Source organism: Pseudomonas pohangensis (assembly GCF_900105995.1).
Classification (GTDB): Bacteria; Pseudomonadota; Gammaproteobacteria; order Pseudomonadales; family Pseudomonadaceae; genus Aquipseudomonas; species Aquipseudomonas pohangensis.
Genome location: NZ_LT629785.1, coordinates 2,331,442 through 2,443,633 on the forward strand (window position 1 = coordinate 2,331,442; position 112,192 = coordinate 2,443,633).

Consider the following 112,192-nt stretch of genomic DNA (forward strand, 5'->3'; position numbering starts at 1 on the left):
AGTCCCGCGCAATTGCACAAGGCCGAACAATCCTACCGGCGCTACGGACACTGGTCGCTGTTATTGAGCTGGATGCCCATCATTGGTGACCCGCTGACGGTGATTGCCGGTGTACTGCACGAACCCTTCTGGCGCTTCACCCTGCTGGTGAGCCTGGCCAAAACCGGCCGTTACCTGATACTCGCCGGCCTGACCCTCGGCTGGAGCTGAACAAAAGCTGCCCTAAAGCAGATTCGGCTCCATCTCCAGTTCAACGCCAAAGCGCTGGAAAATATCTGCCTGAATGCGCCGGGCCAGAGCGAGAATCTGCTCGCCCGTGGCTGCGCCATAATTGACCAGCACCAGTGCTTGCAAGCGATGCACGCCGGCATCGCCGTCACGAAAGCCTTTCCAGCCAGCCTTGTCGATCAGCCAGCCGGCGGCCAGTTTGACCTGCCCTGCTGCGGCGGGATAAGCCACCAGATCGGGATACTCTGCGCGAATCTGCCCGGCCAGTTCTTGCGTCACCAGCGGATTCTTGAAAAAGCTGCCGGCGTTGCCGAGTTGTGCCGGGTCTGGCAGTTTTTCGCGACGGACACTGCAAACTGCCTGACTGACATCCGCCGCCGTTGGACTGCTAATACCCATTTCCGCCAGACGTTGCCGCAGCGGGCCATAATCCAGCTGTAGCGCGCCGCTGTGCACCAGGGCAAAGCGCACCCGCAGGATCAGCCAGCGCCCGGGCTCACGCTTGAACCGGCTGTCCCGGTAGGCGAACCGGCATTGCTCCAGGGAAAATTCCTGCAACTCGCCGGTCTGCCGATCGAGGGCAGTCAAGCCGGCAAAACAATCCTTGATTTCCACACCATAGGCGCCAATGTTCTGCATCGGTGCGGCGCCGACCGTTCCGGGAATCAGACTGAGATTCTCCAGGCCCTGCAGCCCTTGCTCCAGCGTCCACAGCACGAATGGATGCCAGGGCTCACCGGCCTCGGCCTCGATCAATACCTGGCCATTGCGCTCACCCAGCACGCGCACGCCGCGACTGGCCATGCGCAACACCAGCGCTTCGACATCCTGTGTCAGCAACAGGTTGCTGCCCCCGCCAATCACCAGCACGGGCAAAGCCAGCCGTTGCGCCTCAACCAGAGCCGACCGCACTTCGGCATCGCTGCGGGCTTCGGCAAACCAGCGCGCAGAGACTTCCACGCCGAAGCTGTTATAGGGTTTGAGCGAGACGTGTTCTTGCAGCTGCAGACTCACAGGCGACTCCTGATTTCCAGCAACAGGCCATCACAGGCCTGCTCGATCAGATCCAGCACCTGCTCGAAACCATCTCCAGCGCCGTAATAGGGGTCCGGCACCTCGCTCACAGCCAGATCATAGCGGCGCAGAAAAAGATCAACCTCGGCCCCCGCACCCAACGGACACAGGCTTTGCAGGTCCGCCAGATTGCTCTTGTCCATTGCCAGAATCAGGTCAAAGCGCCTGAAGTCTGCCGGTTCAACCTGGCGCGCACGCAGTGCATCCAGGTCATAGCCACGGGCACGGGCGGCCTGCCGCGTTCGCGGGTCAGGCGCCTTGCCCACATGCCAGTCGCCGGTACCCGCCGAGTCAACCTCGACCTGCTGCTGCAGTCCGGCGGCAAGCAGCTTGCGGCGCAACACCCCCTCGGCGGTGGGTGATCTGCAGATGTTGCCCAGGCACACGAACAGCACGCGCATCAGCAACTCCCGCCCACTATCATCTCAGGCGCCCAGCAAGCGCCGTACGCGCTCCAGATCTTCTGCGGTATCGACCCCGGCAGGTGGCGACTGCAGGGCATCGGCAACATGAATGCGTACCCCGTGCCAGAGCGCACGCAGCTGCTCCAGACATTCGGTATCCTCCAGCTGGCAAGGGCCCCAGGCCACGAAGTCATGCAGAAAACCGGCGCGGTAGGCATAGATCCCGATATGCCGACGGTAAGGCACGCCTGCAGGTAGAACATTCCGCTCCCGGGCAAAGGCATCACGCGCCCAGGGTAACGGCGCCCGACTGAAAGTCAGTGCCAGCCCGTGAATATCGCTGGATACCTTGACCACATTGGGATTGAACAGCGCTGCGGCATCCTCGATCGGTTCTGCCAGCGTGGCGATACCGGCCTCGGGATGACCAGCCAGATTGGCCGCCACCTGATCGATGATGGCCGGAGGTATCAGCGGTTCATCGCCCTGCACATTGACCACGATGGCATCAGCCGCCAGCCCCAGCTGGGTAGCCACTTCCGCCAGGCGATCGGTGCCCGAGTTGTGATCGACGCGGGTCAACAGCACCTGTGCCCCAAAGGCCTCGCAGGCCTCGACGATGCGCGGGTCATCGGTGGCCACCACCACCTGCTGTGCGCTGCTTTTGCACGCCTGCTGCCAGACATGCTGGATCATCGGCTTGCCGGCAATTTCCTGCAGCGGCTTGCCGGGCAGGCGCGTCGAGGCAAAACGCGCCGGGATAACCACGGTAAAAGCATGGCTCATTGATCGAGACGCTCATCGACGCTCAGGGTGCGGGCTTCACCTTCGAGCATCACCGGAATACCTTCGCGAACCGGAAACGCCAATGCATCGTTCTTGCAGATCAGTTCGGACTTGTCCGCACTAAGCTTGAGCGGGCCCTTGCACAGCGGGCAAGCCAGAATATCGAGTAGTTTCGGGTCCATGACAGCTTCCTTGAAAGTGACCCGCCGGCGTATGCCAGCGAGCGGAGTGATCATTCTGCGGGCAGTTTCGCCGAATCCGCCAGCAAGCACTGCAGGCGGCCATCCAGCCAGGCCTCGAAGGCCGGTGACAGCTGCGCATCGACCGCCAGATACCACCAGTCGGGCTGGGCAAAAGCCCGGCATTTCACTGCGTCCTTTTCCGTCATCAGCAGCGGCAGGGCCGGCTCGAAGCGCAGCAGCTCGGCTGTGTAATGCGCATGATCGGCGAAGGCGTGTACCAGCGGCCGCCAGTTTAACCCTTCAAGGGTGTTGAAGAAACGCTGCGGATTGCCGATGCCGGCCAGTGCATGCATGGCCTGGCCGGCCGGAAAGTGGCTCAGGGCAACCCGCTGGCCACTGAGCAGATTAACCAGCGTCACCGGCTGCAATTGCATGGCATAGCTGCTTGGCGTATCGCTAACTGCGCCGTTGTAGAGTACGGCATCCACGCTCTGCAGCCGTTCGGCCGGTTCGCGCAACGGCCCGGCCGGCAGGCAGTGGCCATTACCCAGGCCGCGCGCTGCATCCACCAGTACCAGTTCCAGATCACGCGCCAGGCGGTAGTGTTGCAAGCCGTCATCACTGAGGATCAGGTCCAGCGGCTCGCTGTCGAGCAAGGCGCGAACGGCACGCCCACGATCCGGGTCGATCATCAGCGGCACACCGGTACGCTGCACGATCAGCAACGGTTCGTCGCCACTGCTGGCCGCCGTGTGCTGCGCCAGCACCCGCCAGGGAAAATCAGGCGGCTGCGCGCCGTAACCACGACTGACCACGCCCACACGCAGGCCACGTTTGCGGCAATGCTCGATCAGCCAGAGAATCAGCGGGGTCTTGCCGGTACCACCGAGGGTGATGTTGCCGACCACGATAACCGGCACCGGAGCACGATAGATATCGCCCTGTCCGGCCAGAAAAGCCCGGCGCCGGCGCCCGACCACCCAGCGATACAGCCACTCCAGCGGACGCAACAGGATCAGCCACGGATGACCGCGGTACCAGGCCTGCAGCATGCGCTCGGCAATCGACACGGTCAGGGCCTTGCCGCTGCCGCCGGTTGCTCGACCGTGGTAATGCGCAAATGGGAAAAGCCCAGCTTGCCGGCGGCATCCATTGCCGTGATGACGGCCTGATGCGGCGCCTTGCCATCGGCACTGAGCGTCAGCGGCAGACTGTTGTCACCCTCGGACTCCTTTTGCAGGGCCGCCATCAGGGTCGCCAGATCCGACTTCACCAGCGACTGGCCATTGAGCACGTAGCTGCTGTCGGCACCGATGATGATTTCCATCTGTTTGACTTCACTGGCTTCGGGCGGGGTGCCGCTGACGGCTTCGGGCAACTCGACCTTCAACTGGGTTTCGCGGGTGAAGGTGGTGGTGACGACGAAGAACAGCAGCAGGATAAACACCACGTCGATCAGGGATACCAGCGGGATATCCACATTGTCCCGCTCCTTGCGCCGGAACTTCACGCCTTCCTGCCTGCTTTACGCACGTCGTTCTTGACCATCTTGGCAGCTGCCTGCTCTGGCTGATTGCTCATATCCACATCGCGATCGCCCTGCACCACTTCCACCAGCCTGATCGCTTCCTGCTCCATGCCGACCACCAGCTCGTCGATCCGGCGCTGCAGAAAACGATGGAAAAACAGTGCCGGGATGGCCACGATCAGACCGGCTGCCGTGGTAATCAGCGCCGTGGCGATACCACCGGCGAGTACCGAGGCATTGGCCATGTTCGCGCCCATGAACGCACTGAAGATCTGGATCATGCCCAGTACCGTACCGAGCAAACCCAGCATCGGCGCCATCGCGGCAATGGTCCCCAGCGCATTCAGGTAACGCTCCATCTCGTGGATGACCCGCGCGGCAGCCTCCTGGATGCACTCCTTCATGATCTCCCGGCCATGCCTGGAGTTGGCCAGACCGGCGGCCAGCACTTCACCCAGCGGTGATGAGCCGCGCAACTCCTTGAGCCGTTGCGCGTTGAGCTTGTTTTCCTTGATCAGCAGCCAGACCTGGCCGAGCAGATGCGGCGGCATCACCCGGCTGGCGCGCAGGGTCCACAGCCGCTCGGCAACAATGCCGGCAGCTGCAATGGAACTCAGTATGATTGGCAGCATAATCCAGCCGCCCGACTTGACCAGTTCCCACACGGTAGCGCATCCCTTTGTGAATTTTCGCGCCACTCTAGCATAGGGACAGGCCCGCGCAGACCCGCCTGCTGCTCATTTTTCCCGCCAGAAACGTGCCTCATTGCGCATTCCGTGTGCTGCATCCCGGCTTCCCAGCTCGATCCACAGCGCACCGTCTTCGACCGTGTCATGAATCTGCAGTTGCTGCTGGCGGTAGCGCGCCAGTATTTGCGGATGCGGATGGCCATAGGGGTTATGGTTGCCGCGCGAAATCACCACGGCATGGGCCTGTACCGCCTTGAGAAACGCCAGCGAAGAGGAGCTGCGGCTGCCGTGGTGCGGCGCCAGCAGCCAGTCACTGCGCAGCGGCCAGCCCGATTGCAGCAGCGCCAGCTCGGCGGCCTGATCGATATCGCCGGTCAGCAGTACACTCTCGCCGCCAGCCGAAACACGCAGGATGCACGATGCAGGATTGCCTTCCGGCGCCTGCTGCCAGCGCCACAAACGAAACTCGACACCATCCCAGGACCAGCTCGCGTCTTCGGCACAGGGTCGGGCGCCAAGCATCAGGGGCAATTCTGTCGCCTCGCCGCTGAACACAGCGCTTACCGGCATACCGCTGAAGACAGCTTCCGCCCCGCCGCTGTGATCGCTGTCGGCATGGCTGAGCAACAACTGATCGAGCCGGTTGACCCCCAGATGCCGCAGCACGGGCAACACAGTACGTGCGCCCTGATCAAAACCGCCATTGCGCGGGCCGGCATCGTACAAAAGCGCATGTTCGGCTGTCTGCACCAGAACTGCCGAACCCTGCCCCACATCCAGCACCAGCACCCTGGCCTGCCCCGGCAAGGGATGCTGCAATGGCGGCCACAGCATCGGCAGCAACAGCGCCAGACCCAGTCCGCGCAGCGGAACTCCTGCCGGCAACAGCAACACCAGCGCCCCGGCAACACCCGACAGCCAGGCCCACAGCGGTGGCGCGGATAAAACCCAGGCGGGCCAGAGGCTGGCCAGCTTGCCAAGTACTTCAAACAGCACCACCAGCAAGCCTCCGGCCAGCCAGAGCAAGGCATCGCCAATCCATGGCAAGGGCAGCAGCAAGGTGCCCAGCAAAGCCAGCGGCACTACCAGCACGCTGACCCAGGGCACCGCCAGCAGGTTGGCCAGCGGCGCACTGAAACTGACCGGCAGGTTCAGTGCCAGCAGCACGGGGAACAGTCCGAGCGTCATCGCCCACTGCGCGCGCCACCAGCTCTGCCACCATGTCCAGCGTCCCAGACGGCCGCTGAAGACCAGCGCCAGCAAGGCCACGGCGACAAAGGACAGCCAGAAACCGGCCTGCAGACTGGCCAGGGGCTCAACCAGCAACACGGCATTGAGCGCCAGCAGCAAGGGCGTCCACACGCCCAGATGACGAAAGCGCAGGCGCCAGAGCAACACTACCGCCAGCATCACGCAGGCACGTCGCACCGGCACCTCGAAACCGGCCAGCAAGCCATAGCCAAGCGCCCCGGCAAACGCCAGTGCGCAGGCACAGGGCAGCCAGGGCAACCGCTGTGGCCACCATCCCAGGCGCGCCAGACCTGCCACCAGCGCATACAACAGGCCCGCCAGCAGTACGATGTGCTGGCCGGAAATCACCAGCAGATGCACCGTGCCGGTGTCCTGCAAAACGCGCCAGTCGGCCGCTGACAGCCCCGTATCATCACCCAGCACCAGCGCCGCGATGGTGCCGGACCGGCCCTGCGCAGGGCTCTGCAGCAGACGCGCTCGCAGCGCATCTCGCCAGCTGGCTGCACCACTTGCCGGCTGCAGCAGATGACCGGCCTTGACCGTACCGGTGGCGCCGATACGTTGTGCCAGCAGCCAGGCCTCGTAATCAAAAGCGTGCGGATTGACCAGACCACGCGGGCGTTTGAGCTTGACCGCCAGCCGCCAGCGTTCCCCTGCATGCACTTGCGGAGCGCCATACCAGCCCAGCCGCAGCCGTTCTGGCAGCGCATGGCGCCTGCTGCTGACCGCTTCCAGCTGAAAGCGCTGCGCACCGTCTGCCTGCTCCGGCAGACCAACGATTTGCCCTTCCAGCCAGAGGGTGCGGCCATCCAGCGCCGGCGCCAGACGCTCGTCCAGCGCAGCCTGCGCCGACAGGCAGGCCCAGCTGAAACCGAACAGAAAGAATGCCAGTGGGTAACTGCGGAACGGCAGCAGCATCAAGCCCGCAACGGGCAGCAGCAACAACCAGGCAGGCGGCAAGGCCGGTAGAAAGCGCAGAAGCAGAAGCCCTGCGGCGAGTGCAAGCAATCCGGTGCGCATTGACAGTAACCCCGAGAAATCCGTTTCTCCGGCACAACTATGGCTGTTGCGGACGCTTTTGCCAGTACTCTGCGTTATTCGTAGCGCATGGCTTCGGCCGGTGCCGTGCGCGAGGCGCGCCAAGCCGGGAAGATGGTCGCCAGAAAGCTCAGCAGCAAGCCGGCCGAGCACACCAGCAATACGTCGGTGATTTCCAGCTTGGACGGCAGGTAACTGATGTAATACAGGTCGCCGCTGAAAATCCGCGCACCGAGCAGACTCTCCAGCGCACTGACCCACGGCGTCAGGTTGGCCGCCAGCACCACTCCCAGCACGCCGCCCAGCAGTACGCCGACCAGCCCGATCACCGAGCCCTGCACCATGAAGATCGCCATCACCTGCCCCGGCGTCATGCCCAGGGTTCGCAGGATGGCGATATCGGTACGTTTGTCGGCCACCACCATGATCAGTGTGGAAATGATGTTGAATGCCGCCACTGCGATGATCAGCAGCAGCAACAGGGCAATCATGGTTTTTTCCATCTGCATGGCCTGGAACAGGCTGCCCTGGGTCTTGGTCCAGTCGGTGGCAGTAAAGCCCTGGCCCAGACCGGCAGCAATCTGTGCAGACACCCGCGGGGCCTGATACAGATCCTCCAGGGTCAGGCGCACACTCTGTACCTGCCCGGCCGGCCAGTGCTTGAGCTGCGCCGCATCGGCCACGTGAATCAGCGCCAGCGAGCCGTCCAGATCCGCACCGACCTTGAACACCCCCACCACGGTAAAGGACTGCAGGCGCGGGGTAATTACCACCGACCCCTTGGTGGCTTCCGGCACGATCAGGGAAACCTTGTCACCCAGCTGCACACCAAAGCGCCGGGCAGTGTTTTCACCGAGCAGGATGCCGAATTCGCCGGCCTTGAGGGCAGCCAGACTGCCGCGCTGCATGTGTTCGGCAAGAATCGAGACCTTCTCTTCGGCCGCGGGCAGCACGCCACTGACCAGTACCGGCTGCATCACGCCACGACGTGACAACATGCCCTGGATCTCGGTATGCGGTGCGGCAGCCAGCACCTGCGGGTTTTTCAGCGCCTGCTGTGCCAGTTGCGGCCAATCCAGCAACGGCTCGCTACTGGACAGGGTGGCGTGCGGAATCATGCCGAGAATGCGGGTGCGCATCTCGTCCTGCAGGCCGTTCATCACCGAGAGCACCACAATCATTGCCAGCACACCGAGGCCCATGCCGATCATCGAGGTCATCGAGATGAACGAGATGAACTGGTTGCGGCGCTTGGCCCGGGTATAGCGGGTGCCGATGAAAATGCTCAGCGGACGGTACATGGACACCTCATGCCGCCACCAGCCGACCCTGATCCAGACGCAGGATGCGGTCCATCTGTTCGGCCAGACGCGGCTCGTGGGTAACCACCAGAAAGGCCGTATTCAACGAGTCGCTGAGTTCCAGCATGAGTTCCTGAATGCCCCGTGCCGTGTGCTGGTCAAGGTTGCCGGTGGGCTCATCGAGCATGACCAGTTTGGGCTGATTGATCAGCGCACGGGCGATCGCCACCCGCTGCCGCTCACCGCCGGACAGCTCGGACGGCTTGTGCTGCAGGCGATGGTCAAGACCGACGCGTTTGAGCAGGGCTGCAGCCATCTCCCGGGCCTGTGGAATCGGCGTGCTGCCGATCAGCAACGGCAGGCAGACATTTTCCAGCGCACTGAACTCCGGCAGCAGGTGGTGGAACTGATAGACGAAGCCCAGCGCACGATTGCGCAACAGGCCGCGTTCCTTTTCGTTGAGCTTGGCCAGATCCTGACCATCCAGCCAGACACTGCCCTGGGTCGGGTTATCCAGGCCGCCGAGCAGATTGAGCAAGGTGCTTTTGCCCGAGCCGGAGCTGCCGACAATCGCCACCCGCTCACCGGCCAGCAACTCCAGCTTCACGCCGGCCAGCACTTCGACCGACTGCGGACCCTCTTCATAACGCTTGCCCAGATTGCGGCAACTGAGGACGGCTGTTTCACTCATAACGCAAAGCCTCCGCGGGCTGGGTGCGTGCCGCACGCCAGGCCGGATACAGGGTGGCAAGAAAACTCAGCAGCAAGGCGGCACAACAGACCATGATCAGGTCACCCGGCAGCAGTTGCGATGGCAGGTAGCTGATGAAGTACACATCTTCATTGAGAAAGCGCGTGCCCAGCAGTGATTCCAGCCAGTCAACCGCCGCACTGACATTCAATGCCGCCAGAATCCCCAGCAGCGCACCGGTCAGCGTGCCGACCACGCCGATAATGCTGCCCTGGACCATGAAGGTAGCCATGATCTGCCGGGGCGTCATACCGAGAGTACGCAGAATCGCAATATCCGAGCGCTTGTCATTCACCACCATGACCAGCGTGGAGATGATGTTGAAGGCAGCCACCGCCACGATCAGCAGCAGCAACAGACCGATCATCGCCTTCTGCATGCCAATGGCGCGATACAGGTTGCCGTGGGAGCGGGTCCAGTCACGGGTAAACAGATCCTGATCCTGCAGCTCGCGGCCCAGCTCCCAGGCTACCCTGGGCGCCTGGAACAGGTCATCCAGCTTCAGCCGCAGACCTTGTACATCACTGGCCTGCCAGCGCTGCAGGCGCGCCGCATCGCTGATATTGACCAGCGCCAGCCCGGCATCCAGCTCGCCCGCTCCGACCTTGAACAGGCCGACCACGGTGAAGCGCTTCATCCGCGGAAACAGACCGGCAGGCGTCACCACCACATCCGGTGCGATAAAGGTCACCTTGTCGCCGACCGTTACCCCCAGACGCTCGGCCGCCAGGGTGCCCAGAATCATGCCGAATTCGCCCGGCTTGAGACTTTGCAGACTGCCTTCACGAAAATAGTTGCCGATTACCGAGACCTTGTCTTCCTCGGCCGGATCTATGCCGTCAACCATCACCGGCAATACCTGGTCATCATGGCTGAGCATGCCCTGGGTCTGCACAAAGGGCGCTACCGCCTGCACATGGGGATGCTGGCCAAGCTTTTCTGCCAGCCCATGCCAGTCCTTGATCGGGTTGAACGACTGCACGGCGGCTTGCGGCACCATGCCGAGAATGCGTGTGCGCAATTCACGATCGAATCCGTTCATCACCGACAGCACCAGGATCATCACCATCACCCCGAGTGCCAGACCGAGCATGGAGGTCAGCGAGATGAACGAGATGAAATGGCTGCGGCGTTTGGCACGGGTGTAGCGCATGCCAATGAATACGGACAGGGGTCTGAACATTTAGAAATGGATTCGCAAAGAAAAACAACCTTGTGGCGGCGTCCGGCCAGTCGCCTTACACTCCAGAAGCCGCGCTGCAAAAGGCCTGGCAGATCGACACAGGACACCAACAATGGCTGCGCATACTACCGTATCAGGCTCCGCCCCGCACTGGAATTTAGCCGCATGCGGGGCCGTGAAGACAGGTATGCAATACACCCAGACTGTGGCTTTCCGGGGGTTCAAGATGCGTCCTGCAGTGCTGCTTCTGCTGTTTCTGGCGGCATCCGTCAATGCCGAAAACATCATTATTCCGCTTGGCCAGCAAGGCAGTTCCACGCTGCAAATGCCCGTCAACGGTACATCCCGCAGCAGTGTGCTGGAACGTTTCGGCCTGCCCGACGTCGAGCACCCGCCAGTGGGGTCGCCCAGAATGACCCGTTGGGACTACCGGGACTTTTCGGTCTATTTCGAAAATGACAGGGTGATTACCAGCGTACGCAATCATCAACCCAGATACCCGACCTCCAGACCGGAGCAGGCACAACCATGACACTGATCTACGGCCACCGCGGTGCCAAGGGCGAAGCACCGGAAAATACCCTCGCCAGTTTCCAGCGCTGCCTGGAGCACGATGTGCGCCGTTGCGAGCTGGATCTGCATCTGTCCCGCGACGGTGAACTGATGGTGATTCATGACCCCACCCTCAAACGCACCACCCGGCACCGCGGCCGGGTAGCCCAGCATGATGCGACAGAGCTGGTGCAATTCGATGCCCGCGGTGGCGGACCGGGCTGGCCGCACCCCTGCCCGATTCCGCGCCTGGCCGAGCTGTTCGAGCAATGCCCGTTCGAGCACTGGCAACTGGAAGTGAAAAGCGCCTCACGCACGCGCGCCGCCCGCAGCGTGCTGGCGATCAAGGCACTGGTGGAGCGCTACGGCCTGCAGGACAAGGTCTGCGTGACCTCCAGCTCCAGAGAGGTGTTGCGCGCACTGAACCGGCTGACGCCGGAGCTTTCATGCGGATTGATCGCCGAATATGCCTGGCTCGACCCGCTGAAAATCGCCCGGCACTACAACTGCGACCTGCTCGCCCTGAACTGGACACTGTGCACCCCGGAACGCCTGCTCAAAGCGCAGAAGCAGGGCTTGCACGTATCCGTATGGACGGTCAACGAGCCCGCACTGATGCGCAGGCTGGCTGACTTCGGAGCCGACAGCATCATTACCGACTTTCCCGGGCTGGCCCGCAAGACCCTGGTTCAGCCCTGACGGATACCCCAGAACAGATCAGAACAGCCGGTTCAGACCGTCAAAAGCGGCGACCCGATAGGCTTCGGCCATGGTCGGGTAGTTGAAGGTGGTGTTGATGAAGTACTTGATGGTATTGGCTTCACCCGGCTGATTCATGATCGCCTGACCGATATGCACGATCTCCGAAGCCTGATAGCCGAAGCAGTGCACGCCGAGAATCTGCAGGGTCTCGCGGTGAAAGAGGATTTTCAGCATCCCCACCGGTTCAACAGCAATCTGTGCCCGCGCCATGCCCCGGAAAGAAGCCTTGCCGACCTCATAAGGCACTTGCTCCATGGTCAGCTCGCGTTCGGTTTTACCCAGCGAACTGATTTCCGGAATAGTGTAAATACCAGTCGGTACATCGTTGATAAAGCGCGAACTGTCATTCTCGACAATACTGCCCGCTGCCGAACGGCCCTGGTCATAGGCCGCGCTGGCCAGACTCGGCCAGCCGATCACATCGCCCGCCGCATAGATGTTCGACACCTCGGTACGGTAGCTTTCATCCACCTGCAACTGGCCGCGACCATTGGCGCTCAGGCCGACATTTTCCAGGGCCAGCTTGTCGGTATTGCCGGTGCGCCCGTTGCACCAGAGCAAGGCATCGGCACGCAGCTTCTTGCCTGATTTCAGATGCAGAATCACACCATTGTCTATCCCCTCGATGCGTTCATACTCCTCGTTGTGGCGGATGATCACGTTGCTCGAGCGCAGGTGATAACTCAGCGCATCGGAGATCTCGTCATCAAGGAAGTTGAGCAGTTGATCGCGGTTGTCGATCAGGTCGACCATCACCCCCAGGCCGCTGAAAATAGAGGCATATTCACAGCCGATCACCCCTGCTCCGTAGACAATCAGCCGTCGCGGTGTATGGCTGAGGGTCAGAATGGTGTCGCTGTCATACACCCGCGGGTGATTGAAATCGACATCGTGTGGCCGGTACGGACGCGAACCGGTGGCGATGATGAACTGCTTGGCCACCAGCGTATCCAGCATGCCATTCAGGCAGACCACCCGCACCGAATGGTCATCGGCAAAGCTGGCGGTGCCAAAGTAGGTATCAATGCGGTTGCGCGCATAAAAGCTGGTGCGTGAAGTCACCTGCTTGGCAATCACCCGCTCGGCACTTTTGAGTACGTCCGGAAAGGAAAACCAGCGTGGTTCGCCAATCTGACGGAACAGCGGGTTCTTGTTGTACTGCATGATCTGCCGCACGGAGTGGCGCAGTGCCTTTGACGGAATGGTGCCGAGGTGGGTGCAGTTACCACCTACCTGTGCGCGGCTGTCGACCATCGCCACCCGGCGTCCGGCCTTCGCCGCGTTGATCGCCGCGCCTTCACCTGCAGGGCCGGAACCCAGCACAACCACGTCATAGTTGAAGACCGCCATACTTGCTCCTTGAGTACCAACCGCAGCGCCAGCCAGCGCTGGCGCAAAGGGTCATGGTATCTGGAGACCATGACAGTTCAGAATTCTGTTTTGCCGCTCGCGCTACACAACAACACCGCCCAACCTAGCCGCAAGCCCATTGCCTGGCTATTAGCGTTTGGTCGCATCGTAGGCCAGTGGCGCTTTTCCAGTGGCGGAGGCTTTGTCGCTATTAACTTCCTCGCACTTCTCGCGGCTGCCGCCGCAGATCGAGCATTCCTTCTCGATGCCCAGATTGGCGATGCCGCCACAAGAGCCGGCAATCGGTTTACGCCCGAATATCACACCGACGGCCATACCCAGCACCACCAGCAACATGATCAGAAACACCAGTAGCCAGGTCATGGTTGTTCTCCTGTGGGAAAGCGTGCATCGAACGCCGGGCTTGCCCGGCTGGCAAAGCCCTGTCCGGTATGGCTGATAAACAACGCCGCTATGCCCGCTTGTTGTGCCAGCTCGAAGCCCTGTTCGGGTCCAAGCAGCATGAGCACGGTCGATAATCCGTCGGCGCGCAGCGCCGATGCATCCACCACAGTCACCGAAGCCAGACGATGGCTGATCGGCGAACCGTTGCGCGCATCGATACTATGAGAATAGCGCTTGCCCGCCTGTTCAAAATAATTACGGTAATCGCCCGAAGTCGATACCCCCAGACCATCTAGCTCCAGCACCCGGGCGGCGACCTGTTGCCCCTCGTGCGGTTCTTCAATGGCGATATGCCAGGAAGACCCATCCGGTTTGCGACCCAGCGCCTTCAGTTCACCGGTAATTTCCACCAGATAGTCGGTAACGCCCTGCCCCTCGAGCATCGCGCTGACCCGGTCTACCGCATAGCCGGCACCGATGCTGTTGAAATCCAGCTGGACTGCCTGATCCTTGCACAGTTGCTGATCCCTGATTTGCAGATGCTGATGGCCAACCTGCGCCCGGGCTGCGGTAATTTGTTCGGCAGTCGGTACCTGCTCGCCCCTGGACTGGGCGCCAAAGCCCCAGAGCTCGATCAGCGGCTCGATGGTAAGGTCAAACGCACCGTTACTCTCAAGCGCAAGCTGCTCGCCGGTTCTGACCAGTTCCAGCACCGCTTCCGGCATTGGCGCACAAGCACCAGCCGGCAAGCGGTTGAAGCCGGAGACCAGCGAATCGGCACGATAGGTGGACAGTTGCTGATCGATTTCCGCAAGGATGGTATCCACTTGCGCCTGGACTGCGGCGGGTGCCGGTGTTGTGGCACCCGGCACATACTTCACCGAGTAGGTGCTGCCCATGGTCGGTCCCGCAAGCTGTTCGATTGTTTGGCCACAACCAGCCAACAGCAGTCCCGCCAAAGTGAGCAGCAGTGTTTTAGCCACCAAAATCATCCAGCAGGATGTTCTCTTGCTCGACACCCATGTCAAGCAGCATCTTGATAACGGCCGCGTTCATCATGGGCGGACCGCACATGTAGAACTCACAATCTTCCGGAGCCGGATGGTCCTTCAGATAATTTTCCAGCAGTACGTTGTGGATAAATCCTTTCAGCCCGGTCCAGTTGTCTTCCGGCTGCGGATCCGACAAAGCCAGATGCCATTCGAAATTCGGGTTGTCCGCCTGCAACTGGTCATATTCCTCGACATAGAACGCCTCGCGCAGCGAGCGCGCGCCGTACCAGAAGCTGATCTTGCGCTTGGAACCCAGACGCTTGAGCTGGTCGAAGATATGCGAGCGCATCGGCGCCATACCGGCACCACCGCCAATGAAGATCATCTCGGCGTCGGTGTCCTTGGCGAAGAACTCGCCAAACGGCCCGTAGACAGTGACCTTGTCACCCGGTTTCAGGCTGAACACCCAGGAGGACATCTGCCCGGCCGGCAGATGATCCTTGCCCGGAGGTGGCGAAGCGATACGGATGTTGAATTTGACGATGCCCTGCTCTTCCGGGTAGTTGGCCATGGAATAGGCACGAATGACCGTTTCCTCGACCTTGGACTCGTACTTCCACTGGTTGAACTTGTCCCAGTCGCCGCGGTACTCGGGCTGGATGTCAAAGTCCTTGTACTTGACGTGGTGCGGCGGGCACTCCAGCTGCACATAACCACCGGCGCGGAAATCCACGTTTTCACCCTCGGGCAAACGCAGGGTCAGCTCCTTAATGAACGTGGCCACGTTGGGGTTGGATTCCACCGTGCACTCCCACTTCTTTACGCCGAACACTTCTTCCGGTACTTCGATGTGCATGTCCTGCTTGACCGGCGCCTGACAGGACAAGCGCCAGCCGGCCTTGGCTTCACGTTTGGTGAAGTGCGATTCTTCGGTGGGCAGCATTTCGCCGCCGCCACTTTCGATAATGCACTTGCACTGGGCGCAGGTACCGCCGCCGCCGCAAGCCGAGGACAGGAACACGTTGTTCGACGCCAGCGTCTGCAGCAGCTTGCCGCCCGCCGGAACCGTGATGGTGCGTTCACCGTTGATGACAATGTTCACGTCGCCGCTGGAAACCAGCTTGGCGCGCGCCGCCAGAATGATCAGCACCAGCGCCAGTACGATGCCGGTGAACATGCCTATGGCCAGGAAAATCTCGAAATTCAGCATGTCATCCCCTTACAACTGGACGCCGGAGAAGGACATGAAGCCCAACGACATCAGACCAATAGTGATGAAGGTAATACCCAGACCCTGCAGGCCTTCGGGCACATCGCTGTACTTCAGTTTCTCGCGGATACCGGCCAGCAGGGCAATCGCCAGCGCCCAGGAGAAACCGGAGCCGACGCCGTAAACCACGCTTTCACTGAGGTTGTAATCGCGCTCGACCATGAACAGCGTGCCGCCCATGATGGCGCAGTTCACCGTGATCAGTGGCAAAAACACACCCAGCGCGTTGTACAGCGCAGGCACGTACTTATCCAGCAGCATCTCGAGGATCTGCACGATGGCCGCAATCACGCCGATATAGCTGAGCAGGCCGAGGAACGACAGGTCGACCTCCGGCAGCCCGGCCCAGGCCAGTGCGCCATCCTTGAGCAGGTAGGTGAAAATCAGGTTGTTGGCCGGCACGGTAATGGTCTGCACCACCACCACGGCAATACCCAGACCAATGGCTGTCTCGACTTTCTTGGAAATGGCAATGAAGGTACACATGCCAAGAAAGAAGGCCAGCGCCATGTTCTCGACGAACACGGCCTTCACGAAAAGGCTGACGTAATGTTCCATCAGTAGGCCTCCTTGTTACTGACATGCGGCGCCATCTTGAAGTCCGCTGCCTCTTTCTGCTCGGTTTTCCAGCTGCGCAACGCCCAGATGATCAGGCCGATCAGGAAGAATGCCGAAGGCGGCAACAGCAACAGACCGTTGGGCTGGTACCAGCCACCGTCATTGACGGTCGGCAGAATGGTGTAACCAAGCAGCTTGCCGGCGCCGAACAGTTCGCGAACGATACCCAGCACAATCAGCATCGCGCTGTAGCCCAGACCGTTGCCGATACCGTCGAAGAACGATACGACCGGCGGGTTGGCCATGGCGAAGGCTTCCGCCCGACCCATCACGATACAGTTGGTGATGATCAGGCCGACAAACACCGACAGCTGTTTGGACAGACTGAAGGCAAAGGCCTTGAGCAGCTGATCAACCACGATCACCAGCGAGGCGATGATCACCATTTGCACGATCATGCGGATCGAACTCGGGATCTGCTTGCGGATCATCGAGATGAACAGGTTGGAGAACCCGGTCACCAGGGTCAGCGCCACCGACATGACCAGTGCGGTCTTGAGGTTGGAGGTTACTGCCAGCGCCGAGCAGATACCGAGTATCTGCAGGCCGATGGGGTTGTTATGGAAGATCGGGTTGAGCAGAACTTCCTTGATAGTGGGTTGTGCCATGATCAAGCCTCCCCTTTATGCAGTTTTGCGAGGAACGGGCCGAAACCGTTCTCGCCAAGCCAGAAATGCAGCAGGTTGTTGACACCCTTGCTGGTCAGGGTAGCGCCAGCCAGCGCATCAACCTGATGCACGGCTTTCGGGCTCTGCGGATCAACACCGCCCTTGATGATGTCCACGGCCAGCTCGCCGTTGCCATCAAACAGGGTCTTGCCTTTCCACAGACCTTTCCACTTCGGGTTATCCACTTCGCCACCCAGCCCCGGCGTTTCGCCGTGCTGGTAGAAACCGAAACCGACCACGGTATTCAGATCGCCTTCCAGGGCGATGAAACCGTACAGGGTCGACCACAGGCCATAACCGCGCACCGGCAGAATCACCTTCTCCAGCTTGCCCTGATCCTCGACCAGATACACCGTGGCGAATCGCTCACGGCGCTTGATCGAAGCAATGTCCGCCTCGGCCGGAACCGCTTCAGAGAGCTTCGGATCCTTGGCCGCCTTGAGTTGATCGTAGATCCGGGCGTCCTGCGCATCGCTGTACTGACCCGTACTCAGATCGACCACCTTGGCGGTGATGCGCTCATCATAGAGTGCCTTGATCTGCTTGGCCGACATGCCGCTTTCGCCCAGCCCGGCAATTGCCAGAATGCTGCGCTGCTTGTCCAGCAGACGGTTTTCCAGCTGCACCGGTTTCAGAGCCACGGCAGCACCGGCGACAAAGATCGAGCAGACCAGACAAACAACCAGCGCTACCACCAGGGTGCGCAGTGTGGATTCCTGTTGATTAGACATTGCGTGCCAGCCTCCGCTTGATGTTCGCCTGTACGACAAAATGGTCGATCAGCGGAGCGCACAGGTTGGCAAACAGGATCGCCAGCATCATGCCCTCGGGAAACGCCGGGTTGACCACACGGATCAACACCACCATCACGCCGATCAATGCGCCAAAAATCCACTTGCCGGTATTGGTCATGGAGGCCGACACCGGGTCCGTGGCCATGAAGATCATGCCGAAAGCAAAACCACCGAGCACCAGATGCCAGTACCAGGGCATGGCAAACATCGGGTTGGTCGTCGAGCCGATGGCATTGAACAGCACGCTCAGACCGATCATGCCGAGCATCACGCCAGCCACGATGCGCCATGAGGCGATCTTGCTCAGCAGCAATACGGCACCACCGATAAAGATCGCCAGCACGCTGGTTTCGCCCATGGAACCTGGCTCGATGCCGATAAAGGAATCCCACCAGGTCAGGCCGCCAGCCATGACCTGATCAATCCCGCCAGCAGCTGCCGTACTCAGCGCGGTTGCGCCGGCAAAGCCATCCACCGAAGTCCAGACGGCATCGCCGCTCATCTGCGCCGGATAGGCAAAGAACATGAAAGCCCGCCCGACCAGTGCCGGGTTGAGGAAGTTCTTGCCGGTACCGCCGAAAACTTCCTTGCCGATCACCACGCCAAAGCTGATACCCAGCGCCACCTGCCAGAGCGGCACACTCGGCGGCACAATCAGCGCGAACAGCACCGAGGTGACGAAGAAGCCTTCGTTGACCTCGTGCTTGCGGATCGAGGCAAACAGCACTTCCCAGAAGCCGCCAACGATGAAAGCGGTCAGATACACCGGCAGAAAGTAGGCAGCACCCTGGATGAAGTTATCCCACAGGCTGTGCGGATCAAAACCGGCGAACATGCCGATCAGGCCAAAACGCCAGCCTTCCTGTTGCGCCAGCAGATCAGGGCTTGCGGCAAAGATCATGTTGGCCTGATAGCCGACGTTCCACATACCGAAGAACATTGCCGGAAAGGTGCACAGCCAGACAGTGATCATGATGCGCTTGAGATCAATGCCGTCGCGCACATGCGCAGTGGTCTTGGTCACGCTGCCGGGACGATAGAAAAAGGTGTCTACCGCTTCATAAAGGGCATACCACTTTTCAAAGCGGCCGCCCTTGTCGAAATTATGCTCGATGCTGTCCAGGAACTTGCGTAATGCCATCAGTCAGCCCTCCTTTTCGATGAGCGTGAGGTTATCCCGCAGGATCGGGCCGTATTCATACTTGCCGGGACAGACATAGGTGCACAGCGCCAGGTCTTCCTCATCCAGCTCCAGGCAACCGAGCTTCTGCGCCATCTCCGTGTCGCCGACGATCAGATAACGCAACAACTGCGTAGGCAGAATGTCCAGTGGCATGACTTGCTCGTAGGCGCCAACCGGCACCATCGCGCGGGCGCTGCCGTTGGTGCTGGTATCCAGCGCGAACTTCTTGCCGCCGGACAGGCGCGAGATGAAGATATTGAGCACCGAGTGCTTGTCTACACCGGGGCGCAGGTAATGCAGGAGCTGACGCTCGTCACCTTCGTGCAGGCAGGATACCTGCTGGTGGTAGCGCCCCAGATAGGCATAGGCACCACGTGCGGTACGCCCGCCGAGCACCGAACCGGAGATCACCCGACTGTAGCCGGGGACCAGTTCACCGGCGGTCAGCTCTTCCAGGTTTGCCCCCAGACGCGTGCGCAACAGGCGTGGCTTCTCGACCACCGGACCGCCCAGTGCCACCACCCGCTCAACCCACAGGCGGCCGCTGACAAACAGCTTGCCGATGGCGATGACATCCTGATAGCCGATGTTCCAGGCACTTTTGCTGGCACTCACCGGATCCAGAAAATGCATATGCGTCCCGGCCAGACCGGCAGGGTGCGGACCGCTGAAAGCAGCTTCCTGCACCTGCGGCAACTGCTCGCCGGGCAGGCTTGCACCCTCGGCCTTGCACAGGAACACCTTGGCCAGGCGGGTCAGGACTTGTAGCCCGTTGGCGAAATCTTCCGCATGCCCGGCAATCAGCAATGCCGGATCGGCAGCCAGCGGGTGCGTATCAATAGCAGTGACGAAGATCGAACTGGGCGTGGCATCCACCGCCGGAATCTTGCTGAACGGACGGCTGCGCAGGGCTGTCCAGAGACCGGACTGCTGCAGATTGTCACGCACCAGCTGGGCATCCAGACTCGCCAACTGGGCGGCCGGATACTGCGCGAAGGTGAGTTCTTCATCACCTTCAAGATCAATTACCAGTGATTGCAGCACACGCTGCTGACCACGATTGATGGCGCTGACAACTCCGGCAGCAGGTGCGGTGAAATGCACCCCGGGATTACGCTTGTCGGAAAACACCACCTGCCCCAACTTGACCCGGTCACCTACTTGCACGGCCATCGTGGGTTTCAGCCCGTTGTAGTCATTACCCAGCAGGGCAACGCTACGGGGCGGACGGGCCGCAGTAACTTCCTGCACTGGCGACCCGGTTATGGGCAAATCCAGTCCGTTTTTTATTCTGATCATTCGTTTCCCCTATGCCGGCAGGCTGACCGGATTCAAACCAGTACATCTCACCTGAATTTCACAACCTGTTGAGTATAAAAGGCTTTAATCACCAACCACCACCCCGCAGAGTGGATTTATCACCCAAAGCACTGCATAAAACACTACAACTTTAGCCATCCCCCGAGGTGATCTGAAACAAGAACTCACCCGCGATCTGCGCAAAACCCCCCACAGAATCAGGCTTTCGCGAGTTGATATTGCCGCGTCCCGGCACGCACCAATACACAATTGATGTAATCTTGGCGCCTTCCGCACACCCACCCCCTAACCCAAGGAAAGCCCGATGCAACTGCTCAAGTCTCCGTTATTCCTGGCCGGCGCCGCCTCGTTGCTGATGCTCGGCGGCTGCAACGCCGATCAGGATGCAACCACGGCCGCTGCCACCCCGGTCGAAAGTGTCGAAATTGTCGCAACCGTCAATGGCACCCCGATCAGCAAAGCCACCATTGATCTGATCGCTACCCAGGAAGCCGGTCAAAGCCCGACCGACACCCCGGAAGCCCGGGCCGCCATCACCAATCAGCTGATCATGCAGACATTGATCGCCGAAGAAGCGCTCAAGAAAGGTCTGGACAAGTCACCCGCGGTAACCGAGCAGATGAACGTCATCCGGCTGTCCGTACTGTCCAACGCTTACATACAGGACTACCTGGACAACCAGAAGCCCAGTGACGACGAACTCAAGGCCGAATACGAGCGCATCAAGGCCGGCATTACCGGCACCGAGTACAAGGCACGCCACATCCTGGTCGAGAGCGAAGCCCAGGCCCAGCAGATCATCGACCAGCTGAAGAAAAACCCGGATGACTTCGCCAAGCTGGCCGAGGAAAAATCCCTCGATACCGGTTCCAAAAACAATGGCGGCGATCTGGGCTGGTTTGACCTGCACAGCATGGTGCCCGAGTTCGGTGACGCCGCTGCCAAGCTGCAGAAAGGCCAGATCAGCGAAGCACCGGTGAAGACCGAGTTCGGCTATCACGTCATCCAGCTGGAAGACTCACGCCCAATCCAGGCGCCGCCATTCGACGAGGTCAAGCCGCATCTGGCTGAATCCGTGCAACAACAGAAGCTGAAGACCCAGGTTGAAGAACTCAAGGCCAAGGCCAAGATCGAAATGACTGATGCTCCGGCAGCCGCAACGGAAGCCGCCAAGTAACAGCAACCGCTGCTTCGAACCAGGGCGCCGCAACTATCGACCAGCAGGTCGGTGCTTGCGGCGTTTTTTATTGGTAGCGATTGCAGGGTGGCCGCAGGGCGGGCTGCAGCCCACCAATACCATGGCGTCGGCGTGCGGTGGGCTAAAGCCCAGCCTGCCTGTCAGCCACATCCGGGCCAGCCCAGCCCTTCATGCACTGCGCTGCTTGAGCCGGAAGCACAGCCAGATCAGACCAATCCACACCGGCAATAACAGGATGGACACCCGGATTCCCGGCATATTGAGCATGATCAGGGCGATCCCGGCGACAAACAGCAGACACAGATAGTTGCCCAGGGGGTACCAGAAAGCCTTGAAGCCCGGCTCGATAGCGCGGGCGCGCATGGCCACACGGAACTTCAGATGGGTCAGGCTGATCATCGTCCAGTTGATCAGCAGGGCCGCCACAGCCAGCGACATCAACACCTCCAGGGCCTGCCCCGGCGCCAGATAGTTGATCAGCACGCAGAGCAAGGTCATCAGCGCCGAAACGCCAATTGCCAGCACCGGTACGCCACGCCGGTTGACCGTGGTAAACACCCGCGGCGCATCGCCCTGCTCGGCCAGGCCGTAAAGCATCCGGCTATTGCAGTAGACGCCGCTGTTATAAACAGATAACGCGGCGGTCAGCACCACGAAGTTCAGCAGATTGGCTGCCACATCCCGCCCGAGCAGGGAAAACACCAGCACGAAAGGACTGCCGCTGTAAGGATCGCCGGCGCTGTTGATCGACTCCAGCAGCAGGTTCCACGGATACAGCATGAGCAACACACTGAGTGCGCCGACATAGAAAATCAGGATGCGGAAGACCACCTGATTGATCGCCTGCGGAATCACCTTGCGCGGGTTTTCCGCCTCGGCCGCAGTGATCCCCACCAGCTCCAGCCCGCCAAAGGAAAACATGATGATCGCCAGCACCATAATCAGCCCTTGCAGCCCGTTGGGGAAGAAACCGCCATGGCTCCACAGATTGCTGACACCCGCCTGCGGGCCGCCGCTGCCGGTCGCCAGCAACAGCATGCCGAGGATGATCATGCCGAGAATCGTAATCACCTTGATCAGCGCAAACCAGAATTCGGTTTCGCCAAACCAGCGCGCACTGGTCAGATTGATCAGATTGATCAACACGAAAAAGCTGGCCGCAGTAACCCAGGAGGGCACCTCGGGCCACCAGAATTGCACGTATTTGCCGACTGCCGTCAGTTCTGCCATGCCCACCAGCAGGTACAGCGCCCAGTAGTTCCAGCCCGAGAGAAAGCCGGCAAACCTGCCCCAGTAATTGTGCGCAAAATGGCTGAAGGAACCGGCGACCGGCTCCTCGACGATCATTTCACCGAGCTGGCGCATGATCAGGAAAGCAATGCAGCCGGCAATCGCGTAGCCCAGAATCATCGACGGACCAGCCGATTTCAGCACACCGGCCGAACCGAGAAACAAACCGGTACCAATCGCCCCACCGAGGGCAATCAGCTGGATATGGCGGTTTTGCAGGCTGCGCTTGAGCGCACCCTCATGAAGCAACGGTTCCTGCATGGCTTTACCCCATGTCCTGTAATGGCGAGCCCATCCCTGCGCCCGGACGCCTGTAGCCTGCCCGCGCCGACGGTTCTGCGACTATCTTATACGCCAGCAGCTGCAATAGACTGATTTCCAGCAGTATCCGGAACAACCTCTCACGGGAAAAACCATGCTATTTGCTCACGTGGCACTAGCCGCCGCTGGCGCCACCCTGATTCTGGCCACAGGCTGGCTGTTCTTCGGCCGCTTGCTCCTGCGCCGCTGGCGCATCGAGCCGAACGTCGCGGCGTTGCTGCTGGGGCGGCGCATCGGTGCGGTCTACCTTGGTCTGTCGGCGATCTTCTTTCTCGCCAGCAATGCCCCCGCATCCGAACTGCGCTCGGCACTCAGCCTTGGCACAATCATCGTCTGCAGCCTGCTGGCCGTACTCGGGCTGGCCGATTTTCAGGCGCGCCGCGCCGGTCCGGCGATTCTCGTCAGCGTGCTGGTCGAAGTGCTGCTGGTAGCCGGCTTTTCCACCATCGAACTCAGCGGAGCCGCCTGATGAGCCGTCAACTGCAAGTCCTCGCCAGCGCCAGCCTGCTGCTCACGCTGAGTGCCTGTAGCGATACCACCACGCCGATCGACGACTGCGTGGCCAAAGACGGCATGCAGCCGATCTGCCAGTTCCACAACCCCGAAGACATCGTCCTGCTGGCCGATGCTCAGACCCTGCTGATCAGCCAGATGGGAAGGGACTTCCGCGAGGCGAACCGGGGTTCACTGGTCTTTTTCGATACCCGCACGCAAACCCTCACGCAGGCATTCCCGAACGACAGCAAGGCAGCGCCGGCAGAGGACAACTGGGGCGCGACTGACTGCCCCGGCAACCCGGTCCAGACACTGGCGCCCCACGGCATTGCCTTGCGCCAACGGGACGACCAGCGCTGGCAACTGGCCGTGGTCAACCACGGCGGACGGGAGAGCATCGAGATGTTCGAACTGCTCAGCGATGATCAGGGCCCGCGCCTGGATTGGCGCGGTTGCGTGGTTGCGCCTGACCGGGTCTTCGTCAACGATGTTGCCCTGCTGAAAAATGGTGGCTTCATCGCCAGCAACATGTATGACAAGCAGGCGCCGGAACTGTTCGGCATCAACAGCGCCATGCTCAAGGGCATCCTCGGCATGGATACCGGCTATGTCTTCGAGTGGCAGCCGGCCAGCGGCTTCCGTACGCTCGCGGAGAGCCACGGCGCCTATGTCAACGGTGTCGAGATCAGCCCCGACGAGCAGACGGTATTTGCCAATCTGTATTTCGGTGACGAAGTGCGCAAACTCGACCGCATCAGCGGCAAAAAACTCGGCAGCGCGGCTGTCAGTCACGCCGACAATCTGGCTTGGGACGCTCAGGGCATGCTCCTCGTTGCCGCTCACAACGGTTCGCTCAGCGAACTCTCGGCCTGTTTCGACAAGCCGGGCGCGACCTGCAGCCTGCCGTTTTCCATCATCCGTATCGATCCGCAGAGCATGCACAGCGAAGTGATCCTCGAGCATGGCGGCGCCCCCATGGGCGCGGCCACCGTAGCCCGTCAGGTGGGCGGCGATCTGTATCTGGGATCGTTCACCGGCGACCGTATCGTGCGGCTGAAGTACCCCGCACCAGCAAATCCCTAACCCGCCAGACTGTCACGCAACTGCTGCAAACCCTGCTCGACGCTGAATGGCGGTACATAACCCAGCTCGGCCCGGGCCTTGTCACCGATCAGCGTGCACTCGCGCGTCATCACCATGGCAGCATGACGGGTCAGCGGTGGCTCGCCCTTGAGCGCGAAGGTCCGCCACAGCCACTCGCTGCTTGCGCCGATGGCGGCCGCCAGCCAGCCCGGAATCGACTTGTCGCCCAGGCTCACGCCCGCCGCTGCCGCCATCGCCGTGATGATCTGGCGCAGACTGCGCTCGCCCTCATCGAGGATGAAATACGCCTCACCGGGTTTGCCCGCCGTCAGCGCCAGCTCGATGGCCTGCACCAGATTGCCGATATAGGTGGTCGAGGTCAGCGCCCTGCCCTTGTCTATCCAGGTCCAGCGGCCGGCCCTCGCCATCTGCAGAATGATCGGCAACAAGGTGGCATCGCCGGGGCCCCAGATAAACCGCGGACGCAACACCAGCGTGACAAAACCGCCGGCAGGGTCATTGGCCTCACGCACCGCCTGCTCCGCACGGGCCTTGGTCCAGCAGTACGGATACGGGCTGTCGAAAGCCAGCGGATAGCTTTCATCGACCTGCTGCAGGTCCTGCCCCCTGACCAGTGCCGCTTCGGTGCCGATATGGATAAACCGCTGCACGCCAGCCGCCCGCGCCGCCTCTAGCATCTGCCGGGTGCCGTCGACATTGGCGCGCTCCCAGGCATCTACCTCGCCCCAGGCAGCGACAAAGGCGGCAGCATGAATCACCACCGCGCAGCCTTGCAGATGCTCCGCGCTGACCGACTGCAGATCACAACGCACCGGTTCGCCACCCAATGCCCTGATTACCGCATCGCTGCTGGCCGAGCGCGACATGGCATAGACCTCATGCCCCACCCCGACCAGATGCCGGGTAGCCGCCCCGCCAACAAAACCCGAAGCGCCGGTGATAAAGATTTTCATGGGTGCCATACCTCAGCCAAAACAGGGCAGATGCTGCCGAAGGTAACACTGCACCAGACCCTTGATGCAGGTGTTTACTGTGGGCGCATTCAGGAGGGCTGCACACCACCCCGCTTGATAGTCCGGTAATGCATAGTTTTGTCGACCAATTGCCATATCAATAAAGCGGCCGAAGAAACTCCAGGTTTGGCGGGGCGACTGCAAACAGAAAAAGTTAACACCCCCGCAATTCAAATATCCAGCAACAACCTGACTATCGAGAATGCATCTGCCCGAGAGCACTTTGAGCAGCCGACGGCCGCTGCTTCAGACCTGATGCGGCCGGCCACGAATTGACAGTGTTGCGCAACACGCTACACTTGGCGACATGATCAAGTCATTCAAGCACAAGGGGCTGGAGGAGTTTTTCAACTCTGGCACTACGCGCGGCATTCAGTCTGCTCATGCGAACAAGCTGCGTATGCAACTTGCTGCGCTGAATACTGCCACGAGCATTGAAGACATGGACATCCCGGGTTATCGCCTGCATCCGTTGAAAGGCGCTCGTCAAGGCAGCTGGTCAATTACGGTCAACGGCAACTGGCGCGTCACCTTCGAGTTCATCGACGGCAACGCTTATATCGTCACCTATGAGGACTATCACTAATGGCCATGCACAATCCCCCCCACCCAGGCGAATTTATTCTGGCAACCTACATGGAGCCTTTCGGCGTCAGTTGCCGGTCGCTTGCAGAGCACCTGAACGTGGCGGCTTCAACCCTTAACCGCATTCTCAAGCAGCAAAGTGGCATTAGTCCTGAAATGGCTCTGCGGTTGTCTAAAGCGGTGGGACGCTCACCGGAAAGCTGGCTGGCAATGCAAGATGCATATGACCTCTGGGTTGCCAGAAAGACGCTCAAGCTAGCTGGTGTGCAGCGACTTAATCTAGACGCGGCATAACAATACTCTGCCGGATCGACAGCAAAGCTCGAACGTTATGCATACTCAGGACAAATATGCACCCGATCTTAATATCCATTTCATTACTGGTTTGCAGCAATGTCTTTATGACCTTTGCCTGGTACGCACACCTTAAAGAACTGAATAACAAGCCATGGATTATTGCCGCTCTGGTCAGCTGGGGCATTGCATTGTTTGAATACCTGTTCCAGGTTCCGGCCAACCGGATTGGCTTTAGCGTATTGTCGGTCGGCCAGTTAAAAATAATCCAGGAAGTCATTACGTTGACGGTGTTTGTCCCGTTTTCTGTCATGTATCTGAAAGAGCCGCTTAAACTGGATTATTTATGGGCAGGCATCTGCCTGGTTGGCGCGGTTTATTTTATGTTCAGGAGCAAGTTTGCTTAGCCAGCCGCCAGCGCACAGTTGAAGATTTTTCGCCCTTTCCTGTGCGCCCATGGTCCGCTGTGTTTGCGGGTTCTCATCCGGAAATAAAAAGCTATTTCTGATCCTTTTCACAAACCGGTTAATCACCCAGACACCACCCCATGCTGATCAAAACCACGGAGTTATCTGCGCCAAAAATATCCTGCACAACATGCCAGGCCTGCTGTTGTCGCCTTGAAGTCATGCTGATTTCGGAAACCGGCGTGCCGGCCAAATACATCAAGACGGATAAATGGGGCGGCGAGGTCATGGACCGTCTGGCGGACGGCTGGTGCGCCGCCCTGGATCGTGAGACTTTGCGTTGCACTATCTATGCGGTTCGCCCGCTGATTTGCCGGGAATTTGCAGTGGGCTCGCATGAATGCATTACCGAGCGCAAAGAAATGCAATGAATAAAACCATGCCTGGCCCCCGGCACCTTGAAGGCTCTGCGTAATCAGCAGAGCGCTGCAAGGCAGCAGCTTCCTGATCAGGCCGATAATCGCGACACCGAATACCCGGAGTTCATATGCAGCAGATTCTGGTTTATTCCGACTCCCTGTCCTGGGGCATTATTCCCGCAACCCGCCAGCGTTTGCCCTTCGACCAGCGCTGGCCCGGCGTCTTCGAGGCATCCCTGTGTGCTTCAACCTGCAAGGTTCGTGTCATTGAAGACTGCCTGAATGGTCGCCGGACGGTCTGGGAAGACCCCTACAAGCCGGGCAGAAACGGCCTGACAGGACTGGCCCAGCAGGTGGAAGCGCAATCCCCGCTGGCCCTGGTCGTACTCATGCTTGGTACCAACGATTTTCAATCCATGCACCAGCACAATGCCTGGCACTCCGCACAGGGCATCGCGGCGCTGGTGGCCGCTATTCGTGGCGCCCCGATAGAGCCGGGCATGCCCTCCCCGCCTGTTTTGATTGTTGCACCACCGGTTATCGGCGAGCCAAAGGGACCCATCGCGCCAAAGTTTGCCGGTGCCGATTCAAAGTGTGCCGGACTGGCAGTCGCTTACGAAGAAGTCAGCCTGGCTCTGGACTGTCACTTCTTCGATGCAAATACAGTCATTACGGCAAGCACCGTGGATGGCGTGCATCTGGATGCTGAACAGCACCTGGTGCTGGGGGAGGCATTAGCCAGAATTGCTGCGCCGATTATTTCCTCCCGCGGGCTTTAGCCAACGCCTGGCCTTACTTGCCGCGCAAGCCCGCAGCCATCCAGAACCGGCGCAAGCAGCCATGCTTCAACCACAAGGAGAAACTCATGACTGGCGAAACCGATCTGGACAAATTGCTGGCAGCGATTTCGCCTGCGCTGTTGCCGGATGAATACGTGTTCTGCACGGTGCAGGGTGAGTACGGCGACTTTCAGCAACTGGCACCGCTGGCCTGTTTTCGTGAAGCCGAAGGCCTGACACTGGTCATCAGCAAAGCCGCCGCGCTGGCCGGCAACCTGCCGTTCGAGTCGGTATTCAAGGCGATCACCCTGACGGTTCACTCAAGCCTCGATGCCGTTGGCCTGACGGCTGCAGTGGCAACCAAGCTGGCCGCGAAAGGCATCAGCGCCAATGTGATCGCTGCCTATTATCACGATCATATTTTCGTTCAGGCAGAAAAGGCCAATGCCGCTATCCAAGCCCTGGATGAGTTTCGCCGCTAACGCCTGCAGCAACGGGGCAAGTACTTGCGGCTAGCGCACAGGAGTGGATCGATCAGGTAGCATCACCTCTTGCAAGCGCAATTTCCATGCGCAAGCGTTCACGCCAATGCTTTGCTACAGGAGCAGCCATGGTCAGGTTTGATGACTTCATACAGGCATTCACGCAGCTGATTGAGCAGCCTGACTGCGACGAGCCGCGCCTTTTCTCGCAGGGCAAGCAGCTCCTGTCCGAACTGGTCAGCCAGGATGACTGGCTGCCTGCAGAGTTCACCAGGGCCAGCGCGCAGCGCTATCAGCAGTACCTGCTGCATTGCGATCCGCAACAACGCTTCAGCGTGGTCAGTTTTGTCTGGGGGCCGGGACAGGTCAGCCCGATTCACGACCACACCGTCTGGGGCATGATCGGCGTACTGCGCGGCGCCGAGATCTGCGAGGAATTCGAGCGTGATCCGGCAAGCGGCCGGTTAAGCGCCAGCGGCAGACACCGCTTGCTTCCAGGCGACATCGACCTGGTTTCGCCGCGCGTCGGCGATATCCACCGGGTATCCAACGCCCTGAGCGACCTCCCGACGGTCAGCATCCATATTTATGGTGCCGATATCGGCAACCTCGAACGGCATGTCTATGCCGCTGACACGGGTGCCATACAGCCGTTTGTCTCGGGCTACTCGAACCCCGGGGATAGCTGATGCCCAGCCTGAAAGCACACTTTAACCTGTTGCTGATGAGTTTCTTCACCTGGCTGGCGTTTTTGCTGATCGGCCTGCCCGACTACTATCAGAGCTGGCCGTTCGGCGCAAAAGTCGGCATCTGCCTCCTCGTGACCGTGCTGTACTTCCCGCTGGGTGCCTTCATCCTGGGCAAGTTCAGCAACCCGCAACACCTGTTGAATGCATGTTTTCTGGCGCTGTATCTAACCCTGCCCTTGTTCATTTACGACTATGTCTACATCGTTTTGATCGGCGGTGACGACCTGACTTTCGTGTTTCGTTACTGGTATCTGAGCCTGTTCTATGTCTCCTTCTGGATTCAGTTCCCGCTGATTGGCTGGGCCATGCACAGAGCAGCTGACAAGGCGATCACCGATGCCCGGCCTGACCAGCCTGCTGGCTGATGTACGCGCCTGCAATCTCTGCGCCGGGCAGCTGCCATTGGGCCCACGGCCGGTGCTACAGGCGGCTGCGTCGGCACGTATCCTGATTGCCGGCCAGGCGCCGGGGCGCAAGGTGCATGAAACCGGCATTCCGTTCAACGACGCCAGCGGCGAGCGCTTGCGCAGCTGGCTGGGCATTTCCCGCGAGCAGTTCTACGACGCCAGCAAAGTTGCCATTGTGCCGATGGGCTTCTGCTATCCGGGCACGGGCAAATCCGGCGACCTGCCACCACGACCCGAATGCGCAACAGCCTGGCGCCGCGCGTTAATGGCGCAGCTGGGCAATATCGAGCTGACACTGGTGATTGGCCAATACGCACAGGCGTATCACCTGCCGGGGGCGGGCACGTCAGTCACTGACATCGTCAGCGCCTGGCGCCGGCACTGGCCACATACGGTACCCCTGCCGCATCCCAGCCCGCGCAACAACCTGTGGCTCAGGCGCAATCCCTGGTTCGAGGAAGAACTGCTTCCAGCCCTGCGTAAACGGGTGGCCGAGGTACTTGCCGGCTAATCGACAACGCCTGGGCAATCCAAATAAAAACGGGAGCCACTGGCTCCCGTTCTGTTTACCTACCCGGCGCTTAGCGCGGGAAAGCCGGCGGGTTGACCCCGGCCATATCTTCCATGACCCGCACTACCTGGCAGCTGTAGCCGAACTCATTGTCGTACCAGACGTAGAGCACGACGCGGTTGTCATTGCAGATGGTGGCTTCGGCATCGACCACGCCGGCATGCCGCGAGCCGACGAAGTCGGTGGAAACCACTTCCAGCGAACAAACGTAGTCGATCTGCTTCTGCAGCTCGGAGTGCATGGCCATCTGCCGCAGGTACTCGTTGACCTCCTCGCGGGTGGTGGCCTTCTCCAGATTGAGGTTGAGAATGGCCATCGACACGTTCGGCGTCGGCACACGAATGGCGTTGCCGGTCAGCTTGCCTTTCAGCACCGGCAGCGCCTTGGCTGCAGCGGTGGCAGCACCGGTCTCGGTGATCACCATGTTCAGCGGTGCCGAACGGCCACGACGATCGCCCTTGTGGAAGTTGTCGATCAGGTTCTGGTCGTTGGTGTACGAGTGCACGGTTTCCACGTGGCCGTTAACGATGCCGAAGCGGTCATTGATCGCCTTGAGCACCGGCACGATGGCGTTGGTTGTGCAGGAAGCGGCGGAGATGATCTTGTCATCTGCAGTGATATCGCCATGGTTGATGCCATGCACGATGTTTTTCATGTCGCCCTTGCCCGGGGCAGTCAGCACCACGCGGTCGATGCCCGGACGCGCCAGATGCTGGCCCAGACCTTCGGCATCACGCCATTTGCCGGTGTTGTCGACCAGCAAGGCGTTCTCGATACCGTACTGGGTGTAATCGACCGTCGCCGGATCGTTGGAGTAGATGACCTGAATCAGGTTGCCATTGGCCGTGATGGTGTTGTTGGCTTCGTCGATGGTGATGGTGCCGTCGAATGGGCCATGTACCGAGTCGCGGCGCAACAGGCTGGCGCGCTTGACCAGATCCTTGTCGGCACCCTTGCGTACGACGATGGCACGCAGGCGCAAACCTTCACCGCCACCGGTTTTCTGTACCAGAATGCGCGCCAGCAGGCGGCCAATCCGGCCAAAGCCATAGAGCACGACGTCGGTGCCCTTGTGCCCGTTGCTGCTGCGCTGACCAATCACCGGTGCCAGCTCTTCGCGGACGAACTGGTCGATCGTGCGGCCGTTGCCTTCCAGCTTGAATTTGACCGCCAGCTTGCCCAGATCGACAGATGCGGCGCCCAGATCCAGTTCGGTGATGGCCTTGAGTACCGGATAAGTCTCGTGCACACCCAGCTCGGTCACGCCAACCAGACGATGACGGGCAAAGCGGTGCGCCTTGAGAATGCCGATAACCGAACGATTGATCAGGCCGCGACCATAGATCGAGGTGACGACCTGATTGTTGCGGTAGAGCTGGCCAATCATCGGAATCATCGATTCTGCAACAGATTCGCGGTCGATCCACTCACGAAGACACTGGTCTGACTTCTGATTCACGGGACAGTTCCTTCCACAGGTAGGGGTTGAAAAAAGGGGCTACATTATGCCGTCACCGCCGCCGGCCGGCAATCTACCAAGGTCGCACAGCCGACGGATTTTCCGTATTCAGAGTGTTATTACTGCCTGATAAATGACTGCTGTGGCGTTCAACGCTCGCCTGATGCCGCCCCGCCTCGTTACAATTGCCGGCCTGATTGCAGATCCAGTCCTTTCCCAGCGAGCCTTGCCGCCTGTGTCCGTATTGCGCCTTCCGAAACTTCCCGCCGCCAGCGGCAAACAGCACTGGGGCAACCTGCCCGGTGCGGCCCTCAGCCTGGCGATAGCCGAAGCGGCCAGTAGCAGCAGCGCGCGCTTCACCCTGCTGCTGACGGCCGATAGCCAGAGTGCCGAGCGTCTGCAGGAAGAACTCGGGTTTTTTGCACCGGAGCTGGCGGTGTTGCACTTTCCGGACTGGGAAACCCTGCCCTACGACATTTTCTCGCCGCATCAGGACATCATCTCCCAGCGCATTGCCGCACTCTACCGCCTGCCCGAACTGCAGCACGGCGTGCTGGTGGTGCCTATCACCACTGCCCTGCACCGTCTGGCACCGACCAGCTTTCTGCTCGGGTCCAGCCTGGTGCTGGATGCCGGGCAGAAACTCAACGTCGATGGCATGCGCATGCGTCTGGAAGCTGCCGGCTACCGTTGTGTCGACACGGTGTATGAGCATGGCGAATTTGCCGTGCGCGGCGCGCTGGTCGACCTGTTCCCGATGGGTAGCGAGCAACCGTACCGCATTGATCTGTTCGACGATGAAATCGAGACCCTGCGCACCTTCGACCCGGAAACCCAGCGCTCGATCGACAAGGTCGAGTCGATCCGCCTGTTGCCGGCCCGCGAGTTCCCGCTGGACAAGAAGTCGGTAACGGATTTCCGCGGGCGCTTCCGCGAGCGCTTTGACGTGGATTTTCGCCGTTGCCCGATCTATCAGGACCTGTCCACCGGCATCACCCCGGCCGGCATCGAGTACTACCTGCCACTGTTCTTCGAGGAATCCGCCACGCTGTTCGATTACCTGCCGCAGGACACCCAGGTGTTCTCCCTGCCCGGTATCGAACAGGCGGCAGAGCACTTCTGGAAAGACGTGCGCAACCGCTACGAAGACCGTCGGGTGGACCCGGAACGCCCGCTGTTGCCGCCTGCCGACCTGTTTCTGCCGGTGGAAGACTGCTTTGCCCGGCTGAAAAACTGGCCGCGAGTGGTGGTCAGCCAGGAAGACATCGAAACTGGCGTCGGCCGCGAGCGTTTCGCGGCGCAGCCACTGCCCGATCTGGCCATCCAGTCCAAGGCCGGCGAACCGCTGGCTGCCTTGCGCCGCTTCATCGAAAGCTATCCCGGGCGCATCCTGTTCTGCGCCGAATCCGCCGGCCGCCGTGAAGTGCTGCTGGAGTTGCTCGCCCGGCTCAAGCTGAAGCCGCTGGAGGTCGCCGGCTGGACTGACTTTACGGTTGGCAAGGAACGCCTGGGCATCACCATCGCGCCGCTGGACGATGGCCTGTTGCTCGATGACATCGCGCTGATCGCCGAAAGCCCGCTGTTCGGCCAGCGCGTGATGCAACGCCGCCGCCGCGAGAAGTCGCGCGATGGCGGCGAAAACGTGATCAAGAATCTCACCGAACTGCGCGAAGGCTCGCCAGTGGTGCATATCGACCACGGAGTAGGCCGCTATCTGGGCCTGGTAACCATGGAGTTCGACGGTCAGGCCGCCGAGTTCCTCGCCCTGCAATACGCCGAGGAAGCCAAGCTCTACGTGCCGGTAGCCAGCCTGCACCTGATTGCCCGCTACACCGGCAGCGACGATGCCCTGGCACCGCTGCACCGGCTCGGATCGGAAACCTGGCAGAAGGCCAAGCGCAAGGCCGCCGAGCAGGTACGCGATGTCGCCGCCGAATTGCTCGACATCTACGCCCGCCGCGCCGCCCGCGAAGGTTATGCGTTCCAGGACCCGACGGTGGACTACGCGACTTTCTGCGCCGGTTTCCCCTTCGAGGAAACCCCGGACCAGCAGGTTGCCATCGATGCAGTACGCGACGACATGCTCTCGCCCAGACCGATGGACCGCCTGATCTGCGGTGACGTGGGCTTCGGCAAGACCGAAGTAGCCATGCGTGCGGCCTTCATTGCCGTGCATGGCGGCCGTCAGGTGGCGGTGCTGGTGCCGACCACCCTGCTCGCCCAGCAGCACTACAACAGCTTCCGCGACCGCTTTGCCGACTGGCCGGTAAAGGTCGAGGTGATGAGCCGCTTCAAATCGGCCAAAGAAGTCAGCGAGGCCGTGCAGTTGCTCGCCGAAGGCAAGATCGACATCGTCATTGGCACCCACAAACTGCTGCAGGATGACGTGAAATTCGCCAACCTCGGGCTGGCCATCATCGACGAGGAGCACCGTTTCGGCGTGCGCCAGAAGGAGCAGATGAAGGCCCTGCGCAGCGAGGTGGATATCCTCACGCTGACCGCCACGCCGATCCCGCGCACGCTGAACATGGCCGTGTCGGGCATGCGCGACCTGTCGATCATCGCCACCCCGCCAGCCCGCCGGCTGTCGGTGCGCACCTTCGTCATGGAGCAGAACAAACCGACCATCAAGGAAGCCCTGCTGCGCGAATTGCTGCGTGGCGGCCAGGTGTATTACCTGCACAACGATGTGAAAACCATCGAGAAGTGCGCCGCCGATCTGGCCGAACTGGTGCCCGAGGCACGTATCGGCATCGGCCACGGGCAGATGCGCGAGCGTGATCTGGAACAGGTGATGAGCGATTTCTACCACAAGCGCTTCAACGTGCTGATCGCCTCGACCATTATCGAAACCGGCATCGACGTGCCCAGCGCCAACACCATCATCATCGAGCGCGCCGACAAGTTCGGCCTGGCCCAGCTGCACCAGTTGCGCGGGCGTGTCGGCCGTAGCCACCACCAGGCTTATGCCTACCTGCTGACGCCGCCACGCAAGCAGCTGACCGACGATGCGCAGAAGCGCCTGGAGGCCATCAGCAATGCCCAGGATCTCGGTGCCGGCTTCGTGCTGGCGACCCATGACCTGGAGATCCGCGGCGCCGGCGAGCTGCTCGGCGACGGCCAGAGCGGACAGATCCAGGCCGTCGGCTTTACTCTCTACATGGAAATGCTCGAGCGCGCGGTGAAAGCCATCCGCAAGGGCGAGCAGCCCAACCTCGACCAGCCATTGGGTGGCGGCCCGGAAATCAGCCTGCGTCTGCCGGCGCTGATTCCGGATGATTACCTGCCGGATGTACATGCACGGCTGATCCTCTACAAGCGCATCGCCAATGCCGCGGATGCAGACGGACTGAAGGAATTGCAGGTGGAAATGATTGATCGTTTCGGCCTGCTACCGGAACCGGTCAAGAACCTGATTCGCATTACCCTGCTCAAACTGCAGGCAGAACAGCTCGGCATCCTCAAGATCGACGCCGGCCCGCAGGGTGGACGCATCGAATTTGCCGCCAATACCTGTGTCGACCCGCTGACCCTGATCAAACTGATCCAGAGCCAACCCAAACGCTACAAGTTCGAAGGCGCTACGCTGTTCAAATTTTCCGTGCCGATGGAGCGCCCGGAAGAACGTTTCAATACACTGGAGGCGCTGCTCGAGCGCCTGACTCCCCAATCTGCCTGAAGGAATGACCCATGCGACTGCTCCGCACCCTGCCCCTGCTGCTTGCCTTGTTTGCACCATTGGCCATGGCCGGCCCCTATCAGGTCGAAGTCCTGTTTTTCCGCCAGGCCGGCGAAGTGATTCCAGCCAGCCAGCTGGCACCGGAAGACTGGGCAATGGGAAGCCAGCCGGTAACCGCCGAAAGCCAGCGCAGCACCGCCCTTAACGATGCCGCTGCCAAGTTGATTCCGGCCAATGGCTACAAGGTTCTGCTGCACCAGGCCTGGGCCCAGGAACTGGGCCCGGCCCCGGTAAAGGTCGCCCTGACTGCCGGTAACCAGATGTTCGGTCACTACCCGATCGAAGGTGTGCTGACCCTCAGCGAGAACCCATCGATTGATCTCGAGGCAAATTTGTGGATCAACCAGATTGATGCCGAGGGTGTGCTCACCGGCAGTGAGCAGCTCAAACAGTCAACCCGCCTGCTACCGGGCAAACTGACCTACATCGACCACGGCAGCCTCGGCCTGCTGGTTCGCGTCAGCCCGCAGTAGTAGCCGTAAGTTGTTGTGGGCCGATTTTATAGGGTTTATAGGGCGGGCTTCAGCCCACCAGAACCCGCTGGCGAATCCCGGGTGGGCTGAAGCCCGCCCTATGATCGGCCTGCCAGTACACGGCCCAGCACCTTGCGTGCGGTTGTCATGCCGTGGTGCATGACTACTTCCATATCTGCCAGGCTGATTGGCCCGGCCGCCTTCCCCGCGGCCGGGTTGACCACCAGGGCCAGGCAGGCATAGGGCAAGCCCAATTCCCGCGCCAGCGCTGCCTCGGGCATACCGGTCATGCCGACAATGTCACAGCCATCGCGTTCAAGCCGGAGGATTTCCGCAGCGGTCTCCAGCCGTGGCCCCTGGGTGCAGGCGTAAACTCCGGCGGCGCTGAAGTCGCAGCCTTCGGCCTGTAGCGCTTGCAGCAGTTCGGCACGCAGATCGGCAGCATAGGGCTCGGTAAAATCGATATGGGTGACCTGCTGCAGATCGCCCTCGAAGTACGTCTGTACGCGCCCCCAGCTGTAGTCGATCAACTGATCCGGAACACAGAAATGCCCGGTGCCCATGGTGGCGCTGATGCCGCCCACCGCATTCACCGCGATCACTGCCTCGGCGCCAGCCTGCTGCAATGCCCAGAGATTGGCGCGGTAGTTGATCTGGTGCGGCGGGATCCGGTGCGGCCGGCCATGCCGGGCGAGAAACAACACTTCGCGACCGGCGTAACGGCCGCGCACTATGGCTGCCGAAGGCACCCCATAGGGTGTGGTGCTACAACTGACCTCCTGGCTCTGCTGCAGTCCGTCCAGCTCGCTCAGCCCGCTACCGCCAATGATCGCCAGGGTTTTCATCGTTCAATCCTCATTCAACCAGCCCGGCCCGGCGCAACGCGCCGAGTGCGGCCTGCCAGCGCGGCTGCTGACGGTATTCGCAACCCGGGAAGGCACGCCGGCGCATGGCCTGCAGGCCCTGTGGCGGGGCGACTTTCAGTTGCTGCAAGCGACCCAGTGCCAGCTCTGCGGCAGCGCGGTCGTTACACACCAGGCCCATGTCACAACCGGCACGCAACGCCGCCTCGATACGCTCGGCGGCATCCCCGGCTACATGGGCGCCCGCCATCGACAGATCATCACTGAAGATCACTCCCCGGTAGCCCAATTCGCCACGCAGGATGTCCTGCAACCAGCGGCGGGAAAAGCCTGCCGGCTGACTATCCACCTGCGGATAAATGACATGCGCCGGCATCACCCCGGCCAGCTGGGGGATCAGGCTGACAAAGGGCAGCAGGTCGCTGGCGCGAATCTGCGCGAGGCTGCGCTCGTCGGTCGGAATCGCCACATGCGAGTCGGCCTCGGCCCAGCCGTGACCGGGGAAGTGCTTGCCGGTTGCCGCCATGCCGGCAGCATTCAGGCCCTTGATAAAGGCACCGGCGAGCACGGCGGCACGCTGCGGATCACTTTCGAAGGCCCGCGTACCGACCACCGCGCTGCGCTGGTGATCCAGATCGAGCACCGGGGCAAAACTGATATCCAGGCCTACCGCGAGCACCTCGGTGGCCAGTAGCCAGCCGCAGTGTTCTGCCAGCTGCTGCGCGTCGGGATGTTCGGCAAGGCTGCGCATTGCCGGCAGGCGTACAAAGCCCTGACGCAAGCGCTGCACCCGCCCGCCCTCCTGATCGACCGCCAGCAACAGATCCGGGCGGATCGCGCGAATGGACTCGCTGAGCTCGCGCACCTGACGCGGGTGCTCGATGTTGCGGGCAAAGATAATCAGGCCGGCCACTTCCGGCTGGCGAAGAATCTGCCGGTCTTCGGCACCCAGCCAGGTGCCCTGCACATCCAGCATCAGCGAGCCACACAAGCTCTCGGTCATAACAATCAATCCTTAATTCAGTTCGGCCGCAGCCCACTGCGGGCAGGCCGCCTCGGCAATCTGCACGGCACAATGGAGGGGTACGCGCGGGTAGAGCTGCAGGATGTCGGTATTGCGCAGGCGCACGCAACCATGGGAGCGCGGCACGCCCATCGGTTCACAATCGGGCGTGCCATGCAGATAGATATAGCGCTGCTGGCTGTCAACCTCACCACCCTGATTCAGCGCGGGCTCACAGCCGGCCAACCAGAGAATGCGGGTGAGAATCCAGTCACGCCCGGGGCATTCTTCGTGCAATTGCGGCGTCCAGACTTCTCCGGTCCATTTACGCCCCTTGAGCACCGCGCCACACGGCAAGTCAGCGCCAATCTTCTGTTCAACCCGGTGCAAGCCGCGCGGCGTACAAAAGGAGCCTTGCTGCTCCCCGGCGCCTTTCAGCGCCGTGGAAACCGGCAGGCGCAGCTTCAGTTGCCCGGCGGAAAATCCGTACAGGCACTGGTCAGCAAGGGATATGTGCAGCAAGTCGAGGTCGTGCATGGCCGCTAGCTTAGCGGATCAGACAACCTCAGCGCACCTGTCAGGACTTGGCAGCAGCCAACTGGGGCTTGTTACGGGGTCTGAGTGTAGCCGCGATCTGTGCCTTATCCGTCAAACCGCTTTCTGCACGCATGCCGGCGGCCAGAAACGGCACCATCAGACGCATTACCTGCTCAACCGGGGTATTCACTCCGAAATCGGTTTCCGCCATCGCCCGCAAGGCCTTGATGCCGGACATACTGAAAGCGGCCGCCCCCAGCATGAAGTGCACCCGCCAGAACAGCTCAAGCGGTGGTATATGCGGAGCCGCTTCGTTGACCAGCAGCATGTAACGACGAAAGACCTTGCCGTAGACCTCTTCCAGATACTTGCGCAAGTGCCCCTGGCTCTGGCTGAAAGCCAGACCGAGCAGACGCATGAACACTGACAGGTCGTCACCGATGCGTGGCTTGATCGCCAGCGCGTGCTCGACCAGCAGTTCGAGAAGCTCCTCCAGCGAGGCCTTGTACTCGGAATTGGCCTGGCGGCGATCCAGTTCACGCTCAAGGCTCTGGCTGTATGGTCCGAGGAAGCGGGAAAAGACTGCCTGAATCAGCGCTTTCTTCGAGCCAAAGTGATAATTGACTGCCGCAAGATTTACTTCTGCACGACTGGTAATCAGCCGCAAAGATGTTTCAGCAAAGCCCTTCTCGGCAAACAGTTGCTCTGCAGCATCCAGAATCCGCTCGACAGTTTCCGACTGGGCCATGATTTATTCACCTGACAAACAATCGTTTGAAACATACGTTTCACAACGAAGCCTTGTCAAGCAAACACGACATGGTGATGGGCGGAGGATTCAAAATATCCCAGCCATCGGCCTGAATCAACGGCCAGCAAGCACCAATACTGCCTCGGGGCAGGTTTGCAGCCGGCGCCCAAGAATACGCGCAATCGCCGGGCGAGCAGCGGTTAAAAGACATTGCCAGCAGCAGATCACTGTATATAATCACAGCAACTGTATAAACAAACAGAGAACATCATGCTCAAGCTGACTCCGCGCCAAGCTGAAATTCTGGATTTCATCAAACGCTGCCTGGAAGATAACGGCTACCCGCCCACACGCGCGGAAATTGCCCAGCAACTGGGCTTCAAATCGCCCAATGCCGCCGAGGAGCATCTCAAGGCATTGGCCCGCAAAGGTGCCATCGAGATGACCCCCGGTGCGTCACGCGGTATCCGCATCCCCGGCTTTGAAACTGTCGACGAAGAACCGGGCCTGCCAGTCATTGGCCGGGTCGCCGCCGGCGCACCCATTCTGGCCGAACAAAACGTCGAAGAGTCCTGCAAGATCAACCCTAATTTCTTTCATCCCAAAGCCGACTACCTGTTGCGCGTGCGCGGCATGAGCATGAAGGACATCGGCATCCTGGATGGCGACCTGCTGGCGGTGCATAGCTGCCGCGAGGCACGCGATGGCCAGATCGTGGTGGCACGCATAGACGATGAGGTCACGGTCAAACGCTTCAAGCGCGATGGCAACAAGGTCTGGCTGATCGCAGAAAACCCCGAGTTCGCGCCGATCGAGGTCAACCTGCAGGATCAGGAACTGGTGATCGAAGGTTTGAGTGTCGGCGTTATTCGCCGCTAGCACTTTCCGCACTTGGGGCAGGCAATGCTGAATACGCAATCGAGCGAGCGCGCACAGCTCTCCTTGTTTCACGGCGCCGCCAGCAAGCCGCAGGCAATACCTTTGCCCGGCGAACCAGCAGGCAGTGCCTGGGCCGGGCCTGTGGAATGCTTCAGCGAACTGGCTTTATGTGGCTCGAAGGAAAATTGCCTGCTACTGCTGGCACCTGTTCTGCGCGAATTGAGCCAGCAGGCAGGCGATCGCTGGCTGACCCTGATTGATGCACCGGCCTGGCTCACCCGCAGCTGGCTGCGCAACGCCGGGCTCAAGCGCGACGTCATCCTGCTGTTGAAAACCCGCAGTGCGGCTACTGCAGTCGAACTGGCCTGCGAGGCATTGCAACGGGGCCGCAGCCATACGGTAATCAGCTGGCTACAGGCACTGGACGCACATTCACGGCAAATGCTGACGTTGATGGCGCTGCAGGGACAAAGCCAGAGTCTGAATATTCGACTGGGCTGAAATAACCCGGACGGGCAGCCGGAATGTCGAGCTCGCCAAGCCGCTCAGTGCAGGACGCGCGTACCCTCTTCATTCAGCAAGCCACCTTCAGCTAGGCGCCCGGCCATCTGCACACCGACATTCAGCATCGCCTTGGCGACCTCGACTTGCTGACCCTGCAAAAACGCACGGGCGTCGGCTGAAAACTCCAGGGTAACCAGAGACTCCTGATCATCGCCACGACGCAAAACAATGCGCCCGTCAGGCAGCTCGACTATTTCAAGAAACGCTGTTGGCATGAATGCAACCCCTGATGAAAGCCGCCTAGTGTACCAGCCGTACCTGCCACGACCCTAACCCGTCCATCCTGCAGCTTCACCACTCGACCAGTGTTTCGCGAAAACGCATGGCCAGATTCTTCAGCGACTGCCGCCAGCTCTCGATCTGTTCGAGGCCGAGTTCCGGCTCGTCCTGCTCCAGACTGACGGCCTCGATCAGCGCCAGCCGCGGATCAACCTTGGCCACTTTCAGCTCCTGCGGTGGCTGATACAGCGCCTGATAGCTGAGCAATAGCTGCGCCAGCCAACTGTCCGGTCGTTTCGCCAGTTCGATCAACTCGGAAAGCTCCGGGCTCGGTGCCGCCGCCAGCACCTGCGGGTCAAGCAGTTGCTCAGCCTGACGCACATCCGGGCCAGCCAACCGGTAGTAACCGGCAATCTCATGGCACAGACCCAGCAAGGCGCCATACAGATGGAAGATCGCCGCCTCGCGCTCAGCCTTGATAATCCCCAGCGCATTGGCAGGCCGGGCCGCTTCGGCCTTGCGGCAGGCCTCCAGCGCGAGTCCGGCAAAATAGATTTTCTGGTTGGTACGGGTATAACGCTCATTCGCCATGAGACAGTTCTCCTCGAGCGCCTGACAGCCAGTGTTGCTGCCAGGCACCACGGCAGCCGCAAGGCGGTGTGCCGGAATCAATCGCAACGTGCCGGCACAAGGCTAAAACGCCTGTAGCCAGTGCCTGCTTGCTCAGCGCTTGTCTTCTACCTGCCACTTGCTGCCATCGTAGAAAGCACGCCAGCCGCTGGGCTTGCCGTCGATCTCCGACTGCACGTATTGCTCCTTGGTCTTGCGACTGAAGCGAATCACCGCTGGACGGCCATCCGGGTCCTTCTGTGGTGCTTTCAGCAGGAACTGGTACTTGGGGTCCAGTTCATCCTTGTGCGGCAGCAGTTCCAGCACCAGCGGTGCTCTGGTCTCGCGGTTTTTCGGAAACTGGCTGGCAGCCAGAAACAACCCAGAGGCGCCATCGCGCAGCACATAGGTATCCTTGACCTTCTCGCACTGCAACTCCGGCATCTTGATCGGATCACATTTGGGTGGCGCGGCCTCGCCACTTTTCAGCAGCTTGCGGGTGTTCTTGCACTCGGCATTGGTACAGCCAAAGAACTTGCCGAAACGACCGGTCTTGAGCTGCATCTCGCTACCGCACTTGTCACACTCGAGTCGTGGCCCTTCGTAACCCTTGATGCGGAACTGGCCCAGTTCGACTTCATAACCCGGGCAGTCCGGGTTGTTGCCGCACACATGCAGTTTGCGTGTTTCATCCAGCAGATAGGCATCCATCGCCGTGTCACAGATCTTGCAGCGATGCTTGCCGAGCAACACCAGTGATTCCGACTCGCCCTCGTCATCGGCGGCAATCTCGTCACCCGGCACCAGGTTCAGCGTGGACTTGCAACGCTCCTTGGGTGGCAAGGCATAACCGGAGCAGCCGAGAAACACCCCTGTCGAAGCCGTACGGATCATCATCGGCCGGCCACACTCGCGGCAGGCTATGTCGGTCGGGGTCGGTTCGTTGGAGCGCATACCGCCATCAGCGGCACCCGCCAGATCGAGCCGCTTCTTGAAGGTGCCGTAAAACTCGTCGAGCAGGTTCTTCCATTCGCGCTGGCCTTTGGCCACGTCATCCAGACGCTCTTCCATGCCGGCCGTGAAGCCGTAGTCCATCAGGTTGGGGAAGCTTTCGCCAAGACGCTCGGTAACGATGTCACCCATTTTCTCCGCGTAAAACCGGCGGTTATGCACTGTCACATAGCCACGATCCTGAATGGTCGAAATGATGGCGGCATAGGTGGACGGGCGGCCAATGCCACGCTTTTCCAGTTCCTTGACCAGACTGGCCTCGGAGTAGCGCGCCAGTGGCTTGGTAAAATGCTGGCTGGGGTCAAGCTTGAGCAGCTTGAGGGTTTCACCTTCCTGCATGTCCGGCAGCACGGCGTCTTCACCCTGCTTGCTCAGCTGTGGCAGAGCCCGGGTATAGCCATCAAATTTGAGAATACGGCCCTTGGCCCGCAGCTCGAAGCTGTCCGCCTTGACCGCCACCGTGGTCGACAGGTATTCGGCAGGAGGCATCTGGCAGGCGACAAACTGCCGCCAGATCAATTCGTACAAGCGCTCGGCATCACGCTCCATACCCGACAGCTGGGTCGGACGCAGATTGACGTCAGAGGGACGGATCGCCTCGTGCGCCTCCTGGGCGCCTTCCTTGCTCGAGTACAGCACCGGATTGGCCGGCAGATACTGCTTGCCGTACTCGCTGCCGATAAAACCACGCACCATCTCGATGGAGTCTGCCGACAGATTGGTCGAATCGGTACGCATGTAGGTGATGTAACCGGCCTCGTACAGACGCTGGGCCATCATCATGGTCTTCTTCACACCAAAGCCGAGACGCGTGCTGGCAGCCTGTTGCAGTGTGGAGGTAATAAAAGGTGCCGAAGGCTTGCTGCTGGTCGGTTTGTCTTCACGCTTGAACAGCTGGTAGCTGCTGGCCTTGAGCTTTTCCAGCGCAGCCTTTGCGGCAGCTTCATTCAGCGGTTTGAACGCCTGACCATTCTCGCGAGCCACCTCGAAACGCACACTGGCGCCCTTGGCCGTGCCCAGGTCCGCATGCACTTCCCAGTATTCTTCAGGGACAAAGGCGCGTATTTCCTTTTCCCGTTCCACCACCAGCTTGGCCGCTACCGACTGCACACGACCGGCAGACAGGCCACGGGCGATCTTCTGCCAGAGCAACGGGGAAACCATGTAACCGACGACCCGGTCAAGAAAGCGCCGGGCCTGCTGTGCGTTTACCCGATCAATATCCAGGGTTCCCGGCGTGGCGAATGCTTCCTGAATGGCTTTTTTGGTGATTTCGTTGAACACCACCCGTTTGTAGCGCGCTTCATCACCACCGATGGCCTCGCGCAGGTGCCAGGCGATCGCCTCCCCCTCGCGGTCCAAGTCGGTTGCGAGGTAGATGGTGTCGGCATCCTTGGCCAGACGGCGCAATTCCTCGATGACTTTTTCCTTGCCGGGAAGGATTTCGTACCTGGCTTTCCAGCCGTTCTCCGGATCCACACCCATGCGGGCAATCAGCTGGCGTTTGGCCTTTTCCTTGGGCGAAATCGCCGGCGCTTCTGCCGCTGCGGCCTTGCCGCGCTTTACCGGCGTCTTTTCAGCACTGACCGAACCACTGGTTGGCAAGTCACGGATGTGTCCAATGCTCGACTTCACCACAAACTGGTTGCCCAGGTATTTGTTGATGGTCTTGGCTTTGGCCGGGGATTCCACGATGACCAGCGATTTACCCATGGAGAGGAATATTCCTGAATTCGATAAAAAAGGCGGGAGCCGCAGCATGCGGCACCGCTATATATAGTGCCCTGACAAGCAAGGTCAAGCTTGCAAGACCGGCCTGCACCGGACTCAAAGACCTTTGGAAGGCTCTATCTCGGGAGTTTCCAGCGAGAAACGGGAGATTTGCTCACCGTCCACATTGACTGTCTCGGTGAACATGCTCAAGGGACGAACCCAAAGCCCGCGCTCACCATAAAGCGCTTGATAAACCACCAGTTGCTCTTCGGTTTCGGAGTGTCTGGCAGTACCCAGCACCCGGTATTGCTGACCTTTGTAATGCCGGTAGATGCCAGGCTGCAGAGTCATCTGAAGGTCCATTTTCACTGAGTTCCGAAAAAACAAAAGCCGGGGCACCAGGCCCCGGCTCGTGCGTGCCAAAGCGCTTAAACGCGCTCGAACACCGTGCTGATGCCCTGGCCGAGACCAATGCACATGGTCGACACCCCGAGGGTGCCGCCATTCTGCTTCATCACGTTCAGCAGGGTGCCGGAGATCCGCGCACCGGAGCAGCCAAACGGGTGACCCAGCGCAATTGCACCACCATGCAGGTTGACCTTCTGCTCCATCACATCAAGCAGTTTGAGGTCTTTCAGCACTGGCAGCGCCTGGGCAGCAAAGGCTTCGTTAAGTTCAACGAAGTCGATGTCGGCCATGCTCAGACCGGCGCGCTGCAGGGCTTTCTTGGTCGATGGCACCGGGCCATAACCCATGATTGCCGGGTCAACGCCCGCCAGCGCCATGGCACGTACCACGGCCATCGGCTGGATGCCGAGGTCCTGGGCACGCTGGGCCGACATCACGATCATGCACGAGGCACCATCGGTGATTTGCGAAGAAGTACCGGCAGTCACGGTGCCGCCCTTCGGATTGAACGCCGGCTTCAGCGCCGCCAGACTTTCCAGGGTGGTTTCCGGACGGATGGTTTCATCGTAGTCGAAGACCTTCAGAAAGCCATTCTCGTCGTAGCCTTCCATCGGGATGATTTCATCCTTGAACTTGCCTTCGACGGTGGCCTTGTGGGCCAGACGGTGCGAACGCTCACCGAAGGCATCCTGCTGCTCGCGGCTGATGCCATGCATCTTGCCGAGCATTTCCGCGGTCAGGCCCATCATGCCCGACGCTTTGGCCGCATACAGGGACAGGTGCGGGTTCGGATCAACGCCGTGCATCATGCTGACGTGGCCCATGTGCTCCACACCACCAACCACGAACACGTCGCCGTTACCGGTCTGGATCGCCTGCACGGCTGTGTGCAAGGCGCTCATGGAGGAACCACACAGGCGGCTGACCGTCTGTGCCGCACTGGTGTGCGGGATCGGTGTCATCAGCGAGGCCATACGGGCAATGTTCCAGCCCTGCTCCAGGGTCTGGTTGACACAACCCCAGATGACGTCTTCCACTTCAGCAGGATCAACCTTGCTGTTGCGCGCCAGGAGGCCGCTGATCAGTTGCGCCGACATGGTCTCGGCACGGGTATTACGGTGCATGCCGCCTTTGGAACGACCCATCGGGGTACGACCAAAGTCAACAATCACTGCATCTCTCGGATTCAGGCTCATAAATTCACTCTCGCTCTAAACCGTTCGTGATTAACCGAAGAACTTCTGGCCGTTTTTAGCCATAGTCCGCAGTTTTTCGGTTGGGTGGTACAGCGCGCCCAGTTCGGCATATTTGTCGGCCAGAGCTACGAACTCGGCCACGCCAACGGTGTCGATGTAACGCAGGGCACCACCACGGAACGGCGGGAAGCCGATACCGAGAATCAGGCCCATATCCGCTTCGGCAGCGGTTTCGACAATGCCGTCTTCCAGGCAACGTACCGTTTCCATGCACAGCGGGATCATCATGTAATTGATGATGTCTTCATCTGTGACTTCACGGGCCTCGCCCAGAATCGGCGCGAGCACTTCGTGTACGGACGGATCAACTACCTTCTTCGGCTTGCCACGCTTGTCCATCTCGTAAGCGTAGAAACCCTTGCCGTTCTTCTGACCCAGACGGTTGGCTTCGTACAGCGCATCAATCGCGGTACGCCGCTCATCCTTCATGCGATCCGGGAAGCCTTCAGCCATCACGTCACGACCATGGTGGCCCGTGTCGATACCGACCACGTCCATCAGGTACGCCGGGCCCATCGGCCAGCCGAACTTTTCCATGACCTTGTCGATACGCACGAAGTCCACACCGGCACCGACCAGCGCGGCAAAGCCGCCGAAGTACGGGAACAGGATACGGTTGACCAGGAAGCCCGGGCAGTCATTCACCACGATCGGCGTCTTGCCCATTTTGGTCGCGTAGGCAACAGTGGTCGCAACGGCTTCTTCGCTGGATTTCTCGCCACGAATAACCTCTACCAGCGGCATCATGTGCACCGGGTTGAAGAAGTGCATGCCGACGAAGTTTTCCGGACGCTTGAGCGCCTTGGCCAGCAGGCTGATGGAGATGGTCGAGGTGTTGGATGCCAGAATCGCATCTTCCTTGACCTGTGCTTCCACTTCCGCCAGCACGATCTGCTTGACCTTGGGGTTCTCGACCACGGCTTCAACGACGATATCGACATTGCCGAAATCACCGTAGGACATGGTCGGACGGATACCGGTCAGTGCCTTGGCCATTTTCTCGGGGGTCAGACGACCCTTGCTGACCTGGTTGACCAGCAGCTTGGACGCCTCGTCCAGGCCCATCTGGATGCCTTCCTCGCGGATATCCTTCATCAGGATCGGCGTGCCTTTGGAGGCGGACTGGTAGGCAATGCCACCACCCATGATGCCGGCGCCGAGTACGGCAGACAGCTTCACGTCCTTGGCAATCTTGCTGAAGCCCTTGGCTTTCTTTTTCAGCTCCTGATCATTCAGGAACAGCCCGATCAGGCACTGCGCAACAGTGGTCTTGGCCAGCTTGACGAAACCTGCGGCTTCGATTTCCAGACCCTTGTCACGGCCCTGGCCCGCAGCCTTCTGGATGGTCTTGATGGCTTCCACCGGCGCCGGATAGTTCGGGCCAGCTTGCCCTGCAACGAAACCCTTGGCGGTTTCGAAGCACATCATCTGCTCCATCTGGTTGAGCTTGATCTTTTCCAGCTTCGGCTGACGCTTGGCCTTGAAATCCAGCTCGCCGGAGATCGCACGCTGGACCAGTTCCAGCGCTGCAGCCTGCAGCTGCTCAGCCTTGACCACAGCATCCACGGCGCCGGTTTTCAGGGCATCTGCCGGACGCTGTTCCTTGCCCGAGGCGATCCACTCAATGGCATTGTCGCAACCGATCACACGCGGCAGGCGATAAGTGCCGCCAAAGCCCGGGTAGATACCCAGCTTGACTTCCGGCAGGCCAACCTTGGCCGCTTCGCTCATGACCCGGTAATCACCCGCCAGGCACATCTCAAAACCACCGCCCAGGGCGATGCCATTGATGGCAATCACGGTTGGTACGGCAAGATCTTCAAAGTCGCTGAAAATCCGGTTGGCTTCGAGATTGCCGGCGATCAACTCATCGTCAGGCATCTTGAAGTTATCGACGAACTCAGTGATATCGGCACCGACGATGAACACGTCCTTGCCACTGGTCACAATCACGCCCTTGACCGAAGCGTCTGCCTTGATGGCATCAACTGCCTGGCGGAGTTCGTTGAGCGTAAGACGGTTGAACTTATTGACGGATTCACCCTTGAGATCGAACTTCAGTTCGACTACACCGCCCTCAAGAGCATTAACCGTGATGGCTTTACCTTCGTAAATCATCAACTGATCTCCACGGTTTGGGATGCTGAACAATACACATCGAACGCCAACCGGAGGTCATGCCGCGGCTGGGCCGTCGAGCATAACCCCAAAAAAGTCTGGCACACCCGCCGACGCGATAATCAGGCGCGTTTCAGCAGCCAAGAGGCTTTGCCGAAATTCATACGCCCGTTTGATTTGGGTTTGCGCACCTTCGGGGAAAAGCCCCGAATTGTCAATCAAAGCTGCGGGATTTTTCACCACGATCCGCCGAAAACCCACTGCAATACCAGGCATTTCAGGTAATTGGCCTTGCCGTCATCACCCGGCCAAATAGCGGCTTATCAGCCGATCAGGCCCAGCGCTGAAGAAATGCATGGATGTGCTGCAGGTCCTGCGGGCCGCCCTTCTCGCCCCAGTAGACAGCCAGCAGCTGCTGTCCTGCCTCGACCTTGAACACATCGGCAGGAAGGGTTTGCAACTGCTCAAGCAACTGCGCATCGATACAAGGTTCGCGCCAGCGATCCAGCCACTGGCCAGGCGCCAGTTGCCAGAAACACCATTGCGCCGGGTTCCTCGAGCTGCGCGCCCGGTAATACTGGGCACAGGAAGCCGGTAGCGAACGCTCCAGCCAGTGTGGCCAGTCCTGCTGCGTCAGCTGCATGGACAGGCCCATACGCCGGGCCTGCAGGCGCACCTGCATGGCCGCTGACTGGCGACGTGAAGGTGCCAGCCAGGACAGCGGACTCAGCACGACAGCAACGAGTAACAGTACCCACCAGCCATTCATCTGTTATTCCAAGCCCCGCTTGCTGCAATGAGTGGCAAAGGTAGCCATAATCGAAATATACCGTCCCGAGGAGTCAGCCACATGTCTTACCAGCATTTATTGGTCGCCGTTGATCTCAGCGAAGAATGCACGCCGGTACTCCAGCGTGCCCAGGAACTTGCCCGCAGCACCCAGGCGCGGCTGTCGATTGTGCACATCATCGAACCGATGGCCATGGCCTTTGGCGGTGATGTACCGATGGACCTGACGCTGATCCAGCAACAGCAGTTCGAACAGGCGGAAGCTGCGCTGGCCAAACTCGCTGAACAGTATCCCGAGGTCAGCAAGGAGCAGCGGCACCTGATCTTTGGCCAGCCGCGCCAGGAAATTCATGGCCTGGCCACCGAGCAGGGCTGCGACCTGATCGTGGTCGGCAGTCACGGGCGTCACGGCCTGGCCCTGCTGCTCGGCTCCACCGCCAATGACGTACTGCACGGCGCTCCCTGCGACGTTCTGGCGGTACGCCTGAATCCGCCCACCTGACCGAAGGCTTACAATGCGCCCGCCCGGCGGGCGCATCCTGTCCCGGGGTCACAGCGTATCGCTGGCGCTCATAACCAGAGGACGGATCTTCTGCAGCTGCACTTCCAGCTTGTAACTCATGCCGGATGACATCGAGAAGAAGGTCAGAAACGCCTTCAGGTTCGAGTCCCCCTCACACGTGCCGTGAATTCTCTGCCAGAAAGCCTGATTGACCAGCTGCAGTTGCTGGAAAGTGGACACCAGTCCCTTGAGCTCCCAGTCCGCATCTCGGCCCTCGCGTGAATTGAAATACTGGCGAGCCAGGTACAGCGAGATAGCCCGCAGGGTGAACTCATGATTACTGGCAAACGGCAGATGCTGCTCCGCCATTGGCCGCAGACGACCGAGTACCGGGCAGCTGCTGGAGGCCATGATCACACCGAGCAGCGAGCGCAAGCCTTCTTCAAGGCTGACCTGTTTGCTGTAGTCGCGCTCCGGGGTACGTACTTTTACCAGGGCTTTCTTGATCGCCGGCAGCCCCTGAAAATCCTCGATCACCCGATACAGGTCGATCGCCGCCGGGCAATGGCTGAACTGTTCTTTCTGCAGCGGGCAGTTGCTGCAGCGCTGGTATTCGAGGCGGGTCCATTTGGGTGCCACAGCCAGCGCTGCAGCGTCATAGCCGCGATCCAGTTCGATGCGGTAATTGAATTCATGTGTTTCGTCGAGGGTAATGCTGTACTCGATTGCCATTCAGATCTCCGTCTCAGGCTTCCAGTTCGGCCCAGCGCTCAAGCAACTTGTCCAGCTCCAGTTGCAGGCTTTGCATGTGAGCCAGAACAGCTTGTGTCTCTTCTGCGGGCCGCTGATAAAAAGCCGGAGAAGATATGTCCTTCTGCACAACAGCCAATTTTGCTTCAACGGTATCGATCTGTGCCGGAATTGCTTCAAGTTCCCGCTGTAATTTGTAGCTGAGTTTCTTCTTCGGCGCTTCAGCCGCGGCTACCGGCGCCGGAACCGGCTCAGGCTCGCTAGTCGTGGCGGGCTGTTTGCTCTCGCGGGCCTCGGCAACCCCCAGCAACCGCGGCGAGCCGCCCTGGCGCAACCAGTCCTGATAGCCGCCAACATATTCTCGAATCTGTCCCTCGCCCTCGAACACCAGGGTGCTGGTCACCACGTTATCGAGGAAGGCACGGTCATGGCTGACCATCAGCACGGTGCCCTTGAACGTCAGCAACACTTCTTCCAGCAGTTCGAGTGTTTCCACATCCAGATCATTGGTCGGCTCGTCCAGCACCAGCAGGTTGGCCGGCTTGCTGAACAACTTGGCCAGCAGCAGGCGCGCGCGCTCGCCACCGGACAAGGCTTTGACCGGTGTCCGCGCACGCTGCGGGCTGAACAGGAAGTCGCCCAGATAGCTGAGCACATGGCGGTTCTGACCGTCGATCTCGATAAAGTCGCGGCCTTCGGCGACGTTGTCGATCACCGTCTTTTCCAGATCCAGCTGATAACGCAGCTGATCGAAGTACGCCACCTCCAGCCTGGTGCCCACCTCTACTTTGCCGCTGCTCGGCTGCAGATCGCCCAATAGCAGCTTGAGCAAGGTGGTCTTGCCGGTACCGTTGGCGCCGAGCAGGCCGATACGGTCCTGGCGCTGCAGTACGAAGGAGAAATCCCGCACCAGCGGCTCACCACCGGCATGGGCGAAGCTGACGTTCTCCAGCACCATCACCTGCTTGCCGGACTTGTCGGCCGTATCCAGCTGGATATTGGCCTTGCCGGTGCGCTCACGGCGCTGGCTGCGCTCGACGCGCAACTCCTTGAGCGCGCGTACCCGGCCTTCGTTGCGCGTGCGGCGGGCCTTGATGCCCTGACGAATCCACACTTCTTCCTGGGCCAGACGCTTGTCGAACAACGCATTGGCGGTTTCTTCCGCCGCCAGTTGCTGCTCTTTGTGCACAAGGAAGCTGGCGTAATCGCCATTCCAGTCAATCAAGCCGCCGCGATCCAGCTCGAGGATGCGCGTGGCCAGGTTCTGCAGAAAGGAGCGGTCGTGGGTGATGAACAGCACCGCGCCATTGAAATTCAGCAAGGCTTCTTCCAGCCAGGCGATGGCGCCGATATCCAGATGGTTGGTCGGCTCGTCGAGCAGCAGCAGGTCCGGTTCGGAAACCAGTGCTTGCGCCAGCAGTACGCGCCGCCGCCAGCCACCGGAGAGCTCGGCCAGGGTCTTGTCCGCCGGCAGTTGCAAGCGGCTCAGGGTGCTGTCGACCAACTGCTGCAGACGCCAGCCATCACGGGCTTCGAGATCCTGCTGCACGTGCATCAGCTTATCGAGGTCTTCCGCGCTATGGATGTTCTGGCTCAGGTGGTGGTACTCGGCCAGCAACTTGCCGACGCCGGCCAGGCCCTCGGCCACCACATCAAATACCGTACGGCCATCGGCGACCGGCAGTTCCTGCGGCAGTTCGCCGATTTTCAGCCCTGGAGCACGCCACACCGCGCCCTCATCGGCAAGCTGCTCGCCCTTGACCAGACGCAGCATGCTCGACTTGCCCGTGCCATTGCGGCCGATGATGCACACCCGCTCACCCCGCGCGATCTGCCAGGAAACCCGCTCCAGCAAGGGCATGGCGCCGAATGCCAGCGAAACATCGGTGAATTTGAGCAGGGTCATGGGCGTCTCCAAAAACAGGGCGCGCATTCTAACCGAGTTGCCGCAGCGCAAGGCCGGCATTTTTGCAAGATACTTCAGCGGCGATTCAAGTCTTTCAACCCGACGGGGCAAACGGCTAAGCTAGTGTCCCGCTGAACTGCCGCCGGTACTGCCCGACCGGAAAGGCGCCCAATATCTGCTTCCGGATCTGTCATGCGCGTTCGTGTGTTTCCCCTGTTGGCCTGCCTGCTGCTTTGCCCTGTGCTGACCGTCAGTGCCCAGGCCGCCAGCCTGACCCAACAACGGCAAATGTATGACGAGGCCAAGCGTGCCCTGGCCAAAGGCGATAGCGGCCCGTACCTGCGCTATGAGCCTGCGCTTCGCAGCTACCCGCTGGAACCCTATCTGGCCTACGACGAGCTGACCGCGCGGCTGAAAACCGCCAGCAATGCAGAAATCGAGAAGTTTCTCGCAGAACATGGCGATCTGCCGCAAATCGGCTGGATGAAACTGCGCTGGCTGCGCTGGCTCACCGAGCGCGGCGAATGGTCAACCTTTGCCGACTACTATGACCCGACCCTGAATTTCACCGAACTCGACTGCCTCTACGGCCAGTACCTGTATCGCAGCAACCTGCCGGCAGAAGCCAGTGCCCAGGCAGAACAGCTCTGGCTGGTGGGTAAATCGCAACCGAATGCCTGCGATCCCCTGTTCAGCCAGTGGGAGAGCAGCGGCGGACTGACCCCGGCCTTGCGCTGGCAGCGCGCCAAGCTGGCTGCCGAAGCCGGGCAATACGGTCTGGCCAGTGCCATCGTGCGCAACGAACCGTCGCTCGCCCAGCCCGGCAAGTTGCTGGTCGAGGTCGCGCAAAAGCCACAGATGCTGCGCAATACCGGCAGCTTTGTCCCGGCCGACCGGCAGATGGCCGATATCGTCGGTCTGGGTCTGCGCAAGCTGGCGCGGCAGAACCCGGAACAGGCACTCGACCTGCTGGAGGTTTACGGCAGCCGCCTGCCGTTTTCCAGTGAGGAGAAGGTTGCGATTGCCCGCAGCATCGGCCTGACCTTTGCCAAGCGCTTCGATGCGCGGGCGCTGCAGGTCATGGCCCAGTACGACCCGGAGTTGCGCGACAACACTGTCAGTGAATGGCGTGCGCGTCTGCTGTTGCGTCTGGGCCGCTGGAACGAAGCCAGTGAGCTGACCAGGCGCCTGCCCGAAGATCTGGCGAAAACCCCGCGCTGGCGTTACTGGCAGGCCCGCAGCCTGCAGCTGGCGCAGCCACAGAATCCGCAATCAGCCAGTCTCTATCAGCCGCTGGCCGGCGAGCGCGACTTTTACGGCTTCCTCGCCGCCGATCAGGTCAAACTGCCCTACCAGCTGAACAACCAGCCGATGGTCATTCCGCCCAAACTCATGCAGAAGGTGCGCAATACCGCCGGCGTGCGCCGCGCCATCGAATTCCACGACCGCGGCCAGATCGTCGACGGCCGGCGCGAGTGGTACCACGTCAGCCGCCTGTTCAGCCGCGAGGAACTGGTCGCCCAGGCACGCCTGGCTTTCGACAAACAATGGTATTTCCCGGCCATCCGCACTATCAGCCAGGCGCAGTACTGGGACGATCTGGATATCCGCTTCCCGATGGCCTACCAGTCGACCCTGACCCGCGAAGCGCGCAATCGCGACCTGCACTCGAGCTGGGTGTTTGCCATCACCCGTCAGGAAAGTGCCTTCATGTTCGATGCCAAGTCGCATGTCGGCGCCACCGGCCTGATGCAGCTGATGCCCGCCACTGCCAAGGAAACTGCCAAGCGCTTCGGCATCCCCATGTCTTCCACCCAGCAACTGCTCAACCCCAACGTGAATATCCAGCTTGGCGCTGCCTATCTGCGCCAGCTGTATAACCAGTTCAACGGCAACCGCGTGCTGGCTTCTGCCGCGTATAACGGCGGCGGCGGCAATGTGCGCAAGTGGCTGCGTGGTGCCGATCACCTGCCGGCGGATGTCTGGATCGAAACCATCCCCTTCGACGAGACCCGCCAATATGTGCAGAACGTACTGGCCTATTCGGTGATCTACGGCGACAAACTCGATGCACCGGTGCCGGTGCTGGAGTGGCATGAGAAGTATTTTGATGATCAGTAAGATCGCAGTTCGGGCATTATCTGCCCGGCCTTGAGTGCGTAATGGATTGGTGATCCGTTGCTGATTTTATTGGTTTGGCATTAGGCGTGAGCCAGACCGCAGCGCTTTCCTCGGCTCTCGGCTATCGATTGCGCCTTGCACGGCGCCTCACTTTCTCTTTGTTTGCGCAAAGAGAAAGTAAGCAAAGAGAAAACGCACCCGACATACGGCCCTGCACTGCGCTTCGCTACGTTCCGGGTTCGTTCGCTCCATCGGCGCTCCAGGGGCACGCTGCGAAGGGCCCTCCCTGGCCCATCGCAGCTCTCGCGGCATCCCTGCCGCTCAACCCCTTGCACACCGATTCCACTCACCCTCCTGACGGGACTTTTAGTCCGCGCAACTCGGCAGCTCCAGCGTGGGAATGATCATGCTGGTTAAACGCGAATAGTTCGGTGGGCACCCACAATCGCCCCTTGAGGAGGCCGAGTGCAGGTGTTGCGCAGCAGGTTTCGAGGCAGGACGCCGAGAAAGCCCCGATGGGCCATGGATGGCCCTTCGGGGCGTGCCTGCGGAGCGGCACCGAAGCGAGGGGACCCGGAGCGCAGCGCAGGGCCGGATGATGGGGCAAGCGTTTTTGGTTACTTTTGCCGCGACTGGCAAAAGTGACACGCTCAGCAGAGCGGAACAGATGCATCAGAAAAATACGTCAATCAGTCAGGCGAAATTGTTGAAGAACCACACCCGATTACCAATCCGGACAACAGCCGCACAGGATTCATCGGATCGACGCTAGCGCGTCTTGGCCTACGTGCCCACGCAGAACCTGGGCACGACCAAGTGATCTAGCACAGCGAAGTTTACTCATGGCAGCAGCAATATCTTTCCCGAACGTTCCCCTGCGACGGCTGCAGCCACTGCTTCCTTCACCTGCGTCAGCGGATAGGTGGCGGCCACCGGCATGTGCAGCTCGCCGCTGACAATGGCCGCGGCCAACTGGCCGAACAGCTGCTCACGCGCCTCACGGGTACTGCTGGCGAACCAGCTGCCGACCCAGTAACCGCGCAGGGTGATCTGGCGAAACGCCAGGTTGCGCGGTGACAGCTGGCAGTTCTCGCCGCTCATCATGCCGTGGTTGAGCACCAGCCCGCCGTCACTCAGGCAATTGGCCAGCTGCTCACTGGCCGCGCCCGCCAGCGCATCGAGGGCGAAGCGTAGTGGTGCGCCACCGGTGATCTCGCGCACCCGCTCCGGCAGCTTGTCACCATCCACCAGCACATGCTCGGCGCCGGCGGCACGCACTTCGGCCACCGCGGATTCGCGGCGTACCAGATTGATGGTCTGTAATCCGCGCGCCTTGGCCAGCTGGATGATGCAGGCGCCAATCGCCGAGTTGGCGGCGTTCTGGATCAGCCAGTCGCCAGCTTGCAGGTCCGGTCCCTGATCGAGCAGCACCGCCGCTGATACCGGGTTCACCGCGAGCATGGCCAATTGCTGGTGATCAGCCTCTTCCGGCAGACACACCAGATCCCCCGCTTTGAGCAGCAGATGGCTGGCCCAGCTGCCGCTACCGACCGGCAGCAATACCAGCTGGCCGACGGCCAGCTCATCAACGCCGGCACCCAGCGTCTCGACCCGCCCCACACCTTCATTGCCGCAACGCGCCGGCAGCGGCGGCAGCTGGCCGTACTTGCCGGTGAGCAACAACAGATCAGACGGGTTGATGGTCGCCGCCACCACCTTGACTATCACTTCACCGGCAGCCGGTGGTGGCAGATCGAACTCGACCAGTTCAAGGACATCCTGGGGCACCGGGCCACGTTCGCGGTATTCAACTCTGAGCATGCTCAATCCATCCTTCGACAAAAAAGACTATGTAGCAGTTAAGTGTTGCATGAGTCACTCCCTCGCCCGCTCGCGGGAGAGGGCTGGGGAGAAGGGATAATAGAGCCGTAGGGTGGGTTAGCCGCATAGCGGCGTATCCACCATCGATGCCAAAGGCATTGCCTTGCCACCTCGCAGCCGGTTGGTGGTTTACGGCCGCTGGCCTAACCCACCCTACAAAAGCACCTCGACCGGCATGCCGCACTCCAGCACACCCTGGCCCTCGGCAATCAGGTTCTGCCCGAAATACACCTCGCCATCACGCTCGCGGTAACGCTTCAGGGTCTGCAGCGGTTCACGGTCGGCACTGCGTGCACCGGTCAGCGGATCCAGCGTGGTCATGATGCAGCGCGAGCAGCCCTTGACCACGCGCAGCTCCAGGCTACCGATACGGATGCGCTTCCAGCTGTCTTCGGCATAGGCGTGCGCACCAGCCACCACCAGATTCGGCCGGAAGCGCAGCATCTCCAGCGCTCGCCCGACCCGCGCCGACAGATCCTCCAGCGACGCCTGGCCGATCAGCAGCAAAGGAAAGCCATCGGCGAAACCGACCTTCTCACCCGGCCGCGCATAGCGGGTATCGACTTGCCGGGCGCGCCCGGCGGGCACCTGCACCAGGCGGCAATCGCGCTGCAGGTAATCACTCACCCAGCGCGCCGCCGCATCGCCGGCATCCGGCACCTGCAGGCTGTCGCTCCACACCGTGACTCCACGCAGCGGGCTTTGCGCATCCGGCAGCAGCACCTGCAAAGCAGACATGCCGGGCGCTTCCAGCAGCAGATCGTCGCCCTGCCAGCTGGCGCGAATGCGCCCCAGTTGCGGCAGCAAGCGCTGGGTCAGGAAACGTCCGTTGGCGCTGTCTACCACCATCCAGCGGCGGTCACCATGCAGCCCCAGTTCGTCGATGACGGCACGCTGCAGCGGCTCGGCGGCGCAGGATTTAAGCGGATAACGGTACAGCGAGGTCAGTTGCAGCATGAAGCCGGCCTTGGTCAGTTAAAGGTGTCAGGCAGGGTATCCGGTAATCTCGCGGATACTGCGGTAAAGCGGTTGCAGGCGAGCATACATGGGCTGGTAGACCTCCCGATAGAGCCGCTGATAGACCGCCTGCGCCTCCGGGTTGGGCTGAAACACCTGCCCGACCCGGGTCATCGCATGGATCGCCGTTTCGAAATCCGCATGCAGGCCCAGCCCCACCGCGCAATCGATCGCCGCGCCCAGCCCGGAGGTTTCATAGACATGCGGGCGCTCCGCCGGCAGACCGAAGATATCCGCCGTCAGCTGCATCGCCGCATCGCTCTGCGAGCCGCCACCGGACACGCGCAGACGGGTGATCGGTGTGCCGGAGCGCTTCTCGATCTTCTCCTTGCCTTCACGCAGGGCGTAGGCCAGGCCTTCGAGAATGGCGCGATACAGGTGAGCGCGGGTGTGCACATCGCCAAAGCCGATGATCGAACCCTTGGCTTCCAGCCCCGGTTCGCGGATGCCCGGCGACCAGTAGGGTTGCAGCATCAGGCCCATGGAACCGGGTGGCACGCTGTTGACCAGCTCGTCGAACAGGGTTTCCGCCGCCACGCCCAGTTCCAGACCGCGTTGCCGTTCGCTGTAGCCGAACTGCTCCTTGAACCAGCTGACCATCCAGAAGCCACGGAAGATCATCACCTCGGTGTTGTAGCGGTCGGGTATGGCTGCCGGGTACGGTGGAATCAGCGGAATGGTTTCCAGATAGCGGCTGCGCGTGGTGTTGATGGTGGCGGTGGTGCCGTAGGACAGGCAGGCGGTGCTCGGCTCGACACCGCCGGAACCGATCACTTCACAGGCCTTGTCGGAGGCCGCGGCAATCAGCGGCAGGCCTTCGGGGATTCCGGTGTGGGCGCTGGCGGCGGCGCTGATAACGCCAATCTGTTCACCCGGCTTGACCAGCTCCGGCAGCATCGATGGCCGCACCGGCAGCGCCTGCCACTTCCAGTCACCCGGTTTGGCCCACTTCAGGCGTTTGTAGTCGAACGGCAGATAACCCACGCAACTGCCGATCGAGTCGGCAAAGCGCCCGCTCAGGCGATGGGTGAGAAAACCCGAGAGCAACAGAAACTTGTGGGTATTGGCCCAGATCTGCGGCTGGTTCTGCGCGATCCAGTTGGCCTCGGCCTGGGCGCGAAAGTAGTCGATGGTCTGCTCTACACCGATCAGTTTGAACAGCCAGCCCCAGGGGCCCTTGATCCTGTCACGTACTTCGGCGCGGCGCTGGTCGAGCCAGAGCATGGCCGGACGCAAGGGTTTGCCCGCGGCATCCACGTTGATCAGGCTGCCGCGCTGGGTGGTCAGCGACACCCCGCGAATCTGCCGGCGGTCGATGTCCGTCGCCGCCCATAATTTCTGGCAGGCCTCGCCGAGGCAGCGCCAGTAATATTCCGGGTCCTGTTCGGCCCAGCCGGGTTGCGTCGAGAAATAGGCTTCCAGCTCGACCTTGCCCTTGCCGAGCAGATTGCCCTGCAAGTCGAACAGCAGCGCACGCACGCTCTGGGTGCCGTTGTCGATGGCCAGCAGGTAGGGTTGGTCGTTCAAGATTCGGTCCTTTTCATGGCAATCATCAGCAGAGCTTTGGTAGGAGCTAGCTTTTGTGGGAGCGGGCTTGCCCGCGAAGTTCCCTGCGTAATCCCTTCGCGGGCAAGCCCGCTCCTACAGGCCTTCATCAACACTAATCAGGGCAGGCTGTAACAGCGCTGCCACAGTGCAAGATAGGCCTGTTGTTCTTCATCCCAGCGCACATCGCTCCAGCCCAGCCGTGGCTGGCACAGGGCGCGGATTTGCGGCAATTCGGCGGCAGCACCGTCTGCCAGCAACAGGCCGATACGCGTGCGCCGCAGCAACAGGTCATCCAGATGCAGTACCAGTTCGTTGTCACAGGCCTGCGCCAGTTCGACCCACAGGGTGTCGAGGCTGCCAATCGGCTGCGTGCCGATTTCCGCCAGCAAGGCCGCCAGCTGCGGCAGGGCCTGGCCATGCCGCCCGCGCAGGCGACGCTGCTGGCTTGCTGAAAGCCCCGGCAGCTCAACGGCTGCCAGCGGGCGAAACACCGCCTGACCACGATCCTCCACCGGCTTGCCGACAAAGCCGGCGCAGGCCTGCAGCACCTCCAGTGCCAGCAGGCGGAAGGTGGTCAGCTTGCCGCCGGCCAGGGTCACACAACCCGGTTCGATCCACAGCATGTGCTCGCGCTTTTCATCCGACGGCTTGCCGCTGTCATCGCCATCACTGACCACCGGCCGCACCCCGGCCCAGCTCGACAGCACATCGTCGCGGCCGACTTTGGCCGATGGAAACTGCTGGGCACAGGCTGCCAGCAGGTAATCCACTTCTTCCGCGCTGATGCGCGCATCCTGATCCAGCGACTCGCGGTGATCGAGATCGGTGGTGCCGATCACCGTGGCGCCTTCCCAGGGAAACACGAAGACCGGACGCCGGTCCGTTGCGTGCATAAAGCTGATCGCATGGGCCACCGGCAAGCGCCAGTGCGGCAGCAGCAAGTGACTGCCGCGCAAGGGGCGGATATGTTCCGGCCCGGTTTTTTTACGCAAGGAATCGGCCCAGGCGCCGGTCGCCTGCGCCACTGCCTTGCTGCGGAAGCTGAAGCGCTGGCCGGACTCCTGGTCTTCGGCCAACAGACCGCAGACCTCGCCGTTGTCGCGCAACAGCTCGATCACCTGCATGCCATTCAGCGCCTCAGCGCCATCGCTGCGTGCTTCATCGAGCACCCGCAGCACCAGCCGCGCGTCGTCGGTGACCGCATCGTAGAAGCGCGTGGCACCGGCCAGACCCTGTTCCCTGATCCCCGGCAGCAGGTAGCGCAGCTGTTGCAGCGGGTAGTACAGATGGTTGCGCTTGCCGGCCAGCGCGTCATACACCGCCAGCAGGCCGCCAAACACGCGCGGCCCCGGAAACTGACCCTGATAGTGCGGAAACAGAAAACTCAGCGGATCGACCAGCCCCGGCGCTTCCTCGAGCAGGCGCTGGCGCTCGCGTACCGAGTCGCGGGTCAGCGCGAACTGGCCCTTGGCGATATAGCGCAGGCCGCCATGCACCATCTTCGACGAGCGGCTGGAAGTCCCCCAGGCAAAGTCGCGCTGCTCCAGTAGCAGGCAGCTCCAGCCACGCCGCGCGGCCTCACGCAGGATGCCGGCACCGCTGATACCGCCACCGACGACAATCAGGTCCCACTCGCGCGCTGCCAGTTCGGGCAGCGCCTGTTCACGCCAGGCAGCGTTCCATTGCGGCTTGCTCATTTGACCAGCAACACGCCGGGTGCCAGACGCTTCTCGGGGTCGAAATGGGTGGACAGCGCCTGCAACGCGGCAATACCCAGCTCGCCCTTCTCCACCGCCAGATACGGCGCATGATCGCGTCCGACGCCGTGCTGGTGGCTGATGGTACCGTGGTTGTTGACGATGGTCTGGCAGGCCGAGTGCTTGAGCTTCTTCCAGCGCTCCAGAGCCGTGGCATAGCTGCTGCCGGGGCGGAATGCATAGCTGGTGTAGATGCTCGAACCCTGGCCATACACATGGGACAGGTGGGTGAACACATGCACCCGCTCGCCCTCATCCTCCAGTGCCGTGCGCAGGCTGTGTTCCAGCTTGTTCAGCAGGTCATCGACATTTGACCAGTCGGTCGAGGTTTCCAGGGTATCCACCGCATAACCGGCTTCCCACAGACCATGGCGCAGATAGGGGAAGCGAAAACGCCCCTCTGCCCATTTCTTGCCCAGCAGGGTGCCGGTAAATACGCCACCAAAACCTTTCAGCTGCTTCTTTGCCTGCTTCAGCGACAGGGCATTCTGCTGACGGTTGCCGGTCACGCCGAAGGTCATCATGCACTTGCCGTCTCCGGCGCCGCGCAGGGCCAGATAGCGCTCCAGCCAGGCGATCTGTGCCGGGTGGCCGGCCAGGGCCAGCTGGGTTTCGGTTTCCACGGCGTTCGACAGGCGCAGCATCGACAACGGCACCCGCGCCTGCACCAGACTGCGGATGGCCTGCAGCGCCCGCGGCCAGTCGGGCAGGAACACGGCATAGAAATTTTCTGCCTCGGCCAGTTTGCTGACCCGCACGCGCACCTCGGAAATCACCCCGAAGCGCCCTTCCGAACCCAGCAGCATTTCACGCAGATCGGGGCCCGCTGCCGAAGCGGGAAAGGTCGGGATGGTCAACGTGCCGGCAAAGGTTTCCACACTACCACCGGCAAACAGTTGCTCGATGCGCCCGTAACGCAGCGATTGCTGGCCACTGGAACGGCTGGCGACCCAGCCGCCGAGGGTCGACAGCTCCCACGACTGTGGGTAATGGCCGAGGGTGTAACCCCGGGCGCGCAACTGGCTCTCCACCTGCGGGCCGTTGGCGCCGGGGCCGAAGGTAGCGATCAGGCTCTGCTCGTCGAGTTCGAGCAGCTTGTTCATGCGTTCCAGCGACAACGTGACCACCGGCTTGTCACCGGCTTGCGGATTGATATGCCCGGCCACCGAGGTGCCGCCGCCGTAGGGAATCAGGATCACGTCCTGTTGCTGCGCCCAGGTCAGCAACTCGCGGATCTGCTCGGCGCTTTCCGGCAGGGCAACGCCATCGGGAAATACCTCGAAGCGCCCCTCGCGTACCGCCAGCCAGTCCGGCAGGCTCTGGCCACGGGCATGCCGCACGCGCACTTCGGCGTCCACACTGATCAGGGCATGCGGCTCGCCCAGCCGCGAAGCCGGCACCTGTGCCAGTACCTGCTCCAGCGAGGCATCGGGCAATACCTGGCCGGTACCGATCTTTTCGGCCAGAAAGCCAGCACCGTGCGCCGGCAGTTCGACTACCGTGCTTTCCTCACCCCAACCATTCCAACGCCGCATGCTGCTCTCCCTTATTGTGTTTCGATCGCCAATGATCGCCGCCTATACTAGCGCCCCGCCACCTGCCGTCACTGTCGAATGATGCCAGCTCTAGTCGCCAATCAAGCCAGCCACCCGCGAAATGCCCATGGATAACCTCGGCTTTACTTCCGTGCCTGCCGTACTCAAGTACCTGCGCCATGCAGGGCAACTGGGTGTGGACTGTACTGCGGCACTGGCCGCCGCCGGCATCGAGCCGGCTGACATGCATGACAATAGCCAGCGCATTCCCGGCCTGAAACATGAGCAGCTGCTCGCTCACCTGCTCAAGGTTTCCGGCGACCCGCTGTTCGGGCTGCACTCGGCGCATTTCGTACAGCCCGGTTCGTGGAGCGTGCTCGGTTATATCACCATGAATTGCGCCACGGTTGGCGAAGCCATGAGCCGCATCGTGCCCTACGAAAAACTGGTGGGTGACATGGGCGTCAGCCGCATCGAGGCTGAAGCGGATCAGGTCCGCCTGATCTGGAGCTGCCGGCACCACAATCCGCAAGTACGCCGGCACATGGTCGAGGACGTGCTGGCTTCATGGCTGCTGTATGCGCGCTGGATTGCAGATACGCAGCTGTCGCCCACAGCCGTGTGGTTCGAGCATGCCCAGCCCGCCAACACCGAACTGGTCGATTATCAAACCATCTTTGGCTGCCCGATCCGCTTCGGCCAGCCGTGCAACGCCCTGCTGATCCCGCCGCACTACCTGCAGATTCCACTACGCCAGGCCGATGCCAACCTGCTGCGCACTCTGGAAGAGCATGCCCTGACGCTGATGGCCGGCATGGATCAGGACGAGCCCCTGCCGGTGCGCGTACACAACGCCCTGCGCCTGTTGCTCAAGGATGGCCTGCCGCGCAAGGAACGGGTTGCCGAGAAGTTCCACATGACCGCACGCACCCTGCAACGTCATCTGCAACAGGCCGGCACCAGCTATCAGGAAATTCTCGATCAGCTGCGCCGCGAACTGGCCGAGCATTACCTGGTGCAAAGCCAGCTGGCCATCCAGGATATCGCCAGCTATCTGGGCTTCAGCGAGCCACGCTCGTTCCATCGCAGCTTCAAGAACTGGACCGGCATGACGCCTGGCGAATACCGCGAACAGCACAAAGAAAGTGCAGGCCAAGGCTGAACTGGCGGATGGACAAGCTCGGGCCGGGGCGGCCCTCCCACAAAATCTGATGCAGCCACAACCGAAGCCAAGCCGCACCACACTCCCAGTGGGAGCGGCGACCCGCCGCGATAAAGCCAGCCAAGCGCACCCGATAATCCACAAAGCCCGGGCCGGGGCGACCCTCCCGCAAAATCTGATGCAGCCACAGCCTAAGCCAAACCGCACCACCCTCCCAGTGGGAGCGGCGACCCGCCGCGATAAAGCCAGCCAAGCGCAACCGGCAACCCACAAAACCCGGGCCGGATCGGCCCTCCCGCAAAATCTGATGCAGCCACAGCCGAAGCCAAGCCGCACCACACTCCCAGTGGGAGCGGCGACCCGCCGCGATAAAGCCAGCCAAGCGCAACCGGCAACCCACAAAACCCGGGCCGGGGCGACCCTCCCGCAAAATCTGAAGTACCCACAACCGAAGCCAAGCTGCACACCCTCCCAGTGGGAGCGGCGACCCGCCGCGATAAAGCCCGCCAAGTGCAACCGGTAACCCACAAAGCCCGGGCCGGAGCGGCCCTCCCACAAGGACAGCAAGTACCCGACCGGTTCTGTTGAGAGGCTATCTATTCAGCCAAGCAACTCGCTGAACGGAATAAAACGCACGCCCTCGCCTTCCGCCAGCGTGGTGTTTTCCAGCACCTCGACCAGGCCATCGGCCCAGCTCGCACTACGCAGCACTCCGGAACTCTGGTTGGGATAGAGCACCGCACGGCCATCCTGCAGCTTGGCGCGCAGATACTCGCGGCGGCTACCGGCCTTGCTCCAGACAAACCCGGCCGGTACCTGGAAACCCAGTGGTGCCACTTGCTGCACCCCCATACGCCGGAGGATATAGGGCCGCGCCAGCATGCCGAAGGTCACCAGAGTGGAAGCCGGATTGCCCGGCAGACCGATCACCGGCACCCCGCGAAAACGCCCGAAGGTCAACGGCTTGCCCGGCTTGATCGCCAGCTTCCAGAACGCCAGCTGGCCTTCTTCGCGCAAGGCAGCGCCGAGGAAATCCGCCTCACCGACCGATACCCCGCCGGTCGACAGAATCAGCCCGACATCCAGCAACTGCGCCAGTGCCACGCGGGTTGCCGGCAGGTCGTCCGGCAGGATGCCGCCATCCACCACTTCGCAACCCAGACGCTGCAACCAGCTGATCAGCAACTGCCGGTTGCTGTTATAGATCTGCCCGGCGCCCAGCGGCTGGCCCGGCTCGATCAGCTCATCACCGGTGGACAGCACCGCCACCCGCAAGCGACTACAGACTTTGACCTCGGCCAGCCCCAGCGATGCGATCAGTCCCAGCTCGATCGGCGTCAGCCGCGTGCCGGCTTGCAGCACCAGCTCGCCACGCCGGGTTTCCTGACCCTGCGGACGAATATGCTGGCGCGCCTTGAGCGCCTGCTTGAAACGCACCCGGCCATCGTCCAGCAGCTCGACATTCTCCTGCATTTCCACACAGTCGGCACCTTCGGGCAGCGGTGCACCGGTAAAGATGCGCGCACAGCTGCCCGCCGTCAGCGGCGCAGGTGCACTGCCGGCAAAAATGCGCTGGCTGATCGCCAGCGGTTCGCCGCTCCAGTCGGCCAGGCGCAGGGCGTAACCGTCCATAGCACTGTTGTCCCATGGCGGCAGGTCGAGGCCAGCCACGATGTTTTCCGCCAGCACGCGGCCATCGGCAGCCGCCAGCGGCAGCGTCTCGACTTGCCCCTGCGGCGCTTCAGCCGCCAGTTCCAGCAAACGTTGCAGGGCTGTCTCGACCGGCAGCAGACCCGGCTGTGCGCAGCAATCACTCATGGTTCAACCCCGGCTTTCGCAGGCAGCTACCGAGGTCAGGTGCGCAACGAAGTTGCACGGGCCATGCCGTGAATCCAGCTGCTCGGCGAGGATGCCGTCCCAGGCCGTGCGACAGGCATTGGTCGAACCCGGCAGGCAGCACACCAGCGTGCCGTTGGCCAGCCCGGCCAGCGCCCGCGACTGGATGGTCGAGGTGCCGATATCAGCAAAGGAAATCTGCCGGAACAGCTCGCCAAAGCCATCCACCTGCTTGTCCAGCAGGCAGGCTACGGCTTCCGGGGTGCTGTCACGTGCGGTAAAACCGGTACCACCGGTGATGATCACCACCTGCACGTTATCTTCGGCAATCCACTGCGCCACCTGCGCCCGTATCTTGTACAGATCGTCCTTGAGCAGCACCCGCTGGGCCAGCTGGTGACCGACTGCGGTCAGGCGATCCACCAGCAACTGGCCGGAAGTGTCGTTCTCGAAGGTACGGGTGTCGCTGACGGTCAGCACGGCGATCGCCAGGGGCACGAAAACAGCGTCCGCTTTATGTTTCATCTGAAGCATCCTGTTGAGCTGAAAATTTGAGATAAAAACAGGCCGGTGTTATATCACAGGCCCTTGGGACATCCTTGACGCAGAGCATTTATGCCGGAAAAACCCTCATTCGCCTGTTCAATCCTGCTGCTGGCCGGTGGCCGCGGGCAACGCATGGGCGGCGCCGACAAGGGCCTGCTGGACTGGCATGGCAAACCGTTGATCGCCTGGCTGCACGAGCAGGTTCGACCGCTGACTGACGATCTGATCATTTCCTGCAACCGCAACCAGCCAACCTACGCCCGCTTTGCCGACCAACTGGTCAGCGATGCGCAGAATGACTTTCCCGGCCCGCTGGCAGGCATTCGTGCCGGCTTGCGCAGCGCCCGCCATTCACACTTGCTGGTACTGCCCTGCGATGCGCCGCTGATCGACCGCGAACTGCTGCACAGCCTGTTACACGAAGCCGGGGAGCGCCCGGTAGTCTTGCGTCAGGGCGAACAATGGCAGCCGCTGTTCAGCCTCTGGCCGGTGCAACTTCTGGAGGCGCTGGAACAAGCCTGGGCCGCCGGCCAGCGCAGCCCGCTGAGCTTCCTGCGCGCCGCCGCAGCCCGCACGCTGGATTGCCCGCAGGATGACCCGCGACTGGCCAACCTGAACACCCCGAGTCTGCTGGAGCAAACCCGGCAGCAAACGGATTGAGCAACAAAATCCTGCGGCCAGGTGCTTGAAAAGGCCTAATCCATCGGTAAAAATGCCGGCCAGATTTCGGAGCGTAGCGCAGCTTGGTAGCGCGTCTCGTTCGGGACGAGAAGGTCGCAGGTTCGAATCCTGTCGCTCCGACCAATTCCCGGTTTGCCGCCACCCATGGCTGTCGGCCCAACAACAAAAAGCCCGCGTCATGGCGGGCTTTTGCGTTTCTGCCTGTTTTCTACTTTAGCGCCGGTGCTCGATGGTCTCGCCACGGCGGGCTGGCGGTAGTTGCGGGTCGGAGTTCATCGCTAGCCACAGAGCACGCAGGATGTTCACCGCAGCCATGCTCAGGTGTTTTTCGGCGGCGTCCAACGCCAGCAAGGCGGCCTGCTGCTTCTGTTCGTTGCTCAGGTGCGCGGTCTTGCGGCCCATTTCGTCATCCACGCTGGCCATGATCTGCTGGATTTCCTGCATCACGTCATCGGAAGCGCCACGCAATTCATTCATCAGTTCGCTGAATTCTGCCGGCGTCATGGCCACCGCACGCACGCTGCGATAAGCCAGACGGGCCGGCATGGTGGCGAGGTTGAAGCCGGTCGAGAGCATTTTCCCGAGCATGGCATGAACTCCTGTCGAGGTGACGCCCCGGGCGCCAGGGCAAGGAAAGCCAACAACACAGGCAAAGGTAAATTGCCTGCACAACTGCAAGGATAGTCGAAAGCAGCCCCTGGCAGATACCCGGAGCGACGTTCGGCAGGCTTTTTACTGTGCCGAAATAATCTAAATAAAATAATTAAATCAATATGTTACGCATTTTTACGGATCAGCCAGATGGCTGAGCCGGTGGTGTTATCTGCAGGAGCGGGCTGGCCCGCGAATCGGCATTTTCTGACACGCAGCCGATTGGAGAGTTTCCTTTCGCGGGCCAGCCCGCTCCTACAACAGCGCTGCTTGCATGATTGATTCGTGCTGAATCAACTGTGTGCGCCCGTAGCTTCGATCAGGTCTTCCTCGATCAGCCACAGGCGGTCCTGACCCCAGTGCGCCGGGCGTTGGTCAACCCGGAACGAGGGCACACCCCACAAACCCAGCCCGAGCATTTCCTCGCGATTGGCTTCGGCCTGGGCACGCCAGCCCTGATCGGCCAGCGCCGCATCGACAAAGGCCTGATCCAGCCCGGCGCGCCGGGCAATCTTCAGTAGTCCCGCATCGCTGCCGGCATCGATACCTTCGGCCCACACGCCTTGCAGGAAGGATTCGGCAAAGGCACTGCCCTTGCCCACCTGCAGCGCCTGAAACAGCAGCGCCAGGCCGCGCTCGGTGGGCCGTCCGACCGGGTCGGCAATCCTGCCGAACGGCAGGCCGAAGTGCTCGGCAATGCGCTTGCTGTCGCGCACGATATACAGGCGCTTTTCCAGCGGCACCGGCAAGCCGCGCATGACCATCGGCATCACCGGACGCAGTTGCAGATCAGCGCCATAGTGCTCGGCCAGCAGGCGGATACGCCTGGCGGCCAGATAGGTATAGGGGCTGCGCAACGAGCAGTAGAAATACAGCTGCGGGCGCTGGCCATTGCGCGGCTGCAATGTGCATCTCACCTGCGGCAGGCCGGCCAGCGATGAAACATCAGCGCCACGGTTGAGGCCGGCCTGCTGCAGGCGCTCCTGCAGGTAATCCAGACGATCCAGCCCCCAGAACCATTCGCTTTCAAAGTACAGCGTGCCGCCCAGATAGTGCCCCAGGCGCTTGCGCAGCGCGGCCCCTTCCTCGAACAAACGCGCTACTTCAGCAGCGGGCAGCGGCTCAAGGCCCAGGGGCAGTTCGTCCTGCGCCGCCCACAGCCATTCACTGATGCGCGGTGCGTTGTGCACAAAGCGGCCATGCTCCAGGGCTGCAGCCAGCAAGGCTTCGGCCGTTGCCTGACGCTCCGCCAGCGGTTGCCCGCCGCGGTCAGTGAAATCCAGCCCGGCGTGCGCCGCCAGCTGCGCCGCATCACTGCGTGACCAGCACTGCAAACGCACCCGATCCGGTGCCGCGCTGTCTTCGGGGGCAGGCACCAGATGCACCTGCAACTCTATCCGGTAACGCTCCAGCAGGCGCGGCAGCAGCTGCACCAGCAGATGACTGTAGGGGTCATCGGCCTGATGAAAATAATGTACCTGTGCAGCAGCACCGCTCAGGCGACGCCTGGCGGATGCCAGCAGACGCCGGCCATCGCGCAGGGCCGGACTGGTCAGCACGCTGGATATCGCGGTGCCTATGGCTGCTTTCATCGGATTCGCTCCCGGATAACTGCCTGGTATGTTTGGTTTTGCCCAGTTACCTGTTGGGTAAAATTTGCAGGGTGGGCTTCAGCCCACCCTGCAACTGCTTGCACCGCCCCTGTGGGAGCGCCGACCCCGGCGCGAGCTTTTGGCTTTTTCGCGGCGAGTCGCCGCTCCCACAGTTGCTCCCACAACTGCCTGCGCAAATCATTCACTGCTTAAAGCGGCACGCTTGGCACCAGCCGTGAATCGGCCAGCGCCGCCGTGCGGTGATGCACGATGGCCTTGTAAGCCGGCGAAGTGATCATGCCGAGAAAGGCTTCCCTGGCCGGATACTGCACCAGCAATACCTCGTCCCACTGTTCGCCGTCCGGGGCAATCAGCGCGGCATGGGCTTTCCCCGCCCACAGCACAGTGCCACCCGCTGCCGCCAGGATCGGCTCGATCAGCGTCGAGTATTGCGCATAGGCCTGGCGCCCGCTGCAAGGCGGCACGCTGGCATCGGCATAGGCGGCCTGCTCGCGAAAGCGCAGCAGATTGAGCATGACCACCGGGGTATCCGCAGGAAATGACTCGGCAAACTGCTTGATGGTTGCGCGGGTTGGATCAATTGATGGGGTAATCATGGTTTTCAGCCTCGCCTCAGTTGGACCAGTAGATAAATTCATCGTCTGCGGTTTGTGGCCGGTTCAGTGGTTTGTCGATCAGGATCGGCGCTTCCAGCAGGGACGGCCAGAGTGATTCGGCTTGCTCACTGTTGAAGGCAGCCAGTTTCGCCTGCAATTGCTTGACGCGCTCAGGCTGGGCAGCGGCCAGGTCATGTTGCTCGGTTGGATCGGCAGCCAGATCGTATAACCAGACCTTGCCACGGGTCGGGTTGACCTGCAGTTTCCAGTCGCCCGAACGCACCCCCTGATAGACACCGGAACGCCAGAACAGGTCTTCGTGGGGGCGGCCCTGCCTGGTTCCCAGCGCATACGGCAGCAGATCGACACCGTCTATCACGCGGTCCGTAGGCACCGGCACACCGGCCACTCCGGCCGCAGTGGCAAACAGATCGAAGTGGCTGACCGGTTCGCTGAAGGTGCTGCCCGCCGGGATCACGCCGGGCCATTGCATGAAGAACGGCACCCGCGTACCACCCTCGAAGAAAGTCGCCTTCCAGCCGCGGTAGGGCTTGTTCAGATCGTCCAGACCGATGTAGTTGGCACCGCCGTTGTCGCTGGTGAAAATCACCAGGGTGTTGTCCTCCAGCCCCTGCGCCTTCAGCTCGCTCAGCACCCGGCCGATATTTCGGTCGAGATTGCGGATCATCGCGGCATACACGCGACGGGTGTGGTCCTTGATTTGCGGCAGTGCATCGTAATCCTCGCGGGTCGCCTGCAGTGGCGTGTGCGGGGCGTTGTAAGCCAGATACATGAAGAACGGGCGATCCTTGTTGGCCTTGATCGCCTGCAGCGCTTCATCGGTAAAGTAATCGGTGACATAGGACGCCGGCTTGAACGGCTTGCTGTTGTTGTAGCTGACGCCAAAAGGTGCTGCCGCCCAGAGAAACGAATCGATCGGATCGAAGTCCTGCTGGGCGTTGACCACGTCTGGGTCATCCGCCTCGAGGAACATCATGCCGCCCTGCAGAAAACCCAGCGTCTCGTCAAAGCCGTGAGCATTCGGGCCCATGCTGGCGTTTTCGCCCATATGCCACTTGCCCAGATGAATGGTGTGGTAGTCAGCCTGTTTGAGCAGTCTGGCCATGCTGATCTCGCTGGTCGGCACCCCCTGCGATTCGAACGACGGCATCGCTGCTTCCCGCTCACCATGATAAATCGCCGGATGCAGGCCCTTGCTCTTGGCACCGACTATCACTTTGGAAAAGGTCATCGGCACCGAGGTGAACTCGAAGCCGAAACGGGTCGGATAGCGACCGGTGAGCATCGCCGCGCGGGACGGCGAGCAGGTGGCGTTGCCGGCATAGCCACCGGAGAAGTTGATGCCGTTTTGCGCGATCGAATTGATATTCGGCGTCGGCACTGCATCACCGGCCACTCCACCACCGTTGAGACTGATGTCGTTGTAGCCCAGATCATCGGCGACGATCAGCAGGATATTCGGTGGCCGCTTGTCGCTGCCGGCAGCCGGCGCAGGCGCCTGCTGCCAGGTAACCGGCTGGTTCGGTGCCGCTTCGGTGTGCATCACAAGTTTGACGAACAGCAGGATCACACCTTGCTTGCCGCCGGCAGCGAAGAATCCCGCCGTTAGCACCAACAGGGTTAGCGCCAGGCCCCAGACCAGTTTTTTCATCTTGCTGCTCCCAATCAGTTCGAAACGCGCCGCTTACAGGCGATTGCTCAGGGTTATGTCCTTGCTGCCTGCCGGCATGCTGACAAAATCGCCATCCTGACCTACGCGGATCGGCCCTGGATAGATAGCCGCCGAATCACCGAGGAAGGCTGTTTCCAGCCCCGGTATTGGCAGCGGCGGCACGATATGCGTCAGCAGCAGGTAACCCACTCCGGCATCGCGGGCGGTTTCTGCCGCCTGCTCGGGCGTGGTGTGATAGTTCTGGATGTCGATGAAGATCTGCGCCAGATTGGCACGTCCTGACTCCGCCGCCACCGTGCTCATCATCCCGACCAGATCACTGGCCAGCGCTTCGTGAATCAGCAGATCAGCACCTTTGGCTTCGCGCAAAACAGCAGGCGACTGCCTGGTATCACCACTGATCACCAGCGTACGGTCCTTGTAGCGCACCTTGTAGCCAACCGCCGGATGGATTGGTGAATGGTCAACGCTGAAGGCTTCGATAGTCAGATCCGGCTCATCAATGATCTTTACGCTCTGCTGCCCACGCGGTGTACTGAAAGCCAGCGCTGTGCCGCCAAAGCCGTCAGGCGGAATGATCTGCTCACCATGGTGAGCAATGCGATACAGGTGGTCCAGGTAATAGGCCTGCATGAAACCACCCACTACTGCCTTGACGCCCATAGTTCCGTACACCGGCAGTGGTTTTTTGTTGGCGCCGGCAACCCAGCGATTGAGCATCACATCGCCCAGACCGCCGATATGGTCGGAATGAAAATGCGTAAGGAACACCCCCTCGATGCTACCCAGATCGAAACCCATACGGGCAATATTGGTCGAGGCACTGCTGCCTGTATCGAAAACGAACAGGCGCTGGCCGGCTATCACCAGGGTGCAGGGCGAACCGCGCTGGGCATCCGGGAAGGGCGAGCCGGAACCGCACAATCCGGCATACAGGCCGTCTGGCAGATCCTGCAGCGGCTTGTCGGCAAAGCGCTTGGCCATGACCTTCTGCACCACTGCGACACTCAACGGAGCACGCCAGTGATACGCCGCAGCAGCGGCAAGTACGGCCACGGCCAGCAACCCGGTGAAAATTCTTTTACCTGTCATAACCACTCCCTCGCGCTCACTGCCAGTCTGCTCACGGCCCTGTTCCGCTCAAGCCCTGAAACAGTTGCGGTGGGCGAAAGCCCACGCGGCAAAACTGTATAAAGGCCTACAGGGGAAAATAGCAGCATGAAGATTATGTCACTATGAATGTCACTATACCCCTGACAGTGGCATGGACGCAAAGCTACAATGGCGTCCTGAATATCACTACTTGATATTCGCTTATATCCAGAGAAGCGCTGATGAAAGCCACTGAAGGACCGGACTCTCCAATCGATGGCCGCCGCGCCCGTGGTCAGGCCAACCGCAGCAAACTGGTCGCAGCGATGATCGAACTGGTGCGCGAAGGCACCATCGCACCGACTGCCGAACAGGTTGCCCTGCGCGCCCGGGTCGCACTACGCACGGTATTCCGGCATTTCGATGACATGGAAAGCCTGTATCGCGAAATCAATACGGAAATCCTGCAGCAGATCATCCCCCTGCTCAGCACGCCCTTTGCCGCCAGCGACTGGCGCGGCCGTCTGGAGGAAGCCGTTGATCGCCGTGCCCGGCTCTACGAAACCATCCTGCCGTTCTATACCGCCACCACCGCCCTGCGCCACCAGTCACCCTACCTGCAGGCCAACCAGCAAAGCATGATGGAGCTGCAGAAAGCCTCGCTACTGCGCGTGCTGCCGCAATCAGTCATCGAAGACCAGGCAACTCTGGCCGCGCTGAATCTGTTGTTAAGTGTTACCGCCTGGTACCAGATGCGTCAGGAGCAGGGGCTGGACCTTGCCACTGCCAGACAGGCCATACTGGTCGCCAGCCGCGCGCTGACGGCTTCGTTCAAGGACTGACTGATGTGAGTGGAGCTCAGTCGCGCAAAAAGACCGCGACCTGATCGCCATCAAACGGCCAATCCAGCTCTGCCGCATTGTCGAGCCTGCGCAATACCGGAATCCGCAAGCCATAACTTTCCACCTGGCTTTCCTGCTCGGCAATGTCGATCAATTCGACCAGCAGGCCATGTTCGACAAAGGGCAGCAACACTGCCTCGGCCACTTCACACAAGTGGCAACCCAGGGTACCGAGCAGCTGACATTCCGGAAGCATGCATACAAACCTGCAAAGTTCATCATCAACAAAGTCTAGCAGCACGGGTAAGGCCTTCGTAAAACGGTAACGCCGTGCCTTCAATACTATTGCTGGACGCAGAACCAGGCTCTGGGCATGCTTTGCCGCATCAGCGCGAGGATATGACTTGTTTACCAATCTGTTATTTATCCTGACTGCCTCGCTGGCAGTTATTTCCATTTTCCACCGGATTGGCCTGCCACCGATCCTCGGTTACCTGTGTGTCGGCCTGCTCTGTGGGCCCAGCGCCTTTGGCTGGATCAACAACTTCTCCACCGATCAGCCGTACCTGTCGGAAATGGGTGTGGTGTTCCTGCTGTTCACCCTGGGCCTGGAATTCTCGCTGCCGCGCATGCTGGCCATGCGCAATCTGGTATTCGGTCTGGGCAGCCTGCAGGTACTCAGCTGCGCGCTGGTACTGACCGGCATCCTCTATGCCTTTGGCATCGACTTGCTGCTGGCAGCGATTCTCGGCAGCGGCCTGGCCTTGTCCTCGACGGCGATTGTCAGCAAGGAACTGTTCTCCCTGGGCGAGATTTTCAGCCCGCACGGGCGCAATGCAATTGCCGTTCTGATCTTTCAGGATCTGGTCGCCGTTCTGCTGCTGACCCTGCTGCCGGTGGCCGCCGGGCAGTCCGACGAAGCCTGGTATATCGCCCTGCCGATGACCCTCGGCAAGACTGTCCTGCTGTTTGCCGTACTGCGGATCACCAGCCGCTGGTTTCTGCCTAAGCTGTTCCACGAAGTAGCCAGAGCCCGCTCACCCGAGCTGTTCGTGCTGCTGGCTCTGGTAATTGTCATGCTTACCGCCTGGGTGACCCACGCCCTCGGTCTGTCGATGGCACTGGGCGCGTTTCTCGCCGGCATGCTGCTGGGGGAAAGCCATTACCGCCACCAGATCGAAGCGGATATCCGCCCGTTCCGCGACATCCTGCTCGGGCTGTTCTTTGTCAGCGTCGGCATGCTCATCGATCTGCGCCTGTTCGCCAGTGACGGCCTGCTGATCCTCGGCCTGACCCTGCTGCTGCTCTGCCTCAAAGGCGGCCTGGTCGCCGCACTGGTGAAGCTGCGCGGCGACTCCACCGAGACCGCCTGGCGGACCGCCTTTGCCCTGGCGCAAGGCGGCGAGTTCTTCTTTGCCCTGCTCAGCCAGCTGGTGCTCTACAAACTGCTCGATGCAGAAACCGTCAGCGTGCTGCTGACGGTGACCTTCTGCTCGATGCTGCTCACCCCGCTGCTCTTGCGTGGCGCCCCGGCACTGGCAGCCCGGATGCGCGCAAAAGAGCAGAAACCCAGCGCTACCGAGGAGATTGCCGCTGCCGGTGCGGCGTTGCAGCAACATGTGCTGATCTGCGGTTACGGTCGGGTAGGTCAGTCCATCGGCCGTTTTCTGCGACTGGAGGGCATCCCCTTTCTGGCGCTGGACGACGATCCGGTACGGGTTCAGGAAGCCGCCGCAGGTGAGGAAAGCGCCCACTATGGCGACTCCCAGCGCCCCGACATGCTGCAGGCGATGAATATTGCCGCAGCGAGCCTGCTGGTGGTGGCCGTGGATAAAGCCGATGCGGCACTGCATATCGTGACCAACGCCCGGCGCCTGAATGCCCGCATACCGATTCTCGTGCGCTTGCGTGACGACCGCCGTCTGGCCGAACTGCAGGCCGCCGGAGCGACCGAAGTGATACCGGAAACCCTCGAGTCCAGCATGATGCTGGCAGCCCACGCGATGCTGTTGCTGGGCATGCCAAAAGAGAAGATTGAAACGCGCCTGTATGAAGCGCGCAGCAGTCGCTACCGGTTGCTGCATGGCTTTTATCATGGCGCCCAGACCACAACCCAGGACAATCAGGGCAAGCCGCGCACGCTGCTGCATGCCGTCAGTCTGCCGGCTGATGCCCATGCCTGCGGCAAAGTGCTGCAGATGGACGAACTCACGTCCCTGGGCCTGGAGGTGCAGGGGGTGCGGCGGGATGGCGAAGAAATGAGCCCGTTTGACAGCATCCTGCAGGAAGGCGACGCCATCCTGATCTCGGGACGCGCCGATGCCATTGAAGCCGGCGAGGCGCGTCTGCTGGCGGGTAACTGAACCCGCACAGTCCCGGAACCGACTGACGAAAAAAAGGGGCGCCCGCATCGCGAAGAAACGCTGGCGCCCCTGCTTTTTCACGCGGACCTAGAGGATATCAATCTCCCGGGTGTGCGTCGGCTTGACCGTCATCTTTGGCAGGCTGAGCGTCAGCAGACCTTCGCTGTACTCGGCCTTGATGTGCTCGGCATCCGCATCTTCGGGCAAGGTAAAGGATCTGGCAAAACTGCCATAGAAGCGTTCCACACGGTGGTGCTTGTTGTCCTTGTCTTCCTTTTCCTGGCGCCGTTCGCCACGCAGGGTAAGCACACCCTGCTCGAGTTTGACCTTGATGTCCTCGCGTTTCATTCCCGCCAGCTCGGCCCTGATCAGATAGGCCTCCGGCGTTTCGCTGATATCTACCACCGGCGCCCAGTCGCTGGTCGTCAGCAACTCCTGGCTGGCCGGTGACAGGCCCCGGGAAAAACCAAGCGGATAATGCTGCAGCAAAGCCTCCAGATCACGAGCCGGATTCCAACGTATCAGAGACATGACAAAACCCTCCTGTGCGATTTATGGAACCTCAATAATCCCGCGCCAGGCACCGCAGGTATTGACCTGCATCAAAAATCTGACTATTTCGGCAGCGCACCCGGCCACTGTCTGGGGCGTGCAGCCTGGCTCACAGACCAAGTGCATGGGGCCTGCCTGACTTGCCGCGCAGGGCTTACTACCAAAGTAGTAGCGACCAAGGTCTAACAGTCTAATTCCTCGCAAAATGGTTTAGTCACGGCGTTGCAACAATTCGGATACATGCTGTAACACCCCGGCACACAGCCCGGCCGATCAAAACGAGGAGATAACTATAAATGCGCATTAATCCACTTTCCCGCGCCGTGACTCTGGCAGTCCTTGGTTGTGGCTTGAGCATGCCGATGCTGGCTCACGCCGAGTTCATCAAGGACAGCAAGGGCACCATCGAGCTGCGTAACTTCTACATGAACCGCGATTACCGCCAGGACGCACCGCAAGTCCCGATCAAGGGCAAGCCGGGCGATACCAAAGCCTACTCCGCCGAGTGGGCACAAGGCTTCCTGGTGCGCCTGGAATCCGGCTTTACTGAAGGGCCGGTCGGCTTCGGCGTAGACGGGCTTGGCCTGGTCGGCGTTCGCCTGGATTCGGGCCGCGGTCGTAGCGGAACCGGCCTGTTGCCATCGAGCAATGAAACCGGCGAAGCACCGAGTGAATACGCCTCTCTCGGCGCCACCGGCAAGATGCGCATTTCCAAGAGCGTGCTCAAGGGCGGCACCCTGCAGCTGAAAAACCCCGCAGTTGGTTCCAATGACTCGCGCCTGCTGCCACAGACCTTCCTCGGTACCCACGGCAACATGCTGGAAATCGAAGGTCTCGATTTCAATGCCGGCCAGCTGGAAAAGGTCAAGCAGCGTGACTCCACCGACAACCAGGACCTGACCCTGAATGGCAAGCCGCTGGAATCCAGCGACCACTTCCAGTTCGCCGGTGGTACCTATGCACTGACCAAGGAACTCAGTCTGGCTTACTACTACAGCAAGCTGGAAGACATCTACAGCCAGAACTTCGGCGGCATCATCTATACCCTGCCACTGGCTGACGGCCAGTTCATCAAGGCCGACCTGCGTTATGCCAAAAGTGATGATACCGGCGACAACAAAGCCGGCTCGCTGGACAACAAGTCTGCCAACGGCATGCTCAGCTATGGCATCGGCGCCCACACGTTCAGCGCTGCTTACCAGCAGATGAACGGCGACAACGCCTTCGCCTACATCGGCGGAACCGACCCGTACCTGGTCAACTATGTACAGATTGGTGACTTCGCCGGCATCGACGAAAAATCATGGCAGGCACGTTACGACCTGAACTTTGCCAGCTACGGCATCCCCGGCCTGAGCCTGATGACCCGCTACGTCAACGGTGACAACATCGACCGCGGTTCCAATGTCAGTGAAGGTGAGGAATGGGAACGCGACACCGACATCGCCTACGCCTTCCAGGACGAAGCACTCAAAGGTCTGGCAGTGAAATGGCGTAACGCCACCTACCGCTCCAACCTGAACAAGGGCACCAAGGATCTCGACGAGAACCGTCTGATCATCAGCTACACCACCGCACTCTGGTAGTAGCGGCAGATAGGCTACAGTGAGACCGAGGGTAGATTGTCGAAAGACAATCTACCCTTTTTGTTTGTGGCAGCTGTCAGGCAGCAAACATTGGCCAGCAGCCCTGACACTCACTGCGGGGTAACCACAGGATGAACCTCAGACTTAAAATCCTGACGCCAATCATGGTTGCACTGGGGCTGGCCCTGCTGCCCACACCGGAAAATCTTGCGCCACACGCCTGGTATTTCTTCGCTATTTTTGCCGGCGTCATCGTTGGCTTGATGCTTGAACCACTGCCTGGCGGCGCCATCGGCATGATTGGCGTGACACTGGTTTCACTGCTGGCGCCCTGGGTGCTATTCGCTCCGCAAGAACTGCAGAACCCCGATTTCAAGCCGGTAAATGCCGGAATCAACTGGGCCGTATCAGGATTTTCCAATACCACGGTATGGTTGATTTTCAGCGCCTTCATGTTCGCCCTGGGCTATGAAAAGACCGGCCTGGGCCGCCGTATAGCACTGCTGCTGGTAAACCGGATGGGCCGCCGGACATTGACACTCGGCTATGCAATCGCTCTGGCGGACACCCTCCTCGCCCCCTTCACGCCCTCCAATACCGCCCGCAGCGGCGGCACCATCTACCCGGTGATTCGCAACCTGCCAACCCTGTACGGCTCGCTGCCCAACGACCCCTCGGCACGCAAGATTGGCTCCTACATCATGTGGGTAGCCATCGCCACCACCTGCGTAACCAGTTCGATGTTTCTCACGGCACTGGCGCCCAACCTGCTGGCGCTGGAGCTGGTCAGGAAAACCTCGAGTATCTCGATCAGCTGGATGGACTGGTTCGAAGCATTCGCCCCGGTTGGCATTGTGTTGCTGATCCTGATTCCGCTGATCACCTACTGGATCTATCCACCGGAAATCAGGAACGGCGACGAGGTACCCAAATGGGCAGCCCGGGAGCTGAGCGAAATGGGGCAGTTGTCTGGCAACGAGCTGATCCTGGCAGTACTGGTAGCACTGGCACTCGGGCTCTGGATTTTCGCCGGCAGCTATATCAACGCAACCACTACCGGACTTCTGGTGATCTCGCTGATGCTGCTAAGCGGGGTCTTCAGCTGGGATGACATGATGAAGCACGCCTCGGCCTGGAACACTCTGGCCTGGTTTGCCACGCTGGTCGCTCTGGCCGAGGGTCTGAACAGGGTGGGCTTCGTCAAGTGGTTCGCTGACCAGGTTGCGGTGCACATGCAGGGCTTCGCGCCGTTCACGGCAATGGTCTTGCTGGTAATGATTTTCTACGTAACGCATTACCTGTTTGCCAGCGTCACCGCACACGTTACTGCCCTGCTGCCCGTGATGCTGGCAGTGGGCGCCAACATACCGGGCATCGACATGCAGCTGTTCGCGTTGATGCTGTGCCTGACACTGGGAATCATGGGGATTCTGACACCTTATGCAACCGGACCGAGCCCGGTCTATTTCGGTTCCGGCTACCTGCCCAGCAAGGATTACTGGCGACTGGGCGCCATCTTCGGCATTGTGTTCATAATCGTCCTGCTGGTCGTCGGGCTACCCTGGCTGGCATTGATCCGCTGAGGCTGCCAAGTGACGGCAGGTCAAGATGACCCTGACTTTTCCGCCGCACTGCCGCAACCTGTTGCCGTCTGGATCTTTTCAGCCTTCCTGATTTCTCGCCATTGCCAAGGTAACAGTCATGGAACATGCCCCTGCCTGGCTGATCAACAGCTTTATCTATCTGAGCGCTGCGGTGATTGCCGTGCCCCTGAGCCAGGCCCTGGGGCTGGGATCGATCATCGGCTACCTGGTCGCCGGGATTGCCATTGGCCCGTGGGGCCTGGGGCTGGTCAGCAATGTCACCGATATCCTGCACTTTGCCGAGTTCGGTGTGGTGCTGATGCTGTTTCTGGTTGGTCTGGAGCTTGAACCCAAACGTTTGTGGAACCTGCGCCGACCGATCTTCGGCTGGGGTTCAGCCCAGGTCATCGGCTGCGCAGCAGTGCTGTTTGGCGCAGGGCTGGCGTTTGGCTATGACTGGCGGATCGCATTGGTGGCTGGCCTTGGCCTGTCGCTGTCGAGTACCGCGATCGCCTTGCAAGTTCTCGCCGAGCGCAACCTGTTACCGACCAGTAGCGGTCAGGCCGGCTTCTCCATCCTGCTGTTTCAGGATGTCGCTGCCATCCCGATTCTGGCCCTGCTGCCCCTGCTGGCAATCGGCGAGGTGGTCGGCAACACAGCAGCCGGCAACCCCTGGCTGGAAACACTGAAGATCATCGGCGTGATTGCCGGCATTGTGCTGGGTGGCCGTCTGGCGGTGCGCCCGCTGTTTCGCTGGATCGCTCGCAGCAAGACACCGGAAATCTTTACCGCCACTTCGCTGCTGCTGGTGGTCGGAATTGCCAGCCTGATGCTGCTGGTTGGTCTGTCCATGGCTTTGGGCGCTTTTCTGGCCGGCGTGCTGCTGGCAGAAAGCGAGTACCGGCGCGAACTGGAAACCAATATCGAGCCGTTCAAGGGACTGCTGCTCGGGCTGTTCTTCATCGCCGTGGGCATGAGTGTGGACTTTGCCGTACTGGCGCAGTTCCCGCTGCAGATGCTCGGCATTGTACTGGGGCTGTTGCTGCTCAAGGGGCTGGTGATCTACCTGCTGGCGCGGCAGTTGCAGGTGCCATTTCAGGAACGCCCGGTGCTCACCCTGTTGCTGGCCCAGGGTGGCGAGTTTGCCTTTGTGGTGTTCCAGGCGGCGCTGGGCGCACAGGTGCTCGACGCGCAGACGGCTTCGCTGCTGATCGGCGCAGTGGCCTTGTCGATGCTGGTTAGTCCCTTGCTGCTGGCGGCCATGGACCGCTGGCTGTTACCGCGCTATGCCGATTGCGGCGTAGCTCCCATGGCGGAAATTTCCGAGGCCCAGAATGCGCCGGTGCTGATTGCCGGCTTCGGCCGCTTTGGCCAGATTATTGCCCGCGTACTGGATGCCAGCGGCCAGAGTGCCACCGTACTGGACCACAATGCCGAGATGATCGAGGCCGCCCGCCGCTTTGGCTACAAAGTGTTCTACGGCGATGCCTCGCGGCTGGATCTGTTGCGCACTGCCGGTGCCGGCCAGGCGCGCATTCTGGTCATAGCCGTGGACAAGCCCGAGCAGTCACTGGCAATCGCGGCACTGGCCGGCGAACACTTCCCCCAGGCCACCATTGTCGCGCGCGCCTTCGACGCGCCGCACTGGCACAAAATGCGCGACCTGGGTGTGCAACTGGTCGAGCGTGAACTGTTCGAGGCCAGCCTGCTGAGTGCGCAGAGCGTGCTGGAACTGCTCGGCTATTCAGCGGATGCAGCCGGGCAGACGATCAGCAGGTTCCGCGAATACAACCAGAAAATGCTGGAAACCGTACGCCCGTTTCACCAGGACCAGGCCAGGCTGATCTCTGCCGCCAGGGAGTCACGCCGGCAACTGGAAGAACTGTTCGCCGAGCAGCGCAGGCAGGCGCAACAGCACCCGGCGGATCAGCCCGAGTGATTACACAGCCCATAAAAAAACCCGCTGCCTGAGCGGGTTTTTCATGTTTCCAGCAATCTTAGTGGGCGACGCGACTGGTGCCGTTCACCGTCATGATGCGCACGCGTTCGCCGACGCGGAACACTTCATTGGGCTCGACCTGCTGAACATACGCGCGCAAGGTGCCATCGTCTTCGCGCACGGTGATTTCCACACCCTGGGTACGCGTCAGGCCTTCTTCAGCCGCAGCACCGATCAGGCCACCGGCAAGGGCACCGATAACCGCCAGCACATAACTGCCCTTGCCACCGCCCATGGTACTGCCGCCGATTCCGCCTACGGCAGCACCAGCACCAGCGCCGATAGGCGTCTTGGTACCTTCGATCTGCACCGGACGCAGATACTCGATGGTACCCAGCCGGACATTCTGTACCGTGCGCGCCTCATCACGGGAATAGCTGTCACCCGACAGATTGGACGCACAGCCACCGAGCAGCAGGGCCATGGCAGTGAATCCGGCAACCAGCAAAACAGGCTTACGCATGAGACTCTCTCCGTTTACAAGTAGTCCAATTAGACCGCGCCAAAGGCGAACTGTCACCCGCTGACTGAAAATCTTGTGCGACAATTTCCCTCCTCAGTCCAGCCAGCCGGGATATCCATGGATTATTTCATCATTGCCGCACTGACCTTTGCAGCGATTTATTTCCACTGGTGGCTGTATGTACGTTTCAAGCGCTGGGGCGACCGCGACCTGGCCTTGTCGATGGCCGGCGACGACGCAGACAAAAAAAACTACATGCTCGAGCAGCTGGCCCTGGCCCAGGAGCAAAAGCTCAAAGGCGCAGAACTGCAGGCCCGGCTGGAGCGCGCGGCGGCCGACTATCACGCCGACTGAGCCTGTCAGGGCGCCAGCCGCTCACGCAACCAACCGGCCGGCTCCAGTCGGTAATTGAGGCGATCATGCAACCGGCTTGGCCGACCCTGCCAGAACTCGATGCGCTGCGGTAGCAGGCGATAGCCGCCCCAGTGCTCGGGACAATGCGGTGCCTTGTCCAGGAAGCGCAGCTCGGCACTGGCCAGTAGCGCTTCCAGCTCGGCCCGATCACGCAGCACCCGGCTCTGCGGCGAAGCCCAGGCACCAAGACGACTGCCCAGCGGGCGCACCTGAAAATAGGCATCGGACTCTTCCCGCGTAACCCGTTCCACCCGCCCTTCGATGCGTACCTGACGCTCCAGACTTGGCCAGAAGAAGGTCATCGCCGCCAGAGGACAAGCCGCGAGTTCCTCGCCCTTGGCGCTTTCATAATTGGTGAAGAAGGTAAAGCCGCGTTCATCCAGCGCCTTGAGCAACAGCACGCGACAATGCGGATACCCCTGCCGGTCTACCGTTGCCAGCATCATCGCGTTAGGCTCCACCGGTGGCTGCTCGGTATTGCGTGCATCTTCAAACCATTGCCGGAAAAGGCTCAATGGCTCGTCCGGCGCTTGCTTTTCAGCCAGGCCCTCACGGGTATAATCACGGCGCATGTCGGCAAGTGACTGGGTCATGGTATTTCTCCTGCAACCTAAAGCCTTAGCTTAATCATTCGACTGCTTGCGTGCTTGATCTGTAACAAGTTACAAAAACGCCAAGACAATGGCGTCAAATGTGCACCATGTCACGCCCATTACCTTGTTATAGTGCGCAAATAGATCAACTCTGAAGTCAGATTGAAACCAGACCGGATAATTAATTGGAATCAACAGGCATCGACTCCCTTACAGGCCTGCTCGATCGGCATGGCTGCCTACGCACGGCAAAGCGGCTCACGGCGAATGCCAAACGCAGCCGCCGGCCACTGATTGCGCTCTGGCTGAACATCGACCGTTTTCGTCTGATTAATGGTTCGCTGGGCATGGTCGGTGGTGACAACGTGATTGCCAAACTGGCCGGGCGCATGCAGGAGCGCCTGCAGCACCGCGCCCATCTGGCCCGCATGGGCAGCGACGACTTCCTGCTACTGGCCAGTGGCTATGCCGCCGGTGAAGCCACACTGATGGCCGCCGAAGTGATGGCACTGATCAAACAGCCTTTGAAGATCGGCGCAGTCACCCTGCATCCGACCTGTTCGATTGGCATGGCAAGCCTGGAGTACGCCGAAGAAACCGGTGCCTTTCTGCACCGTGCCGAACTGGCCATGTTCGAGGCCAAGCAACAGGGCGGCGACCAGATGGTCATCTTTGGCGAGGAGCAGCTGCCAGGCTGGCTGGGAGTCAAGCTGGCCAGAGAGGAACTCGAGATAGAGCACAAGCTGCACGCAGCACTTGATTCGGGCGGACTGTATCTGCAATTTCAGCCGGTACTGCGTCTGGATGGCTCTGTCGAATCCGTTGAAGCGCTGATGCGTTGCGAAATCAACGGCGAACTGGTTGCACCGAATACCTTCATCCCGGTCGCCGAAAAGAGCGGCCTGATTGTCCGGCTCGGCGAATGGTGCCTGCTCAAGGCAGCCATACAGGCCAAGCACCTCTCGGAAGCAGGCATCAACACCAAAATCGCGGTGAACGTTTCACGGGCGCAACTGACCGCACCCAAGTTCTCCAAAGCGCTTTACACCGCACTGGTGGTCAGCGGTGTAGCGCCCGAACTGATCGAGCTGGAGATCACCGAGTCGCTGTTCATGGACGTCTCCGAGCTGGTGCAAAACCACCTGCGCGACGCCATCGAAATGGGCGTCAGTTTATCGATCGATGACTTCGGCACCGGCTATTCCTGCCTTGCCACCCTGAAGGACATCCCGGCCAGCAAGCTGAAGATCGACCGTGCCTTCATTGCGCCACTGCCCGCTGACCAGCGGGTATTTTCCATGGTCAAGGCCATCACCCAGCTGGGCCACGAACTGGGCATGACCGTGGTTGCCGAGGGCGTGGAAAACAATGCCCAGCTTGATTACCTGCTCGAGGCAGGCGTCGATGCCGTGCAGGGCTATCTGCACACGCGGCCGATGCACGAGAAGGAATTGCTCGACTGGCTGCTGGAGCAGAAGAAGATGGACTGGTCGGCCGACTACCACAGCAAAAGAAGATAACTCCCGCTTTGCCGGCGCCAAATCGCCAACCCTGAACCCCTCAGCCTGACAGCTGGCGCCCCCTGCGGTCAGTCTGTGCCTTCAAGCTGGTCTGCCACAGATTCAGGGACAAGGCGCAATCACCCGACAGCACACCACTATGGCGAGGCCTGATGCGCCGAAACTGCCAGGCCGAATGCAGCAGGCTGGCTACTACAGGCAGCCCTTGAGCGCACTGGCCAGATGCTGCGCACGTGGATCCATCAACACATAGGGGCCGAGACTGTTGGTGACGAAACCAAAACCGACTTCCCGCTCGGGATCAGCAAAACCGACAGAACCCCCCGCCCCGGGATGCCCGAAGCTTTTCGGACCCATGCCGAAAGTGGCATTGGCCACCTCCGGCTGATCCAGCATGCAGCCGAGGCCGTAGCGGGTAGTGGTCAGCAGGGTCAGGTCCTCACCCCGGCTATGCTCCCGGGTCAACTCGGCGAGCAAGTCACTTTCCAGCAAGCGCCCATCAAGCAAGCCGCTGTAGAAGCCGGCCAGGCTGCGGGCATTGCCATGGCCGTTGGCTGCCGGTTGTTGCATACGACGCCACTCCGGCTTGTTCGAACTGGTCAGGATCGACGGTGGATTGGCGAACGCCAGGGTGCTCATGGCCGATGGCTGGGTGAAGCTCACCTTGAGCAGCCTTTGCGCAGCTTCATCGCCCAAATTGCCTTTGCCACGGGAGAGGTGGGAAACCCGTGGGAAATCAGCGTCATCCAGACCTATATGAAAGTCCAGCCCCAGCGGTGCCGCAGTGCGCGCCACGATGACATCGCCCGGCAGCTTGCCGGTAACCCGCCGCAGTACCTCGCCAATCAGCCAGCCGTAGGTAATCGGCGCATAGCCGTGCTGTTTGCCAGGCTCCCACCAGGGTGCTTCGGCGGCCAGCGCTTCGCACATGCCGGCCCAGTCATACAGGGCATCCGGCTCCCGCATTTGGCGCAATGCCGGCAGGCCGGCCTGATGCGAGAGCACTTGGCGCAAGGTGATGCGCTGCTTGTCGGCCGCGGCAAACTCCGGCCAGTACTCAGCGATCGGAGTATCGAGTGCCAAACGCCCCTCTCCGACCAGTTGCAAGGCAGTTACTGCGGCAAAGGGTTTGGTGCAGGAAAACAGGTTGAGAATGGTGTCACTGTGCCAGGCCTCCTGCCCTTCCTTGTCCGCCTGCCCGGCCCACAGATCAACCACGGTTTCATCGCCAATCCGGATGCACAGTGCGGCACCGCGCTGCTGCGGGTCGTCGAACAATCCGGCAAAGGCATCACGCACTGCCTCGAAATGCACATCGAAAAATCCCTGTACCTGCACTGACTTTCTCCCAGGCTATATCGTCATCTGCACCTGTGCCGGCTCGGGGCACAGGTGTGCCAGGCGCTTACGGCTGCTTGCCGGCGCTGCGCAACCACTGCTCCGGCAACGCGAGATTGGCCTTGCGCACCGTTTCGACAAAACCACGGAACGGCACATCGGTTATGCCGATCAGCCCCAGATGCCCGTTTTCGCCATCCAGCAAGCGGCCCGTGACCGGCTGATCAAGGTACTGGAACCAGTGCACCCCAACCAGCTGCGGCTCCTTGAGCGATTCGGCGAGGAAGTTGGCGTAGGCCGGGCCGCGATCTGCTTCGCTGGCCACTTCACTGACACCACCCCAGAACGGCCCGCGATCGCGCGAAGCGAAATGGAATTCGCTGACCAGCACCGGCTTGTCCAGCTCGTGCAACAGGCTCCAGTCATACCCGGACTGCGGTGTGCGGGTGTAAAAATTGAAACTCAGCACATCACAGTACTGGGCGCAGGAAGCCACGGCTTCCGGGGTTGTCACGGCAAAACGGGCACCAAGCAACAGCTGATTGGGCGCGTGCCATTTCAATGCATCGACAATGGTCTTGAAATAGGTGTCGGCATACAGGCGCAGGAAGTTCTGCAGATCCTTCTCGATCTGCGGATACGCCGGATCCGGCAACGGCGCCTGGAACCCCGGATCCTCCATCAGCTCCCAGGCCTGCAGATCGATGCCCCAGGCCTTGGAAATACCGTTCTGGTTGCGGTACTTGTCACGCAGCTGCTTGAGAAATGCACGCTTGGCCGGCACGTCGGTGGTCAGCCGCAGGGTGGCGTAAGCCAGCGCATAACGCGAAGCGGCATCGTTGCCCGGAGCCGCCCAGGCCAATTCGTTATCCGCGAAATAACCGATCAGCCAGGGATCATCGCGCAGGTCCCGGCTGGCAATGGCGATGGCCCGCTCGGCGGCCATGGCAAAGCGCGGATCGAAAGGGTCCGGCATGCCGCCCCACCAGTCCTGCCCGGTCTGAATCGAGGCAAAATCACCCTGAATCGACAGTGGCATGGTGTAAGGGACGCGCTGATTGCCGGCGAACTCCGGATCACTCCAGTTGCCCAGCGTATTGAAGCCCCAGGCCTGCAGGCGATCCAGGCTCAAAGCTCGCCATTGTGCCGGGTCGGCAGCGCCATACAGTCGCAGCCGGTTGGCGTTGTAGAAGTCATACCAGCGGCCATGATCGAAGGCCCGGCCACGGTTGGCACCGTTGTCACTGCGGTTGTCACCCGTGCCGTAAAACGCGGAAAGTGGATCATCCGCTGGCGGCAGGCTGTCGAACATGGCTTCACGCCCCTCGACATAGGTTTTGCTGTGTGCGCTGCTTACCGTATTCACGCCAAGGGAAAAAAACCCATGGCCTTCCGGGGTAACCAGATACCAGCGGCCATCCAGTTTGCTGGTATGAAAGAAGCCGGTGGTCTTGAACACCGGACCATCGAGCAAACCACCAAACTGATCGGTGGCCGGGCGTTTCGCCAGCCAGTCCTGCAGCTGGGCCTTCTCCCGCGCAAGCATGCCCTGGAGTTGCGCCAGATCCCTGCCCTTCTCCGGCCAGCTGGCCCGCGTGTACTGCCCGAAGGAATCCACCAGCTGCGTATACAGCGGCGCCTGCAGGTCGTCCTGGCGGGTACCGAAACGACCAAGCAGGATACTCTGCGCACTATCCGGCTGCGGTATCGACAGGCTGACCGCCAGCACCTGATCCGCAGCCAGCTCACCCTCGACGGTTTCCGCCAGCAGCCAGCGCTGGCCACCCTCGCTCCAGGGCATTGGCGGCCCCGCGCGCATGCCATGGGCCAATGGCGAAGTGACTGCCAGCGGCAGCAGCAAGGTCTGCGCAGGACCCGCCGGCAGCGCTACCCTGGCACGCAGAACCTTGCCGCCAGCACTCTCGATGGAAACGTCCAGGGTAATGGCCCAATCCATAGCGTTCTGTATACGCAGGGACATGGCCCCGGCACCGGTCCAGTCCCAGTGGCCCGCTTGCGGCAACAGGCGCAGGGCCGGCTGCTCGACCGGCTTGAAGGTCAGCCGGCGCAATATCTCACCCGAGCCGGTTTCCTCGGCAGTCTGGCTCGGCAACAGGGTGCCCGCCAACTCCAGGCTGACCACATCCAGCGGCTTGACGAAGTTGTACAGTTCGCTGTTTTCGGCGGCGCCGACCGGCCATGCGCTTCCCAGCCACAGGACCAGCAACGCCACGCCACGCCATGTCATGCACTCTCGCTTCATTTGCTTCCCTGTGTCTCCTGTAGCAGACCCGAACTGCGCCTCCCGAGACAATCAGCTGTCGCCGGATTCGCTTTGAAGTTATTAATATTTTCTTTTAAATTCAATATGTTGAATAAAACAATCAGCTACGGACGGGATGCGAAAACCTGTCTGCAATAATGCCTGCATCCGCACTTTCAGTATCGCGCCATCATCAGTTGCAACCAGTGATAACCGTCAAGCTACCCGCGTTTGTCCGCGTCAGGCAATCTCCCGTCGAAACGGTGGCAAGGCATTCAGAATCGCCTTGCCATAGCGCTGGGTGACCAGACGCCTGTCGAGCAGGGTGATGGTGCCGCGATCTTCTTCAGTTCTCAGTAACCGCCCGCAAGCCTGGATCAGCCGCAAGGAAGCGTCGGGTACGGAAATCTCCATGAACGGATTACCGCCACGTGCCTCGATCCATTCGGAGAGTGCCGCTTCCACCGGATCATCCGGTACGGCAAAGGGTATTTTGGCGATCACCACATGCTCGCAATAGGCCCCCGGCAAGTCCACACCCTCGGAAAAACTGGCCAGCCCGAACAACACACTGGGTTCGCCGTCATCGACACGCCGCTTATGCTTGTTCAACGTCTCCTGTTTGGACAGGTTGCCCTGGATCAGCACGCGCTGCCGCCATTCGCGCTCCAGCCCGTCAAACACACCCTGCATCTGTTTGCGCGAGGCAAACAGCACCAGACTGCCGCGGGCAGCGCCGAGAATCGCCGGCAACTCACGCACGATGGCCGCCGTATGCGCCAGCGCATCGCGCGGATCGGCCTGCAGGTCCGGCACCCGCAACACCCCTGCATCTGCATGCAGGAACGGGCTGGGCACTACCGCCGTCACGGCACACTTGGGCAATCCTGCACGCATGCACAGCCGCTCAAAGCTGCCCAGCGCCGTCAGGGTGGCCGAGGTCAGCAAGGCGCCGTATGCCACATTCCACAGGGTGCGGCGCAACGTATCGGCGGCCAGAATCGGGCTGGCATTGACCTCGATATCGAACTGCGAACCGCTATCGGCCAGGCTCAGCCAGCGCGCCATCGGCGGACGGTCATCCGGGTCCTCGGCGGTAAAGGCACACCATAGTTCCCAGTTACCCTCGGCGCGGGCCAGCAGACTGCCGAACAGCGGATACCACTCCTCGGCCTGCTGCCTGCCCAGGCCGACGCCCGCCTCACCATCCATCGCCTGCTTGAGCATTTCGGCGAGCCGGGTAAACAGATCGTTGAGCCGCGCAAAGCCTTTCTTCAGCTCGCTCGCCAGCTCAAGCAGATGCTCCGGCACGACGCCGGCGACAAAGCGGTGGCGTGGCCGCTCGCGGCCTTCCATATCTTCGCCATTGCGAAAATCGGCCAGCTCCTCGCAGGCACTGAACATGAACTGTTGCTGGGTGCGCAGCTCACGGGCCAGCTCGGGCACAGCGCCGATCAGCCGGCCCAACTCGCCGGGCAATGGATGTTGTGCCAGCAGCTTGGTCAGATTCTTCTCCACCTGACCCAGCCAGTCGGCGGTGGCGCGCAGGCGGGTGGAATGGGCAAAGTGGCCGATTGCCTTGTCGGGCAGATGGTGGCCCTCATCGAAGATATACAGGGTGTCACGCGGATCCGGCAGAACCACGCCGCCGCCCAGCGCCAGATCCGCCAGCACCATGTCGTGGTTGGTGACGATCACATCGGCCTTGGTCATGCCTTCGCGGGCCTTGTAGAAAGCGCACTGCTGGAAGTTCGGGCAGCGCCGGTTGGTGCACTGGCTGTGGTCGGTGGTCACCCGCGCCCAATCGGCATCCTCGATGGCCTCGCTCCAGGAATCGCGATCGCCATCCCAGCGATTGCCGGCCAGGCGCTCCATCATTTGCGTGAGCAACTGCAGGCCGTTCTCGTCCACATCAATGCGAAAGCCTTCTTCGGCGAACAGCTGTGCCGTGCTGTTCTGCGCCTGGCCTTCCTGCAGCAGCAGATCCAGCTTGGACAGGCACAGGTAGCGCCCGCGGCCCTTGGCCAGGGTAAAGCTGAAATTGAGTCCGCTGTTACGCAGGATATCCGGCAAATCCTTGTTGACGATCTGCTCCTGCAAGGCAATCGTTGCCGTGGAAATGACCAGACGTTTGCCGGCGGCCTTGGCCACAGGAATCGCTGCCAGACTATAGGCCACGGTCTTGCCCGTACCCGTGCCCGCCTCCACGGCCACCACAGCCGGCTCTCCCGCGCGATGCCCTTCCTCATCTACCTTGATGCTGCCCAGCACCTTGGCAACTTCGGCAATCATCAGACGCTGCCCATAGCGCGGTTTGAGCTCCTTGGCCTCGAGAAAACGGCTGTAGGCGCCCTGGATTCCGGTTTTTAGTTCGTTACTGAGCATGCAGAATCGCTTGTGAGTGGACTGAAGAAATTTTCAGTCACGCGGCTGGACCGCTATGATAACGCGCTACCCGTCACCGCGCTGTCCGGAGTTGCTCATGCTGATCAATGCCCTTGTTTATGTCCTGCACCTGCTTTGCGCTGTCATCTGGGTGGGCGGCATGTTTTTCGCCTGGATGATTCTGCGCCCGGCCGCCGTCGACATGCTGCAAGCCCCGGCACGTCTGGGATTATGGAGTGATGTGCTGCCGCGCTTCTTCCGCTGGGTCTGGCTGGCGGTGCTGGTATTGCCGATCACCGGCTTCGGCATGCTGCACCTGCGCCAGCAGGGCATTGAAACCGCCCCGCAGTACATTCAGGTAATGATCGGCCTGTATCTGGTGATGCTCTCGCTGTTCCTGCGCATCCAGTTGTTGTTGCTGCCCGGATTGAAACAGGCGGTTGCCAGCGAGGACTGGCCACAGGGTGGCGCGGTGCTGGGCAAGATCCGCCGGCTGGTAGGGATCAATCTGTTAATCGGCATGCTGCTGGTCAGTCTGGCCGGCTCGCGCCTGACCTTCTGACAACGCAACAGGCAAGCCCTCACTGGCCACACCAGTTTCCGCCACCGGGGCCAGCTGCTGAAAAACGCCAAACAACAGCAACTGCAGGCGCACGGACCACGGACTGCGACCTTGTGGCTGCAAGCCAAACAGCACAAGACTTGTCAGGTTAACCAGCACGAGCAGTGCTGCAACCAGACCAAGCAAGCTGGCAAAAGGCTTGGCCAGCGGGGTGCTCAAGGCAGCCAGACAGGCGAACCAGAACAGCAGCAGGGCAAACTTTCCGGCCAATGACAGATACTTCACCGGTAAAACTCCTCAAACCTTTTCAATGCAACACTATTCTGTTCAATTGATAAAAAAGGGGGAGCCATGGCTCCCCCTTCGGTCTAGCCAGCAACATCAACGGTCTACGGAAATCTCTACCCGCCGGTTGGCTGCACGCCCTTCCGCCGTTTCGTTGTCACCTACAGGGTTGCTTTCTCCCAGTCCTTCCTGGGTCAGCTTGTCGGCTGGAACGCCCTGCGAAACCAGGAAATCACTCACGCTCCTGGCGCGGCGCTCGGAAAGCAGCTTGTTGGAGGCTTCAGAGCCGACACTGTCGGTGTAACCCACCACTTTTGCACCGATCATAGGCTGGCCGTTCAAGCGGTTGGCGATATCGGCCAGCAGGTCCTTGCTGTCTCCAGAGAGCTCGGCGGAGCCGGTAGCAAACATCACGCCGCCCAAATCACTCAGCACTATGACTTCGTCCTGCGGCGGAGCCACTACTTCTGCAGGCACTTTGTCGGGATAAACTTTCACCGGACAACCATTGGGGAAGACCTTGCTGCCGGCAGGTGTCTCGGGACAGGTATCACGTCTGTCGTGAACACCATCTGCGTCCTGATCACCATCGAGGGTATAACAGATCAGGCTGCCTACAACCGCACCCAGACCAGCGCCTATGGCAGCGCCTGTAGAGCTCTCGATTGCGCCCAGCCCGCCACCGGCGACTGCGCCTATGGCTGTACAGATTGGCCAGTTGTCCTGATTGAGCACAGCTTCCCCGTTACTCGAGGTAGAGGCACAACCCGAAAGAACACCGGCTGCTAAAAGAAAGGGGATGAAACGCTGCGAGAAAGAATTTCTCATTTGGTGGATCTCCTGTATCACCGATGCGTACCGATGATACAGGAGTAAAGACGGTCAAATCGCTATGCACAAGTTGCACATAGCGATTCGCCTTATCGCTTACTGGCGATCGATCGCGATTTCTACGCGACGGTTTTCAGCACGGCCTTCAGCAGTTGCGTTATCGGCAACCGGATTGCTTTCGCCTTCACCGATCACGCCAACGATGCTGGCCTGCGGTACGCCCTGAGCCACCAGATAGTTGGCTACGGCTACAGCACGACGCTCTGACAGCTTCTGGTTGTAAGCATCAGTACCTACGCTGTCAGTAAAGCCGGCCAGTGCCAGAGTGGCATCCGGAGCTTCGCTTTTCAGCGCAGCAGCCAGACGGTCGAGTTCTGCCTTGTCGGTTTCCGAAACCACATCGGAGTCGAAGGCAAAGTGCAGGTTGTTAACTACCAGAACAACGTCCGGCTCAACAACTACGACTTCTTCAACCACTACAACCGGAACCGGGCAGCCGTCAGCATCAACTTCGGTGCCTTTTGGCGTGCCTGGGCACTTGTCATTCTTGTTGGTTACGCCGTCGCCGTCTTCGTCGCCGTGCACCCAGCAGTAGGCAGCAGCGGTCAGACCGAAGCCCAGAGCGCCCCAACCAGCTACAGCAGCGCTTTCGGTAGCGCCCAGACCACCACCAACTACACCGCCAATGGCAGCACAGAGTGGAATATTGTCACCACGTTCAAAAGTCGAGCAGCCGGTCAAGGCCGTCGCCAGCAGAAGCATAGGCAGTGTTTTTTTCATCATGCTCATTTGTTATCTCCTTAGGTGAATCGGCCAGTAACCGATGACATGCAGTTAAGCCGTCGCTGCTAGAATACGCTAGAAACAATTGGTAAACCAAGCGCAAATCCACTTGCAATAGGCGTCTGCAGCGCTTTTCGGCCAGGATTGTCCGTAACGGCAGACCGGCCTGGCATGCCCCAATACAACTCACGAGTAGCTTAATGTCCGCAATCTTGTCGACTCGTACCCCGCAACAGGCGCTGGCAGCATTGCTGGAACGGGAAAATCCTGCCCGTTTGTTGACCGTTGGCGCCTGTGACCTCCCTGCTATCAGTGCATTCAGCGCAACCCATGCTGATTGCCGAATTTGCCGTGCGGATATCACCGGTTTGCCGGCAGAAGTAGCCGCGCAACGTTTCGATCTGGCGATAGTGGCCGATTGTCTGGAACATTTGCCCAAACGTTCGGCCCTGGAGCTGATTGCCGGCATCCGCAACCTTAATGCCCATCGTCTGACAGTAATGGTTGACCTGCAAGCCTGCGACTGGAACGAGGCTGACTTTTACGCGCTGGCCATGCAAGCCAGCGAACGTTTTCAGCGCGAGCAGCAGACCCTCCACCTGTTCACCTACGATCTCCACGACTACAAGCAGGTACCGGACTGGCTGAACGCCAAATTCTGGGCCAATCCGCAAAACTTCGGCAAATACTGGTGGTGAGCTGATGGCCCAGACCTGTCCTTGCGCTAGCGGACAGCTTTTGTCCGAGTGTTGCGGGCGCTTGCATGCAGGCGCACCCGCTCCTTCTGCAGAAGCACTGATGCGCTCGCGCTACAGCGCATACGTCCTGGGCAGGATCGACTACCTGATTGCCACTACCCTGCCAGTACAGCAGTCCGGCATCGACAGGTCGGCAATCGAAGAATGGAGCCTGCAGAGCAAATGGCTTGGGTTGACCATACTGGGCTCGGAGCCGGCCACGGACCCCTTCGGCCATGCAAGAGTTACATTCAGCGCGCGCTGGGAAGACGCTGAAGGCCTGCATGAACATCAGGAATGTTCCGTATTCGTGCAACGCAACGGGCGCTGGTTGTTTATTGATCCCGGAATACCGCTGAGAGCGGGACGGAACGACCCCTGCCCATGCGGCAGCGGTGGCAAATTCAAGAAATGTTGCAGCACCTTCAAGTAGTCTTCTGACCCAGCACTACCAAGGATTCGGGCTCAGTCCTGCAATTTCAGGTGTGAAGTATCCGGTGGTGGCGCTGCAGGACCGCCTTTTTCCTGACCCATATCACTGCCGACCGGCGCCAGACTGAACTGACTCAGATCTACCTCGGGTGCCTCTGCAGGTGGCGTTTTATCCTTCAAATCGGCGCCCAATGGCGCAATGCCGAGATCGGGTGCTTCCACGTGAACAAACGCCGCCATGTATTCATCGCGCGGAGCCACCTTGAGCTTGCCCGGTTTGTCCGTGCTCTCTGCTGCGGCAGGCGCCGGCGGGACTGCTGATGCGCTTTCAGGCCGCATGGCTGGCTCTGCCGGTCCCTGCTGCAGCGCCCGCACCTCAAGCTCGGCTCCGGCACGCGCAAGAATCTCCCGGTACTTTTCGGCACCGGCCGCATCCAGACCGCTCTTGATGACAATCCGGCGCCCGGAAAACAGCTGGGCTATGCGCTGCTCATCCGCCTGGAAGATTTTCGCCAGATTGGCCTTCACCACCTCGGGCTGGGCACCGGCAAGCAGTTTTCCCGAGAACGCAACTTCATAAAGGCTCATCGCTCAACTCCTGTCAGTTACTGCTGGCAGTATGCCGCAAGTTTTTTCCCAAACAACCGATTGCACGGCATTAGTGGCTTGTTACACTGCGCCTTACTCTGGAGTGAAGGCATGCTTTTCCCCGCCACAAGAACAATAATAAAGCGCATCGCGCTGCTAATCCCGGTTTTACTCCTTTCTGCCTGCAGCAGCATGCTGGTTGGCGAGTTTCGTGACCCCAGCATCCATCTGGTGAAAGTCGAGGTAGTCCGGGCAAAACTGCTTGAACAAAAGTTCAATCTGTATTTCCGCGTGGAAAACCCGAACGATTTCAGTCTGGATATAGAAGACCTCGGCTACAGCGTCTATCTCAACGAGATCAAACTGGCCGAAGGACAAAGCAGCATCAGTTACAACCTTCCAGCCAGAAGCAGTACCACGATCAAGGTCCCCGTTCGCACAAACCTGTGGCGCAATCTAAAACAGGTCATCAAAATGCTGAAGAACCCCAACGACCCTATCCGTTATCGTCTGGAGGGTCAGGTTGAAGCCGGCTCATGGTTCACTCGCAGCGTACATCTGTCACGCTCTGGCGAAATCATCCCTGGCAATTTCATTCCGGAGTAACTGCAATGCCCAACGAACCCCATGTCCATGGCCCTGACTGCAACCATGACCATGAGCATGACCACGATCACGGCCATGTGCACGGACCCGACTGCAACCACAGCCATCAGGATCCCGTGCGCAATCCGCTGAAAGATGTCGGCCGCAACGATCCATGCCCATGCGGCAGCCAGAAAAAATTCAAGAAGTGCCACGGCGCCTGAGTCCTTTCCGGATCAGTCTGTCCCCCCAGCAACTCTCGGGTTCACCAATGAAACACCGCCGGCCTCTCTTTGCTTCGCGCACCTCTAGCTGCGGCCTTGCTGCTGCAGTACTCGGCGCCAGCCTTGCGCTATCTGGCTGCAAGGCATTTCTCGACAGCCAGTATGCCGACAGCGTGATACCCCAATCCGGTGTCATGCATTTGCGCGGCGTGGCGCAAAGTGCCGAGATTCGCCGCAATGCCCTGGGCATGCCGCTGATCGAAAGCAGCAACATGCACGATGCGCTGTTCGCACTGGGTTATGTGCATGCCAGTGACCGCCTGAGCCAGATGCTCGGCATGCGCCTGATGGCAGAAGGGCGCCTGGCGGAACTGGCCGGCCCCGGCGTGCTGGAACTGGACAGGTTCATGCGCGCCGTCAATCTCAAGCAAAGCGCCACGCGCATGTATCAGTCGGCCTCGCCACAACTGAAAAAGGCTTACGAAGTCTATGCCCGCGGCGTCAATGCCTACCTCTATCAGAACCGCGACAAACTGCCGATGGATCTGGCCGAGTCTGGCTACCAGCCGGCCTACTGGGTGCCGGAAGACTCGGCGCTGGTGTTCAGCCTGCTGAACTTCGGGCTGTCGATGAACCTGCAGGAAGAAATCAACGCCCTGATCCTGGCGCAGAAAGTCGGCAGCACCCAGCTGGCCTGGCTGATGCCCACCTATCCGGACGAACCCCTGCCCTTCGATGAAACCGAAAAACTTCAGGGCTTGCCGCTGGATGGCCAGATCCCCGGCCTGGCCAGGCTCGACCACACAGTCAAACAGATTGCCGGACTGGACATGCTCGGGGTTGCCGCCTCGAACAACTGGGCGATTGCCCCGGCATTGAGCAAGGGCGGCAAAAGCCTGCTGGCCAATGACACCCACCTGCCGCTGTCGATGCCCTCGGCATGGAATTTCGTGCAGATACGCACCCCTGGCTATCAGGCGGCCGGGGTCAGTCTGGCCGGTGTGCCGAGTGTGATTGCCGGCTTCAACGGCAAGCTGGCCTGGGGCATGACCATGGTCATGGCCGACAACCAGGACATCTTCCTCGAGAAGATCAAGCGCGAAGGCAATCAGCTGCTGTACCTGGCCGATGGTAAATGGCTACCGCTCAGCCAGCGCCAAGAGACCTTTTTCATCAAGGGTGAACGACCGGTCCGCGAGACCCTTTATGCAACCCGCCACGGGCCGCTGCTCAATTCGCTTCTCGGGCAGCGCAAGCATCCATTGCAACCGCTGTCGCTCAGCAGCGGCCTGGGCCTGGCCTTGCAAACCTCGCTGGCGGAACCCGACCAGAGTCTGGATGCCTTCTTTCAGCTAGCGCGCGCACAATCGGTCGAGCAGGCCAACGAACCGGCCCGCAATATCCGCGCCGCCGGGCTGAACCTGCTGTATGCCGATGCACAGCACATTGCCTGGCAGGTCACCGGCCGTTACCCCAACCGCCGCGGCGGGCGCGGCCTGCTGCCATCGCCGGGCTGGGACAGTCACTACGACTGGGACGGCTTCGCCGACAGCATGCTGCACCCCTACGATCAGGACCCGCCCCAGGGCTGGCTGGGTACGGCCAACCAGCGCACGGTCGCCAGTGGCTATGCCGTGCAGATGTCCAATTCCTGGTATTACCCGGAACGTGCTGAACGCATCGCCCAACTGGCCCCGGCGCGCCAGCACGATACGCAAAGCATGATTGACCTGCAGTACGACCAGACTTCGCCCTTTGTCAGCAAGCTGCAGGCCATGCTGGCAGCTGGCGACCTGGCGCCTGCCCTGCAGAAAGCCATTGCTGGCTTGCCGGATGCGCAACCAGGCCAGGCCAGGGCAGCACTCCAGCGGCTGCAGGGCTTTGACGGCAAGCTGTCCGCCACCTCTGCGGACGCAGCGCTTTACGCCGCCTTTCTGCAGGAAAGCGCCAAACAGATCTTCCTCGACGAACTCGGCCCGCAAGACTCGCCGGCGTGGCAGGCACTGGTGGAAAGTGCCGACATGTCTTATTCAGCCCAGGCCGACCACCTGCTGGGGCGCAGCGACAGCCCGTTCTGGGACGATATCAGCACAGCGGAGAAGGAAGACAAGGCAGTTATCCTGGCGCGCAGCCTGGCGGCAGCACAGTCATTTTGCGAGGAAAGGTTCGGTCGTGACCCGCGCGACTGGCAGTGGGGAAAATTGCACACCTACACCTGGGCCAGCGACGCCAGCCAAATGGCACCGTTCATGAGTGAAAGCGAGCGTATCAGCATCGAGGCGCTGCGCAGCTATCTGGATCGCGGCCCCTACCCTGCTGGCGGCGATCACTCGACACTGAATGTTTCTGCCTACCACTGGGGCAAGGATTTCGATACCTGGCTGATACCGGCCATGCGCATCATCGTTGATTTCAATCGCGAGGAGCCGATGATCGGCCTGAACAGCTCCGGCCAGTCCGGCAACCCGGCCAGCCCGCACTACGCCGATGGCATTGATGCCTGGCTCAAGGGCCAGTACATGAGTTTTCCGATGCAGGCGAAAAACCTGCAGAAAACCTACGGCAACAGCGGATTATTGCTCTTGCCGGGAAAATAAATGACCGTTCGTCGGGCCCGGTTGAACCAATCCGGCTCTAGCGGACTCACAGTTACGGACTTACTCCCATAAAGTTGTTTTCAGGGCGCCAATGGCGCCCTTTTCTTTGTCCCGGATTTATTGGACTTGGCACTTTCACGGGCCTCGACCAAAGCCCGCTTCACTCAAAGCGCGGTACGGTAATACAGGCTATAGCTCTCTACGCCGTCATTCGGGTCATTCAGGCCCGCGTTGGAGTAATGAATCGCCCGCACACCGACTTCCTGCCCGGAAAAGCGCAAGCCAAAGCCTAAGCGGTCCTCGAACTGGAAGGTCTGCCCCAGTTTGTTTCCGTCCACTTTGGAGCTGCTGAACAGCGCAACCCCAATGCCTGCTTCAATGACCGGGCGCACGCTCTGGCCGGCAAACTCGTAAACGAACACCGGCGCAAAGGACACACTGTTATTGCCAGCGCTGCCATGGCCAGATTCCCAATAGGTGTAGCCCGCATCCCAATAGCCGGATAATTTTCCGCTATCGCTTTGCAGCCAGCTATCGGCAAAATCGAACTGCGTCCCGAGCCGGTAGACCATGCTGCCGTCGTCAGTCGTGCCGACCGAGCCGGACAAGTCGGTAGCCAGTGCCGCAGATGCGCTGGCGAGACAGATCAGCGCCAGCGAGCCAGAGGCAATCAGTTTTTTCATGGGGTTTCCTTATTGTTTGTTATCACTTCTTTCCGCCGGGGGAAAATACCAGAGCAAAACAGTCAGCAGCAACCGGCTTACCTCCGACTTCGTCAAACGGGTAACGGGTTCACCATTTCGATTTTGCCCCAAAGAACCGGCAAAACAGCTGAGACTTTCGTCGTATCGGCACTCGACCAGAAGGCATCTGCACCCGAGTGCTGCGAAGCCAGCAGGCCGCGCTCGGCCAGCAGCCGTTGCAGATGGCGCGCCACTGCCTCACCGGTATCAATCAGGCTTACCGATTCAGGCACCAGCTCACGTAATAGCGGCTTGATAAACGGATAGTGGGTGCAGCCCAGGATCAGCGTGTCGCAGCCCTGCGCCAGCAAAGGTGCCACCAGCGCCTGCAACAACTGGCGGGTAGCCGGACTGGCCAGCTCACCGGCCTCGACACACTCCACCAGCCCGGGACAGGGCTGGGTAATCACCCGCACATCACTGGCAAAGCGATCAAGCAACGCGGCAAATTTGGCGCTTTGCAGCGTGCCGGTAGTCGCCAGCACCCCCACCACTCCACTGCGCGTCGCGGCGGCAGCGGGTTTGACCGCCGGCTCCATACCGATAATCGGCAGTTGTGGCCAGGTTTCACGCAGGCTCAGCACTGCTGCGGCCGTGGCTGTATTGCACGCCACTACCAGCGCCTTCGCCCCCTGCTCCAGCAGAAAGCCGGCAATCAGCTGGCTACGCTGGCGAATGAACTCCGGACTCTTGTCGCCATAGGGCACATGCCCGCTGTCAGCCACATAAAACAATCTCTCTTGCGGTAACAGCTGGCGGATTTCGCGCAATACCGACAGACCGCCGAGCCCGGAATCGAATACGCCCACCGGAGCATTACCCTGCATGCTGAACCCCGCACACGCTGCAGCCCGGATCACGTTTGACGCGCAGTTCGCGAAAGCGCGTGGCCAGTCCATCGATCAGCAACAGGCGACCCACCAGCGGCTCGCCAAAACCAGCCAGCAGTTTCAGCGCTTCAAGAGCCTGCAAGCTGCCGACCAGACCAACCAGCGGACCGACCACGCCGGCTTCACTGCAGGTCAGCTGCGCCTCGCTGCCATGACCATACAAACAGTGATAGCAGGGGCTATCGGCCCGGCGCGGATCGAAAACCGACAGTTGTCCTTCCAGGCGGATGGCTGCGCCGCTGACCAATGGTTTGCCCGCAGCCACGCAAGCGGCATTGACCGCCTCGCGGGTGCCGAAATTGTCCGAGCAATCCAGCACCAGATCGACAACCGCGACGGCCGCTGCAAGGGAATCGGCATCCATGGCACGCTCGTGCAACTGCAAATCCAGTTGCGGGTTGATCTGCCGTAACCGCTGCGCCGCCGATTGCACCTTGAGCTGCCCGAGAGTGCTGCAGTCATGCACAATCTGCCGCTGCAGGTTGCTCAGATCGACCCGGTCAAAATCCGCCAGATGCAGACAACCAACGCCGGCGGCGGCCAGATACAGGGCTACCGGTGAGCCAAGCCCGCCGAGACCGATTATCAGTACGCTGGACTGCTGCAGGCGCAGCTGTCCGGCGATATCGATCTGCGCCAGCAGAATCTGCCGGCTGTAACGCATCAGTTCCTCGTCGCTCAGTTCAGCTGTCATGCTGGCCACTGCCCCAGTGAAATCCGTTGATGTCCGCCCAGATCGAGGCGACTTTCCACAGCGCTGAAGCCGCGCGCCGCCAACAGCTCGCGCACCGCTTCAGCCTGCTCGAAACCATGCTCCAGCACCAGCCATCCGGCACGTTGCAGATAGTCCGGCGCCTGCTGGATGATCAGGCGAATATCGTCGAGCCCATCCACTCCGGCAACCAGCGCGCTGTCAGGTTCAAAGCGTACATCGCCCAACTGCAAATGCTCATCACCTGCGGCAATGTAAGGTGGATTGCTGACAATCAGCGCAAAACGCTGCCCTGCCAGTGGCTGAAACCAGTGGCCAGGCACAAAGCGGGCGTTATCCAGCAGCAGTCGCTGGCGGTTGCGCTCGGCAAGTGCGACGGCCTCTTCCACACGGTCAACGCCCAGCACCTGCCAGAGCGGGCGCTCAACAGCCAGCGCCAGGGCGATGGCACCACTGCCGCTGCCCAGGTCGAGCACCTGTCGCGCGCTCGCCGGCTGCAACTGCAGGGCCGTTTCCACCAGCAACTCGGTATCGGCACGCGGAATCAGGGTATGCGCAGCCACCTCCAGATCCAGCGACCAGAAGCCTTGCCGGCCAAGGATATAGGCCACCGGCTCGCCTTGCTGGCGGCGGGCCAGCCAGTCGCCAAAGGTTTGCAGTTGTGCCGGCTCTGGCTGACGCTCGGGCCAGGTGTGCAGATAGCTGCGCGGCTTGCCCAGCGCTGCCGCCAGCAACAGCTCGGCATCCAGACGCGCCGTGGGCGAGTCCGGCAAGGCGGCACTGTTCAGCAGTTCTTCAATGCTCGGCATTCAGCTGTCTATCTCCGCCGGCGGGCAAGCCAGCCTGTCCGGTCAATCACCCAGCGCAGCCAGCTGATCGGCCTGGTATTCCAGCAGCAGTGGCCCGATGACCTGTTCGCAATCACCGGCGATGACGTCATTCAGCGAATACAGCGTCAGGTTGATGCGGTGGTCGGTCACCCGGCCCTGGGGGAAATTGTAGGTGCGGATACGTTCGGAGCGATCGCCGGAGCCGACCAGCAGCTTGCGCGTATCGGAAATTTCCTTGTGCGCTGCCGCGTCCTGCTGGTCCTGCAACTTGGCCGCCAGCCAGGCCATGGCCTTGGCGCGGTTCTTGTGCTGCGAACGCTCTTCCTGACACTCGACCACGATGCCGGATGGCAAGTGGGTAATGCGGATCGCCGAATCGGTCTTGTTCACATGCTGGCCACCGGCACCGGACGAGCGATAGGTATCCACGCGCAAATCCGCCGGATTGATTTCGATGGCGGCCTGCTCGTCAGGCTCCGGCAGCACCGCCACGGTACAGGCCGAGGTATGGATGCGGCCCTGGGACTCGGTTTCCGGCACGCGCTGTACGCGGTGTGCGCCGGATTCGAATTTCAGCTTGGCGTAAACATTGTCACCCTCGACGCGGGCAATCACTTCCTTATAACCGCCATGCTCGCCAAGGCTTTCGGAAAGAATCTCGACCCGCCAGCCCTGCTTCTCGGCATAGCGCGAATACATGCGAAACAGGTCCCCGGAAAAAATCGCCGCCTCGTCACCACCGGTGCCGGCTCGGATTTCCAGAAACACGTTGCGCCCGTCATTCGGGTCTTTGGGCAGCAACATGCGCTGCAGATGAGCCTCCAGCACGCCCAATTGCTCGCGGGCACTGGCCACTTCTTCTTCCGCCATCTCGCGCATGTCCGGGTCACTGTCCTTGAGCAACGCCTGCGCACCCTGCAGATCGTCCTGAACCTTGCAGAACTCGCGGAAAGTGCTGACCACCGGCTCGACTTCCGCGTATTCCCTTGAATAGGCACGGAACCGGGTCTGGTTGCCGATCACCTCGGCATCGCCGAGCAAGGCCGTCAGCTCGTAATAGCGATCCTGCAGGATATCCAGCTTGTTGATCAGCGATGCTTTCATTGCGGGGTCTTGTCCGAAGTCATGTGCTCATCCAGCGCAAACAGTTCCTGCGCCACGGCCAGCGCATCCAGGCGGCCTGCCGCAGAAAATTTCTTCAGCTGCACACTGGGAGCGTGCATCAGCTTGTTGGTCAGGCCACGGGCAAACTGCGCCAGCACCTCTTCTGCAGGACTGCCATTGTTCAGCAACCGCAAGGCCCGTCCGAGTTCTTCATCACGCAGGCTCTCGGCTTGCTGTCGGCAGGCCCGCAGCACATCGACTGCCGCACGTTCACGCAAGCGCTGCATGAAATCGTCCGCACCGGCCGATACCAGCTGTTCAGCCGCATCGGCAGCGCCCTGGCGGCTTTTCAGGTTTTCCGAGACGACTTCGTGCAGGTCATCCACGCTGTAGAGGTAAATATCCTCCAGCTCACCCACCTCGGGTTCGATGTCCCGCGGCACGGCAATATCGACCATGAACATCGGCTTGTGCCGGCGCTGCTTCAGGGCACGTTCCACCGCACCCTTGCCGAGAATCGGCAGCTGGCTGGCGGTAGAGCTGATCACGATGTCACTGTTGACCAGCTCCTGCGGGATGTCGGCCAGCAATACCGCATGGGCACCAAACTGTTCCGCCAGCATGCTGGCGCGCTCGAGGGTGCGGTTGGCCACAACCAGGCGCTTGATGCCCTGCTCGTGCAAATGCCTGGCAACCAGCGTGATGGTCTCGCCAGCACCGATCAGCAGTGCCTGGCTGCGGTGCAGATCGCTGAAGATCTGTTTGGCCAGACTGACCGCGGCAAACGCCACCGACACCGGATTCTCGCCAATCGCCGTATCCGTACGCACACTTTTGGCGGTACTGAAGGTGGCCTGAAACAAGCGTCCGAGCAACGGGCCGATGGTTCCCGCCTCTTGTGCCACGGCAAACGCCGACTTCATCTGGCCGAGAATCTGTGGCTCGCCGAGCACCATGGAATCCAGCCCGGAAGCAACCCGCATCATGTGCTGAACGGCCTCTTCGTTGGTATGCACGTAGGCACACTCGCGCAGCTCGGCAACACTCAAGCGATGATAGGCAGCCAGCCACTGCAGCACCTCGTCGCTATCGAGCAACTCCTGCTCCAGATAGAGTTCACTGCGATTGCAGGTCGACAGAATGGCCGCTTCACGACTGCAGGTCAGCCTGCATAGCTGTTGCAATGCCTCAACCTGCGACTCCGGCGGAAAGGCAACGCGCTCGCGCACCCCTACCGACGCGGTCTTGTGGTTGATGCCCAAAGCAAGGAAAGCCATGCAGAATCGCTGGAAGTAATGGAAAGCGGGCAATTGTCCTACGTCACCCGACACAGAACAACTACCAAAGCGCGGCAGCTTTCTCTTGCAAGCGCCCGTACGCTTGCACGCAGGCTTGTGTCATCATGTGCAGCACCTTGCAGGCCAGCCCGTCACCTATCGCCCCATGAATAGATTTTTCGCGCTTTATGCTTCCCTGGCACTTGTTGGCGGCTGTCAAAGTGCATTGCACAGCTGGTCGGACACCGCGGCCACGCCAGCACCTGCTGACCAGTCAACGATCAAACAGACGCCCCCCGCAGCACCGTTCAGCCAGCAGACCCTGTACGACCTGTTGACCGCTGAAATCGCCGGACAGCGCAATCATTACGACATCGCGCTGGAGAATTACAGCGCCCAGGCAAAAGCCACCGGCGACCCTGGCGTGGCCAAACGCGCCTACCAGATCGCCGAGTACCTGAACGAGCAACCAGCCAGCCTGAACAACGCCCTGCTGTGGGCGAAAGTCGCACCTGACGACATTGATGCCCAGCGCGCCGCGGCCATCCAGCTGGCCCGTTCCGGCCGCTACGATGAGTCGATGCGCTACATGGAGCGCGTACTGCAAGGCCAGGGCGATACCCACTTCGACTTTCTTGCGCTTTCCGCGTCCGAATCCGACCCGCAAACCCGCGCCGGCCTGTTGCAGAGCTTTGACCGCCTGCTGCTCAAGCACCCCGGCAATGGCCAGCTACTGTTTGGCAAGGCCCTGTTGCTGCAGCAGGACAATCAGCCGGAAGCCGCTCTGCAGGTGCTGGAGGATGAGCCGGCCAGCCAGCAGGACATCATGCCGTTGCTGTTGCAGGCGCAACTATTGCAGAGCATGGGCCGCAGCAAGGAAGCCCTGCCGCTACTGGAAGATGGCCTGGAGTTGCACCCGCAAGACAAGCGCCTGCGCCTGGCGTACGCGCGCCTGCTGATCGAGCAAGGCCGCATGGAGGACGCCCGCGCAGAATTCACCCTGCTGCTGCAACAGAACCCGGAAGATGATGACTTGCGGCTTTCCCTGGCCCTGATCTACATGGATGATCAGGCCTGGAGCGAGGCGCAGGCCTATCTTCGCGACCTGATCGAGCGCGACGCGCATGTCGATATCGCCCATTTCAATCTCGGCCTGATTGACGAGCAGCTGAATGACCATGATGGCGCCCTGATCGAGTACTCACTGGTCGGCCCGGGTGATCAATACCTGGCCGCACAGGCCCAGCAAACCGCCCTTCTGCTGAATTTGCAGCGCCCAGCAGACGCACGTCAGCGGCTGGCCGAGGCACGCACCGACCAGCCCGGCTATGCAGTCCAGCTGTACATGCTGGAAGTCGAGAGTCTGGCAGCGAAACAATACAACGACCTTGCCTGGCAGGCAGCCCAGCAGTCCCTGCAGCAATTTCCCGGCAACCTGAGCCTGCTCTACACCCGCGCCATGCTGGCCGAGCAACGCAATGACCTGGCCCAGATGGAGCGCGACCTGCGCCAGATAATCAAAGCCGAGCCGACCAACGCCATGGCCCTGAATGCGCTCGGCTATACCCTGGCCGATCGCACCACCCGCTACGCTGAAGCGCAGGCGCTGATAGAGCGCGCGCACAAGCTGCAGCCCGACGACCCGGCCATCCTCGACAGCCTTGGCTGGGTGTATTACCGCACCGGCAATCTGGACCAGGCCGAAACCTATCTGCGCCAGGCCCTGCAGAACTACCCCGACGCCGAGATTGCTGCCCATCTGGGCGAAGTGCTGTGGATACAGGGCAAGCAGGAAGAGGCCCGCGAGATCTGGGCCCAGTCCCTGCAGCGACAACCCGACAGTTCCATTTTGCGCAGCACCATGCAGCGCCTGACCGGCAGCGAGACCCCCTGACTTATGCGCCTGCGCACCCTGCTCATTTCCAGCGCCCTGATTCTGCTCGCCGGCTGCGCCGGCTTCACCAGCAAGGAGTCCGTGCAGGGCCAGGGCAGTCCTGCTGCCTGGGAGGCACACAAGCAGCAGATAGGCGGCATCGATGGCTGGCAGATCAGCGGCAAGATCGGCATTCGTGCGCCCAGCGATTCAGGCAGCGCCACATTATTCTGGCTGCAACGCCAGGATTACTTTGACATCCGCCTCGCCGGCCCGCTGGCAGTCGGCTCCGCACGCATCAGCGGGCGAACCAACGATGTGGTGCTGGATCTTTCCACCCAGGGCAGCTTCACCTCCAACTCGGCAGAAGACCTGCTGGAGAAAGGCCTCGGCTGGCGACTGCCGCTGACCCAGCTGTTCTGGTGGGTACGTGGCCTGCCGGCACCGGAAAGCCCGAGCCAGGTCAGTCTGGATAACGACAGTCAGCTCAACCGGCTGGAGCAGGACGGCTGGCAGATCCAGTACCTCAGCTACATCGAACAGGATGGCTACAGCCTGCCGGAACGAATCAAGCTGCAAGGCCAGGATCTGCAGGTCACCCTGGTGATCAAGGATTGGCAGCCCAGAAAACTCGGCCAGTAAGCCCGCGGAGCTGTCACTGCATGCCAGACCAAATCAACAGCCACGCAGACATGCCGGCTGCCGAGCTGATCCTGCCAGCCCCGGCCAAGCTCAACCTGATGCTGCATATCCTCGGCCGGCGTACCGATGGCTATCACGAGTTACAAACCCTCTTCCAGTTTGTCGAGTATGCCGATCAACTGGGCTTTGCCTTGCGCAATGACGGACAAATTCAACTGCATGGCGAACTCCACGGCGTTCCCCATGACAGCAATCTGATCGTGCGTGCAGCCCGCCAGTTGCAACGAGCGAGCAAATGCGCACTCGGCGCCGACATCTGGCTGGACAAGCAGTTGCCCATGGGTGGCGGGCTGGGTGGCGGCAGTTCGGACGCAGCCACGACCCTGCTTGGCCTGAACCATCTCTGGCAGCTGCACTGGAGCAACGACCGGCTGGCCCGGTTGGGTCTTGAGCTGGGTGCCGACGTCCCGGTTTTCATCCACGGCCATGCCGCGTTTGCCGAAGGTGTCGGCGAAAAGCTGCAGCCGGTAACGCTGCCCGAACCCTGGTTTCTGGTGTGCATTCCGGCAGTTCATGTAAGCACCGCAGAGGTATTCTCGGCGCCGGAGTTGACACGCAATACGCCGGCAATTAAAGTGGCCGCCGTTCTCGAGCAGGGCGGTCGAAATGACTGTCAGCCGGTAGTCGAAGCGCGTTACCCGGATGTACGTAACGCTCTGATCTTGCTGAATAAATTTGTGCCAGCAAAACTTACCGGAACGGGTGGTTGTGTGTTTGGGTTCTTCCCAAGCAAAGCCGAAGCTGATAAAGTCGCGGCCCAACTTCCAGCCACACTGCCAAGTTTTGTAGCCAGGGGCAGCAACGTTTCCATGTTGCACCGGTCACTACAGAGCTTGTCCTGAGAAGCGGATGCCTGGCATCCATACACGTTACAGGGGCGTCGCCAAGCGGTAAGGCACCAGGTTTTGATCCTGGCATGCGTTGGTTCGAATCCAGCCGCCCCTGCCATTTTCCCGAAGTTGTCGAAGCTTGCTTCCGACAACTGACTGATACACCAGCTCAACCACAAGCCGGCAGGTACTGCACGTGTCCAAGATGATGGTCTTCACGGGGAACGCCAACCCCGATCTGGCTCGACGTGTAGTACGTCAGTTGCATATTCCTCTGGGTGAAGCCGCGGTTGGCAAGTTCTCCGACGGCGAAATCAGCATTGAAATCAACGAGAACGTCCGTGGCAAGGACGTGTTCCTGATCCAGCCGACCTGCGCTCCGACCAACGACAACCTGATGGAACTGGTGGTGATGGCCGACGCCTTCCGCCGTTCCTCGGCTACGCGCATCACTGCCGTTATCCCCTACTTCGGCTATGCCCGCCAGGACCGTCGCCCGCGTTCGGCCCGTGTAGCGATCAGCGCCAAAGTGGTCGCCGACATGCTCACCGTGGTCGGCATTGACCGCGTACTGACTGTCGACCTGCATGCTGACCAGATCCAGGGCTTCTTTGACATTCCGGTGGACAACATTTACGGCTCGCCGGTCCTGATCGATGACATCATCGAGCAACGCTTCGATAACCTGATGATTGTTTCCCCGGATATCGGCGGCGTGGTGCGTGCCCGCGCCGTAGCCAAGACGCTGGGTGTAGATCTGGCAATTATCGACAAGCGTCGCCCGAAGGCCAATCAGTCCGAAGTGATGCACATCATCGGTGACGTCGACGGTCGTACCTGCATTCTGGTCGACGACATGGTCGATACCGCCGGCACGCTGTGCCATGCCGCCACCGCCCTGAAGGCCCACGGTGCCGCCAAGGTATTTGCCTACAGCACCCACGCCGTGCTGTCTGGCCGCGCCATTGAAAACCTCGAAAATTCCGCACTGGACGAACTGGTGGTGACCAACACCATTCCGCTGTCTGCTGCCGCACAGGCTTGCGCCCGTATCCGCCAACTGGATATCGGCCCGATTGTCGCTGAGGCGGTACGCCGCATCAGCAATGAAGAATCGATCAGCGCGATGTTCCGCTAAGCGCGGACCCGTCTGATCGACAAGTGCCCCGCCAAGCGGGGCTTTTTTACCTAACCGCCCGGATGCTGGTCGCAAGCATGAAGGGCGGTCAGGTTATTTGGAGAAGTAAAAATGACTGATTTTGCCCTGAATGCTGAAGTGCGTTCCGACCTGGGGAAAGGTGCGAGCCGCCGCCTGCGTCGTAACGCCAACCTGGTACCCGCCGTAATTTACGGTGGCAACAAAGAGCCGAAATCGATCAGCCTGCTGGCCAAAGATCTGGCCAAACTGCTGGAGACCGAAGCCGCGTTCAGCCACGTGCTGACCCTGAACCTTGCTGACGGCAAGGAAAGCGTCCTGATCAAGGCCCTGCAGCGCCACCCGGCCAAGGGTTTTGTACTGCACGCTGACTTCATCCGTGTCGTCGCCGGCCAGAAACTGACTGCACTGATTCCGCTGCACTTCCTCAACGAAGAAACTGCTGCCGGCGTCAAGCAGGAAGGCGGCATCGTGTCCCACACCATCTCCGAAGTCGAAGTGACCTGCCTGCCGAAGAACCTGCCCGAGTTCATCGCAGTGGATATGGCCAATGTGGCCCTTGGCCAGACCATTCACCTGTCTGACCTCAAGCTCCCGGCTGGTGTCGAGCTGGTAGCCCTGGCCCACGACAGTGACCTGCCCGTAGCCAACATTCACGCTCCGCGCGTGGTGCAGGATACTGAAGAGCCTGCTGCAGATGCAGGCGCCAGCGAAGGCGAAGCAGAAGCCGAGTAATCTGCTTACTGCCTGCCGTTAACGAAGGGGCTCCGTCGTGACTGCCGTGCAACTGATCGTTGGCCTGGGAAATCCGGGACCGGAATACGACCAGACGCGGCATAACGCCGGGGCCCTTTTCGTTGAGTGCCTGGCTGACCGGCACAACGTCAGTCTCAGCCCGGAGAAGAAATACTTCGGCCTGACGGGGAAATTCAGTCATCAGGGCCGCGACGTCCGCCTGCTGATTCCCACCACCTATATGAACCGCAGTGGTCAGGCGGTGGCTGCCCTGGCCAATTTCTTCCGTATTCCGCCCGAGGCCATACTGGTGGCCCACGACGAACTGGACATGCCCCCCGGCGTGGCCAAGCTCAAGCTCGGCGGCGGTCATGGCGGACACAACGGCTTGCGCGACATCGTTGCCCAGCTTGGCAACCAGAACGGCTTTTACCGCCTGCGGCTGGGCATCGGTCACCCGGGACACAGCAGCATGGTCTCCGGCTTCGTCCTTGGCCGCGCACCGCGCAGTGAACAGGAACTGCTCGATGCCAGCATCGACAACGCCTTGAGCGTACTGCCGGAAATGCTCGCAGGTGACTGGAGCAAAGCCATGCACAAACTCCACAGCCTGAAGGCTGCAACCTGATTTTTTAGCGCCGCTAGCGCGCGAGGAACACACCATGGGATTCAATTGCGGCATCGTCGGCCTGCCCAACGTCGGCAAGTCCACCCTGTTCAATGCCTTGACCAAATCCGGGATCGCCGCGGAGAACTTTCCGTTCTGCACCATCGAACCCAATACCGGCATCGTACCGATGCCCGATGCTCGCCTCGAAGCCCTGGCCGAGATCGTCAAGCCCGAACGCATCCTGCCGACCACCATGGAGTTCGTCGATATCGCAGGGTTGGTAGCCGGCGCCTCCAAGGGCGAAGGCCTGGGCAACAAGTTCCTGGCCAACATCCGCGAAACCGATGCCATCGCCCATGTGGTGCGCTGTTTCCAGGATGAAAACGTCATCCACGTGTCCAACAGTGTCGACCCCAAGCGCGATATCGAGATCATCGATCTGGAACTGATCTTCGCCGACCTCGACAGTTGCGAAAAGCAATTGCAGAAAGTCACCCGCAACGCCAAGGGTGGCGACAAGGACGCAGTGGCGCAGAAAGCCCTGCTGGAAAAACTCATCCCGCACTTCACCGAAGGCAAGCCGGCGCGCACCCTGCTGCGCACCCTGGGGGATGACGACAGGCAGCTGGTGCGCAGTTTCCACCTGCTGACCAGCAAGCCGGTGATGTACATCGCCAACGTCGCCGAAGACGGTTTCGAGAACAATCCGCTGCTGGATATCGTCAATGAAATCGCCGCTGCCGAGGGCGCCCCGGTGGTGCCGGTGTGCAACAAGATCGAAGCGGAAATCGCCGAACTGGAGGATGGCGAAGAAAAGGACATGTTCCTCGAAGCCCTTGGCCTGGAAGAACCCGGCCTGAACCGCGTGATCCGCGCCGGCTATGAACTGCTCAGCCTGCAGACCTATTTCACCGCCGGGGTAAAGGAAGTCCGTGCCTGGACCGTGCGCGTCGGCGCCACCGCTCCGCAGGCTGCAGCGGTGATTCACACCGACTTCGAAAAAGGCTTCATCCGCGCCGAAGTCGTGGCCTATAACGACTTCATCCAGTACCGGGGTGAATCCGGCGCCAAGGAAGCCGGCAAATGGCGCCTGGAAGGCAAGGAGTACATCGTCAAGGATGGCGACGTGATGCATTTCAGGTTCAACGTCTGACCCTGCAGCTACACCCTGCAAAGCATAAAGCCGCACTGAGTTGCGGCTTTATGCTTTGTGCCTGCCGGCATCCGGATTGACTGCATAATCTCCCCGTCAAACAAGCCCTAACATGGCGACCCGAGCAGTCGTCACATACTATTAAAAAAGCAGTAGCCCTTTCACCGTCAATCTTTTCTGGGCTGATGGCAACGGAGAGACAGCGCGGGCTTGGCGCAATCCCCTGCAAGGAGAACATCCATGGAACAGCTATCCGGTGCCGACAACGTTTCGCTGCTTGGCGAGCGCGGCAATGTCTACAACCACGTTGGCGTGCTGATGATTTATGACACCACCACCGCTCCCGGCGGGAGTGTGCGTTACAAGGACATTCTCCAGCACTTCGAGGACCGCCTGTACCTGAATCCGGTTTTCCGCCGCCATCTGGAAATCACCCCGCTGGGGCTGGATCGCCCTTATCTGGTGGCAGACTCACTGATTGATGTCGAGTACCACATCCGCCATATCGCCTTGCCCGAGCCGGGTGACTGGCGACAGCTGATGATCCAGGTCGCCCGCCTGCACTCGCGCCCGCTGGACCGTACGCGCCCGCTGTGGGAGGTGTACGTCATCGAGGGGCTGGACAATATTCCGAACCTGCCCAAAGGCGCCTTTGCCATCTTTCTGAAGATTCACCATGCCGTTGTCGACGGCATGGCCGCCGTCCACCTGCTGACTCAACTGCATACCCTCACGCCGGAGCCTGTCGACACGCTCAACATCCGTTCCACCATTGATGCAGACTACAGCCCGTCAAACTATGAACTGCTGTCGCGGACCGTCAGCAACGGCGTCGAGCGGATCAGCAAGCTGGCAAGGTTTGGTTTCAATGGTACGGCCAGGCTGCTTGCGGCAGGCAAGGAGCAGCTCGCACGCCTCAACGAACTGGACAGCCTGTCTCTAGGCAGCCTTACCGGCGGACTTCTGCCGGCAAAGGCGCCGCACACGCGCTTCAGTGAGAAGGTTTCCCGCAACCGGGTGGTGGAAGGCTTTGGCATGCCCCTTTCACGGATCAGGCGTATTCGCGAAAAAGTCCCCGGCAGCAGCCTCAACGACATTTTCATCTGCGTCGCCAGCGGGGCGGTACGCAAGTACCTGGAAGCCAAAGGCGAGCTGCCGGAACAGTCACTCATGTCGCTCATGCCGATTTCCCTGCGCACCGATGCTTCTGCTGGCGGCAATGATGTCAGCGGCGTACAGGTGAAAATCTGCTCGGACATTGCCGACCCCATAGAACGCCTGAAAGCCGTGCATCACGAAACCAGGGCAAGCAAGACCCAGGCAGAAAAAATGGGTCTGGACATGCTGAAAAACCTGCTCGAGGTGATGCCGGCCATGCTGGTCGACAGTCTGATACGCAGGTTGATTCTGCCCACGATCAACATCGCCACCTCCAACGTGCGCGGCCCGGACAAACCGCTCTATCTGGCGGGCGCCAAGGCCATGTGCATGTACCCGGTGAGCATTCCGGCGGACGGCGCCGGGCTCAATTTCACCGGAGTCAGCTATAACGGCGTGATGTGGGTGTCCATGGTCTCCTGCCGCAAGATGCTGCCCGACCCGGCGTTGATGCTGGCCTGCATGACCGAAGCCTGGAGCGAGCTGCTGATAGCCGCAGATCACCTGCCTGATCCTGCACTCCAGACGAAGGCACGGCCTGCCCGACGCAGCCGGGCCGCCGTCCGTCGCAAGTAATCACTGCAGGGCGCCGGCACGTGGCCTAAGCGATTGAATGTCAGGATAAAAATATCCTGATGGGTTGACACAACGGAGGCTCGCTAGAATAATGCGCGCCACAAATGGCAACGTAGCTCAGTTGGTTAGAGCACGGCATTCATAATGCTGGGGTCGGTGGTTCAAGTCCACTCGTTGCTACCATACAAATCAAAGGCTTACCTTCGGGTAGGCCTTTGTTGTTTCTGGGGTAGTGACTACCCCTTGCCTACAACGCCTTACCCATGAGCAACGAGAGGTTCAATTTCATGCTCGATCCGCTCACCGTTAGTAGCCATCGTAGTCGCCAAGGCGTACTCCATCTGCAGGTTCATCCAGAACTGCGCCGAGGTGTCGAAGTACCGAGCAAGCCGTATAGCAACGTCTGCTGTGATGCCGCGACGCTCAAGGGCAATATCATTGATAGTCGGCGCAGACACCTTCAAGTTGCGAGCCAATGCAGCCGGGGTAATGCCCAGGGGCTCCAGGTACTCTTCCCGCAAAACTTCGCCCGGATGTATTGGGCGCATTCCGTTAATAATCATGGCGCAGCCTCCTTAGTGGTAATCGACGATTTCA

The 112,192-nt window shown here is 60.7% G+C and carries 112 protein-coding genes and 3 tRNA genes (2 of these 115 running past the window's edge); 47 read left to right on the forward strand and 68 right to left on the reverse strand.

Translation table 11 applies throughout. The annotated features are described in order from the left end of the window. A protein-coding gene (locus BLT89_RS10935; protein ID WP_090195021.1) for a YqaA family protein crosses the window boundary here: on the forward strand, positions 1-210 show its 3' end. Its footprint begins 228 nt before the window's first position; the window shows 210 of its 438 coding nt (coding positions 229-438); the start codon falls outside the window, past its left edge; it ends in the stop codon at positions 208-210. Positions 211-222: 12 nt separating this feature from the next. Here BLT89_RS10935 and murB read toward each other — a convergent pair whose 3' ends face one another. The 11 genes from murB to BLT89_RS10990 all read right to left on the reverse strand — a co-directional run bounded on the left by murB (position 223) and on the right by BLT89_RS10990 (position 10,415). Next, positions 223-1,242, reverse strand: a complete 1,020-nt coding sequence (murB, locus tag BLT89_RS10940) for a UDP-N-acetylmuramate dehydrogenase (RefSeq protein ID WP_090195023.1) — start codon at positions 1,240-1,242, stop codon at positions 223-225. Beyond that, positions 1,239-1,703 carry a low molecular weight protein-tyrosine-phosphatase gene (locus BLT89_RS10945; protein WP_090195026.1) on the reverse strand — a complete coding sequence of 155 codons (465 nt, stop codon included), beginning with the start codon at positions 1,701-1,703 and terminating at the stop codon, positions 1,239-1,241. Before BLT89_RS10945 ends, murB begins: the two co-directional genes overlap by 4 nt. Before the next feature lie 24 nt (positions 1,704-1,727). Beyond that, a complete protein-coding gene (gene kdsB, locus BLT89_RS10950; RefSeq protein WP_090195028.1) occupies positions 1,728-2,492 on the reverse strand; it encodes a 3-deoxy-manno-octulosonate cytidylyltransferase in 765 nt (254 codons plus the stop codon). Beyond that, entirely contained in the window at positions 2,489-2,674 is a 186-nt protein-coding gene (locus BLT89_RS10955; RefSeq protein WP_090195031.1) for a Trm112 family protein, read from the reverse strand. Before BLT89_RS10955 ends, kdsB begins: the two co-directional genes overlap by 4 nt. Before the next feature lie 50 nt (positions 2,675-2,724). Beyond that, on the reverse strand, positions 2,725-3,744 hold the full coding sequence (gene lpxK / locus BLT89_RS10960; RefSeq protein ID WP_090195034.1) for a tetraacyldisaccharide 4'-kinase: 1,020 nt from the start codon (positions 3,742-3,744) through the stop codon (positions 2,725-2,727). Between the two features lie 2 nt (positions 3,745-3,746). After that, positions 3,747-4,184 carry an ExbD/TolR family protein gene (locus tag BLT89_RS10965; protein WP_090195037.1) on the reverse strand — a complete coding sequence of 146 codons (438 nt, stop codon included), beginning with the start codon at positions 4,182-4,184 and terminating at the stop codon, positions 3,747-3,749. Beyond that, entirely contained in the window at positions 4,181-4,867 is a 687-nt protein-coding gene (locus tag BLT89_RS10970) for a MotA/TolQ/ExbB proton channel family protein (RefSeq protein WP_090195040.1), read from the reverse strand. Before BLT89_RS10970 ends, BLT89_RS10965 begins: the two co-directional genes overlap by 4 nt. Positions 4,868-4,939: 72 nt before the next feature. Continuing rightward, complete coding sequence (locus tag BLT89_RS10975; RefSeq protein WP_090195044.1) at positions 4,940-7,162, reverse strand: DNA internalization-related competence protein ComEC/Rec2; 2,223 nt, start codon at positions 7,160-7,162, stop codon at positions 4,940-4,942. Between the two features lie 74 nt (positions 7,163-7,236). After that, complete coding sequence (locus BLT89_RS10980; RefSeq protein WP_090195049.1) at positions 7,237-8,481, reverse strand: lipoprotein-releasing ABC transporter permease subunit; 1,245 nt, start codon at positions 8,479-8,481, stop codon at positions 7,237-7,239. 7 nt (positions 8,482-8,488) lie between these two features. Continuing rightward, positions 8,489-9,172, reverse strand: coding sequence for a lipoprotein-releasing ABC transporter ATP-binding protein LolD (gene lolD / locus BLT89_RS10985; protein WP_090195052.1), 684 nt, complete (start codon positions 9,170-9,172; stop codon positions 8,489-8,491). Further along, positions 9,165-10,415 carry a lipoprotein-releasing ABC transporter permease subunit gene (locus BLT89_RS10990; protein WP_090195054.1) on the reverse strand — a complete coding sequence of 417 codons (1,251 nt, stop codon included), beginning with the start codon at positions 10,413-10,415 and terminating at the stop codon, positions 9,165-9,167. The genes lolD and BLT89_RS10990 overlap by 8 nt, the downstream gene beginning before the upstream one ends. A 226-nt stretch (positions 10,416-10,641) precedes the next feature. Between BLT89_RS10990 and BLT89_RS10995 the strand changes: the two genes are divergently transcribed. Together BLT89_RS10995 and BLT89_RS11000 are read left to right on the forward strand one after the other, a co-directional pair. Beyond that, complete coding sequence (locus BLT89_RS10995) at positions 10,642-10,947, forward strand: phosphodiesterase (protein ID WP_090198948.1); 306 nt, start codon at positions 10,642-10,644, stop codon at positions 10,945-10,947. After that, a complete protein-coding gene (locus BLT89_RS11000; protein ID WP_090195057.1) occupies positions 10,944-11,666 on the forward strand; it encodes a glycerophosphodiester phosphodiesterase in 723 nt (240 codons plus the stop codon). The genes BLT89_RS10995 and BLT89_RS11000 overlap by 4 nt, the downstream gene beginning before the upstream one ends. An 18-nt stretch (positions 11,667-11,684) precedes the next feature. Here BLT89_RS11000 and sthA read toward each other — a convergent pair whose 3' ends face one another. The 9 genes from sthA to BLT89_RS11045 all read right to left on the reverse strand — a co-directional run bounded on the left by sthA (position 11,685) and on the right by BLT89_RS11045 (position 20,308). Then, complete coding sequence (gene sthA, locus BLT89_RS11005) at positions 11,685-13,079, reverse strand: Si-specific NAD(P)(+) transhydrogenase (protein ID WP_090195059.1); 1,395 nt, start codon at positions 13,077-13,079, stop codon at positions 11,685-11,687. Positions 13,080-13,229: 150 nt separating this feature from the next. Further along, positions 13,230-13,463, reverse strand: coding sequence for a (Na+)-NQR maturation NqrM (gene nqrM, locus BLT89_RS11010; RefSeq protein WP_090195064.1), 234 nt, complete (start codon positions 13,461-13,463; stop codon positions 13,230-13,232). After that, the gene (locus BLT89_RS11015; protein WP_090195067.1) at positions 13,460-14,476 is read right to left on the reverse strand and encodes an FAD:protein FMN transferase; all 1,017 of its coding nucleotides are present in this window, start codon (positions 14,474-14,476) and stop codon (positions 13,460-13,462) included. The genes nqrM and BLT89_RS11015 overlap by 4 nt, the downstream gene beginning before the upstream one ends. Beyond that, positions 14,460-15,686: an NADH:ubiquinone reductase (Na(+)-transporting) subunit F gene (gene nqrF, locus BLT89_RS11020; RefSeq protein WP_090195070.1), complete on the reverse strand. Its 1,227-nt coding sequence runs from the start codon at positions 15,684-15,686 to the stop codon at positions 14,460-14,462. The genes BLT89_RS11015 and nqrF overlap by 17 nt, the downstream gene beginning before the upstream one ends. Positions 15,687-15,695: 9 nt before the next feature. Next, the gene (gene nqrE, locus BLT89_RS11025; RefSeq protein WP_090195073.1) at positions 15,696-16,304 is read right to left on the reverse strand and encodes an NADH:ubiquinone reductase (Na(+)-transporting) subunit E; all 609 of its coding nucleotides are present in this window, start codon (positions 16,302-16,304) and stop codon (positions 15,696-15,698) included. Then, positions 16,304-16,978, reverse strand: a complete 675-nt coding sequence (locus BLT89_RS11030) for an NADH:ubiquinone reductase (Na(+)-transporting) subunit D (RefSeq protein WP_172829129.1) — start codon at positions 16,976-16,978, stop codon at positions 16,304-16,306. The genes nqrE and BLT89_RS11030 overlap by 1 nt, the downstream gene beginning before the upstream one ends. Further along, positions 16,975-17,763, reverse strand: a complete 789-nt coding sequence (locus tag BLT89_RS11035) for a Na(+)-translocating NADH-quinone reductase subunit C (protein ID WP_090195080.1) — start codon at positions 17,761-17,763, stop codon at positions 16,975-16,977. Before BLT89_RS11035 ends, BLT89_RS11030 begins: the two co-directional genes overlap by 4 nt. After that, the gene (locus BLT89_RS11040; RefSeq protein WP_090195082.1) at positions 17,756-18,967 is read right to left on the reverse strand and encodes an NADH:ubiquinone reductase (Na(+)-transporting) subunit B; all 1,212 of its coding nucleotides are present in this window, start codon (positions 18,965-18,967) and stop codon (positions 17,756-17,758) included. Before BLT89_RS11040 ends, BLT89_RS11035 begins: the two co-directional genes overlap by 8 nt. A 3-nt stretch (positions 18,968-18,970) precedes the next feature. Further along, positions 18,971-20,308, reverse strand: a complete 1,338-nt coding sequence (locus tag BLT89_RS11045; protein ID WP_090195086.1) for a Na(+)-translocating NADH-quinone reductase subunit A — start codon at positions 20,306-20,308, stop codon at positions 18,971-18,973. 325 nt (positions 20,309-20,633) lie between these two features. Between BLT89_RS11045 and BLT89_RS11050 the strand changes: the two genes are divergently transcribed. Beyond that, positions 20,634-21,506 carry a peptidylprolyl isomerase gene (locus tag BLT89_RS11050; protein ID WP_090195089.1) on the forward strand — a complete coding sequence of 291 codons (873 nt, stop codon included), beginning with the start codon at positions 20,634-20,636 and terminating at the stop codon, positions 21,504-21,506. Positions 21,507-21,695: 189 nt separating this feature from the next. Here BLT89_RS11050 and BLT89_RS11055 read toward each other — a convergent pair whose 3' ends face one another. Then, positions 21,696-23,078: an amino acid permease gene (locus tag BLT89_RS11055; RefSeq protein WP_090195092.1), complete on the reverse strand. Its 1,383-nt coding sequence runs from the start codon at positions 23,076-23,078 to the stop codon at positions 21,696-21,698. A 154-nt stretch (positions 23,079-23,232) separates the two neighbouring features. Here BLT89_RS11055 and BLT89_RS11060 point away from each other — a divergent pair, with 154 nt between their 5' ends. Together BLT89_RS11060 and BLT89_RS11065 are read left to right on the forward strand one after the other, a co-directional pair. Further along, positions 23,233-23,607 (forward strand): hypothetical protein, encoded by a 375-nt coding sequence (locus tag BLT89_RS11060; RefSeq protein ID WP_090195095.1) that lies wholly within the window; start codon positions 23,233-23,235, stop codon positions 23,605-23,607. After that, positions 23,607-24,716, forward strand: a complete 1,110-nt coding sequence (locus tag BLT89_RS11065) for an SMP-30/gluconolactonase/LRE family protein (RefSeq protein WP_090195098.1) — start codon at positions 23,607-23,609, stop codon at positions 24,714-24,716. The genes BLT89_RS11060 and BLT89_RS11065 overlap by 1 nt, the downstream gene beginning before the upstream one ends. Here BLT89_RS11065 and BLT89_RS11070 read toward each other — a convergent pair. Then, positions 24,713-25,690, reverse strand: a complete 978-nt coding sequence (locus BLT89_RS11070; RefSeq protein ID WP_090195101.1) for an NAD-dependent epimerase/dehydratase family protein — start codon at positions 25,688-25,690, stop codon at positions 24,713-24,715. The two genes, BLT89_RS11065 and BLT89_RS11070, sit on opposite strands and share 4 nt — an antisense overlap. A gap of 367 nt (positions 25,691-26,057) precedes the next feature. Here BLT89_RS11070 and BLT89_RS11075 point away from each other — a divergent pair, with 367 nt between their 5' ends. The 9 genes from BLT89_RS11075 to BLT89_RS11115 all read left to right on the forward strand — a co-directional run bounded on the left by BLT89_RS11075 (position 26,058) and on the right by BLT89_RS11115 (position 30,383). Beyond that, positions 26,058-26,336 carry a type II toxin-antitoxin system RelE/ParE family toxin gene (locus BLT89_RS11075; RefSeq protein ID WP_090195107.1) on the forward strand — a complete coding sequence of 93 codons (279 nt, stop codon included), beginning with the start codon at positions 26,058-26,060 and terminating at the stop codon, positions 26,334-26,336. Next, on the forward strand, positions 26,336-26,629 hold the full coding sequence (locus BLT89_RS11080; protein ID WP_090195110.1) for a HigA family addiction module antitoxin: 294 nt from the start codon (positions 26,336-26,338) through the stop codon (positions 26,627-26,629). Before BLT89_RS11075 ends, BLT89_RS11080 begins: the two co-directional genes overlap by 1 nt. 56 nt (positions 26,630-26,685) lie before the next feature. Next, on the forward strand, positions 26,686-27,036 hold the full coding sequence (locus BLT89_RS11085; protein ID WP_090195112.1) for a DMT family protein: 351 nt from the start codon (positions 26,686-26,688) through the stop codon (positions 27,034-27,036). Between the two features lie 140 nt (positions 27,037-27,176). After that, positions 27,177-27,467, forward strand: coding sequence for a YkgJ family cysteine cluster protein (locus tag BLT89_RS11090; RefSeq protein WP_090195115.1), 291 nt, complete (start codon positions 27,177-27,179; stop codon positions 27,465-27,467). Between the two features lie 116 nt (positions 27,468-27,583). Further along, complete coding sequence (locus tag BLT89_RS11095; RefSeq protein ID WP_090195120.1) at positions 27,584-28,234, forward strand: SGNH/GDSL hydrolase family protein; 651 nt, start codon at positions 27,584-27,586, stop codon at positions 28,232-28,234. A gap of 86 nt (positions 28,235-28,320) precedes the next feature. Beyond that, positions 28,321-28,716 carry an ACT domain-containing protein gene (locus BLT89_RS11100; RefSeq protein WP_090195124.1) on the forward strand — a complete coding sequence of 132 codons (396 nt, stop codon included), beginning with the start codon at positions 28,321-28,323 and terminating at the stop codon, positions 28,714-28,716. A 128-nt stretch (positions 28,717-28,844) separates the two neighbouring features. After that, positions 28,845-29,405 carry a cysteine dioxygenase family protein gene (locus BLT89_RS11105; RefSeq protein WP_231975014.1) on the forward strand — a complete coding sequence of 187 codons (561 nt, stop codon included), beginning with the start codon at positions 28,845-28,847 and terminating at the stop codon, positions 29,403-29,405. Further along, positions 29,405-29,830 (forward strand): hypothetical protein, encoded by a 426-nt coding sequence (locus tag BLT89_RS11110; protein ID WP_090195129.1) that lies wholly within the window; start codon positions 29,405-29,407, stop codon positions 29,828-29,830. The genes BLT89_RS11105 and BLT89_RS11110 overlap by 1 nt, the downstream gene beginning before the upstream one ends. After that, a complete protein-coding gene (locus BLT89_RS11115; RefSeq protein ID WP_090195132.1) occupies positions 29,802-30,383 on the forward strand; it encodes a uracil-DNA glycosylase family protein in 582 nt (193 codons plus the stop codon). Before BLT89_RS11110 ends, BLT89_RS11115 begins: the two co-directional genes overlap by 29 nt. Before the next feature lie 70 nt (positions 30,384-30,453). On the opposite strand, the gene BLT89_RS11120 is transcribed toward BLT89_RS11115, so the two are convergent. Then, on the reverse strand, positions 30,454-31,902 hold the full coding sequence (locus BLT89_RS11120; RefSeq protein WP_090195135.1) for a glyceraldehyde-3-phosphate dehydrogenase: 1,449 nt from the start codon (positions 31,900-31,902) through the stop codon (positions 30,454-30,456). Positions 31,903-32,137: 235 nt separating this feature from the next. Here BLT89_RS11120 and mfd point away from each other — a divergent pair, with 235 nt between their 5' ends. Both mfd and BLT89_RS11130 read left to right on the forward strand, forming a co-directional pair. Further along, a complete protein-coding gene (mfd, locus tag BLT89_RS11125; RefSeq protein ID WP_090198951.1) occupies positions 32,138-35,581 on the forward strand; it encodes a transcription-repair coupling factor in 3,444 nt (1,147 codons plus the stop codon). A gap of 11 nt (positions 35,582-35,592) precedes the next feature. Further along, positions 35,593-36,114 (forward strand): CsiV family protein, encoded by a 522-nt coding sequence (locus tag BLT89_RS11130; RefSeq protein WP_090195138.1) that lies wholly within the window; start codon positions 35,593-35,595, stop codon positions 36,112-36,114. Positions 36,115-36,212: 98 nt separating this feature from the next. Here BLT89_RS11130 and BLT89_RS11135 read toward each other — a convergent pair whose 3' ends face one another. The 4 genes from BLT89_RS11135 to BLT89_RS11150 are packed head-to-tail and all read right to left on the reverse strand — an operon-like array spanning position 36,213 to position 39,265. Continuing rightward, on the reverse strand, positions 36,213-36,959 hold the full coding sequence (locus BLT89_RS11135; RefSeq protein ID WP_090195140.1) for an S-methyl-5'-thioinosine phosphorylase: 747 nt from the start codon (positions 36,957-36,959) through the stop codon (positions 36,213-36,215). Positions 36,960-36,969: 10 nt separating this feature from the next. Then, positions 36,970-37,968 (reverse strand): beta-N-acetylhexosaminidase, encoded by a 999-nt coding sequence (nagZ, locus tag BLT89_RS11140; RefSeq protein ID WP_172829169.1) that lies wholly within the window; start codon positions 37,966-37,968, stop codon positions 36,970-36,972. Positions 37,969-37,992: 24 nt separating this feature from the next. Continuing rightward, positions 37,993-38,517 carry a L,D-transpeptidase gene (locus tag BLT89_RS11145; protein ID WP_090195146.1) on the reverse strand — a complete coding sequence of 175 codons (525 nt, stop codon included), beginning with the start codon at positions 38,515-38,517 and terminating at the stop codon, positions 37,993-37,995. 40 nt (positions 38,518-38,557) lie between these two features. Continuing rightward, entirely contained in the window at positions 38,558-39,265 is a 708-nt protein-coding gene (locus BLT89_RS11150) for a TetR/AcrR family transcriptional regulator (RefSeq protein WP_090195149.1), read from the reverse strand. Between the two features lie 273 nt (positions 39,266-39,538). Between BLT89_RS11150 and lexA the strand changes: the two genes are divergently transcribed. Together lexA and sulA are read left to right on the forward strand one after the other, a co-directional pair. After that, on the forward strand, positions 39,539-40,147 hold the full coding sequence (lexA, locus tag BLT89_RS11155) for a transcriptional repressor LexA (protein WP_090195152.1): 609 nt from the start codon (positions 39,539-39,541) through the stop codon (positions 40,145-40,147). 24 nt (positions 40,148-40,171) lie between these two features. After that, positions 40,172-40,648, forward strand: coding sequence for an SOS-induced cell division inhibitor SulA (gene sulA, locus BLT89_RS11160; RefSeq protein WP_090195155.1), 477 nt, complete (start codon positions 40,172-40,174; stop codon positions 40,646-40,648). Positions 40,649-40,692: 44 nt separating this feature from the next. Here sulA and BLT89_RS11165 read toward each other — a convergent pair whose 3' ends face one another. The 8 genes from BLT89_RS11165 to BLT89_RS11200 all read right to left on the reverse strand — a co-directional run bounded on the left by BLT89_RS11165 (position 40,693) and on the right by BLT89_RS11200 (position 48,814). Beyond that, the gene (locus BLT89_RS11165; RefSeq protein ID WP_090195157.1) at positions 40,693-40,926 is read right to left on the reverse strand and encodes a hypothetical protein; all 234 of its coding nucleotides are present in this window, start codon (positions 40,924-40,926) and stop codon (positions 40,693-40,695) included. Positions 40,927-41,002: 76 nt separating this feature from the next. Continuing rightward, on the reverse strand, positions 41,003-41,521 hold the full coding sequence (locus BLT89_RS11170) for a DUF6586 family protein (RefSeq protein ID WP_090195162.1): 519 nt from the start codon (positions 41,519-41,521) through the stop codon (positions 41,003-41,005). Positions 41,522-41,653: 132 nt separating this feature from the next. Then, positions 41,654-44,263 (reverse strand): type I DNA topoisomerase, encoded by a 2,610-nt coding sequence (gene topA, locus BLT89_RS11175; RefSeq protein ID WP_090195165.1) that lies wholly within the window; start codon positions 44,261-44,263, stop codon positions 41,654-41,656. A 114-nt stretch (positions 44,264-44,377) separates the two neighbouring features. Then, on the reverse strand, positions 44,378-44,614 hold the full coding sequence (locus BLT89_RS11180) for a DUF1653 domain-containing protein (RefSeq protein WP_172829130.1): 237 nt from the start codon (positions 44,612-44,614) through the stop codon (positions 44,378-44,380). Between the two features lie 77 nt (positions 44,615-44,691). Beyond that, positions 44,692-45,867 carry an acetyl-CoA C-acyltransferase FadA gene (gene fadA / locus BLT89_RS11185; protein WP_090195168.1) on the reverse strand — a complete coding sequence of 392 codons (1,176 nt, stop codon included), beginning with the start codon at positions 45,865-45,867 and terminating at the stop codon, positions 44,692-44,694. A 30-nt stretch (positions 45,868-45,897) separates the two neighbouring features. Next, positions 45,898-48,045, reverse strand: coding sequence for a fatty acid oxidation complex subunit alpha FadB (gene fadB / locus BLT89_RS11190; RefSeq protein WP_090195171.1), 2,148 nt, complete (start codon positions 48,043-48,045; stop codon positions 45,898-45,900). A gap of 57 nt (positions 48,046-48,102) precedes the next feature. After that, complete coding sequence (locus BLT89_RS11195) at positions 48,103-48,321, reverse strand: hypothetical protein (RefSeq protein WP_090195174.1); 219 nt, start codon at positions 48,319-48,321, stop codon at positions 48,103-48,105. Positions 48,322-48,376: 55 nt separating this feature from the next. After that, positions 48,377-48,814 carry a hypothetical protein gene (locus BLT89_RS11200; protein WP_090195177.1) on the reverse strand — a complete coding sequence of 146 codons (438 nt, stop codon included), beginning with the start codon at positions 48,812-48,814 and terminating at the stop codon, positions 48,377-48,379. 81 nt (positions 48,815-48,895) lie between these two features. Here BLT89_RS11200 and BLT89_RS11205 point away from each other — a divergent pair, with 81 nt between their 5' ends. Further along, a complete protein-coding gene (locus BLT89_RS11205) occupies positions 48,896-49,336 on the forward strand; it encodes a universal stress protein (RefSeq protein ID WP_090195180.1) in 441 nt (146 codons plus the stop codon). 48 nt (positions 49,337-49,384) lie between these two features. On the opposite strand, the gene BLT89_RS11210 is transcribed toward BLT89_RS11205, so the two are convergent. After that, positions 49,385-50,068: a DUF6901 family protein gene (locus BLT89_RS11210; protein ID WP_090195183.1), complete on the reverse strand. Its 684-nt coding sequence runs from the start codon at positions 50,066-50,068 to the stop codon at positions 49,385-49,387. A 13-nt stretch (positions 50,069-50,081) separates the two neighbouring features. After that, positions 50,082-51,992, reverse strand: coding sequence for an ATP-binding cassette domain-containing protein (locus BLT89_RS11215; protein ID WP_090198956.1), 1,911 nt, complete (start codon positions 51,990-51,992; stop codon positions 50,082-50,084). A gap of 192 nt (positions 51,993-52,184) precedes the next feature. Here BLT89_RS11215 and BLT89_RS11220 point away from each other — a divergent pair, with 192 nt between their 5' ends. Beyond that, on the forward strand, positions 52,185-54,113 hold the full coding sequence (locus BLT89_RS11220) for a transglycosylase SLT domain-containing protein (RefSeq protein WP_090195186.1): 1,929 nt from the start codon (positions 52,185-52,187) through the stop codon (positions 54,111-54,113). An 840-nt stretch (positions 54,114-54,953) separates the two neighbouring features. On the opposite strand, the gene BLT89_RS11225 is transcribed toward BLT89_RS11220, so the two are convergent. The 5 genes from BLT89_RS11225 to BLT89_RS11245 form a co-directional block, all read right to left on the reverse strand. Further along, a complete protein-coding gene (locus BLT89_RS11225; protein WP_090195189.1) occupies positions 54,954-55,934 on the reverse strand; it encodes a zinc-dependent alcohol dehydrogenase family protein in 981 nt (326 codons plus the stop codon). A gap of 213 nt (positions 55,935-56,147) precedes the next feature. Continuing rightward, positions 56,148-56,951 (reverse strand): MOSC domain-containing protein, encoded by an 804-nt coding sequence (locus BLT89_RS11230; protein ID WP_090195191.1) that lies wholly within the window; start codon positions 56,949-56,951, stop codon positions 56,148-56,150. A 27-nt stretch (positions 56,952-56,978) separates the two neighbouring features. After that, positions 56,979-58,538 carry an FGGY-family carbohydrate kinase gene (locus BLT89_RS11235; RefSeq protein ID WP_090195194.1) on the reverse strand — a complete coding sequence of 520 codons (1,560 nt, stop codon included), beginning with the start codon at positions 58,536-58,538 and terminating at the stop codon, positions 56,979-56,981. 137 nt (positions 58,539-58,675) lie between these two features. Continuing rightward, positions 58,676-60,256 carry a glycerol-3-phosphate dehydrogenase/oxidase gene (locus tag BLT89_RS11240; protein ID WP_090195197.1) on the reverse strand — a complete coding sequence of 527 codons (1,581 nt, stop codon included), beginning with the start codon at positions 60,254-60,256 and terminating at the stop codon, positions 58,676-58,678. Further along, the gene (locus tag BLT89_RS11245; protein ID WP_090195200.1) at positions 60,253-61,851 is read right to left on the reverse strand and encodes an FAD-binding oxidoreductase; all 1,599 of its coding nucleotides are present in this window, start codon (positions 61,849-61,851) and stop codon (positions 60,253-60,255) included. The genes BLT89_RS11240 and BLT89_RS11245 overlap by 4 nt, the downstream gene beginning before the upstream one ends. A gap of 127 nt (positions 61,852-61,978) precedes the next feature. On the opposite strand from BLT89_RS11245, the gene gliR reads away from it, so the two are divergent. After that, the gene (gene gliR, locus BLT89_RS11250) at positions 61,979-63,013 is read left to right on the forward strand and encodes an AraC family transcriptional regulator GliR (RefSeq protein WP_090198958.1); all 1,035 of its coding nucleotides are present in this window, start codon (positions 61,979-61,981) and stop codon (positions 63,011-63,013) included. 600 nt (positions 63,014-63,613) lie between these two features. On the opposite strand, the gene BLT89_RS11255 is transcribed toward gliR, so the two are convergent. Together BLT89_RS11255 and moaB are read right to left on the reverse strand one after the other, a co-directional pair. Next, positions 63,614-64,831, reverse strand: coding sequence for a molybdopterin molybdotransferase MoeA (locus BLT89_RS11255; RefSeq protein WP_090195203.1), 1,218 nt, complete (start codon positions 64,829-64,831; stop codon positions 63,614-63,616). A gap of 3 nt (positions 64,832-64,834) precedes the next feature. After that, on the reverse strand, positions 64,835-65,374 hold the full coding sequence (gene moaB / locus BLT89_RS11260) for a molybdenum cofactor biosynthesis protein B (RefSeq protein ID WP_090195207.1): 540 nt from the start codon (positions 65,372-65,374) through the stop codon (positions 64,835-64,837). 90 nt (positions 65,375-65,464) lie between these two features. Between moaB and mobA the strand changes: the two genes are divergently transcribed. Both mobA and BLT89_RS11270 read left to right on the forward strand, forming a co-directional pair. Beyond that, positions 65,465-66,055, forward strand: coding sequence for a molybdenum cofactor guanylyltransferase MobA (mobA, locus tag BLT89_RS11265; protein WP_090195210.1), 591 nt, complete (start codon positions 65,465-65,467; stop codon positions 66,053-66,055). A gap of 67 nt (positions 66,056-66,122) precedes the next feature. Beyond that, positions 66,123-66,199, forward strand: a tRNA-Pro gene (locus tag BLT89_RS11270). Between the two features lie 90 nt (positions 66,200-66,289). Here BLT89_RS11270 and BLT89_RS11275 read toward each other — a convergent pair. From BLT89_RS11275 to BLT89_RS11295, 5 genes are all read right to left on the reverse strand, one after another. Continuing rightward, positions 66,290-66,664, reverse strand: coding sequence for a hypothetical protein (locus BLT89_RS11275; RefSeq protein WP_090195212.1), 375 nt, complete (start codon positions 66,662-66,664; stop codon positions 66,290-66,292). A 356-nt stretch (positions 66,665-67,020) separates the two neighbouring features. Next, complete coding sequence (locus BLT89_RS11280; protein WP_090195214.1) at positions 67,021-68,319, reverse strand: DsbA family protein; 1,299 nt, start codon at positions 68,317-68,319, stop codon at positions 67,021-67,023. Between the two features lie 209 nt (positions 68,320-68,528). Beyond that, entirely contained in the window at positions 68,529-68,936 is a 408-nt protein-coding gene (locus BLT89_RS11285; protein WP_090195217.1) for a DUF1330 domain-containing protein, read from the reverse strand. A 16-nt stretch (positions 68,937-68,952) separates the two neighbouring features. After that, a complete protein-coding gene (locus BLT89_RS11290) occupies positions 68,953-70,608 on the reverse strand; it encodes a sulfatase (RefSeq protein ID WP_090195220.1) in 1,656 nt (551 codons plus the stop codon). A 33-nt stretch (positions 70,609-70,641) separates the two neighbouring features. Continuing rightward, positions 70,642-71,721, reverse strand: coding sequence for an MBL fold metallo-hydrolase (locus tag BLT89_RS11295; RefSeq protein ID WP_090195222.1), 1,080 nt, complete (start codon positions 71,719-71,721; stop codon positions 70,642-70,644). A gap of 242 nt (positions 71,722-71,963) precedes the next feature. On the opposite strand from BLT89_RS11295, the gene BLT89_RS11300 reads away from it, so the two are divergent. Beyond that, entirely contained in the window at positions 71,964-72,563 is a 600-nt protein-coding gene (locus BLT89_RS11300; RefSeq protein ID WP_090195225.1) for a TetR/AcrR family transcriptional regulator, read from the forward strand. 16 nt (positions 72,564-72,579) lie between these two features. Here the strand turns inward: BLT89_RS11300 and BLT89_RS11305 are convergent, their stop codons facing one another. Next, positions 72,580-72,819 (reverse strand): glutaredoxin family protein, encoded by a 240-nt coding sequence (locus tag BLT89_RS11305; protein WP_090195227.1) that lies wholly within the window; start codon positions 72,817-72,819, stop codon positions 72,580-72,582. Between the two features lie 148 nt (positions 72,820-72,967). On the opposite strand from BLT89_RS11305, the gene BLT89_RS11310 reads away from it, so the two are divergent. Then, entirely contained in the window at positions 72,968-74,926 is a 1,959-nt protein-coding gene (locus BLT89_RS11310; RefSeq protein ID WP_090195230.1) for a monovalent cation:proton antiporter family protein, read from the forward strand. Between the two features lie 87 nt (positions 74,927-75,013). Here the strand turns inward: BLT89_RS11310 and BLT89_RS11315 are convergent, their stop codons facing one another. Then, positions 75,014-75,457, reverse strand: a complete 444-nt coding sequence (locus BLT89_RS11315; protein ID WP_090195232.1) for an Hsp20/alpha crystallin family protein — start codon at positions 75,455-75,457, stop codon at positions 75,014-75,016. A gap of 317 nt (positions 75,458-75,774) precedes the next feature. Between BLT89_RS11315 and BLT89_RS11320 the strand changes: the two genes are divergently transcribed. The 3 genes from BLT89_RS11320 to kefC all read left to right on the forward strand — a co-directional run bounded on the left by BLT89_RS11320 (position 75,775) and on the right by kefC (position 80,586). Further along, the gene (locus tag BLT89_RS11320) at positions 75,775-77,064 is read left to right on the forward strand and encodes an OprD family porin (RefSeq protein ID WP_090195235.1); all 1,290 of its coding nucleotides are present in this window, start codon (positions 75,775-75,777) and stop codon (positions 77,062-77,064) included. A 131-nt stretch (positions 77,065-77,195) separates the two neighbouring features. After that, a complete protein-coding gene (locus BLT89_RS11325; protein ID WP_090195237.1) occupies positions 77,196-78,647 on the forward strand; it encodes an anion permease in 1,452 nt (483 codons plus the stop codon). A gap of 118 nt (positions 78,648-78,765) precedes the next feature. Beyond that, the gene (gene kefC / locus BLT89_RS11330; protein ID WP_090195239.1) at positions 78,766-80,586 is read left to right on the forward strand and encodes a glutathione-regulated potassium-efflux system protein KefC; all 1,821 of its coding nucleotides are present in this window, start codon (positions 78,766-78,768) and stop codon (positions 80,584-80,586) included. 58 nt (positions 80,587-80,644) lie between these two features. Here the strand turns inward: kefC and BLT89_RS11335 are convergent, their stop codons facing one another. Then, the gene (locus tag BLT89_RS11335; protein WP_090195242.1) at positions 80,645-81,109 is read right to left on the reverse strand and encodes an outer membrane lipoprotein; all 465 of its coding nucleotides are present in this window, start codon (positions 81,107-81,109) and stop codon (positions 80,645-80,647) included. Positions 81,110-81,226: 117 nt separating this feature from the next. On the opposite strand from BLT89_RS11335, the gene BLT89_RS11340 reads away from it, so the two are divergent. Beyond that, positions 81,227-81,463 (forward strand): hypothetical protein, encoded by a 237-nt coding sequence (locus BLT89_RS11340; RefSeq protein WP_090195245.1) that lies wholly within the window; start codon positions 81,227-81,229, stop codon positions 81,461-81,463. A gap of 5 nt (positions 81,464-81,468) precedes the next feature. On the opposite strand, the gene pdxH is transcribed toward BLT89_RS11340, so the two are convergent. Continuing rightward, positions 81,469-82,116, reverse strand: a complete 648-nt coding sequence (gene pdxH, locus BLT89_RS11345; protein ID WP_090195248.1) for a pyridoxamine 5'-phosphate oxidase — start codon at positions 82,114-82,116, stop codon at positions 81,469-81,471. Positions 82,117-82,301: 185 nt separating this feature from the next. On the opposite strand from pdxH, the gene BLT89_RS11350 reads away from it, so the two are divergent. Further along, positions 82,302-83,636, forward strand: a complete 1,335-nt coding sequence (locus BLT89_RS11350) for a putative bifunctional diguanylate cyclase/phosphodiesterase (RefSeq protein WP_090195251.1) — start codon at positions 82,302-82,304, stop codon at positions 83,634-83,636. Positions 83,637-83,828: 192 nt separating this feature from the next. Here the strand turns inward: BLT89_RS11350 and BLT89_RS11355 are convergent, their stop codons facing one another. From BLT89_RS11355 to dinG, 3 genes are all read right to left on the reverse strand, one after another. After that, positions 83,829-84,974, reverse strand: a complete 1,146-nt coding sequence (locus tag BLT89_RS11355; protein ID WP_090195254.1) for a serine hydrolase domain-containing protein — start codon at positions 84,972-84,974, stop codon at positions 83,829-83,831. Between the two features lie 67 nt (positions 84,975-85,041). Next, positions 85,042-87,222 (reverse strand): beta-agarase, encoded by a 2,181-nt coding sequence (locus tag BLT89_RS11360; RefSeq protein ID WP_090195256.1) that lies wholly within the window; start codon positions 87,220-87,222, stop codon positions 85,042-85,044. Positions 87,223-87,477: 255 nt separating this feature from the next. Beyond that, positions 87,478-89,622, reverse strand: a complete 2,145-nt coding sequence (gene dinG / locus BLT89_RS11365; protein ID WP_090195259.1) for an ATP-dependent DNA helicase DinG — start codon at positions 89,620-89,622, stop codon at positions 87,478-87,480. 97 nt (positions 89,623-89,719) lie between these two features. On the opposite strand from dinG, the gene BLT89_RS11370 reads away from it, so the two are divergent. Beyond that, on the forward strand, positions 89,720-90,184 hold the full coding sequence (locus tag BLT89_RS11370; RefSeq protein ID WP_090195262.1) for a CopD family protein: 465 nt from the start codon (positions 89,720-89,722) through the stop codon (positions 90,182-90,184). Here the strand turns inward: BLT89_RS11370 and BLT89_RS11375 are convergent. From BLT89_RS11375 to BLT89_RS11385, 3 genes are all read right to left on the reverse strand, one after another. Continuing rightward, complete coding sequence (locus BLT89_RS11375) at positions 90,134-90,469, reverse strand: DUF1145 domain-containing protein (protein WP_090195265.1); 336 nt, start codon at positions 90,467-90,469, stop codon at positions 90,134-90,136. The genes BLT89_RS11370 and BLT89_RS11375 overlap by 51 nt on opposite strands. Positions 90,470-90,565: 96 nt before the next feature. Continuing rightward, positions 90,566-91,297 (reverse strand): OmpA family protein, encoded by a 732-nt coding sequence (locus BLT89_RS11380; RefSeq protein WP_090195267.1) that lies wholly within the window; start codon positions 91,295-91,297, stop codon positions 90,566-90,568. Between the two features lie 99 nt (positions 91,298-91,396). After that, positions 91,397-92,089: an OmpA family protein gene (locus tag BLT89_RS11385; RefSeq protein WP_090195270.1), complete on the reverse strand. Its 693-nt coding sequence runs from the start codon at positions 92,087-92,089 to the stop codon at positions 91,397-91,399. 194 nt (positions 92,090-92,283) lie between these two features. On the opposite strand from BLT89_RS11385, the gene BLT89_RS11390 reads away from it, so the two are divergent. Together BLT89_RS11390 and BLT89_RS11395 are read left to right on the forward strand one after the other, a co-directional pair. Then, the gene (locus BLT89_RS11390) at positions 92,284-92,781 is read left to right on the forward strand and encodes a DUF6231 family protein (protein WP_090195272.1); all 498 of its coding nucleotides are present in this window, start codon (positions 92,284-92,286) and stop codon (positions 92,779-92,781) included. Positions 92,782-92,785: 4 nt separating this feature from the next. Continuing rightward, positions 92,786-93,253: a YchJ family protein gene (locus BLT89_RS11395; protein WP_090195274.1), complete on the forward strand. Its 468-nt coding sequence runs from the start codon at positions 92,786-92,788 to the stop codon at positions 93,251-93,253. A 32-nt stretch (positions 93,254-93,285) separates the two neighbouring features. On the opposite strand, the gene BLT89_RS11400 is transcribed toward BLT89_RS11395, so the two are convergent. Further along, a complete protein-coding gene (locus BLT89_RS11400) occupies positions 93,286-93,840 on the reverse strand; it encodes a hypothetical protein (RefSeq protein ID WP_090195277.1) in 555 nt (184 codons plus the stop codon). 192 nt (positions 93,841-94,032) lie between these two features. Here BLT89_RS11400 and BLT89_RS11405 point away from each other — a divergent pair, with 192 nt between their 5' ends. From BLT89_RS11405 to BLT89_RS11415, 3 genes are read left to right on the forward strand one after another with little or no spacing between them, the layout of a single operon-like run. Continuing rightward, a complete protein-coding gene (locus BLT89_RS11405; RefSeq protein WP_408003045.1) occupies positions 94,033-94,446 on the forward strand; it encodes an LEA type 2 family protein in 414 nt (137 codons plus the stop codon). 5 nt (positions 94,447-94,451) lie between these two features. Beyond that, positions 94,452-94,649, forward strand: coding sequence for an SEC-C metal-binding domain-containing protein (locus BLT89_RS11410; RefSeq protein WP_090195283.1), 198 nt, complete (start codon positions 94,452-94,454; stop codon positions 94,647-94,649). 47 nt (positions 94,650-94,696) lie between these two features. Continuing rightward, the gene (locus tag BLT89_RS11415) at positions 94,697-97,246 is read left to right on the forward strand and encodes a penicillin acylase family protein (RefSeq protein ID WP_090195286.1); all 2,550 of its coding nucleotides are present in this window, start codon (positions 94,697-94,699) and stop codon (positions 97,244-97,246) included. Positions 97,247-97,410: 164 nt separating this feature from the next. Here BLT89_RS11415 and BLT89_RS11420 read toward each other — a convergent pair whose 3' ends face one another. The 6 genes from BLT89_RS11420 to hemA all read right to left on the reverse strand — a co-directional run bounded on the left by BLT89_RS11420 (position 97,411) and on the right by hemA (position 102,802). Continuing rightward, a complete protein-coding gene (locus BLT89_RS11420) occupies positions 97,411-97,929 on the reverse strand; it encodes an acyloxyacyl hydrolase (RefSeq protein ID WP_090195288.1) in 519 nt (172 codons plus the stop codon). A 92-nt stretch (positions 97,930-98,021) separates the two neighbouring features. Then, positions 98,022-98,816 carry a glutamate racemase gene (gene murI, locus BLT89_RS11425; RefSeq protein ID WP_090195292.1) on the reverse strand — a complete coding sequence of 265 codons (795 nt, stop codon included), beginning with the start codon at positions 98,814-98,816 and terminating at the stop codon, positions 98,022-98,024. Further along, positions 98,806-99,573, reverse strand: a complete 768-nt coding sequence (locus BLT89_RS11430; RefSeq protein ID WP_090198961.1) for a molybdopterin-synthase adenylyltransferase MoeB — start codon at positions 99,571-99,573, stop codon at positions 98,806-98,808. The genes murI and BLT89_RS11430 overlap by 11 nt, the downstream gene beginning before the upstream one ends. After that, the gene (gene prmC / locus BLT89_RS11435) at positions 99,570-100,400 is read right to left on the reverse strand and encodes a peptide chain release factor N(5)-glutamine methyltransferase (protein ID WP_090195296.1); all 831 of its coding nucleotides are present in this window, start codon (positions 100,398-100,400) and stop codon (positions 99,570-99,572) included. Before prmC ends, BLT89_RS11430 begins: the two co-directional genes overlap by 4 nt. 42 nt (positions 100,401-100,442) lie before the next feature. Beyond that, positions 100,443-101,525 (reverse strand): peptide chain release factor 1, encoded by a 1,083-nt coding sequence (gene prfA / locus BLT89_RS11440; protein ID WP_090195299.1) that lies wholly within the window; start codon positions 101,523-101,525, stop codon positions 100,443-100,445. Continuing rightward, positions 101,522-102,802: a glutamyl-tRNA reductase gene (gene hemA / locus BLT89_RS11445; RefSeq protein ID WP_090195302.1), complete on the reverse strand. Its 1,281-nt coding sequence runs from the start codon at positions 102,800-102,802 to the stop codon at positions 101,522-101,524. The genes prfA and hemA overlap by 4 nt, the downstream gene beginning before the upstream one ends. Positions 102,803-102,968: 166 nt before the next feature. Between hemA and BLT89_RS11450 the strand changes: the two genes are divergently transcribed. The 10 genes from BLT89_RS11450 (at position 102,969) to BLT89_RS11495 (ending at position 111,778) form a co-directional block, all read left to right on the forward strand. After that, a complete protein-coding gene (locus tag BLT89_RS11450; protein ID WP_090195305.1) occupies positions 102,969-104,696 on the forward strand; it encodes a tetratricopeptide repeat protein in 1,728 nt (575 codons plus the stop codon). 3 nt (positions 104,697-104,699) lie between these two features. After that, a complete protein-coding gene (gene lolB, locus BLT89_RS11455; RefSeq protein ID WP_090195307.1) occupies positions 104,700-105,317 on the forward strand; it encodes a lipoprotein insertase outer membrane protein LolB in 618 nt (205 codons plus the stop codon). A gap of 20 nt (positions 105,318-105,337) precedes the next feature. Next, positions 105,338-106,219: a 4-(cytidine 5'-diphospho)-2-C-methyl-D-erythritol kinase gene (ispE, locus tag BLT89_RS11460; protein WP_090195310.1), complete on the forward strand. Its 882-nt coding sequence runs from the start codon at positions 105,338-105,340 to the stop codon at positions 106,217-106,219. Positions 106,220-106,250: 31 nt separating this feature from the next. Further along, a tRNA-Gln gene (locus BLT89_RS11465) sits at positions 106,251-106,325 on the forward strand. Positions 106,326-106,403: 78 nt separating this feature from the next. Then, positions 106,404-107,345, forward strand: coding sequence for a ribose-phosphate pyrophosphokinase (locus BLT89_RS11470; RefSeq protein WP_090195313.1), 942 nt, complete (start codon positions 106,404-106,406; stop codon positions 107,343-107,345). 111 nt (positions 107,346-107,456) lie between these two features. Further along, complete coding sequence (locus BLT89_RS11475) at positions 107,457-108,098, forward strand: 50S ribosomal protein L25/general stress protein Ctc (protein ID WP_090195316.1); 642 nt, start codon at positions 107,457-107,459, stop codon at positions 108,096-108,098. Between the two features lie 37 nt (positions 108,099-108,135). After that, entirely contained in the window at positions 108,136-108,726 is a 591-nt protein-coding gene (pth, locus tag BLT89_RS11480; RefSeq protein ID WP_090195319.1) for an aminoacyl-tRNA hydrolase, read from the forward strand. A gap of 34 nt (positions 108,727-108,760) precedes the next feature. Next, entirely contained in the window at positions 108,761-109,861 is a 1,101-nt protein-coding gene (ychF, locus tag BLT89_RS11485) for a redox-regulated ATPase YchF (protein ID WP_090195321.1), read from the forward strand. A gap of 240 nt (positions 109,862-110,101) precedes the next feature. After that, positions 110,102-111,595 carry a wax ester/triacylglycerol synthase family O-acyltransferase gene (locus BLT89_RS11490; protein WP_090195324.1) on the forward strand — a complete coding sequence of 498 codons (1,494 nt, stop codon included), beginning with the start codon at positions 110,102-110,104 and terminating at the stop codon, positions 111,593-111,595. 106 nt (positions 111,596-111,701) lie between these two features. Continuing rightward, positions 111,702-111,778: transfer RNA gene (locus BLT89_RS11495), tRNA-Met, on the forward strand. Positions 111,779-111,852: 74 nt separating this feature from the next. On the opposite strand, the gene BLT89_RS11500 is transcribed toward BLT89_RS11495, so the two are convergent. Together BLT89_RS11500 and BLT89_RS11505 are read right to left on the reverse strand one after the other, a co-directional pair. Continuing rightward, positions 111,853-112,158: a HigA family addiction module antitoxin gene (locus BLT89_RS11500; protein ID WP_090195327.1), complete on the reverse strand. Its 306-nt coding sequence runs from the start codon at positions 112,156-112,158 to the stop codon at positions 111,853-111,855. A gap of 12 nt (positions 112,159-112,170) precedes the next feature. Further along, positions 112,171-112,192, reverse strand: partial view of a type II toxin-antitoxin system RelE/ParE family toxin gene (locus BLT89_RS11505; RefSeq protein WP_090195330.1) — the end only. The gene runs 257 nt beyond the window's last position; the window shows 22 of its 279 coding nt (coding positions 258-279); the start codon falls outside the window, past its right edge; its stop codon occupies positions 112,171-112,173.

Excerpts from the sequence above, each read along its gene's own strand:
- BLT89_RS10945 (WP_090195026.1), bottom strand. The coding sequence starts at position 1,703 with ATGCGCGTGCTGTTCGTGTGCCTGGGCAACATCTGCAGATCACCCACC.
- kdsB (WP_090195028.1), bottom strand. The coding sequence starts at position 2,492 with ATGAGCCATGCTTTTACCGTGGTTATCCCGGCGCGTTTTGCCTCGACG.
- BLT89_RS10955 (WP_090195031.1), bottom strand. The coding sequence starts at position 2,674 with ATGGACCCGAAACTACTCGATATTCTGGCTTGCCCGCTGTGCAAGGGC.
- BLT89_RS10975 (WP_090195044.1), bottom strand. The coding sequence starts at position 7,162 with ATGCGCACCGGATTGCTTGCACTCGCCGCAGGGCTTCTGCTTCTGCGC.
- BLT89_RS10980 (WP_090195049.1), bottom strand. The coding sequence starts at position 8,481 with ATGTACCGTCCGCTGAGCATTTTCATCGGCACCCGCTATACCCGGGCC.
- lolD (WP_090195052.1), bottom strand. The coding sequence starts at position 9,172 with ATGAGTGAAACAGCCGTCCTCAGTTGCCGCAATCTGGGCAAGCGTTAT.
- BLT89_RS10990 (WP_090195054.1), bottom strand. The coding sequence starts at position 10,415 with ATGTTCAGACCCCTGTCCGTATTCATTGGCATGCGCTACACCCGTGCC.
- BLT89_RS10995 (WP_090198948.1), top strand. The coding sequence starts at position 10,642 with ATGCGTCCTGCAGTGCTGCTTCTGCTGTTTCTGGCGGCATCCGTCAAT.
- BLT89_RS11000 (WP_090195057.1), top strand. The coding sequence starts at position 10,944 with ATGACACTGATCTACGGCCACCGCGGTGCCAAGGGCGAAGCACCGGAA.
- sthA (WP_090195059.1), bottom strand. The coding sequence starts at position 13,079 with ATGGCGGTCTTCAACTATGACGTGGTTGTGCTGGGTTCCGGCCCTGCA.
- nqrM (WP_090195064.1), bottom strand. The coding sequence starts at position 13,463 with ATGACCTGGCTACTGGTGTTTCTGATCATGTTGCTGGTGGTGCTGGGT.
- BLT89_RS11015 (WP_090195067.1), bottom strand. The coding sequence starts at position 14,476 with ATGATTTTGGTGGCTAAAACACTGCTGCTCACTTTGGCGGGACTGCTG.
- nqrF (WP_090195070.1), bottom strand. The coding sequence starts at position 15,686 with ATGCTGAATTTCGAGATTTTCCTGGCCATAGGCATGTTCACCGGCATC.
- nqrE (WP_090195073.1), bottom strand. The coding sequence starts at position 16,304 with ATGGAACATTACGTCAGCCTTTTCGTGAAGGCCGTGTTCGTCGAGAAC.
- BLT89_RS11035 (WP_090195080.1), bottom strand. The coding sequence starts at position 17,763 with ATGTCTAATCAACAGGAATCCACACTGCGCACCCTGGTGGTAGCGCTG.
- BLT89_RS11040 (WP_090195082.1), bottom strand. The coding sequence starts at position 18,967 with ATGGCATTACGCAAGTTCCTGGACAGCATCGAGCATAATTTCGACAAG.
- BLT89_RS11045 (WP_090195086.1), bottom strand. The coding sequence starts at position 20,308 with ATGATCAGAATAAAAAACGGACTGGATTTGCCCATAACCGGGTCGCCA.
- BLT89_RS11050 (WP_090195089.1), top strand. The coding sequence starts at position 20,634 with ATGCAACTGCTCAAGTCTCCGTTATTCCTGGCCGGCGCCGCCTCGTTG.
- BLT89_RS11055 (WP_090195092.1), bottom strand. The coding sequence starts at position 23,078 with ATGCAGGAACCGTTGCTTCATGAGGGTGCGCTCAAGCGCAGCCTGCAA.
- BLT89_RS11060 (WP_090195095.1), top strand. The coding sequence starts at position 23,233 with ATGCTATTTGCTCACGTGGCACTAGCCGCCGCTGGCGCCACCCTGATT.
- BLT89_RS11065 (WP_090195098.1), top strand. The coding sequence starts at position 23,607 with ATGAGCCGTCAACTGCAAGTCCTCGCCAGCGCCAGCCTGCTGCTCACG.
- BLT89_RS11070 (WP_090195101.1), bottom strand. The coding sequence starts at position 25,690 with ATGAAAATCTTTATCACCGGCGCTTCGGGTTTTGTTGGCGGGGCGGCT.
- BLT89_RS11075 (WP_090195107.1), top strand. The coding sequence starts at position 26,058 with ATGATCAAGTCATTCAAGCACAAGGGGCTGGAGGAGTTTTTCAACTCT.
- BLT89_RS11080 (WP_090195110.1), top strand. The coding sequence starts at position 26,336 with ATGGCCATGCACAATCCCCCCCACCCAGGCGAATTTATTCTGGCAACC.
- BLT89_RS11085 (WP_090195112.1), top strand. The coding sequence starts at position 26,686 with ATGCACCCGATCTTAATATCCATTTCATTACTGGTTTGCAGCAATGTC.
- BLT89_RS11090 (WP_090195115.1), top strand. The coding sequence starts at position 27,177 with ATGCTGATCAAAACCACGGAGTTATCTGCGCCAAAAATATCCTGCACA.
- BLT89_RS11095 (WP_090195120.1), top strand. The coding sequence starts at position 27,584 with ATGCAGCAGATTCTGGTTTATTCCGACTCCCTGTCCTGGGGCATTATT.
- BLT89_RS11100 (WP_090195124.1), top strand. The coding sequence starts at position 28,321 with ATGACTGGCGAAACCGATCTGGACAAATTGCTGGCAGCGATTTCGCCT.
- BLT89_RS11105 (WP_231975014.1), top strand. The coding sequence starts at position 28,845 with ATGGTCAGGTTTGATGACTTCATACAGGCATTCACGCAGCTGATTGAG.
- BLT89_RS11110 (WP_090195129.1), top strand. The coding sequence starts at position 29,405 with ATGCCCAGCCTGAAAGCACACTTTAACCTGTTGCTGATGAGTTTCTTC.
- BLT89_RS11115 (WP_090195132.1), top strand. The coding sequence starts at position 29,802 with ATGCCCGGCCTGACCAGCCTGCTGGCTGATGTACGCGCCTGCAATCTC.
- BLT89_RS11130 (WP_090195138.1), top strand. The coding sequence starts at position 35,593 with ATGCGACTGCTCCGCACCCTGCCCCTGCTGCTTGCCTTGTTTGCACCA.
- BLT89_RS11135 (WP_090195140.1), bottom strand. The coding sequence starts at position 36,959 with ATGAAAACCCTGGCGATCATTGGCGGTAGCGGGCTGAGCGAGCTGGAC.
- BLT89_RS11145 (WP_090195146.1), bottom strand. The coding sequence starts at position 38,517 with ATGCACGACCTCGACTTGCTGCACATATCCCTTGCTGACCAGTGCCTG.
- BLT89_RS11150 (WP_090195149.1), bottom strand. The coding sequence starts at position 39,265 with ATGGCCCAGTCGGAAACTGTCGAGCGGATTCTGGATGCTGCAGAGCAA.
- lexA (WP_090195152.1), top strand. The coding sequence starts at position 39,539 with ATGCTCAAGCTGACTCCGCGCCAAGCTGAAATTCTGGATTTCATCAAA.
- sulA (WP_090195155.1), top strand. The coding sequence starts at position 40,172 with ATGCTGAATACGCAATCGAGCGAGCGCGCACAGCTCTCCTTGTTTCAC.
- BLT89_RS11165 (WP_090195157.1), bottom strand. The coding sequence starts at position 40,926 with ATGCCAACAGCGTTTCTTGAAATAGTCGAGCTGCCTGACGGGCGCATT.
- BLT89_RS11170 (WP_090195162.1), bottom strand. The coding sequence starts at position 41,521 with ATGGCGAATGAGCGTTATACCCGTACCAACCAGAAAATCTATTTTGCC.
- topA (WP_090195165.1), bottom strand. The coding sequence starts at position 44,263 with ATGGGTAAATCGCTGGTCATCGTGGAATCCCCGGCCAAAGCCAAGACC.
- BLT89_RS11180 (WP_172829130.1), bottom strand. The coding sequence starts at position 44,614 with ATGACTCTGCAGCCTGGCATCTACCGGCATTACAAAGGTCAGCAATAC.
- fadA (WP_090195168.1), bottom strand. The coding sequence starts at position 45,867 with ATGAGCCTGAATCCGAGAGATGCAGTGATTGTTGACTTTGGTCGTACC.
- fadB (WP_090195171.1), bottom strand. The coding sequence starts at position 48,045 with ATGATTTACGAAGGTAAAGCCATCACGGTTAATGCTCTTGAGGGCGGT.
- BLT89_RS11195 (WP_090195174.1), bottom strand. The coding sequence starts at position 48,321 with ATGCCTGGTATTGCAGTGGGTTTTCGGCGGATCGTGGTGAAAAATCCC.
- BLT89_RS11200 (WP_090195177.1), bottom strand. The coding sequence starts at position 48,814 with ATGAATGGCTGGTGGGTACTGTTACTCGTTGCTGTCGTGCTGAGTCCG.
- BLT89_RS11205 (WP_090195180.1), top strand. The coding sequence starts at position 48,896 with ATGTCTTACCAGCATTTATTGGTCGCCGTTGATCTCAGCGAAGAATGC.
- BLT89_RS11210 (WP_090195183.1), bottom strand. The coding sequence starts at position 50,068 with ATGGCAATCGAGTACAGCATTACCCTCGACGAAACACATGAATTCAAT.
- BLT89_RS11215 (WP_090198956.1), bottom strand. The coding sequence starts at position 51,992 with ATGACCCTGCTCAAATTCACCGATGTTTCGCTGGCATTCGGCGCCATG.
- BLT89_RS11220 (WP_090195186.1), top strand. The coding sequence starts at position 52,185 with ATGCGCGTTCGTGTGTTTCCCCTGTTGGCCTGCCTGCTGCTTTGCCCT.
- BLT89_RS11225 (WP_090195189.1), bottom strand. The coding sequence starts at position 55,934 with ATGCTCAGAGTTGAATACCGCGAACGTGGCCCGGTGCCCCAGGATGTC.
- BLT89_RS11230 (WP_090195191.1), bottom strand. The coding sequence starts at position 56,951 with ATGCTGCAACTGACCTCGCTGTACCGTTATCCGCTTAAATCCTGCGCC.
- BLT89_RS11240 (WP_090195197.1), bottom strand. The coding sequence starts at position 60,256 with ATGAGCAAGCCGCAATGGAACGCTGCCTGGCGTGAACAGGCGCTGCCC.
- BLT89_RS11245 (WP_090195200.1), bottom strand. The coding sequence starts at position 61,851 with ATGCGGCGTTGGAATGGTTGGGGTGAGGAAAGCACGGTAGTCGAACTG.
- gliR (WP_090198958.1), top strand. The coding sequence starts at position 61,979 with ATGGATAACCTCGGCTTTACTTCCGTGCCTGCCGTACTCAAGTACCTG.
- BLT89_RS11255 (WP_090195203.1), bottom strand. The coding sequence starts at position 64,831 with ATGAGTGATTGCTGCGCACAGCCGGGTCTGCTGCCGGTCGAGACAGCC.
- moaB (WP_090195207.1), bottom strand. The coding sequence starts at position 65,374 with ATGAAACATAAAGCGGACGCTGTTTTCGTGCCCCTGGCGATCGCCGTG.
- mobA (WP_090195210.1), top strand. The coding sequence starts at position 65,465 with ATGCCGGAAAAACCCTCATTCGCCTGTTCAATCCTGCTGCTGGCCGGT.
- BLT89_RS11275 (WP_090195212.1), bottom strand. The coding sequence starts at position 66,664 with ATGCTCGGGAAAATGCTCTCGACCGGCTTCAACCTCGCCACCATGCCG.
- BLT89_RS11280 (WP_090195214.1), bottom strand. The coding sequence starts at position 68,319 with ATGAAAGCAGCCATAGGCACCGCGATATCCAGCGTGCTGACCAGTCCG.
- BLT89_RS11285 (WP_090195217.1), bottom strand. The coding sequence starts at position 68,936 with ATGATTACCCCATCAATTGATCCAACCCGCGCAACCATCAAGCAGTTT.
- BLT89_RS11290 (WP_090195220.1), bottom strand. The coding sequence starts at position 70,608 with ATGAAAAAACTGGTCTGGGGCCTGGCGCTAACCCTGTTGGTGCTAACG.
- BLT89_RS11295 (WP_090195222.1), bottom strand. The coding sequence starts at position 71,721 with ATGACAGGTAAAAGAATTTTCACCGGGTTGCTGGCCGTGGCCGTACTT.
- BLT89_RS11300 (WP_090195225.1), top strand. The coding sequence starts at position 71,964 with ATGAAAGCCACTGAAGGACCGGACTCTCCAATCGATGGCCGCCGCGCC.
- BLT89_RS11305 (WP_090195227.1), bottom strand. The coding sequence starts at position 72,819 with ATGCTTCCGGAATGTCAGCTGCTCGGTACCCTGGGTTGCCACTTGTGT.
- BLT89_RS11315 (WP_090195232.1), bottom strand. The coding sequence starts at position 75,457 with ATGTCTCTGATACGTTGGAATCCGGCTCGTGATCTGGAGGCTTTGCTG.
- BLT89_RS11320 (WP_090195235.1), top strand. The coding sequence starts at position 75,775 with ATGCGCATTAATCCACTTTCCCGCGCCGTGACTCTGGCAGTCCTTGGT.
- BLT89_RS11325 (WP_090195237.1), top strand. The coding sequence starts at position 77,196 with ATGAACCTCAGACTTAAAATCCTGACGCCAATCATGGTTGCACTGGGG.
- kefC (WP_090195239.1), top strand. The coding sequence starts at position 78,766 with ATGGAACATGCCCCTGCCTGGCTGATCAACAGCTTTATCTATCTGAGC.
- BLT89_RS11335 (WP_090195242.1), bottom strand. The coding sequence starts at position 81,109 with ATGCGTAAGCCTGTTTTGCTGGTTGCCGGATTCACTGCCATGGCCCTG.
- BLT89_RS11340 (WP_090195245.1), top strand. The coding sequence starts at position 81,227 with ATGGATTATTTCATCATTGCCGCACTGACCTTTGCAGCGATTTATTTC.
- pdxH (WP_090195248.1), bottom strand. The coding sequence starts at position 82,116 with ATGACCCAGTCACTTGCCGACATGCGCCGTGATTATACCCGTGAGGGC.
- BLT89_RS11360 (WP_090195256.1), bottom strand. The coding sequence starts at position 87,222 with ATGACATGGCGTGGCGTGGCGTTGCTGGTCCTGTGGCTGGGAAGCGCA.
- dinG (WP_090195259.1), bottom strand. The coding sequence starts at position 89,622 with ATGCTCAGTAACGAACTAAAAACCGGAATCCAGGGCGCCTACAGCCGT.
- BLT89_RS11370 (WP_090195262.1), top strand. The coding sequence starts at position 89,720 with ATGCTGATCAATGCCCTTGTTTATGTCCTGCACCTGCTTTGCGCTGTC.
- BLT89_RS11380 (WP_090195267.1), bottom strand. The coding sequence starts at position 91,297 with ATGAGAAATTCTTTCTCGCAGCGTTTCATCCCCTTTCTTTTAGCAGCC.
- BLT89_RS11385 (WP_090195270.1), bottom strand. The coding sequence starts at position 92,089 with ATGAGCATGATGAAAAAAACACTGCCTATGCTTCTGCTGGCGACGGCC.
- BLT89_RS11390 (WP_090195272.1), top strand. The coding sequence starts at position 92,284 with ATGTCCGCAATCTTGTCGACTCGTACCCCGCAACAGGCGCTGGCAGCA.
- BLT89_RS11395 (WP_090195274.1), top strand. The coding sequence starts at position 92,786 with ATGGCCCAGACCTGTCCTTGCGCTAGCGGACAGCTTTTGTCCGAGTGT.
- BLT89_RS11400 (WP_090195277.1), bottom strand. The coding sequence starts at position 93,840 with ATGAGCCTTTATGAAGTTGCGTTCTCGGGAAAACTGCTTGCCGGTGCC.
- BLT89_RS11405 (WP_408003045.1), top strand. The coding sequence starts at position 94,033 with ATGCTGGTTGGCGAGTTTCGTGACCCCAGCATCCATCTGGTGAAAGTC.
- BLT89_RS11410 (WP_090195283.1), top strand. The coding sequence starts at position 94,452 with ATGCCCAACGAACCCCATGTCCATGGCCCTGACTGCAACCATGACCAT.
- BLT89_RS11415 (WP_090195286.1), top strand. The coding sequence starts at position 94,697 with ATGAAACACCGCCGGCCTCTCTTTGCTTCGCGCACCTCTAGCTGCGGC.
- BLT89_RS11420 (WP_090195288.1), bottom strand. The coding sequence starts at position 97,929 with ATGAAAAAACTGATTGCCTCTGGCTCGCTGGCGCTGATCTGTCTCGCC.
- murI (WP_090195292.1), bottom strand. The coding sequence starts at position 98,816 with ATGCAGGGTAATGCTCCGGTGGGCGTATTCGATTCCGGGCTCGGCGGT.
- BLT89_RS11430 (WP_090198961.1), bottom strand. The coding sequence starts at position 99,573 with ATGACAGCTGAACTGAGCGACGAGGAACTGATGCGTTACAGCCGGCAG.
- prmC (WP_090195296.1), bottom strand. The coding sequence starts at position 100,400 with ATGCCGAGCATTGAAGAACTGCTGAACAGTGCCGCCTTGCCGGACTCG.
- prfA (WP_090195299.1), bottom strand. The coding sequence starts at position 101,525 with ATGAAAGCATCGCTGATCAACAAGCTGGATATCCTGCAGGATCGCTAT.
- hemA (WP_090195302.1), bottom strand. The coding sequence starts at position 102,802 with ATGGCTTTCCTTGCTTTGGGCATCAACCACAAGACCGCGTCGGTAGGG.
- BLT89_RS11450 (WP_090195305.1), top strand. The coding sequence starts at position 102,969 with ATGAATAGATTTTTCGCGCTTTATGCTTCCCTGGCACTTGTTGGCGGC.
- lolB (WP_090195307.1), top strand. The coding sequence starts at position 104,700 with ATGCGCCTGCGCACCCTGCTCATTTCCAGCGCCCTGATTCTGCTCGCC.
- ispE (WP_090195310.1), top strand. The coding sequence starts at position 105,338 with ATGCCAGACCAAATCAACAGCCACGCAGACATGCCGGCTGCCGAGCTG.
- BLT89_RS11475 (WP_090195316.1), top strand. The coding sequence starts at position 107,457 with ATGACTGATTTTGCCCTGAATGCTGAAGTGCGTTCCGACCTGGGGAAA.
- ychF (WP_090195321.1), top strand. The coding sequence starts at position 108,761 with ATGGGATTCAATTGCGGCATCGTCGGCCTGCCCAACGTCGGCAAGTCC.
- BLT89_RS11490 (WP_090195324.1), top strand. The coding sequence starts at position 110,102 with ATGGAACAGCTATCCGGTGCCGACAACGTTTCGCTGCTTGGCGAGCGC.
- BLT89_RS11500 (WP_090195327.1), bottom strand. The coding sequence starts at position 112,158 with ATGATTATTAACGGAATGCGCCCAATACATCCGGGCGAAGTTTTGCGG.